The 111,596-nt window shown below is 60.8% G+C and carries 110 protein-coding genes, 1 tRNA gene and 1 pseudogene (1 of these 112 running past the window's edge); 55 read left to right on the plus strand and 57 right to left on the minus strand.

What is annotated here, in order from left to right:
- The coding region (locus C3Y91_RS26065) for a helix-turn-helix domain-containing protein (RefSeq protein ID WP_343227746.1) at window positions 1–251 on the minus strand (251 nt) is incomplete at its 3' end.
- Window positions 252–436: 185 nt separating this feature from the next.
- Between C3Y91_RS26065 and C3Y91_RS26070 the strand changes: the two genes are divergently transcribed.
- Entirely contained in the window at window positions 437–1,126 is a 690-nt protein-coding gene (locus C3Y91_RS26070; RefSeq protein ID WP_168576012.1) for a glutathione S-transferase family protein, read from the plus strand.
- A gap of 81 nt (window positions 1,127–1,207) precedes the next feature.
- Window positions 1,208–1,630, plus strand: coding sequence for a nucleoside-diphosphate kinase (gene ndk / locus C3Y91_RS26075; protein ID WP_003547097.1), 423 nt, complete (start codon window positions 1,208–1,210; stop codon window positions 1,628–1,630).
- Window positions 1,631–1,703: 73 nt separating this feature from the next.
- On the opposite strand, the gene C3Y91_RS26080 is transcribed toward ndk, so the two are convergent.
- Together C3Y91_RS26080 and C3Y91_RS26085 are read right to left on the minus strand one after the other, a co-directional pair.
- The gene (locus tag C3Y91_RS26080; protein WP_018070540.1) at window positions 1,704–2,207 is read right to left on the minus strand and encodes a hypothetical protein; all 504 of its coding nucleotides are present in this window, start codon (window positions 2,205–2,207) and stop codon (window positions 1,704–1,706) included.
- On the minus strand, window positions 2,204–2,749 hold the full coding sequence (locus C3Y91_RS26085; protein ID WP_018070539.1) for a CGNR zinc finger domain-containing protein: 546 nt from the start codon (window positions 2,747–2,749) through the stop codon (window positions 2,204–2,206). The genes C3Y91_RS26080 and C3Y91_RS26085 overlap by 4 nt, the downstream gene beginning before the upstream one ends.
- 65 nt (window positions 2,750–2,814) lie before the next feature.
- On the opposite strand from C3Y91_RS26085, the gene C3Y91_RS26090 reads away from it, so the two are divergent.
- Complete coding sequence (locus tag C3Y91_RS26090) at window positions 2,815–3,711, plus strand: branched-chain amino acid ABC transporter permease (protein WP_018070538.1); 897 nt, start codon at window positions 2,815–2,817, stop codon at window positions 3,709–3,711.
- 1 nt (window position 3,712) lies between these two features.
- Here the strand turns inward: C3Y91_RS26090 and C3Y91_RS26095 are convergent, their stop codons facing one another.
- From C3Y91_RS26095 to C3Y91_RS26115, 5 genes are all read right to left on the minus strand, one after another.
- A complete protein-coding gene (locus C3Y91_RS26095) occupies window positions 3,713–4,174 on the minus strand; it encodes a molybdenum cofactor biosynthesis protein MoaE (RefSeq protein WP_018070537.1) in 462 nt (153 codons plus the stop codon).
- 196 nt (window positions 4,175–4,370) lie between these two features.
- Complete coding sequence (moaD, locus tag C3Y91_RS26100; protein WP_017959832.1) at window positions 4,371–4,625, minus strand: molybdopterin converting factor subunit 1; 255 nt, start codon at window positions 4,623–4,625, stop codon at window positions 4,371–4,373.
- A complete protein-coding gene (pgsA, locus tag C3Y91_RS26105; RefSeq protein ID WP_003547103.1) occupies window positions 4,622–5,212 on the minus strand; it encodes a CDP-diacylglycerol--glycerol-3-phosphate 3-phosphatidyltransferase in 591 nt (196 codons plus the stop codon). Before pgsA ends, moaD begins: the two co-directional genes overlap by 4 nt.
- A 215-nt stretch (window positions 5,213–5,427) precedes the next feature.
- On the minus strand, window positions 5,428–7,470 hold the full coding sequence (gene uvrC, locus C3Y91_RS26110) for an excinuclease ABC subunit UvrC (RefSeq protein WP_168576013.1): 2,043 nt from the start codon (window positions 7,468–7,470) through the stop codon (window positions 5,428–5,430).
- Window positions 7,467–8,234 (minus strand): SDR family oxidoreductase, encoded by a 768-nt coding sequence (locus C3Y91_RS26115; RefSeq protein WP_018070535.1) that lies wholly within the window; start codon window positions 8,232–8,234, stop codon window positions 7,467–7,469. The genes uvrC and C3Y91_RS26115 overlap by 4 nt, the downstream gene beginning before the upstream one ends.
- A gap of 365 nt (window positions 8,235–8,599) precedes the next feature.
- On the opposite strand from C3Y91_RS26115, the gene C3Y91_RS26120 reads away from it, so the two are divergent.
- Entirely contained in the window at window positions 8,600–9,235 is a 636-nt protein-coding gene (locus C3Y91_RS26120) for an outer membrane protein (protein WP_018070534.1), read from the plus strand.
- 100 nt (window positions 9,236–9,335) lie between these two features.
- Here the strand turns inward: C3Y91_RS26120 and C3Y91_RS26125 are convergent, their stop codons facing one another.
- Together C3Y91_RS26125 and C3Y91_RS26130 are read right to left on the minus strand one after the other, a co-directional pair.
- The gene (locus C3Y91_RS26125) at window positions 9,336–9,932 is read right to left on the minus strand and encodes a glutathione S-transferase (protein WP_018070533.1); all 597 of its coding nucleotides are present in this window, start codon (window positions 9,930–9,932) and stop codon (window positions 9,336–9,338) included.
- 159 nt (window positions 9,933–10,091) lie between these two features.
- The gene (locus tag C3Y91_RS26130; protein ID WP_024321183.1) at window positions 10,092–10,961 is read right to left on the minus strand and encodes a 23S rRNA (adenine(2030)-N(6))-methyltransferase RlmJ; all 870 of its coding nucleotides are present in this window, start codon (window positions 10,959–10,961) and stop codon (window positions 10,092–10,094) included.
- A 17-nt stretch (window positions 10,962–10,978) separates the two neighbouring features.
- Between C3Y91_RS26130 and C3Y91_RS26135 the strand changes: the two genes are divergently transcribed.
- The 3 genes from C3Y91_RS26135 (at window position 10,979) to C3Y91_RS26145 (ending at window position 15,120) form a co-directional block, all read left to right on the plus strand.
- Window positions 10,979–13,183 carry a molybdopterin oxidoreductase family protein gene (locus tag C3Y91_RS26135; protein ID WP_018070531.1) on the plus strand — a complete coding sequence of 735 codons (2,205 nt, stop codon included), beginning with the start codon at window positions 10,979–10,981 and terminating at the stop codon, window positions 13,181–13,183.
- The gene (locus tag C3Y91_RS26140; protein WP_018070530.1) at window positions 13,180–13,773 is read left to right on the plus strand and encodes an NUDIX domain-containing protein; all 594 of its coding nucleotides are present in this window, start codon (window positions 13,180–13,182) and stop codon (window positions 13,771–13,773) included. The genes C3Y91_RS26135 and C3Y91_RS26140 overlap by 4 nt, the downstream gene beginning before the upstream one ends.
- A gap of 177 nt (window positions 13,774–13,950) precedes the next feature.
- Window positions 13,951–15,120, plus strand: coding sequence for an alpha-D-ribose 1-methylphosphonate 5-triphosphate diphosphatase (locus tag C3Y91_RS26145; RefSeq protein WP_168576014.1), 1,170 nt, complete (start codon window positions 13,951–13,953; stop codon window positions 15,118–15,120).
- A gap of 82 nt (window positions 15,121–15,202) precedes the next feature.
- On the opposite strand, the gene purN is transcribed toward C3Y91_RS26145, so the two are convergent.
- Together purN and purM are read right to left on the minus strand one after the other, a co-directional pair.
- On the minus strand, window positions 15,203–15,874 hold the full coding sequence (purN, locus tag C3Y91_RS26150; RefSeq protein WP_168576015.1) for a phosphoribosylglycinamide formyltransferase: 672 nt from the start codon (window positions 15,872–15,874) through the stop codon (window positions 15,203–15,205).
- Window positions 15,871–16,944: a phosphoribosylformylglycinamidine cyclo-ligase gene (gene purM / locus C3Y91_RS26155; RefSeq protein ID WP_018070527.1), complete on the minus strand. Its 1,074-nt coding sequence runs from the start codon at window positions 16,942–16,944 to the stop codon at window positions 15,871–15,873. The genes purN and purM overlap by 4 nt, the downstream gene beginning before the upstream one ends.
- A 245-nt stretch (window positions 16,945–17,189) precedes the next feature.
- Between purM and C3Y91_RS26160 the strand changes: the two genes are divergently transcribed.
- The 4 genes from C3Y91_RS26160 (at window position 17,190) to ppx (ending at window position 22,821) form a co-directional block, all read left to right on the plus strand.
- Window positions 17,190–18,314, plus strand: coding sequence for an AI-2E family transporter (locus C3Y91_RS26160; RefSeq protein ID WP_018070526.1), 1,125 nt, complete (start codon window positions 17,190–17,192; stop codon window positions 18,312–18,314).
- A complete protein-coding gene (gene hdaA / locus C3Y91_RS26165; protein WP_130760663.1) occupies window positions 18,307–19,020 on the plus strand; it encodes a DnaA regulatory inactivator HdaA in 714 nt (237 codons plus the stop codon). The genes C3Y91_RS26160 and hdaA overlap by 8 nt, the downstream gene beginning before the upstream one ends.
- A 66-nt stretch (window positions 19,021–19,086) precedes the next feature.
- Window positions 19,087–21,291: an RNA degradosome polyphosphate kinase gene (locus C3Y91_RS26170; protein WP_018070524.1), complete on the plus strand. Its 2,205-nt coding sequence runs from the start codon at window positions 19,087–19,089 to the stop codon at window positions 21,289–21,291.
- A gap of 12 nt (window positions 21,292–21,303) precedes the next feature.
- Window positions 21,304–22,821 (plus strand): exopolyphosphatase, encoded by a 1,518-nt coding sequence (gene ppx, locus C3Y91_RS26175; RefSeq protein WP_018070523.1) that lies wholly within the window; start codon window positions 21,304–21,306, stop codon window positions 22,819–22,821.
- A gap of 139 nt (window positions 22,822–22,960) precedes the next feature.
- Here ppx and C3Y91_RS26180 read toward each other — a convergent pair whose 3' ends face one another.
- From C3Y91_RS26180 to C3Y91_RS26195, 4 genes are all read right to left on the minus strand, one after another.
- Window positions 22,961–24,319: an esterase-like activity of phytase family protein gene (locus tag C3Y91_RS26180; RefSeq protein WP_018070522.1), complete on the minus strand. Its 1,359-nt coding sequence runs from the start codon at window positions 24,317–24,319 to the stop codon at window positions 22,961–22,963.
- Between the two features lie 154 nt (window positions 24,320–24,473).
- The gene (locus C3Y91_RS26185) at window positions 24,474–25,535 is read right to left on the minus strand and encodes an adenylate/guanylate cyclase domain-containing protein (RefSeq protein ID WP_024321176.1); all 1,062 of its coding nucleotides are present in this window, start codon (window positions 25,533–25,535) and stop codon (window positions 24,474–24,476) included.
- A 181-nt stretch (window positions 25,536–25,716) separates the two neighbouring features.
- The gene (rnd, locus tag C3Y91_RS26190) at window positions 25,717–26,862 is read right to left on the minus strand and encodes a ribonuclease D (RefSeq protein WP_018070520.1); all 1,146 of its coding nucleotides are present in this window, start codon (window positions 26,860–26,862) and stop codon (window positions 25,717–25,719) included.
- A 161-nt stretch (window positions 26,863–27,023) separates the two neighbouring features.
- On the minus strand, window positions 27,024–28,415 hold the full coding sequence (locus C3Y91_RS26195; protein WP_130763423.1) for a multicopper oxidase family protein: 1,392 nt from the start codon (window positions 28,413–28,415) through the stop codon (window positions 27,024–27,026).
- A gap of 255 nt (window positions 28,416–28,670) precedes the next feature.
- On the opposite strand from C3Y91_RS26195, the gene aspS reads away from it, so the two are divergent.
- The gene (aspS, locus tag C3Y91_RS26200; RefSeq protein ID WP_020397444.1) at window positions 28,671–30,461 is read left to right on the plus strand and encodes an aspartate--tRNA ligase; all 1,791 of its coding nucleotides are present in this window, start codon (window positions 28,671–28,673) and stop codon (window positions 30,459–30,461) included.
- A gap of 49 nt (window positions 30,462–30,510) precedes the next feature.
- Window positions 30,511–30,702: pseudogene (locus C3Y91_RS26205) on the plus strand (hypothetical protein); the annotation flags it as partial.
- A 58-nt stretch (window positions 30,703–30,760) separates the two neighbouring features.
- On the opposite strand, the gene C3Y91_RS26210 reads toward C3Y91_RS26205, so the two are convergent.
- A complete protein-coding gene (locus C3Y91_RS26210; protein WP_018070516.1) occupies window positions 30,761–31,948 on the minus strand; it encodes an aq_1923 C-terminal domain in 1,188 nt (395 codons plus the stop codon).
- A gap of 235 nt (window positions 31,949–32,183) precedes the next feature.
- Between C3Y91_RS26210 and parC the strand changes: the two genes are divergently transcribed.
- Complete coding sequence (gene parC, locus C3Y91_RS26215; RefSeq protein ID WP_018070515.1) at window positions 32,184–34,439, plus strand: DNA topoisomerase IV subunit A; 2,256 nt, start codon at window positions 32,184–32,186, stop codon at window positions 34,437–34,439.
- Window positions 34,440–34,695: 256 nt separating this feature from the next.
- Window positions 34,696–35,154 (plus strand): SRPBCC family protein, encoded by a 459-nt coding sequence (locus tag C3Y91_RS26220; protein WP_018070514.1) that lies wholly within the window; start codon window positions 34,696–34,698, stop codon window positions 35,152–35,154.
- Here C3Y91_RS26220 and C3Y91_RS26225 read toward each other — a convergent pair.
- The 6 genes from C3Y91_RS26225 to hemB form a co-directional block, all read right to left on the minus strand.
- Window positions 35,138–35,536: a type II toxin-antitoxin system death-on-curing family toxin gene (locus tag C3Y91_RS26225; protein WP_024321172.1), complete on the minus strand. Its 399-nt coding sequence runs from the start codon at window positions 35,534–35,536 to the stop codon at window positions 35,138–35,140. The genes C3Y91_RS26220 and C3Y91_RS26225 overlap by 17 nt on opposite strands.
- Window positions 35,533–35,754 carry an AbrB/MazE/SpoVT family DNA-binding domain-containing protein gene (locus C3Y91_RS26230; protein WP_018070513.1) on the minus strand — a complete coding sequence of 74 codons (222 nt, stop codon included), beginning with the start codon at window positions 35,752–35,754 and terminating at the stop codon, window positions 35,533–35,535. The genes C3Y91_RS26225 and C3Y91_RS26230 overlap by 4 nt, the downstream gene beginning before the upstream one ends.
- Window positions 35,755–35,811: 57 nt before the next feature.
- On the minus strand, window positions 35,812–36,699 hold the full coding sequence (locus C3Y91_RS26235; protein WP_130688095.1) for a DMT family transporter: 888 nt from the start codon (window positions 36,697–36,699) through the stop codon (window positions 35,812–35,814).
- Window positions 36,700–37,476: an arginyltransferase gene (locus tag C3Y91_RS26240; RefSeq protein WP_168576016.1), complete on the minus strand. Its 777-nt coding sequence runs from the start codon at window positions 37,474–37,476 to the stop codon at window positions 36,700–36,702.
- A 207-nt stretch (window positions 37,477–37,683) separates the two neighbouring features.
- Window positions 37,684–38,142 carry an RDD family protein gene (locus C3Y91_RS26245; RefSeq protein WP_168576017.1) on the minus strand — a complete coding sequence of 153 codons (459 nt, stop codon included), beginning with the start codon at window positions 38,140–38,142 and terminating at the stop codon, window positions 37,684–37,686.
- 281 nt (window positions 38,143–38,423) lie between these two features.
- Complete coding sequence (gene hemB / locus C3Y91_RS26250) at window positions 38,424–39,437, minus strand: porphobilinogen synthase (RefSeq protein ID WP_018070510.1); 1,014 nt, start codon at window positions 39,435–39,437, stop codon at window positions 38,424–38,426.
- A gap of 231 nt (window positions 39,438–39,668) precedes the next feature.
- Here hemB and C3Y91_RS26255 point away from each other — a divergent pair, with 231 nt between their 5' ends.
- The 7 genes from C3Y91_RS26255 to C3Y91_RS26285 all read left to right on the plus strand — a co-directional run bounded on the left by C3Y91_RS26255 (window position 39,669) and on the right by C3Y91_RS26285 (window position 46,333).
- Window positions 39,669–40,106: a DUF6163 family protein gene (locus tag C3Y91_RS26255; protein ID WP_024321169.1), complete on the plus strand. Its 438-nt coding sequence runs from the start codon at window positions 39,669–39,671 to the stop codon at window positions 40,104–40,106.
- Between the two features lie 128 nt (window positions 40,107–40,234).
- Window positions 40,235–40,750, plus strand: a complete 516-nt coding sequence (ldtR, locus tag C3Y91_RS26260; RefSeq protein WP_168576018.1) for a transcriptional regulator LdtR — start codon at window positions 40,235–40,237, stop codon at window positions 40,748–40,750.
- A gap of 444 nt (window positions 40,751–41,194) precedes the next feature.
- A complete protein-coding gene (locus C3Y91_RS26265) occupies window positions 41,195–42,496 on the plus strand; it encodes a L,D-transpeptidase family protein (RefSeq protein WP_024321168.1) in 1,302 nt (433 codons plus the stop codon).
- Between the two features lie 316 nt (window positions 42,497–42,812).
- Window positions 42,813–44,111 (plus strand): serine hydroxymethyltransferase, encoded by a 1,299-nt coding sequence (gene glyA, locus C3Y91_RS26270; RefSeq protein ID WP_018070506.1) that lies wholly within the window; start codon window positions 42,813–42,815, stop codon window positions 44,109–44,111.
- Window positions 44,112–44,120: 9 nt separating this feature from the next.
- The gene (gene nrdR / locus C3Y91_RS26275; RefSeq protein ID WP_003547190.1) at window positions 44,121–44,597 is read left to right on the plus strand and encodes a transcriptional regulator NrdR; all 477 of its coding nucleotides are present in this window, start codon (window positions 44,121–44,123) and stop codon (window positions 44,595–44,597) included.
- 3 nt (window positions 44,598–44,600) lie between these two features.
- Entirely contained in the window at window positions 44,601–45,722 is a 1,122-nt protein-coding gene (gene ribD, locus C3Y91_RS26280; RefSeq protein WP_130688099.1) for a bifunctional diaminohydroxyphosphoribosylaminopyrimidine deaminase/5-amino-6-(5-phosphoribosylamino)uracil reductase RibD, read from the plus strand.
- Complete coding sequence (locus C3Y91_RS26285; protein WP_168576019.1) at window positions 45,722–46,333, plus strand: riboflavin synthase; 612 nt, start codon at window positions 45,722–45,724, stop codon at window positions 46,331–46,333. The genes ribD and C3Y91_RS26285 overlap by 1 nt, the downstream gene beginning before the upstream one ends.
- Window positions 46,334–46,453: 120 nt before the next feature.
- On the opposite strand, the gene rfbA is transcribed toward C3Y91_RS26285, so the two are convergent.
- The 9 genes from rfbA to C3Y91_RS26330 form a co-directional block, all read right to left on the minus strand.
- Window positions 46,454–47,323 (minus strand): glucose-1-phosphate thymidylyltransferase RfbA, encoded by an 870-nt coding sequence (rfbA, locus tag C3Y91_RS26290; protein ID WP_130664388.1) that lies wholly within the window; start codon window positions 47,321–47,323, stop codon window positions 46,454–46,456.
- A 10-nt stretch (window positions 47,324–47,333) separates the two neighbouring features.
- Window positions 47,334–48,221, minus strand: a complete 888-nt coding sequence (rfbD, locus tag C3Y91_RS26295; RefSeq protein WP_130664389.1) for a dTDP-4-dehydrorhamnose reductase — start codon at window positions 48,219–48,221, stop codon at window positions 47,334–47,336.
- Window positions 48,222–48,224: 3 nt separating this feature from the next.
- Window positions 48,225–49,280, minus strand: coding sequence for a dTDP-glucose 4,6-dehydratase (gene rfbB, locus C3Y91_RS26300; protein WP_130664390.1), 1,056 nt, complete (start codon window positions 49,278–49,280; stop codon window positions 48,225–48,227).
- Window positions 49,281–49,286: 6 nt separating this feature from the next.
- Window positions 49,287–49,865 (minus strand): dTDP-4-dehydrorhamnose 3,5-epimerase, encoded by a 579-nt coding sequence (gene rfbC / locus C3Y91_RS26305; RefSeq protein WP_018070501.1) that lies wholly within the window; start codon window positions 49,863–49,865, stop codon window positions 49,287–49,289.
- Between the two features lie 23 nt (window positions 49,866–49,888).
- On the minus strand, window positions 49,889–51,865 hold the full coding sequence (locus C3Y91_RS26310) for a CgeB family protein (protein WP_024321162.1): 1,977 nt from the start codon (window positions 51,863–51,865) through the stop codon (window positions 49,889–49,891).
- Between the two features lie 257 nt (window positions 51,866–52,122).
- Window positions 52,123–52,929 carry a hypothetical protein gene (locus C3Y91_RS26315; protein WP_020397443.1) on the minus strand — a complete coding sequence of 269 codons (807 nt, stop codon included), beginning with the start codon at window positions 52,927–52,929 and terminating at the stop codon, window positions 52,123–52,125.
- 316 nt (window positions 52,930–53,245) lie between these two features.
- The gene (locus tag C3Y91_RS26320) at window positions 53,246–53,761 is read right to left on the minus strand and encodes a GNAT family N-acetyltransferase (protein WP_018070498.1); all 516 of its coding nucleotides are present in this window, start codon (window positions 53,759–53,761) and stop codon (window positions 53,246–53,248) included.
- A gap of 27 nt (window positions 53,762–53,788) precedes the next feature.
- On the minus strand, window positions 53,789–54,292 hold the full coding sequence (locus C3Y91_RS26325) for a cupin domain-containing protein (protein ID WP_024321161.1): 504 nt from the start codon (window positions 54,290–54,292) through the stop codon (window positions 53,789–53,791).
- Between the two features lie 203 nt (window positions 54,293–54,495).
- Window positions 54,496–54,855, minus strand: coding sequence for a hypothetical protein (locus tag C3Y91_RS26330; RefSeq protein ID WP_024321160.1), 360 nt, complete (start codon window positions 54,853–54,855; stop codon window positions 54,496–54,498).
- A gap of 346 nt (window positions 54,856–55,201) precedes the next feature.
- On the opposite strand from C3Y91_RS26330, the gene ribH reads away from it, so the two are divergent.
- The 3 genes from ribH to C3Y91_RS26345 all read left to right on the plus strand — a co-directional run bounded on the left by ribH (window position 55,202) and on the right by C3Y91_RS26345 (window position 58,480).
- Window positions 55,202–55,657 carry a 6,7-dimethyl-8-ribityllumazine synthase gene (ribH, locus tag C3Y91_RS26335; protein ID WP_018070495.1) on the plus strand — a complete coding sequence of 152 codons (456 nt, stop codon included), beginning with the start codon at window positions 55,202–55,204 and terminating at the stop codon, window positions 55,655–55,657.
- Between the two features lie 3 nt (window positions 55,658–55,660).
- Window positions 55,661–56,143, plus strand: coding sequence for a transcription antitermination factor NusB (nusB, locus tag C3Y91_RS26340; RefSeq protein ID WP_024321159.1), 483 nt, complete (start codon window positions 55,661–55,663; stop codon window positions 56,141–56,143).
- Between the two features lie 198 nt (window positions 56,144–56,341).
- Entirely contained in the window at window positions 56,342–58,480 is a 2,139-nt protein-coding gene (locus C3Y91_RS26345; protein WP_024321158.1) for a sodium-translocating pyrophosphatase, read from the plus strand.
- Between the two features lie 104 nt (window positions 58,481–58,584).
- On the opposite strand, the gene C3Y91_RS26350 is transcribed toward C3Y91_RS26345, so the two are convergent.
- On the minus strand, window positions 58,585–59,118 hold the full coding sequence (locus C3Y91_RS26350) for an outer membrane protein assembly factor BamE (protein ID WP_003547220.1): 534 nt from the start codon (window positions 59,116–59,118) through the stop codon (window positions 58,585–58,587).
- Window positions 59,119–59,254: 136 nt separating this feature from the next.
- Here C3Y91_RS26350 and C3Y91_RS26355 point away from each other — a divergent pair, with 136 nt between their 5' ends.
- The 6 genes from C3Y91_RS26355 to C3Y91_RS26380 all read left to right on the plus strand — a co-directional run bounded on the left by C3Y91_RS26355 (window position 59,255) and on the right by C3Y91_RS26380 (window position 63,733).
- Window positions 59,255–59,896 (plus strand): ubiquinol-cytochrome C chaperone family protein, encoded by a 642-nt coding sequence (locus C3Y91_RS26355; protein WP_018070493.1) that lies wholly within the window; start codon window positions 59,255–59,257, stop codon window positions 59,894–59,896.
- Window positions 59,897–59,907: 11 nt separating this feature from the next.
- Entirely contained in the window at window positions 59,908–60,462 is a 555-nt protein-coding gene (locus tag C3Y91_RS26360; RefSeq protein ID WP_018070492.1) for a YceD family protein, read from the plus strand.
- 98 nt (window positions 60,463–60,560) lie between these two features.
- Complete coding sequence (plsX, locus tag C3Y91_RS26365) at window positions 60,561–61,607, plus strand: phosphate acyltransferase PlsX (protein ID WP_020397442.1); 1,047 nt, start codon at window positions 60,561–60,563, stop codon at window positions 61,605–61,607.
- 20 nt (window positions 61,608–61,627) lie between these two features.
- Window positions 61,628–62,599 (plus strand): beta-ketoacyl-ACP synthase III, encoded by a 972-nt coding sequence (locus tag C3Y91_RS26370; protein WP_024321157.1) that lies wholly within the window; start codon window positions 61,628–61,630, stop codon window positions 62,597–62,599.
- A 104-nt stretch (window positions 62,600–62,703) separates the two neighbouring features.
- A complete protein-coding gene (locus tag C3Y91_RS26375) occupies window positions 62,704–63,042 on the plus strand; it encodes an integration host factor subunit alpha (protein ID WP_003558352.1) in 339 nt (112 codons plus the stop codon).
- 151 nt (window positions 63,043–63,193) lie between these two features.
- Complete coding sequence (locus C3Y91_RS26380; RefSeq protein ID WP_018070488.1) at window positions 63,194–63,733, plus strand: MerR family transcriptional regulator; 540 nt, start codon at window positions 63,194–63,196, stop codon at window positions 63,731–63,733.
- A 92-nt stretch (window positions 63,734–63,825) separates the two neighbouring features.
- On the opposite strand, the gene C3Y91_RS26385 is transcribed toward C3Y91_RS26380, so the two are convergent.
- Window positions 63,826–64,173 (minus strand): response regulator, encoded by a 348-nt coding sequence (locus tag C3Y91_RS26385; protein WP_024321156.1) that lies wholly within the window; start codon window positions 64,171–64,173, stop codon window positions 63,826–63,828.
- Between the two features lie 273 nt (window positions 64,174–64,446).
- Here C3Y91_RS26385 and C3Y91_RS26390 point away from each other — a divergent pair, with 273 nt between their 5' ends.
- On the plus strand, window positions 64,447–66,093 hold the full coding sequence (locus C3Y91_RS26390) for an ATP-binding protein (protein ID WP_168576020.1): 1,647 nt from the start codon (window positions 64,447–64,449) through the stop codon (window positions 66,091–66,093).
- Window positions 66,094–66,132: 39 nt separating this feature from the next.
- Here C3Y91_RS26390 and C3Y91_RS26395 read toward each other — a convergent pair whose 3' ends face one another.
- Window positions 66,133–66,447, minus strand: a complete 315-nt coding sequence (locus C3Y91_RS26395; RefSeq protein WP_018070485.1) for a DUF1236 domain-containing protein — start codon at window positions 66,445–66,447, stop codon at window positions 66,133–66,135.
- A 325-nt stretch (window positions 66,448–66,772) separates the two neighbouring features.
- Between C3Y91_RS26395 and bcsN the strand changes: the two genes are divergently transcribed.
- The 9 genes from bcsN (at window position 66,773) to C3Y91_RS38460 (ending at window position 77,797) form a co-directional block, all read left to right on the plus strand.
- The gene (gene bcsN, locus C3Y91_RS26400) at window positions 66,773–67,753 is read left to right on the plus strand and encodes a cellulose biosynthesis protein BcsN (RefSeq protein WP_026170778.1); all 981 of its coding nucleotides are present in this window, start codon (window positions 66,773–66,775) and stop codon (window positions 67,751–67,753) included.
- A gap of 171 nt (window positions 67,754–67,924) precedes the next feature.
- Window positions 67,925–70,117, plus strand: a complete 2,193-nt coding sequence (bcsA, locus tag C3Y91_RS26405; RefSeq protein ID WP_130664393.1) for a UDP-forming cellulose synthase catalytic subunit — start codon at window positions 67,925–67,927, stop codon at window positions 70,115–70,117.
- The gene (locus C3Y91_RS26410; protein ID WP_168576021.1) at window positions 70,114–72,579 is read left to right on the plus strand and encodes a cellulose biosynthesis cyclic di-GMP-binding regulatory protein BcsB; all 2,466 of its coding nucleotides are present in this window, start codon (window positions 70,114–70,116) and stop codon (window positions 72,577–72,579) included. The genes bcsA and C3Y91_RS26410 overlap by 4 nt, the downstream gene beginning before the upstream one ends.
- On the plus strand, window positions 72,576–73,622 hold the full coding sequence (locus C3Y91_RS26415; RefSeq protein ID WP_024321152.1) for a family 8 glycosyl hydrolase: 1,047 nt from the start codon (window positions 72,576–72,578) through the stop codon (window positions 73,620–73,622). Before C3Y91_RS26410 ends, C3Y91_RS26415 begins: the two co-directional genes overlap by 4 nt.
- Window positions 73,619–75,964: a cellulose synthase gene (locus C3Y91_RS26420; protein ID WP_130656893.1), complete on the plus strand. Its 2,346-nt coding sequence runs from the start codon at window positions 73,619–73,621 to the stop codon at window positions 75,962–75,964. Before C3Y91_RS26415 ends, C3Y91_RS26420 begins: the two co-directional genes overlap by 4 nt.
- 75 nt (window positions 75,965–76,039) lie before the next feature.
- Complete coding sequence (locus C3Y91_RS26425) at window positions 76,040–76,708, plus strand: HAD family hydrolase (protein WP_018070479.1); 669 nt, start codon at window positions 76,040–76,042, stop codon at window positions 76,706–76,708.
- A 98-nt stretch (window positions 76,709–76,806) separates the two neighbouring features.
- Window positions 76,807–76,883: transfer RNA gene (locus C3Y91_RS26430), tRNA-Pro, on the plus strand.
- A 106-nt stretch (window positions 76,884–76,989) separates the two neighbouring features.
- Window positions 76,990–77,514: a hypothetical protein gene (locus tag C3Y91_RS26435; protein WP_168576022.1), complete on the plus strand. Its 525-nt coding sequence runs from the start codon at window positions 76,990–76,992 to the stop codon at window positions 77,512–77,514.
- 148 nt (window positions 77,515–77,662) lie between these two features.
- Window positions 77,663–77,797 (plus strand): hypothetical protein, encoded by a 135-nt coding sequence (locus C3Y91_RS38460; protein WP_281033877.1) that lies wholly within the window; start codon window positions 77,663–77,665, stop codon window positions 77,795–77,797.
- Between the two features lie 655 nt (window positions 77,798–78,452).
- Here C3Y91_RS38460 and C3Y91_RS26440 read toward each other — a convergent pair.
- On the minus strand, window positions 78,453–79,487 hold the full coding sequence (locus C3Y91_RS26440; RefSeq protein WP_425523619.1) for a formylglycine-generating enzyme family protein: 1,035 nt from the start codon (window positions 79,485–79,487) through the stop codon (window positions 78,453–78,455).
- Between the two features lie 368 nt (window positions 79,488–79,855).
- Here C3Y91_RS26440 and C3Y91_RS26445 point away from each other — a divergent pair, with 368 nt between their 5' ends.
- The 3 genes from C3Y91_RS26445 to C3Y91_RS26455 all read left to right on the plus strand — a co-directional run bounded on the left by C3Y91_RS26445 (window position 79,856) and on the right by C3Y91_RS26455 (window position 82,762).
- Entirely contained in the window at window positions 79,856–81,529 is a 1,674-nt protein-coding gene (locus C3Y91_RS26445) for an arylsulfatase (RefSeq protein WP_168576040.1), read from the plus strand.
- A gap of 86 nt (window positions 81,530–81,615) precedes the next feature.
- Window positions 81,616–82,275 carry a hypothetical protein gene (locus tag C3Y91_RS26450; RefSeq protein ID WP_168576023.1) on the plus strand — a complete coding sequence of 220 codons (660 nt, stop codon included), beginning with the start codon at window positions 81,616–81,618 and terminating at the stop codon, window positions 82,273–82,275.
- Between the two features lie 55 nt (window positions 82,276–82,330).
- On the plus strand, window positions 82,331–82,762 hold the full coding sequence (locus C3Y91_RS26455) for a DUF2721 domain-containing protein (protein WP_024321145.1): 432 nt from the start codon (window positions 82,331–82,333) through the stop codon (window positions 82,760–82,762).
- A 183-nt stretch (window positions 82,763–82,945) separates the two neighbouring features.
- On the opposite strand, the gene C3Y91_RS26460 is transcribed toward C3Y91_RS26455, so the two are convergent.
- On the minus strand, window positions 82,946–83,578 hold the full coding sequence (locus C3Y91_RS26460) for a class I SAM-dependent methyltransferase (RefSeq protein ID WP_024321144.1): 633 nt from the start codon (window positions 83,576–83,578) through the stop codon (window positions 82,946–82,948).
- Between the two features lie 540 nt (window positions 83,579–84,118).
- Between C3Y91_RS26460 and C3Y91_RS26465 the strand changes: the two genes are divergently transcribed.
- On the plus strand, window positions 84,119–84,337 hold the full coding sequence (locus C3Y91_RS26465) for a hypothetical protein (RefSeq protein ID WP_018069421.1): 219 nt from the start codon (window positions 84,119–84,121) through the stop codon (window positions 84,335–84,337).
- 6 nt (window positions 84,338–84,343) lie between these two features.
- Here the strand turns inward: C3Y91_RS26465 and C3Y91_RS26470 are convergent, their stop codons facing one another.
- Window positions 84,344–84,577, minus strand: a complete 234-nt coding sequence (locus C3Y91_RS26470) for a DUF982 domain-containing protein (protein WP_026170692.1) — start codon at window positions 84,575–84,577, stop codon at window positions 84,344–84,346.
- Window positions 84,578–84,773: 196 nt separating this feature from the next.
- Here C3Y91_RS26470 and C3Y91_RS26475 point away from each other — a divergent pair, with 196 nt between their 5' ends.
- Window positions 84,774–84,986 (plus strand): hypothetical protein, encoded by a 213-nt coding sequence (locus tag C3Y91_RS26475; protein WP_003558379.1) that lies wholly within the window; start codon window positions 84,774–84,776, stop codon window positions 84,984–84,986.
- On the opposite strand, the gene C3Y91_RS26480 is transcribed toward C3Y91_RS26475, so the two are convergent.
- The 4 genes from C3Y91_RS26480 to C3Y91_RS26500 all read right to left on the minus strand — a co-directional run bounded on the left by C3Y91_RS26480 (window position 84,983) and on the right by C3Y91_RS26500 (window position 87,934).
- The gene (locus C3Y91_RS26480; protein WP_012756918.1) at window positions 84,983–85,132 is read right to left on the minus strand and encodes a hypothetical protein; all 150 of its coding nucleotides are present in this window, start codon (window positions 85,130–85,132) and stop codon (window positions 84,983–84,985) included. The genes C3Y91_RS26475 and C3Y91_RS26480 overlap by 4 nt on opposite strands.
- Window positions 85,133–85,207: 75 nt before the next feature.
- Window positions 85,208–85,501 carry a helix-turn-helix domain-containing protein gene (locus C3Y91_RS26485; protein ID WP_018069424.1) on the minus strand — a complete coding sequence of 98 codons (294 nt, stop codon included), beginning with the start codon at window positions 85,499–85,501 and terminating at the stop codon, window positions 85,208–85,210.
- Window positions 85,502–85,586: 85 nt separating this feature from the next.
- A complete protein-coding gene (locus C3Y91_RS26490; protein WP_018069425.1) occupies window positions 85,587–86,768 on the minus strand; it encodes an ROK family transcriptional regulator in 1,182 nt (393 codons plus the stop codon).
- A 551-nt stretch (window positions 86,769–87,319) separates the two neighbouring features.
- Window positions 87,320–87,934, minus strand: a complete 615-nt coding sequence (locus tag C3Y91_RS26500) for a GNAT family N-acetyltransferase (protein WP_020397376.1) — start codon at window positions 87,932–87,934, stop codon at window positions 87,320–87,322.
- A gap of 177 nt (window positions 87,935–88,111) precedes the next feature.
- Between C3Y91_RS26500 and C3Y91_RS26505 the strand changes: the two genes are divergently transcribed.
- From C3Y91_RS26505 to C3Y91_RS26515, 3 genes are all read left to right on the plus strand, one after another.
- Window positions 88,112–89,449, plus strand: a complete 1,338-nt coding sequence (locus C3Y91_RS26505; RefSeq protein ID WP_018069427.1) for an extracellular solute-binding protein — start codon at window positions 88,112–88,114, stop codon at window positions 89,447–89,449.
- A gap of 125 nt (window positions 89,450–89,574) precedes the next feature.
- Window positions 89,575–90,468: a carbohydrate ABC transporter permease gene (locus C3Y91_RS26510; protein ID WP_130665472.1), complete on the plus strand. Its 894-nt coding sequence runs from the start codon at window positions 89,575–89,577 to the stop codon at window positions 90,466–90,468.
- A complete protein-coding gene (locus tag C3Y91_RS26515) occupies window positions 90,468–91,301 on the plus strand; it encodes a carbohydrate ABC transporter permease (RefSeq protein WP_020397377.1) in 834 nt (277 codons plus the stop codon). The genes C3Y91_RS26510 and C3Y91_RS26515 overlap by 1 nt, the downstream gene beginning before the upstream one ends.
- A gap of 27 nt (window positions 91,302–91,328) precedes the next feature.
- Here the strand turns inward: C3Y91_RS26515 and C3Y91_RS26520 are convergent, their stop codons facing one another.
- The 4 genes from C3Y91_RS26520 to C3Y91_RS26535 are packed head-to-tail and all read right to left on the minus strand — an operon-like array spanning window position 91,329 to window position 95,935.
- Window positions 91,329–92,570: an O-antigen ligase family protein gene (locus tag C3Y91_RS26520; protein WP_130763426.1), complete on the minus strand. Its 1,242-nt coding sequence runs from the start codon at window positions 92,568–92,570 to the stop codon at window positions 91,329–91,331.
- Window positions 92,567–94,129: an undecaprenyl-phosphate glucose phosphotransferase gene (locus C3Y91_RS26525; protein WP_024321141.1), complete on the minus strand. Its 1,563-nt coding sequence runs from the start codon at window positions 94,127–94,129 to the stop codon at window positions 92,567–92,569. Before C3Y91_RS26525 ends, C3Y91_RS26520 begins: the two co-directional genes overlap by 4 nt.
- Window positions 94,130–94,186: 57 nt before the next feature.
- Window positions 94,187–95,356 carry a glycosyltransferase gene (locus tag C3Y91_RS26530; RefSeq protein WP_130655164.1) on the minus strand — a complete coding sequence of 390 codons (1,170 nt, stop codon included), beginning with the start codon at window positions 95,354–95,356 and terminating at the stop codon, window positions 94,187–94,189.
- 3 nt (window positions 95,357–95,359) lie between these two features.
- Complete coding sequence (locus C3Y91_RS26535) at window positions 95,360–95,935, minus strand: polysaccharide biosynthesis/export family protein (protein ID WP_018069433.1); 576 nt, start codon at window positions 95,933–95,935, stop codon at window positions 95,360–95,362.
- A 190-nt stretch (window positions 95,936–96,125) separates the two neighbouring features.
- On the opposite strand from C3Y91_RS26535, the gene C3Y91_RS26540 reads away from it, so the two are divergent.
- The gene (locus tag C3Y91_RS26540) at window positions 96,126–98,318 is read left to right on the plus strand and encodes a GumC family protein (RefSeq protein ID WP_130763428.1); all 2,193 of its coding nucleotides are present in this window, start codon (window positions 96,126–96,128) and stop codon (window positions 98,316–98,318) included.
- 4 nt (window positions 98,319–98,322) lie between these two features.
- Here the strand turns inward: C3Y91_RS26540 and C3Y91_RS26545 are convergent, their stop codons facing one another.
- Both C3Y91_RS26545 and C3Y91_RS26550 read right to left on the minus strand, forming a co-directional pair.
- Window positions 98,323–99,561, minus strand: coding sequence for a GNAT family N-acetyltransferase (locus C3Y91_RS26545; RefSeq protein WP_130763429.1), 1,239 nt, complete (start codon window positions 99,559–99,561; stop codon window positions 98,323–98,325).
- A gap of 223 nt (window positions 99,562–99,784) precedes the next feature.
- Entirely contained in the window at window positions 99,785–99,994 is a 210-nt protein-coding gene (locus C3Y91_RS26550; protein WP_018483581.1) for a DUF2842 domain-containing protein, read from the minus strand.
- A gap of 115 nt (window positions 99,995–100,109) precedes the next feature.
- Between C3Y91_RS26550 and C3Y91_RS26555 the strand changes: the two genes are divergently transcribed.
- Entirely contained in the window at window positions 100,110–101,213 is a 1,104-nt protein-coding gene (locus C3Y91_RS26555; RefSeq protein WP_168576024.1) for a COX15/CtaA family protein, read from the plus strand.
- A gap of 25 nt (window positions 101,214–101,238) precedes the next feature.
- On the opposite strand, the gene C3Y91_RS26560 is transcribed toward C3Y91_RS26555, so the two are convergent.
- The 7 genes from C3Y91_RS26560 to C3Y91_RS26590 form a co-directional block, all read right to left on the minus strand.
- Window positions 101,239–102,030, minus strand: a complete 792-nt coding sequence (locus C3Y91_RS26560) for a sulfite exporter TauE/SafE family protein (protein ID WP_130763976.1) — start codon at window positions 102,028–102,030, stop codon at window positions 101,239–101,241.
- A gap of 181 nt (window positions 102,031–102,211) precedes the next feature.
- Window positions 102,212–103,144, minus strand: coding sequence for an N-acetyl-gamma-glutamyl-phosphate reductase (argC, locus tag C3Y91_RS26565; RefSeq protein ID WP_130763431.1), 933 nt, complete (start codon window positions 103,142–103,144; stop codon window positions 102,212–102,214).
- 60 nt (window positions 103,145–103,204) lie between these two features.
- Entirely contained in the window at window positions 103,205–104,167 is a 963-nt protein-coding gene (gene speB / locus C3Y91_RS26570; RefSeq protein WP_130763432.1) for an agmatinase, read from the minus strand.
- 224 nt (window positions 104,168–104,391) lie between these two features.
- Window positions 104,392–105,579 carry a CmlA/FloR family chloramphenicol efflux MFS transporter gene (gene cml, locus C3Y91_RS26575; protein WP_168576025.1) on the minus strand — a complete coding sequence of 396 codons (1,188 nt, stop codon included), beginning with the start codon at window positions 105,577–105,579 and terminating at the stop codon, window positions 104,392–104,394.
- A 308-nt stretch (window positions 105,580–105,887) separates the two neighbouring features.
- Window positions 105,888–106,355 (minus strand): 30S ribosomal protein S9, encoded by a 468-nt coding sequence (gene rpsI / locus C3Y91_RS26580; RefSeq protein ID WP_018069442.1) that lies wholly within the window; start codon window positions 106,353–106,355, stop codon window positions 105,888–105,890.
- A 1-nt stretch (window position 106,356) separates the two neighbouring features.
- Window positions 106,357–106,821, minus strand: coding sequence for a 50S ribosomal protein L13 (rplM, locus tag C3Y91_RS26585; protein ID WP_018069443.1), 465 nt, complete (start codon window positions 106,819–106,821; stop codon window positions 106,357–106,359).
- Window positions 106,822–107,136: 315 nt separating this feature from the next.
- Entirely contained in the window at window positions 107,137–108,036 is a 900-nt protein-coding gene (locus tag C3Y91_RS26590; protein ID WP_174827136.1) for a LysR family transcriptional regulator, read from the minus strand.
- Window positions 108,037–108,109: 73 nt separating this feature from the next.
- On the opposite strand from C3Y91_RS26590, the gene C3Y91_RS26595 reads away from it, so the two are divergent.
- A complete protein-coding gene (locus C3Y91_RS26595; protein ID WP_130763434.1) occupies window positions 108,110–108,340 on the plus strand; it encodes a DUF1127 domain-containing protein in 231 nt (76 codons plus the stop codon).
- A gap of 94 nt (window positions 108,341–108,434) precedes the next feature.
- On the plus strand, window positions 108,435–109,265 hold the full coding sequence (locus C3Y91_RS26600) for an enoyl-CoA hydratase (protein ID WP_130763435.1): 831 nt from the start codon (window positions 108,435–108,437) through the stop codon (window positions 109,263–109,265).
- Here the strand turns inward: C3Y91_RS26600 and C3Y91_RS26605 are convergent, their stop codons facing one another.
- Both C3Y91_RS26605 and C3Y91_RS26610 read right to left on the minus strand, forming a co-directional pair.
- Window positions 109,266–110,102 (minus strand): EamA family transporter, encoded by an 837-nt coding sequence (locus C3Y91_RS26605; protein WP_075224188.1) that lies wholly within the window; start codon window positions 110,100–110,102, stop codon window positions 109,266–109,268.
- A gap of 476 nt (window positions 110,103–110,578) precedes the next feature.
- Window positions 110,579–110,902 carry a hypothetical protein gene (locus C3Y91_RS26610; RefSeq protein WP_130686223.1) on the minus strand — a complete coding sequence of 108 codons (324 nt, stop codon included), beginning with the start codon at window positions 110,900–110,902 and terminating at the stop codon, window positions 110,579–110,581.
- Window positions 110,903–111,022: 120 nt separating this feature from the next.
- On the opposite strand from C3Y91_RS26610, the gene C3Y91_RS26615 reads away from it, so the two are divergent.
- Window positions 111,023–111,451 (plus strand): CoA-binding protein, encoded by a 429-nt coding sequence (locus C3Y91_RS26615; RefSeq protein ID WP_018494125.1) that lies wholly within the window; start codon window positions 111,023–111,025, stop codon window positions 111,449–111,451.
- A 118-nt stretch (window positions 111,452–111,569) separates the two neighbouring features.
- Window positions 111,570–111,596, plus strand: the 5' portion of a protein-coding gene (locus C3Y91_RS26620; RefSeq protein ID WP_130661346.1) for an O-acetylhomoserine aminocarboxypropyltransferase. It continues 1,257 nt past the right edge of the window; only the first 27 of its 1,284 coding nucleotides appear in the window; its start codon is at window positions 111,570–111,572; the stop codon falls past the right edge of the window.

A 111,596-nucleotide genomic window follows, 5' to 3' on the forward strand; every position in this document is an offset into this window, starting at 1 on the left:
CCACGTGTCGTGAACGGGCCAGAGCAACAACGTTGGCGCAACCACTCGGCCCGCTCATCCGACAAAGTCCGTTTCTTGTGCCCGCCAATCCGGCCTGGCGTAAGAGCGCCTGTCTCGGCCAGGCGCCGCTTCCATTTTGAAACACACGAAGGGCTGATCGATAGTGCGGCCGCAATAGAGCGTATCGTCTCGCCGGCCGTTAGCCGCGCCATTGCACGCTCTCGAAGATCTTCAGAATAAGGCTGTGTCATCGCCGCTGGCCTGCCTTCCCCAGCAGCAATGTTGAATCACATTCAAACTGATTTGCGAATCCCAGATTCCGCTAAATCACAGCATGCTCTAGAAAGCCGAGTGATGACGCCATGAAATTTCCTGATTTGATCGCAGCCGCTTTCTGTCGTGGAATGGATAGAGCTGCGATCTCGAAAGGACTGTCATGACCAGAGCCCTCTATTCCCTCTGCGGCGCCGACGAGCGGCGCTTCTTTTCGCCCCATTGCTGGAAGGCGGTGATGGCGCTGGCGCATAAGGGCCTCGATTTCGAGGAGATTCCGACGACCTATGCCCGCATCCGCGCGATCGGTGGCGGCGTCTCGTCGATCGTGCCGGTTCTCGACGACAATGGCCGGCTGGTCTCCGACAGTTTCGACATCGCCCTCTATCTGGAGGAGGCCTATCCCGAGCGGCCGTCACTGTTCAACGGCGAGGGCGGCAAGGCGTTGTCGCGGATGGTGGAAGGCTATTCGCAGATGATCATCCATCCGGCGATCATGCGCATCGCCCTTCTCGACATCCATGCGAACCTCGACGAGGGAGACAAGGCCTATTTCCGCGAAAGCCGGGAGACTCGGCTCGGCAAGCCGTTGGAGGGGGTTGCCGCCGATAGCGAGGTGGAGAAGGCCGCCTTCGGTGCCAAGCTGGAGCCGCTTCGGCACATGCTGAAATTCCAACCCTTCATCGGCGGCCAGACACCGCTCTTTGCCGACTATATCGTCTTCGGCGCGCTGCAATGGCTGCGTGTCTCCGCCGGTCTCGCCATGCTAGCCGCTGACGATCCCGTCATGGCCTGGTTCGAACGCTGCCTCGATCTCCACCAAAGCCGCGGCAGGACTGTGACAGCGGCGTGAAATTGCCGCCGACCTCTTGTTTTCGGGCGTTGGGGCGGGTAAAGACCGCCCACTTTTCCCGAGAAAACAGAGGATTTGACTATGGCGATTGAACGCACCTTCTCGATGATCAAGCCGGATGCAACCAAGCGCAACCTGACGGGCGCCATCACCAAGATGCTCGAAGATGCCGGCCTGCGTGTCGTCGCTTCCAAGCGCGTCTGGATGAGCCGTCGCGAAGCCGAAGGCTTCTACGCCGTTCACAAGGACCGCCCCTTCTTCGGCGAGCTGGTCGAAGGCATGACCTCCGGCCCGACCATCGTCCAGGTGCTGGAAGGCGAAGGCGCGATCCTCAAGAACCGCGAGATCATGGGCGCCACCAACCCGGCAAACGCTGACGAAGGCACGATCCGCAAGGTTCATGCTCTGTCGATCGGCGAAAATTCCGTTCACGGCTCGGATGCTCCGGAAACGGCTGCCCAGGAAATCAAGTACTGGTTCTCCGATACCGAAATCGTCGGCTGAGGCATTCGCCGGCAATGCCTTGAATTGACTCTCGAAAGCCGGGGCCACGCCCCGGCTTTTTCTATGCATTTCTCTATGCCGGGCATTTGTCGGTATTCGAGAAATCGACGCTGCCGTCAGGCTTGAAGACCTCCGGGTTCTTGTCATAAAGCGCGCCGAGGACGAGCGGTTTGCTCGGCAGGACGGTCTGGTCTAGGTCGGACCGGAACTGCGTCTTCAATTCCTGCAGCACCTTGCCATCCTTGTCGACCAGCCGGACACTCACGGAATAGGGGCGGTCCTTGCGCACACAGTGCAGTTTTTCGCTCTGCAGCGCGATCTTGTCGTCGATCGGGTAGATCTTCTGGTTCAGCACCAGCGGATCGCCCCCCTGCGGATTTTCGAATTCGGCGATGATGACCGAACCATCGGGGATAGGCCCGGTCTTCTTCAGCGTCAGCAGATAGGTGGCGCTCGCCACCCGATAGTTGAAGACGAAGAGATGGCCGGTGACCTCGACCAGGTTTTCAGCCTGGCGCTGGCAGGCGGAAAGCAGAAGGGCGGCCGCCGCCGCCATCACGATCCAATAGTTTCTCATGGCGTCTCCTCCTTCTTGAGGCGATAGTGACGGTTCGCCTTGGTGCGGTTGCCGCACACCGCCATGTCGCACCAGGCCCGGCTCCTGTTCTTGCTGCGGTCGATGAACAGCCAGCCGCAATTGCCGCAGATCTTCATGCGTTCCGGATCGGGCATGGCGATCAGCCGCAGTGCCGAATGGGCGGTCGCCGCGGCCAGGCTGCCGGGGCTTGCGTCGCGCAACGCCTTCGCCAGCGCTTGCAGCAGCCTGGCCAGCAATTGGTCGTCGCCGCCATTCAGTATACGCTTGCGGAAATAGAGGTCGATCGCTTCCCGCAGTGCGATGAAATCCGCTTCGTTTTCCGCCGCCACCGGCGCGATATCGCCGAAGAGGGCGCGCTCGGCGCAGAATTCGGCGGCGGCGCGTGGAAAGCTCTGCATTTGATCCCTGACCGCGAAGCGGTCGATCCGCCGCGTTGCATCGTGGCGCAGAACGACGCTGTTGACGACATCGAGCGCCAGCGCGCCGCCGGCAAAGCGGTGAGGGGTCCAGGAAAAGCTCATGATGAAATTATAACTGGTGAAATAGGTTTTACTAGTTATAATTTTGATGACGCGGAGTGTTCGGAATGGCCTATCTTCTGCAGCAGCTGGCGAATGCGGTTCCGCTTGCCGCCCTCTATGCCGCGCTTGCCTTCGGTTATGCCGTCGCCTTCGGCGTGACGAAGCGGGCCGACATCACCTATGGGGCGATCTTTGCCTTTGCGGGCCAGATCCTGCTGCTCTTCACCGAACTCGCCTATGTCAGGTTTTGGCTGGTGCTGCCGGCCGCCCTTGCCGTCGGCGCCTGTGCTTCCATCGTCTATTCGCTGGCGGCGGGCCTATGGATCGGCCGCTCGATCATGCTGCCGCTGGTCAACAAATCGCCGAATACGGTCATCGTCGCTGCCCTCGGCATCATGATCGTACTGATGGAGACCGCCCGGCTTGCCGCCAATACCCGCTCTATCTGGCTGCCGCCGTTCCTGAACGACACAGTCGTCTTCTGGAGCGACGGGCTGTTCAAAGTGACGCTCACCCATATCCAGCTGATCAACACGGTACTGATGTCTGCCATTGTCGCTGTGGGCACGCTGATCCTCAGACGCACGGCCTGGGGCCGCGTCTGGCGCGCCGTTACCGATGACCCGCTGGCGGCCGAACTCTGTGGCACGAGCGCCGATCGCGTCTTTCTCGTCGCCTATGCGGCAGCCGCCCTCGTCGCCACGATCTGCGGCATCCTCGCCACCTTCTATTACGGCTCGATGGATTTCGGCGCCGGCCTGATGTTCGGACTGAAGGTGCTGTTGATCGCAGCCGTCGGCGGCTACTCCGATCCGCTGCGCTCGGCAGGCGGCGCTGCCGGGCTTGCCGTCGTCGAAACCATGTGGGGCGCCTATGGCCCCTTCGTCTGGCGGGATCTGGTCATCTTTTCGCTGCTCGTCCTGCTCTTGGTGATGAGCCGCCGGGAGCGTGTTATTCTCTAACTTATTTCCACTTGTCGCGCGCCGCGTCGTCGGCGTCTTTCGCTGAGACCCAATCGCCGCTGGCGCCATCCCTGGCGTGCTCCTTCTTCCAGAAGGGGGCCGCAGTCTTCAGGAAATCCATGACAAAATTGGCGCCGTCGAACGCCGCCTGCCGGTGCGGTGCGGCTGCGACGACGAGCACGATATTCTCGCCGGCTGCGATCTTTCCGTAGCGGTGGATGGCGGTGAGGCCGAGAAGTCCGAAACGCGCGATGGCAAGATCGCCGATGCGCAGCATCTCCGCTTCGGCCATGCCGGGATAATGTTCGAGTTCGAGGGCCGCCAGCGTGCCGCCTTCATCGCGGCAGAGGCCGGAAAAGGTGACAACGGCGCCAATGCCGGATTTGCCCTTGGAGAGCAGATCGACCTCGGCCTGCAGGTCGAAGTCCTCATGCTGGACGCGGATGGTGGGGGTGGCGGTCACGACAGCCTCCCCCTTCTCCCCAGCGGGGAGAAGATGTCCGAAGGACAGATGAGGAGGGTGCGCGGCGAAAGCCGCGAACGCACTGAGCTCAAGCGAAGGGCAGTACCTGCGGCCGCGGCCCCCTCATCCGCCCTTCGGGCACCTTCTCCCCGAGGGGAGAAGGGAGGGGAATATGCCGCATCCGATCTCATCCCAGTCACCCACCCGTCATCGGCGGAAATATCCCGATCTCCCGGGCGCCGGATATCGGCTCGTCGTGCTCGACATGCTCCATGTCGAGCGCCACGCGGATCACGTCGGGATATTGAAGTGCGGTCTCATATTCTTCGCCCAGCGTCTTCAAATGATTCAGGAGATCGGCAACGGTGACGACGGAGGAGGGGAGGTCGATCTCCTCCTCGCCCTTGCCGATGCGCTCGCGCACCCAGGCGAAATAGACAAGCCGCGTCATTCCTCGTCATCCACGATATGTTTCACGCCGGCGCGGAAATAGTCGTAGCCGGTATAGATCGTCAGCAGCGCCGCGATCCACAGCAGTGCGATGCCCGTCTGTGTCGTATAGGGGAAAATCTCGTCGCCGGCCGGGCCGGCGAGCAGGAAGGCGATGGCGACGAGCTGCAGCGTCGTCTTCCACTTGGCGATCCGCGTCACCGGTACGCTGACCTTCAGCGCTGCCAGATATTCGCGCAAGCCCGAAACCAGGATCTCGCGGCAGAGAATGGTGATCGCCGCCCAGATCGACCAGCCGGCGATCGTCTGGTCGGCCGCGACCAGCAGAAGGATCGAAGCGACCAGCAGCTTGTCGGCGATCGGATCGAGCATGCGGCCGATATTCGACGTCTGGTTCCAGATGCGCGCGAGATAGCCGTCGAGGAAATCGGTGAGCGAGGCGATGACGAAGATCCACAGCGCCACCCAGCGCGCCGTGTTGCTGATCGACAGCCTGCCCTCGATGAAGAAGCAGAGAACGATCAGCGGTACGGCGAGGATACGACCGTAGGTCAGAAGATTGGGAATGCTGTACGCACGCGATGCCATGGGATCGTTTCTCTGAATTGATGCGCCGCTAAAGCGCCGCGCGTCTTTTCAGGCGCGCAAAGGACGCTGTAACACTTTAGAATATCCGCATCGAGCTTTCCGAAAGTCGATTCCGATTTTCGGGCCGATGCGGTAGATGACGGCTTTGGCCGCGGACCGTCAACATTCTTTCTGTCTTTTCACCGCCTTTGCGTGGAATTTGCGACGGACGCCGGTTATTTCGCGGCGTCGTCGTGGAAATGGTTATAGACCTGCTTGGCGACGGCTTCCGATATGCCTTCCACCGCCATCAGGTCGGACAGGGCGGCGCGCGAAACCGCCTTCGCCGTGCCGAAATGCTGGAGCAGTGCGCGTTTGCGCGATGGGCCGATGCCGCCGATCTCATCGAGCGGGTTCTTGATCATTTCCTTCTTGCGCCGCGCCCGGTGCGAGCCGATCGCGAAACGATGCGCCTCGTCGCGCATGCGCTGGACGAAGTAAAGCACCGGATCGCGCGGCGGCAGCGTGAAGCTCTCGCGGCCCGGCGGGAAGAAGCGCTCGCGCCCGGCCTCGCGGTCGACACCCTTGGCGATGCCGATCGCCATCACGCTGTCGGTGATGCCGAGTTCGGTAAGGATGGCGCGCACCGCCGTCATCTGCCCCTGGCCGCCGTCGATGAGGATCACATCGGGCCAGGTGGGGAAGGGCATGTCGGCAGCGTCGGGTGTGGCCGCCTGCGCCGTCCGGTCAGGAATGCCTTCCTCCTTGATCAGCCGCGAGAAACGCCGCGTCATCACCTCCTTCATCATGCCGAAGTCGTCGCCGGGCGTGATGTCGGTCGATTTGATGTTGAACTTGCGGTACTGGTTCTTGACGAAACCTTCCGGCCCCGCGACCACCATGCCGCCGACGGCATTGGTGCCCATGATATGCGAGTTGTCGTAGATCTCGATGCGCTGCGGTGCATAGGCAAGCCCGAACGTTTCCTTGAAACCTTCGAGCAGCCGCGACTGCGACGCCGTCTCGGCAAGCTTTCGCCCATGCGCCTCGCGTGCATTGCCGACGACATGGTCGACCAGATCCCGCTTCTCGCCGCGCTGCGGCACCAGGATGGAGACCTTGTGGCCGGCCTTTTCGCTGAGTGCTGCGGCAAGCAGCTCCAGCTCCTCGACTGTCTGCGACAGCATGATCTGCTTCGGCACGGGCTTGTCGTCGTAGAATTGCGCGAGGAAGGAATTCAGCACTTCGGCGCTCGAAAGCTGCGGATCGGCCTTCGGGAAATAGGCGCGGTTGCCCCAGTTCTGGCCGGTGCGGAAGAAGAACACCTGGATGCAGGAGATGCCACCCTCATGATGGATGGCGAAAACGTCAGCCTCCTCGACACCGGCCGGATTGATGCCCTGGTGGCTCTGCACGTGCGAAAGTGCGGCCAGCCGATCGCGATAGATTGCCGCCCGCTCGAAGTCGAGGTCCTCGGCCGCCTGGTTCATGGCCTCGGCCATATGCGACTTCACCTTCTGGCTCTTGCCGGACAGGAAGTCCTTCGCCTCCTGCACCAGTTCGCCGTAACCCTCGTCGCTGACCTCATGGGTGCACGGCCCGGAACAGCGCTTGATCTGGTAGAGCAGGCAGGGTCGCGTGCGCGTTTCGAAGACGCTGTCGGTGCAAGTGCGGATCAGGAAGGCGCGCTGCAGCGAGTTGATCGTGCGCCCGACCGCGCCGGCCGAAGCGAAGGGTCCGAAATAGTCGCCCTTTCGCGCTCTCGCACCGCGATGCTTGAAGATCGCCGGCGCCCGGTGGTCGCCGGTAATGAGGATATAGGGAAACGACTTGTCGTCGCGCAAAAGCACGTTAAAGCGCGGCCGCAAGCGCTTGATCAGATTCGCTTCCAGGAGCAGCGCTTCGGTTTCCGTGCGCGTCGTCACGAATTCCATGTTGGCCGTCTGGCGCACCATCTGGGCGATGCGGTTGGAATGCACGCGGCCGACGGCGTAATTGTTGACGCGCTTCTTCAGGCTGCGCGCCTTGCCGACATAGAGCACGTCACCCTCGGCGTTGAACATGCGGTAGACGCCGGGGCTGTTGGGCAGCCGCTTGACGAATTCGCCGATCAGTTCCGCGCCGACGAGCCCGGTTTCATTGAGGCTGCCTGCATTCCAGTCGACCGCAGCCGCAAGCGGGGCGGCGGCGGAAACGTCGCCTTCCACTTCGATATCGTCTTCGCTCTCATCCGTCTCGTCGTAGAGAACGCCGCCATCCGGCAGCTTTCGTCCGTTCATTCCGTAATCTCCGCCACATCGGGCGTCTGCCAGGCGAGGTGCTGGCCGCCGTCGAGGGCAATCATCTGGCCGGTGATCGAGGGCGTGTCGTAAAGGAAGCGAATCGTTTGTCCGAATTCCTCCAGCGCCGGCCCTCGCTGCAAGATAAGGGCTGAGACCTGCGCTTGGAAGTCCTCCATCGCCTGCCGCTCGCTCGGCATCGAGGGGCCGGGGCCGATGGCATTGACGCGGATGCGTGGCGCCAATGCCTGTGCAAGCGTCTGTGTCGCCGTCCACAGCGCGGATTTGGAGAGGGTATAGGAATAGAAGCTGGGCCTCAGCGCCCAGACCCGCTGGTCGATGATATTGACGATCAGCCCTGCCGCCTCAACGGGCATCTGCTGCGCGAAGGCCGCCGCAAGAATAGAGGGCGCACGGACATGCAGGTCGAAGTGCAAAGCCCAGGTGGCGGCATTGAAACTGCGCGCGGAATCATGCTGGAAGACCGACGCATTATTGACGAGCAGATCGAGTGGCCCGAGCGCTTCCGACGCCTTCGCGACCAAGGCACCCGTTTCGCCGATATCGGTGAGGTCGGCCTGTAGGGCGATCGCCCGATATCCCTTTCGCCGCAATTCCGCCACCAGCTCTTCGGCCTCACCGATGGAGCCGTTCGCGTGGATCGCAACGGAAAAGCCATTTGCAGCAAGGTCTTCGGCGATTGCCCGGCCTATTCTCTTAGCAGCCCCTGTTATAAGGGCCGAGCGAAGTCTTTTGTGGTTCAAAATCTTGCCTTCTGATCCCGCGAGTCTGTCTGCAGACTATATAGGGGCCGACGGAGATTATATAAATAGGCCGCTGCGGTTGCGTCCGAGAGCCGGATATTCTATGTATTATTTAAGAATGCGATTTCTTAAAATAAGTATTTTCAGTTTAACACTTCAGTATGGTTAATGAAGTGTATGTTGCGCCAAAGCAACATCGAATTTCAGCCATGCGGCAGCCACAATGATATCACAATTTGGCTCTTTCAAATCCGCATTTGAGTTCCAATTTCAGTCTCGATCCGGAAGGGACATCTGGCAATATCCCGCCAATGCTTCACTGATAGACAGTTGACAAGCGGCGCGGGACCGAAAGGAGACTAAGTATGCGTGTACTCATTGCTGGCCTCATGGCCTCCGTTTTTGCAATTGCGGGCGTCTCGGCAGCTCAGGCGGCCGATGCCGTCGACCAGGTTCCGGAAGCACCGGTCGCCCAGGACGCTCCGGTCAAGCCGGCAGGCAACTGGGAAGGCTTTTATCTCGGCGGCGCCGGCACCTACAACATGGGTGACTTCGGTTCCGACCGCCACACCTACGGTTTCGGCGGCCAGGTCTTCACCGGCTACAACTGGCAGCAGGGCCAGATCGTTTACGGCGTTGAATCCGATCTCGGCTACAGCGGCGACGACGTCTCCTCAGGCGGCGTCAAGAACAAGTATGGCTGGAACGGCTCTGTCCGTGGCCGCGTCGGCTACGACATGAACCCCTTCCTGCTCTACGGCACGGCCGGTCTTGCCATCGGCGACGTCAAGGTTTCCGACGACACCTCGGACGAAAGCAAGACGAACTTCGGCTATACGGTCGGCGCCGGCGTCGAAGCCTTCGTGACCAACAACATCACGACGCGCTTGGAATATCGCTACACCGACTACCAGAGCAAGGACTACGACCTCGACTCCGGCAGCTTCTCGCGCGGTTACGACGAGAACAGCGTCAAGCTCGGTATCGGCGTCAAGTTCTAAGCCGGACCATCCGTTCAAGCATGAAAAAGCCGGGCACGTCGCCCGGCTTTTTGCTGTCTGTTTGCTCTTCCCGCCGTTGAGCCCTGGGCTTTGAGCGCGCTCAGCCTTGGGACTTGAGTTCGCTATGGGCAGGGAATTTCTTGTCGAACTGCCGCAGCCAGTCGGTGAGCGGCGCATGATCGGCTTCCCACTGGTCCTTGAAGCGCAGCTCGAGATAATCGAGCGTCGCGGCCAGCGCGAAATGCCCGCCATTGAGCTTCTTGCCAAGCTTCGGTGGATTGGCGCCGAGATGAGCGAGCCCGCTCGTCGCCTTCTTCCATTGCCGGTCGATCCACGGCTGGTGAATTTTTTCCTCGTCGCGGAAGCGCCGCTCGTAGACGATCGCCAGCAGGCAGTCGCAGATGCCGTCGCAGAGCGCCTCGAGGATTTCCGCATCCGTGCGCTTGCCCTTCTTGGAAGGGTAGAGCCCGCCCTTCGTCAGCCGGTCGAAATAATGCATGATCGCCACGCTGTCGAATATCGAGACTCCGTCATCGGTCAGCAGCGTCGGGATCTTGCCGAGCGGATTGTTGTCCAGCAGGATCGCCGGTCCGGTATTGGTGTCGACCCGGATGGCGTTCAATTTCAGCGCCAGAAAATGCGCGGCCATCCGCACCTTGTTGGAATAGGGCGAGGCGGGCGAACAAAGGAGCTTCATGGGACACCTGATGAGATTGTGGAGTTGCGGCGCGGACTATCCCTGAAGCTAGCGCATAACTCCGAAAATCGGAATCGATTTTCGGAAAGGATTATGCGCAAATTCAAAGTGCTAGAGCGTCCTTAGCTCGTCCTATGGGGCGCGCGGCGCTCTACCCGGTCAATCGTCCTTGACTGCCTTGTTCTCTCCGCGCAGCCAGAAAGCGCGGTGCGAGGCGAAGCGGTCTTGCGCCAGATGGTCCTTCAATGCGGGCAGCAATTGGTGCAATTCGTCCTTCAGCGTGAAGGGCGGGTTGACGATGACGAGGCCTGAGCCCGTCAGACCGGTAATGCCGCGGTCGCTGCGAACGGCGAGTTCGGCGCAGAGCATTTTCGAAATGTCGAGCGCCTGCAGCGCCTCGTGGAATTCCTTGATCGGCGCGCCCTTTTTCAGCGGGTACCACAGGCAATAGGTGCCGCCGGGAAAGCGGCGGTAGGCTTTTTCCAGTCCTTCGGCCAGCCGCTGATATTCGTCCTCTTCCTCGAAGGGCGGATCGACGAGCACGATGCCGCGCTTCTCCTTCGGCGGCAGATGTGCGCCGAGCGCCAGCCAGCCGTCGAGCTCGGTGATGCGGGCGTGGTGATCGCCCTCGAACAGCCGGTGCAGCCTGACGTAGTCCTCGGGATGCAGTTCCATCGCCGACAGCCGGTCCTGCGGCCGGAACAGCATGCGCGCAAGTTTCGGCGAGCCGGGATAGAAGCGGATGCCGCCCTCAGGATTGAGTTCGCGGATTGCCGAGAGGTAGGGCTCCAGCAGTTCAGAAACCTGAGGGCCGAGCTCTGCCTCCATCAGCTTGCCGATGCCATCGAGCCATTCGCCGGTTTTCTGTGCTTCTTCGGAGGAGAGGTCGTAGAGCCCGATGCCGGCATGCGTGTCGAGCACCCGGAAGCCGCCATCCTTTTTCTGCATGTAGCGGATCAGCCGCGTCAGCACGACATGTTTCAGCACATCGGCAAAGTTGCCCGCGTGATAGATGTGGCGGTAGTTCATTTTTGCTGAATGTCCGTATGAATTCGCGTCATGGGGAATTTTTGTGGCTTTTGGCCGTGCAAGCCTTGGAATATACAAATGCCATGAACATTGCGACCCCCATCCACGCCAAATCATCGAAGCCGGAGAATAGGGTAGGCCACACCGCCTGTCCGCACGACTGTCCCTCCACCTGCGCGCTGGAGGTCGATATATCAGAGGATGGCCGCATAGGCCGTGTGCGCGGCGCCAATGACCATTCCTACACGTCGGGTGTCATCTGCGCCAAGGTCGCCCGTTATGCCGAGCGGCTCTACCATCCCGACCGCCTGATGCATCCGCTACGCTGCGCCGGCGCCAAGGGGGCAGGGCAGTGGCAGCAGATTTCCTGGGACGATGCGCTGGATGAGATCGCCGAAGCCTTTGTGAAGTCCGAGGCAAGGGACGGCAGCGAGGCGATCTGGCCCTATTTCTACGCTGGTACCATGGGCTGGGTGCAGCGCGATTCCATCGATCGCCTGCGTCATGCCAAGCGTTACTCCGGCTTCTTCTCCTCGATCTGCACCAACCCCGCCTGGACCGGCTTCACGATGGCGACCGGCACGCTGCGCGGTCCCGATCCGCGCGAGATGGGTCGCACCGATTGCGTCGTCATCTGGGGCACCAACGCGGTCTCGACGCAGGTCAACGTGATGACCCACGCCATCAAGTCGCGTAAGGAGCGCGGCGCGAAGATCGTCGTCATCGACATCTACGACAATCCGACGATGAAGCAGGCCGACATGGCGCTGATCGTCAGGCCAGGCACCGACGCCGCACTCGCCTGCGCCGTCATGCACATCGCCTTCCGCGACGGTTATGCCGATCGTGACTATATGGCGAGATATGCCGATGATCCCGCCGGTCTCGAAGCGCATCTGAAAACCAAGACGCCGCAATGGGCCGCTGCCATCACCGGCCTTTCGGTCGAAGAGATCGAAGCCTTCGCCAGCCTCGTCGGCACGACGAAGAAAACCTTCTTTCGCCTGGGCTACGGCTTCACCCGCCAGCGCAACGGCGCGGTCGCCATGCATGCGGCGGCCTCGATCGCCACCGTCCTCGGCTCCTGGCAATATGAGGGCGGCGGCGCCTTCCATTCGAACAGCGACATCTTCCGCTTGAACAATGCGGAACTGACCGGCCGGTCGATGAAGGACGCGGATGTCCGCATGCTCGATCAATCCCAGATCGGCCGCGTGCTGACCGGCGATCCGGTGGCGCTCCGCCATCGCGGCCCGGTGACGGCGATGCTGATCCAGAACACCAATCCCGCCAACATCGCGCCCGAGCAGCGCCTCGTCAGACGCGGCTTTGCCCGCAACGACCTCTTCGTCGCCGTCCACGAGCAGTTCATGACCGAGACGGCTGAGATCGCCGATATCGTCATCCCGGCGACGATGTTCGTCGAACATGACGATATCTATCGGGCCGGCGGCCAGAACCATATCCTGCTGGGGCCGAAGCTGGTCGAGCCGCCGTCAACCGTGCGCACCAATCTCTTCGTCATCGAGGAACTGGCAAAACGCCTCGGCGTCGCCGATCGCCCCGGCTTCGGCTTCACCGCCCGGGAGATGGTCGACCGCATCCTGGAATCGAGCGGCCTGCCGGATTACGACCATTTCCTCGAACACAAATGGTTCGATCGTCAGCCCGCTTTCGAGGAGGCGCATTATCTGAACGGCTTTGCCCATCCGGATGGCAAGTTTCATTTCCGCCCGGACTGGATCGATCAGCCGGCGCCGAACAAGCCCCCGGCTTCTATCGGCGCGCTCGGTCCGCACGCCGCGCTTCCGGCCTTCCCCGATCAGGTCGATGTCATCGAAGTCGCCGATTCCGAGCATCCCTTCCGGCTCGCCACCTCGCCGGCCCGCAACTTCCTGAATTCGAGCTTCTCCGAGACCAAGACCTCTCGCCAGAAGGAAGGTCGTCCTGAAGTGATGGTCAATCCGGCCGACGCCGAAGCCAACGGCATCGCCCATGGCGATCTCGTCCGAATCGGCAACAGCCGCGGCGATCTGCGCATCCACGCCCGCATCACCACCGAAGTCAAATCCGGCGTGCTGATCGCCGAAGGCCTCTGGCCGAACAAGGCGCATGTCGACGGCGAGGGCATCAACGTCTTGACCGGCGCCGACCCTGTCGCGCCCTATGGCGGGGCGGCCGTACACGACAACAAGGTCTGGTTTCGCAGGGACGCAGCATGATGCAGCCGAAATCACGGGTGAAGATCGTCAGCGAAGAAACGCTGTCGAATGGGTGGACGCGGTTGAGCAGCTACCTGCTCGACTATATCGACCGCAAGGGCGCAGCCCAGCGGTTGAAACGGGAGGTCTATCACCGCACACCAGCCGCCTGCATCCTGCTCTATGATCCGAGGCGCGACCTCGTCGTTCTCGTCCGCCAATTCCGCCTCGCCGTTCATCTCAACGGCGATCCCAGTTGGATAATCGAGGTGCCGGCCGGCCTTCTCGACGATGACCATCCCGAAGCGGCGATCCGTCGCGAGGCGATGGAGGAGACCGGCTATCGCCTGCGCGATGCGCGCTTCCTCTTCAAATCCTACACCTCACCGGGTGCCGTCACCGAAGTGGTCCACTTCTTCACAGCCGTCGTCGACATCGCAGACCGCGTGGCGGAAGGCGGCGGCCTGGATGAGGAGCACGAGGATATCGAGGTCCTCGAAATCCCGCTCGACGAGGCGGCGGCGATGATCGAAACCGGCGAGATCTTCGATGTCAAAACGATCGTGCTTCTTCAATGGGCCGCGTTGAACAGGGCAAGGCTGACGGCCTGATCGCGGTCATTGCGCGGGATCGAGGGACCGGTGAATCTGCGGGGCGAGCGCATCGGATCATTCCAAAGCGCAAGTTTCCGCTTTAAGATGATAAGGCGCGAAATTTCATACGACTGTCACGAAGCGGTTCTATCCGCTGCGGTTTGTCAATCATCGGATGCGGTCAGGAGAAAGCCCATGTGGCTCAGAAATTTCACCCTCGTTCTCCCTAACGAGGTGGTGAGGGAAGGTTCCGTGCGTGTTGAGGATGGGGTCATCGCCGAGATCAGGCCGGAGCCGGTCGCCAGTGCTGCCATCGATGGCGGCGGGCGGCTGCTGATGCCTGGATTCGTCGATCTCCACGGCGACATGATCGAGCGCGAAATCGCCCCACGGCCGAACGCGACGATGCCGATCGATTTCGGCATCCACGAACTCGACAAGAAGCTTGCCGCCGCTGGTGTCACGACGGCGTTTGCCGCCGTCTCCTTCGCGACCGAAAGCGTCTACGACCACGTCCGCTCGCTGGAGACGACATCCGCGGTGATCGAGGGCATTAACCGCCTGCGCGGCGATCTGCTGATCGACCACCGCGTCCACGCCCGTTACGAAATCACCAATGTAGGGGCAGTTCCCGCGCTCGAGCGCCTGCTGAATGCCGATCAGATCGACATGGTCTCGCTGACCGACCACACGCCGGGCCAGGGCCAGTACAACAACCTGCAAAGCTATATCCTCAGCATCTCCGAGCGCCGCGCCATCTCCGAGGAAATGGCGGCGGAGATCGTCGCCAAGCGCATCGCCATGCGCAGCAATCCTGACATCGAGGCCAAGCTGAAGGAGATCGTCGCGCTGTCGCTGAAGCACAAGCTGTCGCTTGCCTCGCATGACGATGACAGCGTCGAAAAAGTCGCCGAAATGCACGATCTCGGTGTCACCATCAGCGAGTTTCCGGTCACCGCACCTGCGGCGGAGGAGGCCCGCCGTCGTGGCCTCTGGACGCTGATGGGCGCGCCGAACGCACTGCGCGGCCAGTCGATGTCGGGCAATCTCAGCGCGCTCGATGCTGCAAGGGCCGGCCTGCTGAGCGTCATCGCCGCCGATTATCATCCGGCTGCCTTCGTGCCCGGCATCTTCAAGCTTGCCGACATGGTGGAAGGTGGCCTGCCGGCCGCCGTTGCCATGGCGACCGGCAATGCGGCCCGTTCGGCCGGCCTGTCTGATCGTGGCGAGATCGCCATCGGCCAGCGCGCCGATCTTGTCGCGGTTGAGCCGGGTGATATCAATCGCATCCGCGCCACGTTCCGCGCCGGCCGCTTCGTCTATAGCGACGGCACGCTGCATCCGCTGCGGGCCTTGGCGGCTTAGAGCAATTCCAGGAAAAGTGCGAAGCGGTTTTCCCAGGCAAAGCGCGAAGCGCTTTTGCCGGGAATTGCGTAAAACAAGCGGCCTAAGAGCGGTCGCCGATCAGCGAAATGAGTTGAGCCCTGGGTACGGTGGTTGAGGCCTCTGTGCTCATGGCCCTGCCGCCTTCCATCGTCACACGGCCTTCGGCAAACAGCCGCAAGGCTTGCGGATAGATCTGGTGTTCGATGGTGAGCACACGCGCGGCAAGGCTATCGGCCGTGTCGCCGGAAAGAACCGGCACGGCCGCCTGGCCGATCACCGGTCCCTCGTCCATGCCTTCGGTGACGAAATGCACGGTGCAGCCGGCGATCCGCATGCCGGCGTCGAGCGCGCGCTGATGCGTGTGCAGGCCCGGAAACAGCGGCAGCAGGGAAGGGTGGATGTTGAGCATCCGGCCTTCGTAGCGCTGGATGAAGGTCGGCGTCAGCAGCCGCATATAGCCTGCCAGGCAGAGAATGTCGGGCGAAAGCTCATCGAGCGCCGAAAAGATCGCCGCTTCATGCGCGTCCTTGCTGGCATAGTCCTTGCGGGGAAAGGCGAAGGTGGCAATACCTTCGGCGGCGGCCATGGCAAGCCCGCCGGCATCCGCCTTGTCGGAGATCACCCCGATGATCTCGGCCGGATAGTCGGCTGCCTTCGCCGCCGCAACCAGCGCCATCATGTTGGAGCCGCTGCCTGATATGAAGACGACGGCGCGTTTGCGCGGCGAGCTCATATGGCAAGCGTACCCTTGTAGACCGTGCCGGCGGCGCCCTCGTCGCGGGCGATCATGCGACCGAGCGTGACAACGGTCTCGCCCTCGGCTTCGAGAGCCGCGGAAACCGTCGCGACATTCTCGCTGGCGACAACGGCGATCATGCCCACACCGCAGTTAAAGGTGCGCAGCATTTCCCTGGAGTCGACGCCGCCCGCTTTGGCGAGCCATGAAAACACCGGCGGCACCTTGACGGCGGCAAGATCGATCTCGGCCGCCAGATGCTTCGGCAGGACGCGCGGAATATTTTCCGGGAAGCCACCGCCGGTGATGTGCGCCAGCGCCTTGATGGCGCCGGTTTCGCGGATCGCCTTCAGAAGCGGCTTCACATAGATACGGGTCGGCTCGAGCAGAGCTTCGCCGAGCCGCCGGCCTTCGGCAAACGGTGCGGCTGCGCTCCAGTCGAGGCCGGACAATTCCACGATCTTGCGCACCAGCGAAAAGCCGTTGGAATGGACGCCGGAGGAGGCAAGGCCGAGGATCACGTCACCTTCGGCAATATCGCCTGATGGCAGGAGCTTGCCGCGTTCGGCAGCACCGACGGCAAAACCCGCGAGATCGTAGTCGCCGGAGGAATACATGCCGGGCATCTCGGCCGTCTCGCCGCCGATTAGCGCGCAGCCCGCCTCGCGGCAGCCGGCGGCAATGCCGCCGACGATGGCCGCGCCTTGGTCGGGGTCGAGCTTGCCGGTCGCGAAATAATCGAGGAAGAACAGCGGCTCGGCGCCCTGTACCACGAGATCGTTGACGCACATGGCGACGAGGTCGATGCCGACGGTGTCGTGATAGTCGGCATCGATCGCAATCTTCAGCTTGGTGCCGACACCGTCATTGGCAGCGACGAGAACCGGATCGGTAAAACCCGCCGCCTTGAGGTCGAACAGCCCGCCGAAGCCGCCGATCTCGCCGTCGGCGCCGGGACGGCGCGTCGAGCGCACCGCCGGCTTGATCTTCTCGACGAGGAGGTTTCCGGCATCGATATCGACGCCCGCATCGCTATATGTCAGGCCGTTTTTCCCAGACTGGCTCATGCTGGTCTCCGATGGCTATTTCAGGCGGCAAACGTGCCGCGTCATCTGCCGGTCGCAATTGCATGACAGGGGCTTTTATGCAAGCGCTGCATGGCAAAAGCCCCCAATTTCCCGCGTCTTCCCTGAGCCTTTCGGGGATTTTGCCCGACAGGGTTGACCATCTTTGCGCCTGCATCCTATGTGCTGAATGGCCGCTTCGGATCGGATGCGGGGTTCGGCGACGGCGACGATCAGCGGGGAAGGCAATGCCACAGCAAGTCAGTGGGAACATTCTCAAGCGTCAGATCTTCTTCTGGCTGGCGGTGCTCGTGTTCTTCATCGTCTTTCTCTATGTCTTCAGCTCGATCCTGCTGCCCTTCATCGCCGGCATGGCGATCGCCTATTTCCTCGATCCGGTGGCCGACCGGCTGGAGCGCCTGGGTCTGAGCCGCATGATGGCGACCATCGGCATTCTCGTTGCCTTCGTCATCGTCTTCGCGCTGGCGCTGATGATCCTCATTCCGGTGCTGATCAGCCAGTTCAACGATTTCGCTCAGCGTCTGCCGGGTTATATCAGCCAATTACAGCAGTTCATCACGCAGGCGCAGAATTCGCTGCTACCGGACTGGGTCGAGAACCAGATGGGCACGATCAAGGACAATCTCTCCGGCATCCTGTCGGAGGGCATGGGCTTCCTGACCGGGCTTTTTGCGCAGATCTGGAATTCCGGCAAGGCGATCGTCGACGTCATATCGCTGCTCGTGGTCACCCCCGTCGTCGCCTTCTATATCCTGCTTGATTGGGATCGTATGGTTGCCAAGGTCGACCAATGGATCCCGCGCGATTATGTCGGCGATGTCCGCCAGATCGCCAAGGAGATCGACCAGGCGATCGCCGGTTTCATCCGCGGCCAGGGCTCGCTGTGTCTCATCCTCGGTATCTATTATGCCGTCGGCCTTTCTCTCGTCGGGCTGAATTTCGGCCTGCTGATCGGCCTCTTCGCCGGGATGATCAGTTTCATTCCCTATGTCGGCTCGATGGTTGGCCTCGTGCTCGCCATCGGCGTGGCGCTTGTGCAGTTCTGGCCCGATTATCCCTGGATCGGCCTGGTGCTCCTCGTCTTCTTCAGCGGTCAGTTCCTGGAAGGCAACATTCTGCAGCCGAAGCTCGTCGGCTCCAGCGTCGGCCTGCATCCGGTCTGGCTGATGTTTGCGCTCTTTGCCTTCGGCGCGCTCTTCGGTTTCGTCGGGCTTCTGGTTGCCGTGCCGGCTGCCGCTGCCGTCGGCGTCCTTGTTCGTTTCGCGATTTCACGCTACCTTCAGAGCGATCTTTATTTTGGCGGGTCGCCCAGTGGCCGCGCCCGGAAGACGAAATCTGTTCCCAATGAATGACGTGAAGAACGCTGATCCGAAGCGCAAGGCCGGAGAGCAGCTGCCGCTGGTCTTTTCGCACGATGCCGCAAGCGGGCGCGACGACCTCCTGATCTCGGAGCGTCTTGCCGCCGCCGTTTCGATCGTCGATGCCTGGCCGGCATGGCCATCGCCGGTCGTCGTACTCGCCGGCCCCGTCGGCTCGGGAAAATCGCACCTCGCCCGCATCTGGCGGGATTTGAGCGGCGCCGTCGACATCCATCCCGAGCTTGGCTCGGATGCCGCGGTTACCGCCGCCGCCGGCCCGGTGCTGTTTGAGGATGCCGACCGCCTCGGCTTCGACGACAACGCGCTCTTCCACGTCATCAACAGCGTGCGCGAAAACGGCACCAGCCTGTTGATGACCAGCCGCCTCTGGCCGATGTCGTGGCCGGTTTTGCTGCCCGATCTGCGCTCGCGCCTGAAAGCGGCAACCGTCGTCGAAATCGGCGAACCCGATGAGGCGCTGTTGTCGCAGGTGATTGTCAAGCTCTTCGCCGACCGGCAGCTTTATATAGATGACAAACTCGTGCTCTATATCGTGAACCGGATGGAGCGGTCGCTGAATGCGGCCCAGACGATCGTCGAAAGGCTTGACCGGCTGGCCCTGTCGCGGGGCACGAAAATTACCCGGTCTCTTGCTGCCGAAGTATTGAATGAATTGGGAAATTCGGAACCGGCCGATTGACTGTCACAGTTCCGTCGTCAAACTGATATAATTGCCTTTGGCGATTGAAAACGGGGTAAGCGGACCATGGATAGCGCAGTCGTAGAACATCAGGAACTCACTCCGGAAATCAACGACAACACCCCCCCGCTGGAAGAACTGCTCAAGAGCCCCGAGCGCTTCATCAACCGAGAATTCTCCTGGCTGCAGTTCAATCGGCGTGTCCTGGAAGAAACGCTGAACACCGAGCATCCGCTGCTCGAGCGCGTCCGTTTCCTGTCGATCTCGGCCGCCAACCTCGATGAATTCTTCATGGTGCGTGTCGCCGGCCTCGAGGGCCAGGTGCGCCAGAACATCGCCATCCGCAGCCCCGACGGCAAGACGCCGGCCGAGCAGCTCGACTCGATCCTGCAGGAGATCGACCACCTGCAGATGGAGCAGCAGGCCTCGCTCGCCGTGCTGCAGCAGTATCTCGCCAAGGAAGATATCCTGATCGTGCGCCCCGGCGCCTTGAGCGATGCCGACCGCCAGTGGCTGGCCGCCGAATTCGAACAGGCGATCTTCCCTGTTTTGACGCCGTTGTCGATCGATCCTGCCCATCCGTTCCCCTTCATTCCGAATCTCGGCTTCTCGATCGGTTTGCAGCTCGTCAGCAAGAACGGCCGCGAGCCGATGACGGCGCTGCTGCGCCTGCCGGTGGCGCTCGATCGCTTCGTCCGCCTGCCGGATGATGGAAACACGATCCGCTACATCACGCTGGAAGATGTCGCCAACATCTTCATCCATCGGCTCTACCCGGGTTACGAGGTGCAGGGCTCCGGTACGTTCCGCGTCATCCGCGACAGCGATATCGAAGTCGAGGAAGAGGCCGAGGATCTCGTCCGCTTCTTCGAAACGGCGCTGAAGCGCCGCCGTCGCGGCAAGGTCATCCGCATCGAGACCGACTCGGAAATGCCGGCCTCGCTGCGTCAGTTCGTCGTTCAGGCGCTCAATATCCCTGATAATCGCGTCGCCGTTCTGCCGGGCCTTCTGGCGTTGAACACCCTGTCCGAGATCACCAAGGCGCCGCGCGAGGATCTCAGGTTTGCCCCCTACAATGCGCGATTTCCCGAGCGCGTCCGCGAACATGCCGGCGACTGCTTCGCTGCCATTCGCGAAAAGGACATGGTCGTCCATCACCCCTACGAATCTTTCGACGTGGTGGTCCAGTTTCTTCTCCAGGCTGCGCGCGATCCTGACGTCCTGGCGATAAAGCAGACGCTTTACCGCACCTCCAACGACAGCCCGATCGTCCGCGCGCTGATCGACGCCGCCGAAGCCGGCAAGTCGGTCACGGCGCTGGTCGAGCTCAAGGCCCGCTTCGACGAAGAGGCGAACATCCGCTGGGCGCGCGATCTCGAGCGCGCCGGCGTGCAGGTCGTCTTCGGCTTCATCGAGCTCAAGACCCACGCCAAGATGTCGATGGTCGTTCGGCGCGAGGAAGGCAAGCTGCGAACCTACTGCCACCTCGGAACGGGCAACTACCACCCAATCACCGCGAAGATATACACGGACCTGTCCTATTTCACCTGCAATCCCGTCATCGCCCACGACATGGCGAACATCTTCAATTTCATCACTGGCTATGGCGAGCCGGAACAGGGCATGCAGCTCGCGATCTCCCCCTATACGATGCGCCCGCGCATCCTGCGTCACATCGAAGAAGAGATTCAGCATGCCAGGAGCGGTGCGCCGGCCGCGATCTGGATGAAGATGAATTCGCTTGTCGACCCGGACATCATCGACGCGCTCTATCGCGCCAGCCATGCCGGCGTCGAAATCGATCTCGTCGTGCGCGGCATCTGCTGCCTGCGTCCGCAGGTGCCCGGCCTTTCGGAAAAGATCCGCGTCAAGTCGATCGTCGGCCGCTTCCTCGAGCACAGCCGCATCTTCTGCTTCGGCAACGGCCACGGCCTGCCGTCCGACAAGGCGCTGGTTTACATCGGCTCGGCCGACATGATGCCGAGGAACCTCGATCGTCGCGTCGAAACCATGGTTCCGCTGACGAATCCCACCGTTCACGAGCAGGTCTTGTCACAGATTATGCTCGGCAACGTGATTGACAATCAACAAAGCTACGAGATATTGCCCGACGGTACGTCGCGACGCATGGAAGTGCGCAGGGGCGAAGAACCGTTCAATGCGCAGCAGTATTTCATGACCAATCCGAGCCTGTCGGGCCGTGGTGAAGCTCTGAAGTCCAGTGCGCCGAAGCTGATCGCCGGCCTGCTCGAAGGCCGCAACAACAAGTAAAACTGGACCTAAATGGTTGAATCTGAAGCCCAGGGGCGCCTTCCGGGGATCGCCCCGGTCTCCGTCGTCGATATTGGATCGAATTCGATTCGTCTTGTCGTCTACGAAGGCATGTCCCGTTCGCCAACCGTCCTCTTCAACGAAAAGGTCCTCTGCGGCCTCGGCAAAGGCGTAGCCCTTACCGGCAAGATGGACGAAGACAGCGTCAGCCGGGCTCTGGCAGCGCTGCACCGTTTCAAGGCTCTGTCCGACCAGGCCCGCGCCGCCACCATGTATGTGCTGGCGACGGCGGCCGCGCGCGAGGCGAGCAATGGTCCTGATTTCATCCATCAGGCGGAAACCATCCTTAACCGCAAGGTCCGCGTGCTCTCCGGCGAGGAGGAGGCGAAATTCGCATCGCTCGGCATCATCAGCGGTTTCTACAATCCTGACGGCATTGCCGGCGATCTCGGCGGCGGCTCGCTGGAGCTGATCGATATCAAGGGCAAGGAAGTCGGCAAGGGCATCACGCTGCCGCTCGGCGGCCTGCGCCTGTCGGAATATGCCGGCGGCTCGCTTTCCAAGGCCCAGACCTTTGCCCGAAAGCAGCTGAAGACGGCAAAACTGTTGTCGAAGGGCGAGGGGCGCACCTTCTACGCCGTTGGCGGCACCTGGCGAAACATTGCCAAGCTGCACATGGAAATCACCCATTATCCGCTGCACATGATGCAGGGCTATGAGGTGTCTTTCGAAGCGATGATGCTGTTCCTCGAACAGGTGACCGCGCGCGATTCCAGGGAGCCGGCGCTGCAGGCCGTTTCCAAGCACCGCCGTTCACTGCTGCCCTTTGGCGCCGTCGCCATGAAGGAAGTGCTGAGCGCCATGAAGCCGTCGGTGATTTCCTTCTCGGCGCAGGGTGTGCGCGAGGGATATCTCTATTCGCTGCTGTCGGAGTCCGAGCGCCGCCTGGATCCGTTGCTTGCCGCCGCCGGCGAACTGGCGATCCTGCGTGCCCGTTCGCCGGAACATGCCCGCGAGCTGGCGGAATGGACCGGCCGGATGATGCCCCTCTTCGGGATCCTGGAAACCGAAGAGGAAAGCCGCTACCGTCAGGCCGCCTGTCTGCTTGCCGATATCAGCTGGCGCGCCCATCCTGACTATCGGGGCCTGCAGGCGCTGAACGTCATCGCCCACTCTTCCTTCGTCGGCATCAGTCATCCGGGCCGCGCCTTTATCGCGCTTTCCAACTATTACCGTTTCGAGGGCCTGCATGACGACGGCGCCACCGGCCCGCTGGCGCAGATCGCCACGCCGCAGCTCATCGAGCGCGCCAAGCTGCTCGGCGGCATGCTGCGCGTCGTCTACCTCTTCTCGGCCTCGATGCCCGGCATCGTCAAGAACCTGACCTTCCGCAAATCCTCGAGCCCGGACCTCGACCTCGAATTCGTCGTGCCTCCCGAATATCGTGATTTCGCCGGCGAACGCCTGGACGGCCGCCTGCAGCAGCTGTCGAGGCTGACGAACAAGCGGTTGGCGTTTCGGTTCGAATAACCGATTTGCGGCAGTTGTGCCGAGCGGACCCCCTCTGGCCTGCCGGGCCCGGCGGGGCAGAGGGGCGACCCCACGCGCAGCGTCAACGAAAAAAGGCGGCGCCTGCGCACCGCCCTCTCTATCTCACATCACGCTCGAATTACTTCGCGTTCAGGAACTCGCCAACCTCAAGCAGGCTGAACTCGTTATTGTCAGCCTTGTCGACGGCGCGGCCGGCCGAAAAGGGCAGGTTGTTGTCGTTGCCGATGATGATGTGTGTGGCGTCGACGCGGTCGACGTTTTCGATCGTCACGAACGGCATGTCATAGACGCCGTCCTTGCTGCCGGCCTTCTTCTTGTTGTCGGGGTCCTGGATGTTCAGCAGGTCGATATAGCCGATCTTGCGAACGGCCTTGCCGACATTGGCGTCGTTGAACTCGATCTTGTAGACGCGCTTCAGCACGGCCGGAGCTTCGAAGCAATCCGGCTTCGGCTGCTTCGGATCGGCGCAGGCCTTGTCCGTCGTGCCGGCGCCGTTGTCGCGCTCGATGACGAGAGCGGTCGTGTCGTCGAGCATGTTGAAATCGCCGATCGAGACACCCTTGTCCTCGAACGGGTAGAGCCAGCTTCGGCCGGTCCACTTCTTCGACGCGACATCGAACTCGATGACGCGGATGGCGGTGTGGCCATCGATGGTCTCCACCGTGCCGTCATCCTTGTAGATGGCGCCTTCGAGCAGGCCGTATAGCTTGGCTCCGTCCTTCGATATGGCGAGGCCTTCGAAGCCGCCGGAGCGCTTCAGATTGAAGACCGGCATCTTCGCGGCCGGGTTGGCCGGAACCGAGAGAAGCGGATTGTCGGGCGAAAGCACCGGCTTGCCGTCGAGCGTCGTCGGAATGACGTCGGTGAGGCGGCCTGATGTGTCGAACTTCAGGATGTAGGGACCGAATTCGTCGCCGAGCCAGAAGCCGTCGGCAACCGGCTGGATCGATTCGATGTCGAAGTCGGCGCCGGTGAGATAACGCGTGTCGCTGCCTTCGAGCACGATCGGGAACGGGGCGATCTTGTTGGGGTCGGAAAGGAAGAGGTTCTTGACGACTTCAGCCTTGTTGCCGGCCCAGTCGAACTTCATCTGGTGCAGGAAGAGCATGGAATCCGACGAGTTGGACTTCGAGCCGAAGCCGTTGTCGGAGAGTGTCCAGAAGGTGCCGTCAGCCATCGTCCTGACGCCCGAGAACCCCTGGATTGGCTGGCCGTCGAAGGGAAGCTTCAGATCGGTGATGCGGGCGCCGTCCTTACCGGGAACGGTGCCGAGCGCTTCGGTGCGCTTGCGGTCCGGCGTCGTAAACTTGCCGGAATGCTTGAGGAATTCGGGAGCGTCGGCCGGTGCCGGAACCATGGTGTTGGCAGGCAGGATCGCCTGGCCGGCGAGCTTGGCAGAGAACTGCTGCTGGTCGGCCGAAGCGGAGCCTGCGACCAGGATGAAAAGCGATACGGAAGCAAAAAGGACGTTCTTCATAATATCCCCGTGGAACGGATTGCAAAGGCCTTCCGCTTAGCAGGGCTTTAATGTCAGCGAATTGACGGTTGGGTGAAGCTTTGGTGACGTACTTACAGCGCCGCGCGTCTTTCTCCGACGCGCAAAGGACGCTGTAACGCTTTGAATTTACGCATCAGCCGTGCAGAATGACCGCCGGCGTGTTCAGTACGGTGACCGCACGCGAGGAAAGCGCCATGACGCCGAGCGCCTGGCCGCGCCCTTTCACAGCGTGGGTGCCGAGATCCTCGCAAGATATGTCGTCGGGAAAGTTCATGCGCCGGGCAAGCTCGCTGGAGATCAGCACCGGTCGGTTCAGACTGCGGCAGAGCGTCTCCAACCGGGCGGTGGTGTTCACCGTGTCGCCGAAATAGCTGATCTTGTGATGGTCGACGCCGATTTCGGCGGTGATGATCTCGCCGCCGTGAAGGGCGGCGCGCAGCTTCGGCACCTGCCCGTAACTCTTCCGCCAGCCCGCGGCATTGGCTTCGATATCGGCAAGGATATCGAAGATGCAGCGCACACAACGTGCATTCTTGACGCCGCGGGCAAGCGGCCAGGTGATGATCGCCGCATCGCCGACATAGTCGTTGATCATGCCCTTGTGGCGCCTGACGGGCTCGGCGAAGGTCGCAAACAGCGAGCTCAGCAGTTGTTGCGCCCTGAGGTCGCCATGCTTCTCGGCAAAAGCCGTCGAATCGACGAGGTCGATGAACAGGAAGACGCGCTCTTCCCTCACCGGATTGCGGTAGCGGCTGATGAGCATGCTGAGGAAGACTTCACGACCAAGCAGTTCTCGCACACGCAAGACGAAGATCAGCATCGTGCAGACCGCAAGTGCATACAGAAAGACCTCGAACGGCATGATGACGAGATCGAGGAGCGACGGCGGCTTCAGCATGCCGAGCGACCAGAGCAGCAGGCCGGCGCAGGCAAAGCCGATGCTCATCAGGATCTCGTAGATCACTAGCTCGGTGATGATAAAGGCGAAGGTCGGCAGCTTCTGGATGCGCCGGTAGATCGTGCGCAGCAGCACCTTGCGCTCGAAGGCGATGATCGGCATGCCGATGAAAAGTGCGAAGATCGCTCCGATGATGGGCGTCTGATTGGAGTAGAACATCAGATCATAGATGACGCCGCTGGCCGCGAGGACGATCGCGATCAGGATCCAATTCTGCGTCGGAGATATTTCCCGCATGCCGCCTCTGCGCCGTGATGTTACTTCCCGCCATTGTTTCAGGCCGGAAAAAACCGTCAAGCGAATTCGAAACCACGGCGTCCTTAGCGTGTCTTTTCAGCGCTCGCACACTGCAGCACTTTGAATTGCTGCATAATTTTATCCTTAAATCGATGCCGATTTAAGGAATTGTGTAGCAGCCTCAGAGGCTGACGGTCTCGACCTTCCGGTCGACGAAGCGCAGGGCGATCGCGCCCTGGATCAGCTGCAGTGCCGGCTCGCCGAAAAGATCGCGCCGCCAGCCGTGCAGGGCAGCGACTTCGGCCTTTTCGCCCTCGGCGGCGATCCTGTCGAGATCCTCGCTGTTGGCGATCACCTTCGGCGCTACGCCGTGTTTTTCCGAAATCAGCTTCAGCAGCACCTTCAACAATTCGACGGCAGCGGCGGCCCCTTCGGGCGCCTGCGCCTGGCGTGGCACATGCGGCATATCGGCCTTCGGAAGAGCAAGTGCGGTGTTGACGGCCTCGATGACTGCAGCGCCGGAAGTCGAGCGCTCCCAACCCTTCGGAATGGTGCGCAGACGGCCGAGCGCCTCGGTATCCTTGGGTTGCTGCTGGGCGATCTCGTAGATCGCATCGTCCTTCAGCACCCGCGAACGCGGCACGTTGCGGGCCCGTGCCTCGCGTTCGCGCCAGGCGGCGACATATTTCAGGATCGCCAGCTCCTGCGGCTTGCGCAGGCGCATCTTCAGCCGCTGCCAGGCATCGTCGGGATGCATGTCGTAGGTTTCGCGCGACTCGAGAATGTCCATTTCCTCGGAGAGCCAGGAGCTGCGACCTTCACGATCGAGTTCCGCCTTCAGCGACAGGTAGACGTCGCGCAAATGGGTGACGTCGGCCAGCGCATAATCCAGCTGCTTGTCCGACAGCGGCCGGCGGCTCCAGTCGGTGAAGCGCGACGACTTGTCGATATGGACGTTTTTGATGCGGCTGACCAACTGGTCATAGGAGACGCTGTCGCCGAAGCCGCAGACCATGGCGGCGACCTGCGTGTCGAAGATCGGATGCGGAATGAGATTGCCGCGATTGAAGATGATTTCGATGTCCTGGCGGGCCGCATGAAAGACCTTCAGCACCTTCGTATCGGCCATCAGCTCGAAGAAGGGGGCGAGATCGATGCCCTTGGCCAGCGGATCGACGAGAACTTCCGTCGTCGGGCTTGCCATCTGGATCAGGCAGAGCTCCGGCCAGAAGGTCGTTTCGCGCAGGAATTCGGTGTCGATGGTAATGAAGTCGGACTTGGCCAGCTCTTTGCAGGCGGCCGCCAAATCGGCGGTGGTTTCGATCATATCATTTCATTCGCAAGGAAAAGGTCGGTTAAACCTTCCTTCTCCTTTCGGTTCGATATGTCAATACAACAGCATACGCTTCGAGCATTGCTGGCCAAGAATCACGTCCAAACTGAGGCAAGGCGCGAAGCACAGCCCAACCGCATTGAAGGCGCACTGCCTCAGCTTACCCTGAGATAGCTCGTCATCCCCGTCTTCTGATGCTCGATGATATGGCAATGCAGCAGCCAGTCACCGGGATTGTCGGCGACGAAGGCAAGCTGCACCTTCTCGTCCGGCTGGATGAGATAGGTATCGGACACCAGCGGCATCACCTCCCGCGTCGAGGAGGAGATCACCGTGAAGCTCATCCCGTGCAGATGGATCGGATGGGCATGCGGCGTGGTATTCTCGAGGCTGAAGACATAGCTCTTGCCGAGCTTCAATTCCGCAAGCGGTGCCGTCGGATCGGGCGTGTCGCCTGGCCATGGCACCTTGTTGATTGCCCAGAAACTGTAGCCGAGCGTGCCGCAGATGCTTTCGACGGCGGCATTCTCGGCAGTGGCGCTCAGTATCAGCGGGATCTGCTCGGCGATGGAAAGATCGGCCTTCGGGACGGGGTTGTCGACAAGCGGCCCAAGATCGCCGATCGCGCGCTTCAACGATGATCCGACCGCGCGCAGGCCGGCGATCGTCTTCGGCGCCGTGCCGCGGATATCCTCGAGCGTCGCGACTGCGCCTTCACCATCCGGCATGCGCACGGCAAGATCGAGCCGTTGACCCGGTCCGATCTGCAGGAGGTCGAGGGAAAAACGCTTCGGCACCGGATTGCCGTCGATCGCAATCACGGTCGCGTCGGCGCCTTCCATTTTCAGCGAGAAGATCCGCGTCACGTCGGTCACGGCAATGCGCAGCCGAACCAGCCCGCCGGCCGGCGCGTCATATCGCGGCTCCTGATGCCAGTTGGCGGTGCGCACCGTGCCGTAGGTGCCGGTCTTGGCAGCGTCGCGCGGCCGAAAGGGAGCGATGAACTGCCCGTCGCCGCCCAGCCGCCAGTCGCGCAGGTTCAGCACCACCTCGGCATCGAACTCCGGATCGGCCGGATCTTCGACGACGATGATACCGGTCATGCCGTGCCCCATCTGCGTCAGCGTGTTGCAATGCGGATGATACCAGAAGGTGCCGGCATCGGGCGGCGTGAAGGCATAGTCGAAGCTGTCGCCGGTATAGACGTAGGGCTGCGTCATGAAGGGCACGCCGTCCATGCGGTTGTCGATGCGAAGGCCGTGCCAGTGGATTGTCGTCGGCTCGTCGAGCCCGTTTTTCAGCCGCGCCGCATAGGGTCGCCCCTTCCTCATCCTGAGAATCGGCGGCATGCCGTCATGCACCCAGCTCATGATATCCCTGGTCGGTCCCGCCTCGGTCAGCACGGCTTCTGTCTTCACCGCCGTCAGCAGCTGCGGCTCGGGAGCCGCCTCGGCAAACCCGAATTTACTGGCAATGCCGATGCCGACGCCATAGGCGCCCGCGACAGCGGATGCCTTGAGAAGGTTGCGGCGGCTAAGGAGAGGCATGCGGAGGCTCCACGGTGAGAATGCCGATCCTTGTAAAGTTGACCGGCAGCTTCAGCAATACAGGAAGCGCGGCCAAACTGCCGCAGCATACGGGTCGCAGCCTCTCCATAAACGCGTGTCAAACGCCCGGCCGCGTGCGCCAAGCCTTGACAAATCGGAGCGTCCATGCGCTTTTCCGCCCGATTTTCTTGTCGGCGCTTGAGGGTTTTGAAAACCCTTGCTGCCGTCTTAAGCCACATGCCAGGATTTGAGATCATGCATCGCTATCGCAGCCACACATGCGCCGCCCTCCGCAAGACGGATGTCGGCTCGACCGTCCGTATTTCCGGCTGGGTTCACCGCGTTCGCGACCATGGCGGCGTTCTCTTCATCGACCTTCGCGACCATTACGGCATCACCCAGGTCGTCGCCGATCCCGACAGCCCGGCCTTCAAGATGGCGGAAACCGTGCGGGGCGAATGGGTCATCCGCATTGACGGCCTCGTCAAGGCCCGCACCGACGATACTGTCAACAAGACCATGGCGACAGGCGAGATCGAGCTCTACGCGCAGGAGATCGAAGTCCTCTCCGCCGCCAAGGAATTGCCGCTGCCGGTCTTCGGCGAGCCGGACTATCCCGAAGACGTGCGCCTAAAGTACCGCTTCCTCGATCTTCGCCGCGAAACGCTGCACCGGAACATCGTCAAGCGCACCCAGGTCATCTCGGCCATGCGCCGCGAAATGGGCGATGTCGGCTTTACCGAATATACGACGCCGATCCTGACGGCCTCCTCGCCGGAAGGCGCGCGCGACTTCCTGGTGCCGAGCCGCATCCATCCCGGCACCTTCTATGCCTTGCCGCAGGCGCCGCAGCAGTACAAGCAGCTGCTGATGGTGGCGGGCTTCGACCGTTATTTCCAGATTGCGCCGTGCTTCCGCGACGAAGACCCGCGCGCCGACCGCCTGCCGGGCGAATTCTACCAGCTCGACCTCGAAATGAGCTTCGTGACCCAGGAAGACGTCTGGAACACGATGGGTCCGTTGATGACCAACATTTTCGAGGAGTTCGCCGAAGGCAAGCCGGTCACCAAGGAGTGGCCGCGCATCCCCTATGACGAGGCGATCCGTAAATATGGTTCGGACAAGCCGGACCTGCGCAACCCGATCGTCATGGAAGCGGTTACCGAACATTTCGCCGGCTCCGGCTTCAAGGTTTTCGCCGGCATGATCGCCTCGAACCCGAAGGTTGAGATCTGGGCGATCCCGGCAAAGACCGGCGGTTCCAGAGCGTTCTGCGATCGTATGAATGCTTGGGCGCAGTCGACCGGTCAGCCTGGTCTCGGTTACATCTTCTGGCGCAAGGAAGGTGACAAGCTCGAGGGCGCCGGCCCGCTTGCAAAGAACATCGGCGAGGAGCGCACCGACGCGATCCGTACCCAGCTCGGCCTCGATGACGGTGACGCCTGCTTCTTCGTTGCCGGCGATCCGGCGAAGTTCTACAAGTTTGCCGGTGAAGCCCGCACCAAGGCCGGCGAAGAACTGAACCTTGTCGATCGCGACCGTTTCGAACTCTGCTGGATCGTCGACTTCCCGTTCTTCGAATGGAGCGAGGAAGAAAAGAAGGTCGATTTCGCCCACAACCCGTTCTCGATGCCGCAGGGCGGCCTCGATGCGCTTCAGAACCAGGATCCGCTGACCATCAAGGCGTTCCAGTATGACGCCGTCTGCAACGGCTTCGAAATCGCCTCGGGCTCGATCCGCAACCAGTCGCCGGAAACCATGGTTGCCGCCTTCGAGAAGGTCGGCCTCAGCCAGCAGGATGTCGAGGATCGTTTCGGCGGCCTCTACCGTGCCTTCCAGTACGGCGCGCCCCCGCATGGCGGTGCTGCCTTCGGTATCGACCGTATCATCATGCTGCTCGTCGGCGCGAAGAACCTGCGCGAAATCTCGCTGTTCCCGATGAACCAGCAGGCCCAGGACCTTCTGATGGGCGCGCCGAGCCCGGCAACGCCGACACAGTTGCGCGAGCTCTCGATCCGGCCGATCCCGCCGGTCAAGAAGGATTGAGATCGTCTGATCCCGAATGCAAAAGCCCGGCAAATCGCCGGGCTTTTTGTTTGGTTCGGTCGTCGAGCGCGGCATCCACGAGGGCGACATGAAGTCCGAGACGAACCCCCGCGCGCTGGCACGGTTCCTCCGTGCCATCATCCAGGGCATGTCGGTGCAGGCGAGGGACGGAGCATCGCTAGAGGAATTGCTTGATATCGCAGTCCTCGCCATTGCCGAGGTCGCCCGTCATCGCGCGTGAAAACGAAAAGGCCCGGCAGTACCGAACTGCCGGGCCTTTCGTCGCAAGATCGAAGCGATCAGTCGTTGGCGGTAACCTTGACGCCAAGCACCTGCGGCAGCGTGTTCGGAGCGCCCATGGCGGCACCCACGATCGTCGGGAACGGTACCGGCTTTTCGGGAGCGGCCTTGACGGTCAGGCTTTTCGGATCGTCGAGGAAGGTGTTGACGGCAGCCGAAACGGCGTTCTGCAGTTCCGGGATATTGAGCTGCGCCAGCATGATCGGCGTCATCGCCTTCAGCGAATCCGCCATCTGCTTGCCGGACATATTCTGCTGCGAACCGGCATAATCGAGCGCGCGCTTGGTAATCGAGGCATCTTCGAAGCGCACCTGCGCGGCCTCGAAGGACAGCTGCTGCATCAGGCCGAGCATGGCAAGGCCAAGCGCCTGCTGCGATTCTTCCTTGTTCGCACCGGCTTCGGATTGCTTCATCGCATCCTGCAGCGACTTTACGAAGGCCATCGTGTAGCCCGAGATCTTGAAGCCAAGGTTCAGCTTGCCGATGTTGGTGAAGTCGAAGGCGAATTCCGAAATGTCGATCGTGCCGGGGGCCAGTTCCCAGGCACCCTTCATGGTGATGTCGCCTTGGATGTGCTGCAGGGCAAGCTTCTCGATCGCGTCCTTGCTCTGCGGATCCTCGGCTTTGCTGAGATCGGCCTTCATGCTTTTGAAGGCGCCATCGAAATCGAAGCCGGATTCGTCTTCGCGCAGTGTCAGATTGACGTCGCTTTGCAGCAGCGAGAACATTTCCGCGCCGTCCTTGACCACCTTCAGCGGGCCTGTATGGGCGGTTTCGTAGAGCATCATGGTATCGAGCGTGTCGCCGCCCGCCGTTGCCGGGATCGAGATGCCGCCGAGCGTCAGCTCCTGCGCCGTGACCGTGACGCCGTCTTTCGTGGTGTTGATATCGGGGAAGGCTGCCTCTTCGATGTAATAGCCGCCATCCTCGTCTTCTTCGACGCCGGAAAGGGTGACTTCGCCGACTGCCAGGCTTTCGCCGCCGGCCGATTTGACGCTGACATTCTTCAGCGTCGCGGTCGTGCCGTCGATGTCGACTGCGTCAGCCGAAATCGTTCCGCCCTGTACGGCATAGGCGGCATTGAGCTTCTTCAGCAGATCGGCGCCGTCGAGAGCGAAAGCCGAACCGGCGAGCGAGAAAAAGGCGGCGCCCGACAGCATCAGCCGCGTTGTCCGGGAAAAGTTCATGGGGTGATTCCTCTGGTGGCGTGGTGGCGGTTGGAAATCTGCAGTTACGCTACTACGGATTAGGCCAGCTTTATATTTGCGGACTTCTAAATTTCTGTTGAAAGGAACGGCAAACGAAGTCCAAATTGCGGCGGAGCGTTTGTCTCATCCTTTGATGTCAGTCCCAAGACTTCATCCACAGCTGCAATGGCCCGGATTCCTTGCCCGCCGGCCTCTTCTGGGCTAGTCAGAACCTATGGGACAAGAGATTTTGCCGCCTTCGGGCGGAGACGACGATCACATCCAACCGGTCGACCTCAAGGCGGCGCTCGAGCAGCGCTACCTTGCCTATGCGCTGTCGACCATCATGCACCGCGCCCTGCCTGACGTGCGCGACGGGCTGAAGCCTGTCCATCGCCGCATCGTCTATGCGATGAACGAGATGGGGCTGAGGCCGAACTCGGCCTTCAGAAAATGCGCCAAGATCGTCGGCGAAGTGATGGGTAACTACCATCCGCACGGCGACCAGTCGATCTACGACGCGCTTGCCCGTCTCGCCCAGGATTTCTCGCAGCGCTACACGCTGGTCAACGGCCAGGGCAATTTCGGCAATATCGACGGCGACAGCCCCGCCGCCATGCGTTACACCGAATCGAAGATGACGGCGGTCTCCGAACTGCTGCTCGAAGGCATCGATCAGGATGCCGTCGATTTCCGAGACACTTACGACGAATCGAATTCCGAGCCGGTCGTTCTTCCCGGCGCCTTCCCGAACCTGCTCGCCAACGGATCGTCCGGCATCGCCGTCGGCATGGCGACCTCGATCCCGTCGCACAATGCCCACGAGCTTTGCGACGCAGCCCTGCATCTGATCAAGCATCCGGATGCAACAGTCGAAAAGCTCGTCGAATTCATACCCGGCCCGGATTTCCCCACCGGCGGTATCATCATCGACAACCGCGACAGCATCATCGAGAGCTACCGCACCGGCCGCGGCGGTTTCCGCGTGCGGGCGAAATGGCAGACGGAAGATCTCGGCCGCGGCGGCTACCAGATCGTCATCACCGAAATTCCCTTCCAGGTGCAGAAATCGCGGCTGATCGAGAAGATCGCCGAGCTGCTGATCGCCCGCAAGCTGCCGCTGCTGGAAGATATCCGCGACGAATCGGCCGAAGACATCCGTGTCGTGCTGGTGCCGAAGACCCGCAGCGTCGATCCGACGATCCTGATGGAATCGATGTTCAAGCTGACGGAACTCGAAAGCCGCTTCCCGCTCAACATGAACGTGCTCTCCATGGGCCGCATCCCGCGGGTCATGGCGCTGAACGAGGTGTTGAAGGAGTGGCTGGACCACCGCCGCGAAGTTCTGCAGCGCCGCTCGCGCTTCCGCCTGGCGGCGATCGACAGGCGCCTCGAAATCCTCAGCGGCCTGCTGGTCGCCTACCTCAACATCGATGAGGTCATCCGCATCATCCGCGAGGAGGACGAGCCGAAGCCGGTCATGATGGCGCGCTGGGATCTCACCGACAATCAGGTCGAGGCGATCCTCAATATGCGGCTGCGCGCCTTGCGCAAGCTGGAGGAGTTCGAGATCCGCAAGGAATTCGACGAACTCACCAATGAAAAGGGCGAGATCGAAGCTTTGCTTTCCTCCGACGACAAGCAGTGGCAGACGGTCGCCTGGGAAATCGGCGAAGTGAAGAAGAAATTCGCCAAGGCGACCGAGGTCGGCCGCCGCCGCACCCAGTTTGCCGACGCGCCCGAGACCGACGAGGAAGCAGTCCAGCAGGCAATGATCGAGAAGGAACCGATCACCGTCGTCATTTCCGAAAAGGGCTGGATCCGCGCGTTGAAGGGCCATATCGCCGACACGGCGACACTGACCTTCAAGGAAGGTGACGGCTTGAAGATCGCCTTCCCGGCACAGACCACGGACAAGATTCTGATCGTCACGACAGGCGGCAAGGCCTTCACGCTCGGCGGCGACAAGCTGCCGGGCGGCCGCGGTCACGGCGAACCGCTGCGCATCATGGTCGATATGGATAACGACCAGGCGGTGCTGACCGCATTCTTGCATGATCCCTCGCGCAAGCAGCTGATCGTCTCGACCGCCGGCAACGGCTTCGTCGTTCCGGAGGCTGAGCTGGTCGCCAATACGCGCAAGGGCAAGCAGATCATGAACGTCGCGCTGCCCGAGGAAACGCAGCTGCTCGTGCCTGTCAGCGGCGACCATGTCGCCGTCGTCGGTGAAAACCGCAAGCTGCTGGTCTTCCCGCTGGCGCAGGTGCCGGAAATGTCGCGCGGCAAGGGCGTGCGCCTGCAGCGTTACAAGGATGGCGGCATTTCCGACGTCCGCTGCTTCGCGATATCAGACGGCCTCATCTGGGAAGACAGCGCCGGCCGCACCTTCACGAAGAACAAGGACGAGCTCGCAGAGTGGCTGGCCGACCGCGCCACCGCCGGTCGCACCGTGCCGAAGGGCTTCCCGCGCAGCGGCAAATTCGCCGGCTAAAGCACGACCGCGTTGTGCGTCTTTTCAGACGCGCAAAGGACGCTGTAACACTTTGAATTGCTGGATATCTATCTCTCAATCGAGTCCGCTTGAAGGAATGATGCAGTAAATTCCGCGCCCGACTCTTGGCGGCCGCGACAATTCCTCTATCTCAATCCTGTTAGCAAAAATATGAGCAGGCCGGCTCCGGAGGCGGACGGAATGGCCGCAGGCCGCGCACGGGAGGAGTGTGCGCGCCGTTACCGGAGGAAAATCGATGCCCGCCAGCACCATCAAATTGCATGTCAGCCACACCTACGGGGTGCCGCCTGCTGTCGTCTACGACGCCTGGCTCAACCCTGAAATCGCCCGCCGTTTCCTGTTTGCGACGGATGACGGTCATGTCATCCGCGCCGATATCGATCCGCATGTCGGCGGCCGTTTCTTCGTCGTCGACCGCCGCCCGACCGGCGACGCCTTTCACCAGGGTGTTTTCCTGGAACTGAAGCGCCCGCAGCGCATGGTCTTCAGCTTTTCCGTCGAGGAGCACGACCACAATTGCGACCGCGTTGAAATAAATATCGAGCCTCTCGGCGGCGGCAGCCGTCTGACGCTGACCCACGAAATGTGCGCCGAATGGGCCGAGCACGAGGAAAAGACCCGGCAAGGCTGGGCGCATGTGGTCGAAGGGCTTGGCAGGGAACTGGAGCAGCAGCAGTTCAAGGCGACGGGTTGAGCGGTATGCTGAAATCTCGAAGGAAGCGGGTCGCGCCTTCTTCGTCGATCTCGCCGGCGGCTACCTCTAGTACAAATGCAATGACCTGCGCGTTGTCGGCATTGATGACATAGCGGTTGATGTAGAGAAACGTAAACGCCGCGAGATAGCCGGTACGCTTGTTTCCATCCACGAATGGGTGGTTTCTAACAATGGCATAGAGATAGGCTGCGGCGAGTATGAAGATGTCGGTCTCGCCGTATGCAGCCTTGTTAAGCGGGCGCGCCAAGCTGGTTTCCAATGCATTGGCATCCCGCAGGCCAGGCAAACCGCCATGCTCGGCGATTTGCTCATCGTGCATATTTTCAATCGCTTGGCGGCTCAGCCACTTAAGCTGTATCATTTCGCGAGTTCGCGGAGTGCCACCCGATATTTTTCCATACCGATGCGGGCCGCCCGCATTTGCTCGGCAAGATCCGCCGATTCCGGTACAAGCTGAATATTACCCTCGATCTCTCGCAGTTCGAGGCTGTCGCCGCTGCTCAGGCCCAACCGCTGCAGCACCTCTTTGGGGATGATAACACCCTCGGAATTTCCGATCTTGCGGATTGTGACGTTCATCGTTTTGTCCTCTGTGATAACGGCGTTATAACATGAGGCGGAGCAGGCGACAACGTCCTAGCCTGCCATTTGAACGATGCTTTTCCTCCGCACCATCCAGACGGAATGGGCTGCGATCGCCGCCACCAGGATGCCGCCGCCGACCAGTGTCATCGGCGCCGGCGTTTCCGCAAAGATCAGCCACACCCAGATCGGTGCGAGTACGGTTTCGAGCAGGTAGAACATGCCGACTTCAGGCGCGGAGAGGTAACGCGGCCCGGTCGCCAGGCACCAGAGGGCAAGCGGCATCATCACCGCGCCGTTGAAGAGGATCCAGGCGGGATGCTCGATCGAAAAACCGCCAGCCGGCATGACCGAGATCAGCCCGACCGCCGCCGGCAGCACCGTCGAAAGCAGCGAGACGAAGCCCATCTCCCGGCGGGAGGCGCGGCTGATGGTGATGGCGGCGGCAATCATGAAGGCGGTAAGCAGCGCCATGGTATCGCCGAAGAGATGGCCGCCCGAAAGCCCGTCCCGCACGATCAGGCCGACGCCGAAGGTCATCGCCGCCATGGCGAGCAGCGTTGCTAGGGCCGGCCGCTGCTTGAGGAAAATCCAGGAAAGAAGCGCGGCGAACATCGGATTGAAGGCGACGATGAAAACGACATTGGCGGTCGAGGTGTTGAAAACGGCGAGAAGGAAGACCACCGTCGTCAGGCTGTAGAGCAGGCCGGTGACAAGACCCGGCCAGCCCGGCACGAGCACTGGCCATCGCCCTTTCGCAATCCGCAGCGCTGCCGCGGCCAGAAGCGTCACGCCAAGGGTCGCGATGCTTCTCGCGGCAAGGATCGACCACAGCTCGCCGTCAGCGAGCCGCATGAGCGGGATATCCACGGAAAGCGCCAGCCCGCCGATCGCCGTCAGCAGCAGGCCCTTCCGATGGTCGGAAAGAGCGGTGGGGAACATTCAGTCGTGGGTGCTCTCGGGCATGGACGAGGGATCGAAACGTTCCCAGCCGCGCGGGGTCAAATGCTCCTGCGGCTGGAAGCGCGTCTTGTAGTCCATTTTCCGCGACCCTTGAACCCAGTAGCCGAGGTAGACATGCGGCAGTCCCAGCGCTTTCGTGCGCCTGACATGGTCGAGAATCATGAAAGTGCCGAGCGAACGCTGCTCGAGTGCCGGATTGAAATAGGAATAGACCATCGACAACCCGTCGCTCATTGTGTCGGTCAGCGCAGCGGCAAGCAGTTCGCCCTTCGGACGCTGCTCCAGTCCTGAGCCTTCTTCGCGCCGGCGGTATTCGATGATTCTCGTATTCACATGCGTGTCTTCCACCATGATGGCATAGTCGAGCACGGTCATGTCGGACATGCCGCCCTGCTGGTGGCGAAAATCGAGATAGCGTCGGAAGAGTGAATATTGCTCGCTGGAAGGCTGGGCTACGAATTCGGTGGCGATGACGTCGGAATTGGCGGCAAGCACCCGTTTCATCGATTTGGTCGGCTCGAATTCCTGGGCAAGAATTCTCACGGAAACGCAGGCGCGACAGGATTCGCAGGCCGGGCGATAAGCGATGTTCTGCGAGCGGCGGAAACCGCCCTGCGTCAGGATGTCGTTCATCTCGGCGGCGCGCGGGCCGACCAGATGGGTGAACACCTTTCGCTCCATCTCATGCGGCAGGTACGGACACGCAGCCGGAGCCGTCAGATAAAACTGCGGGGATGGCGTCGTCTGCGTATTCATTTGTCGCGGAATTTTCCCTGTCGAGACCGTGCCGTTTCCTGACAGCATGACCTAAGAATAAAAAACGTCAACAGCGGGGCGCGGTTCGCCCTTCATATCAGTCTTCTAAGTTTAGATATGGAGCGCCGGCGCCCGCCGGCAAAGGGAAGGCGGAGACTTTATTTGGTCTCCGCCCCGAGTCTCAGTTTGAGTCTCTCAGCCAAAGTCTCAGGCTGTGCGCACCGTCACCGTGCCCACAAGCAGGTCGTGGATGAGACGGCTGCGTTCGATAAACAGGCCGGCAAGCAGAATGAGCGGCGTCAGCACTGAGTTGAGGATCCAGAACAGTGCCAGATGCACGATCGCTGTCATGAAATCCATCGGCCGTCCGTCGACGCGCACGATCGCTATCCCCATCGCGCGCATGCCGAGCGAGGCCTGGCTCGGCCCGCCCACAGTCAGGCCGAAGTAAATGCCGGCGACGATGACGAAGAGGGCAGGGTAGAGAAAGAAGCCGAGCCCGAGCGTGACGATCGACAGGAAGAACAGCACGATCGCCGCGGGAATGCACAGCAGCGCCACGATGACATAGTCGAGAATGAAAGCGAAGACCCGGCGGCTCAACACGCCGCTATAGGCGCGCCAGTCCCCCGGTGCGGCATAAAGCGGATTGGGGTTGTAGCTCATCTCAATCTCCTCAGGAAAAGCGATGCCGCTGATATGGTATCGGCAGGGCAAAATGCAATAATCTGCCCCAGATGCGGATGGTTTTAGGCCGGATCGGCCTAAAACCATCCGCATCTAAATCAAAGAAAAAGAGCATGATGTCGTCCGAAAACCGCGCACACTTTTCGGCATCATGCAATACAGCGCCGCGCGTCTTTTGAGATGCGCAAAGGACGCTGTAGCACTTTGAATCGCTGCATAATTTTATCCTTAAATCGATTCCGATTTAAGGAATTATGCAGTCACCGCTTTGCGAGAATTTTCGCCACTTCAACCGCGAAATAGGTGAGGACACCGTCGCATCCCGCCCGCTTGAACGACAGCAGCGTTTCGAGCATCGCCCGCTCGCCATCGATCCAGCCATTCATCGCCGCCGCCTTGATCTGCGTATATTCGCCGGAAACCTGGTAGGCAAAGGTCGGCAGGCCAAAGGCCTCCTTCATCCGCCAGCAGATATCGAGATAGGGCAGGCCGGGCTTGACCATCAGCATGTCGGCGCCTTCCTCGACGTCGAGGGCCGCGTCGCGGATTGCCTCGGTGCCGTTGGCAGGGTCGATATAATAGGTCTTCTTGTCGCCTTTCAGCAGCCCGCCCGTCGAGATCGCCTCGCGATAGGGACCGTAGAAGGCGGAGGCGAATTTCGTCGCATAGCTCATGATGCCGACGCTCTGGTGGCCGGCCGCATCGAGCGCCATGCGGATCGCGCCGATGCGTCCGTCCATCATCTCCGACGGCGCGATGATGTCGGCGCCGGCATCTGCCTGCATCACGGCGGCGCGTGCCACCTGGTCGACCGTCTCGTCGTTGACGATCTCGCCGCCTCTGAGAATGCCGTCATGGCCGTGGCTGGTGAAGGGATCGAGCGCGACGTCGGTGATAACGCCGATATTGGGCACCGCCTTTTTGATCGCCGCCGTCGCCAGGTTGATCAGGTTGTTGGCCTCGAGGCTGTTCGAGCCGGTCTCGTCGCGCAGTTCCATTTCGATATTCGGAAAGGTGGCGAGCGCCGGAATGCCGAGGCCGGCCGCTTCCCGCGCGGCTTCGACGGCCTTGTCGATGCTCATCCGGTTGACGCCCGGCATGGCCGGGATCGGATCGACGATGCCAGAGCCCGGCACGATGAAGATCGGCCAGATCAGGTCGTCGACGGTCAGCCGGTTCTCCTGCACCAGCCGACGTGTCCAATCCGCCTTGCGGTTGCGCCGCATGCGGCGATGACCGGTGATGTCGTCGACGAGATGCGTCCTGTCCTGCATGATATCTGTCCTTGGCCCATTCCATTTATCGGAGCGCTCATTATCATGGCGCCTGGAAAATCCAAACCGGACGATTGGCCGCGGCGGAAAAACCTCTGGCGCATAACCCCGAAAATCGGAGTGGATTTTCGGGGTTATGCGCCAACTCAATGTTATAGAGCGTCCTTGGCGCGTCTTGCCAGACGCTCGGGCGCCCTTGTGAAGATGCAACCCCAAACCGATGTCTGCGCTATGGAAACCGATTCCCCGACGATACCGAAACGCACACTGGCGGATATCCTCTTCATTCTCTTCCTGAGACTGGTTGCCGTATCCTGCTTCTGGTTCGGCCTGCAATATTGGGCGATGCTCGTCGGCTATTCGCTGGTCGGCGCCGGTCGCTTCGATCTTTTGAGCCTGCCGTGGAAGGTGGCGAGCACCAGCCTCGCCGTACTCTTCCCCGTCGCCTCCCTCGGCCTCTGGCTCACCGTCTCCTGGGGGCCGGTCATCTGGGTGCTGGCCGCTGGTGGACAAATCCTCATGTACGGCCTGCTGCCGGATATTTTCGGCCCCAACCAGATGATCATCCTGCTGCATGTCATGGTCGCCGTGGTCTACTTGATTTTCCGCCTGCTGCTCTGGCTGGAAAAGCGCCGGCATCGCCGCCAGGTAAGTGTTGATTTACCCTGAGACAACGTGGAGTTACCGGTAAGGCTCCGTTAAGCCTGCGGTTTAAGTCGAATTTTATATGTATTCGATAGGGTCTCACTCAAGGCGGGAAGAAAACACACCGCCAAACAAACAGTGAGGCAGTCAATATGAACACGAAAATCAAGCCGCAGGCGGTATCGACCTTCCGTGACCAGCAGGACCACGACATGCGTGATCTTTACATGGAATCCCTTCATCTCGTTGAACGTCTGCACCGTCGTCTTCTCGACGTCATCAAGGACGAATTCGACCGTCAGGGTCGCAGCGACGTCAACGCCATCCAGGCGCTGCTCCTTTTCAACATCGGCAATTCCGAGCTGACCGCCGGCGAGCTGCGCTCGCGTGGCTACTATCTCGGCTCCAACGTTTCCTACAACGTCAAGAAGCTGGTCGATCTCGGTTTCATCAACCACCAGCGCTCGCGCATCGACCGCCGCTCGGTCCGCATCAGCCTGACCGAAACCGGCCAGGACATCGCCGAAACGGTGGCCAAACTCTACGAACGCCACATCGCCTCGATCGACAAGGTCGGCGGCATCGGCACCGACGAGTTCACCCAGATGAACAAACTGCTCCAGCGTCTGGACCGTTTCTGGAACGACCAGATTTTGTACCGTCTCTAAGACCCCTGACCTCCTTTCAGGGTCGCAGAAAATCGGACGTGTTCCCTGCGCGTCCGATTTGCCGTTTGCATCCGCGTGGCATCTTTGCAACGCATGGCAGGCAAGCACAAAGGCCTGTATTCAAGCCGTTTTTTAGCCGTTATTAACCGGCACGCTTTACCCCGTCATATGGTTCGTCGCGTCCTGTTTCCGGCAGTCGGCAAGTCCGTCTTCTCACCGGCAACACGAATTGGCCATATTGGTGTGGCAGCGGAAGACTTAACAACCGGTGCTTTCAATGGACCGATCAGGAATGCTCAGGCTGTCGCATCGCAATCTTGTGATGGGGCAAGCGGAATTTTTTTGATGCGCCGGACAACGAATGGACTGGGATCTGCGTTAAAGCGCAGTGATATCGCAAAGAGCCGCGGCATCTCTTTATCGCCGCAGTCAGTGGTTGGGACTATGTCGAAGAAAAACGGAATTGAAGCTCTCTCGCGCCGCGCTTTCCTTGCGTCCGCGGCAACGGTTGGCGCCAGCGCGATTGCCGCGCCGGCATTCGCGCAATCGGCGCTCGATACGCTGATCAACGCGCCGCGGCGCGGCAACTGGGACGACCAGTTCGACGCCAAGGCGGCTTCGCGCACGGCGACCGCCATGGTTTCCAACACGCCGATCCTTGGGCCCCAATCGGTCGCAAGCGCGCAGCAGGCGATCATGCAGTATCAGCAGATCGCCGCAGCCGGCGGCTGGCCTGAGGTCAATCCCGGTGACCAGCGCCTGCAACTCGGCGTCAGCTCTCCTTCCGTCCAGGCGCTGCGCCAGCGCCTTGCGATCACCGGCGACCTGCCGCGCGAAGCCGGCCTGTCCAACGCCTTCGATTCCTACGTCGATGGCGCCGTCAAGCGCTTCCAGGCCCGCCACGGCCTGCCGTCCGATGGTGTTCTCGGCGAATTCACGCTGAAGGCGATGAACATTCCTGCCGATGTCCGCCTGCAGCAGCTGAACACCAATCTGATCCGCCTGCAGACCTTCCCCGAAGACATGGGCCGCCGTCATCTGATGGTCAACATCCCGGCCGCTTATGTGGAGGCTGTCGAGGACGGCAGTGTCGCGACGCGCCACACCGCGGTTGTCGGCCGTCTTAGCCGCCCGACGCATCTCGTCAATTCGAAGATTTACGAGGTCATCCTCAATCCTTATTGGACTGCGCCGCGCTCGATCGTCGAGAAAGACATCATGCCGCTGATGCGCAAGGATCCGACCTATCTCGAAAAGAACGCCATCCGCCTGATCGACGGCAAGGGCAACGAAGTCGCCCCCGAGACCATCGACTGGAACGGCGAGGCGCCGAACCTGATGTTCCGTCAGGACCCCGGCAAGACCAACGCCATGGCGTCGACGAAGATCAACTTCTACAACAAAAACGGCGAGTATATGCACGACACGCCGCAGCAGGGCCTGTTCAACAAGCTGATGCGCTTTGAATCGTCGGGCTGCGTCCGCGTTCAGAACGTCCGCGACTTGTCGAACTGGCTGTTGCGCGAGACCCCCGGCTGGAACCGCCAGCAGATGGAGCAGGTGATCGCAACCGGCGTCAACACGCCGGTCAAGCTCGCCACGGAAGTTCCGGTTTATTTCGTCTATATCTCTGCCTGGGGCATGCCCGACGGCATCGTCCAGTTCCGCGACGACATCTATCAGATGGACGGTAATGCCGAGCTGGCGCTCGACACCACGGCTGGCATGGAACAGCCGGTCCAGTAAGCGGCGACCTCCGCATCGCAATTTGAGAACCGCGCTTTCGGGCGCGGTTTTTTTATGTCGGAGAGACGCTCCTACTGCATAATTCTTTAAATCGGCATCGATTTAAGGACAAAATTATGCAGCACTTCAAAGTGCTACAGCGTCCTTTGCGCGTCTGAAAGACGCACGGCGCTGTAGTATGGTCGCCAAGGATCGGCGCGGCGCGGCCGCAAAAGAGCGTGAGCGCGCGCTTTGCTCAGCAAATGTCGTTCTTCGTATTGCCCTCGCCACGGCGGAAGGCTAATACCTCAGCGCATTCCAGTTGAGGAGCCCGCCCATGACCAATGCTTCCACCGAATCCTTCTTCAATCGCTCGCTTGCGGACGTCGATCCGGACATTTTCAGCGCGATCGGAAAGGAACTCGGTCGCCAACGGCACGAGATCGAACTGATCGCTTCTGAGAACATCGTCTCCCGCGCCGTGCTGGAAGCCCAGGGCTCCATCATGACCAACAAATATGCCGAGGGTTATCCCGGCAAGCGTTATTACGGCGGCTGCCAGTTCGTCGATATCGCCGAGGAACTGGCGATCGAGCGCGCCAAGAAGCTGTTCGGCGTCAATTTCGCCAACGTCCAGCCGAATTCCGGTTCGCAAATGAACCAAGCCGTGTTTCTGGCGCTGCTGCAGCCGGGTGACACCTTCATGGGGCTCGACCTGAATTCGGGCGGCCACCTCACCCATGGTTCGCCGGTCAACATGTCCGGCAAGTGGTTCAACGTCGTCTCCTACGGCGTGCGCGAAGGCGACAACCTGCTCGACATGGATGAAGTCGCCCGCAAGGCCGAGGAAACCAAGCCGAAGCTCATCATCGCCGGCGGCACTGCCTATTCCCGCATCTGGGACTGGAAGCGCTTCCGCGAGATCGCCGACTCGGTCGGCGCTTACCTCATGGTCGACATGGCCCATATTGCCGGCCTCGTTGCCGGTGGTGTTCATCCGTCGCCATTCCCGCATTGCCATGTCGCGACAACGACGACCCATAAGTCGTTGCGCGGCCCGCGCGGCGGCGTCATCCTCACCAATGACGAGGATCTGGCGAAGAAGTTCAATTCGGCCGTTTTCCCCGGTCTGCAGGGTGGCCCGCTGATGCATATCATCGCCGCCAAGGCTGTCGCCTTCGGCGAGGCGCTGCAGCCGGAGTTCAAGGATTATGCCGCCCAGGTGGTCAAGAACGCCAAGGCGCTTGCCGAAACGCTGATATCGGGTGGCCTGGACGTCGTCTCCGGCGGCACCGACAACCACCTGATGCTGGTCGATCTTCGCAAGAAGAACGCCACCGGCAAGCGCGCCGAGGCAGCGCTTGGCCGCGCCTACGTCACCTGCAACAAGAACGGCATTCCCTTCGATCCGGAAAAGCCCTTCGTCACCTCGGGCGTGCGCCTCGGCGCGCCGGCCGGCACGACCCGCGGCTTCAAGGAAGCCGAATTCCGCGAGATCGGCAATCTGATCGTCGAGGTTCTCGACGGCCTGAAGGTCGCCAATTCGGATGAAGGCAACGCCGCCGTCGAAGCCGCGGTGCGCGGCAAGGTGGTCAGCCTAACCGACCGCTTCCCCATGTATGATTACTTGGGATAAGGAGTAGGGATGCGCTGCCCCTATTGCGGTTCGGAAGATACCCAGGTCAAGGATTCGCGCCCGGCGGAGGATAATACGTCCATCCGCCGGCGGCGTATCTGTCCGGATTGCGGCGGCCGCTTCACCACGTTCGAGCGCGTGCAGCTGCGCGAACTGATGGTCATCAAGAAGACCGGCCGCAAGGTGCCCTTCGACCGCGACAAGCTGGTGCGATCCTTCGAGGTGGCGCTGCGCAAACGCCCCGTCGAGCGCGATCGCATCGAGCGCGCCGTCTCCGGCATCGTCCGCCGGCTTGAAAGCTCCGGCGAGACCGAGATCTCCTCCGAGCAGATCGGTCTGCAGGTGCTGGAAGCCATGAAGAGCCTCGATGATGTCGGCTTCGTGCGCTACGCCTCGGTCTATCGGGATTTCTCGCTTGCCGAGGATTTCGAGAAGGTTATTTCCGAAATCAACGCCAAGATCGCCCGCGACCCGCTGGACAGGTGAGCCATGAGCATCACGCCGCATGACGAACGTTTCATGGCGGCGGCGATCCGTCTGTCGCGCTGGCATCTTGGCCGCACTGCCACCAACCCTTCCGTCGGCTGTCTGATCGTCAAGGACGGCGTCATCGTCGGCCGTGCGGTCACGGCGCTCGGTGGCCGCCCGCATGCCGAGACGCAGGCGCTCGCCGAAGCCGGCGCGCTCGCCCGCGGCGCCACCGCCTATGTGACGCTCGAACCCTGCTCGCATCACGGCAGGACGCCGCCCTGCGCCGAGGCGCTGATCGCCTATGGCGTTGCCCGCGTCGTCATCAGCGTCACCGATCCCGATCCGCGTGTCTCCGGCCGTGGCATCGCCGTGCTGCGCGAAGCCGGCATAGAGGTGGATGCCGGCGTGCTGGAGACGGAGGGCCGGCAGTCGCTTGCCGCCTATCTCACCCGCCAGACGAAGAACCGGCCCTATGTGACTCTCAAGCTTGCCGTTTCCGCCGATGGCATGATCGGCCGCCACGGGGCAGGGCAGGTGGCGATAACAGGCCCGGAGGCTCGCGCCCAGGTGCAGGCGCTACGCGCCGAAACCGATGCGATCCTCGTCGGCATCGGTACCGCGATTGCGGATGATCCGCTGCTGACTGTCCGTTCGCCAGGTCTTGAATCGCAATCGCCGATCCGCGTCGTCCTCGATCCTTCCCTGGCATTGCCGCTGACCAGCAAGCTCGTCGGGACGGCGCGGGAGGTGCCGGTCATCGTGGTGGCGAGTGAGGAAGGATCATTGTCGCAGGCAGAGGGGGATATCGCATCCACAGAGATGGAATCTCGCCGCGCAGCCCTCGAAGCCGCCGGCGTCGAGGTCGTCCATTGCAATCCCTATCATCCGGAAGTCCTGCTGCCGGCACTCGCGACGCGCGGTATTTCCTCGCTTTTGGTCGAGGGTGGCGCAAAAACGGCGCGGCTTTTCCTTGAGGCTGGCCTCGTCGACCGCATCCAGCTTTATCAGGCGCCTGTTGTCATCGGCGAGGGCGGTATTGAATCTCCGCTTGATGCAACCGACATACCATCGGGTTTTGCCCATACGGGCACGCTGATGTTCGGCGGCGATCGCCTGGACGAATACGAAAGAGGGCTTTGATGTTCACCGGAATAGTCACCGATATCGGCAAGATCGAATCCGTTTCGCCGCTGAAGGAGGGCATCAAGCTCCGCGTTGCGACGAGTTACGACCCGGCAACCATCGATATGGGCGCCTCGATCTCCCATTCCGGTATCTGCCTGACCGTCACCGCCCTGCCGGCCGAAGGCAGCAATGGCCGCTGGTTCGAGGTCGAGGCCTGGGAAGAGGCGCTGCGGCTGACGACGATCGGCACCTGGCAGGAGGGCAGCCGCATCAATCTCGAACGGTCGCTGAAGATCGGCGATGAACTTGGCGGCCACATCGTTTCCGGCCATGTCGACGGCAAGGCGGAAATCCTCTCGGTGACATCAGAGGGCGACGCCACGCGCTACCGTCTGCGCGCGCCCGAACATCTGGCGAAATTCGTCGCCCCCAAGGGTTCGATCGCACTCGACGGTACTTCGTTGACGGTCAATGCCGTCGACGGCACGGATTTCGATGTGCTGCTCATCCGCCACACGCTCGAGGTCACCACCTGGGATGATCGCAAGGCTGGCGATTTCGTCAATTTCGAAGTCGACACCATGGCACGTTACGCCGCCCGGCTGGCGGAATTCCCGAGCACTTGAATCAAAACCTGTAACGGTTTCTAGGGTCAGACCACGACTGGCATGCTGGCGCGGAACATCATCAGGCGCTCGTCGACGCATCCAACTGCCCGTCTGCGATGCGGCATCGGCCCCGATAGCTCACCAATCCGGGGACAGCTTCGTCAGATACTGGCCGTAGGCACTCTTGCCGAGCTTCTCCGCGAGCTTGGCGAGGTCGTCCTGCGAGATGTAACCCATGCGCCAGGCGACCTCTTCGGGGCAGGCGATCTTGAAGCCCTGGCGTTTCTCCAGCGTGCTGACGAAACCTGCGGCATCGAGCAGGCTGTCCGGCGTGCCGGTGTCGAGCCAGGCATAGCCCCGGCCCATCAGTTCCACGAAAAGCTGGCCGCGCTCGAGATAGGTACGGTTGACGTCGGTGATTTCCAATTCGCCGCGTGGTGACGGCTTCAGGTTGGCGGCGATATCGACCACCTGCTGGTCGTAGAAATAGAGGCCGGTCACCGCCCAGTTCGATTTTGGCTTCTTCGGCTTCTCCTCGATCGACAGGGCATTCATCTTTTTGTCAAAGCCGACAACGCCATAGCGTTCCGGATCGGTGACGTGATAGGCGAACACCGTTGCGCCTTCCCGCCGGCTCGTGCCGGATTTCATGATTTCCGGCAGTCCGTGCCCGTAGAAGATGTTGTCGCCCAGAACGAGTGCCGAGCTGTCGCCGTCCAGGAAGTCGGCGCCGATGATGAAGGCCTGGGCGAGGCCGTCCGGGCTCGGCTGTACGGCATAGGTCAGCGAAATTCCCCATTGCGAGCCGTCGCCAAGAAGGCGCTTGAAGGCTTCGACGTCGTGAGGCGTGGTGATGATCAGCAGCTCCCTGATGCCTGCGAGCATGAGCGTCGTCAGCGGATAGTAGATCATCGGCTTGTCGTAGACCGGCATCAACTGTTTCGAGACGGCCTGCGTGATCGGATGCAGACGCGTACCTGTGCCGCCGGCGAGAATGATTCCCTTCATGCCCATCTCCTTAAAGACCCTTGTTCAAAAGGTCTTGCATGACAATCGTCATGGACTGCTTCCACTCCGGGAGCCGGATTCCATATGTTCGGGCGAGCTTGTCGCCGTTGAGACGTGAATTGGCGGGACGCTTGGCCGGTGTCGGATAGTCCGCCGTCGGGATGCGCTCGACGCCGACGTTTCTACCGCCAGATTTATGAAGCTCCGCGAATATCTCTTCGGCGAAATCAGCCCAACTTGCTTCGCCGCTGCCGGTCAGGTGAAAGGTGCCGCGGAGCGATGGCTCAGGGTCCGCTACGACACGGGTTGCGATCGCAAGAATCGCGTCGGCGATGTCGAGTGCCGAGGTCGGGCATCCTGTCTGATCGGCGACAACGCGAAGATGATCGCGCGTCTCGGAAAGCCGCAGCATCGTTTTCAGGAAGTTGGCGCCAAAGGGCGAATAGACCCAGGCGGTGCGCAAGATGACGTGGTTCGGGTTCGCCGCCGCGACGGCCTCCTCGCCCGCGAGCTTCGAACGCCCATAGACGGAGATCGGCGCCGTCGCATCCTCTTCGGAATACGCGGAGGCCCTGTCACCGCTGAAGACGTAGTCGGTCGAAATGTGGATGACCGGGGCGCCGATCCGCGCAGCAGCCTCGGCAACCGCCCCGGCGCCTGCCGCGTTGACGGAAAAAGCAAGCTCGGGTTCGCTCTCGGCCTTGTCGACCGCCGTATAGGCGGCGGCGGAGACGATCACATCCGGGCGCAGAGCCGAGAAGGCGGCTGCGATGCTTGCAGGATCCGCGAGGTCCATTTCCGGGCGCCCGACCGCGCTGATTTCGACGCCCATTTCGGCGCCACGTCTGAGCAGCGACTGAACGATCTGGCCCTGTTTGCCGGTGACGGCAATGCGCATCGCTTATCGTCCCTTGAAAACGCCGAGGCGTTCGCCGGAGTAGACGTTTTCGCGCAGCGGCCGCCACCACCATTCGTTTTCCAGGTACCAGTGCACGGTCTTCTCGATGCCGGTTTCGAAGGTCTCTTGCGCCTTCCAGCCGAGTTCGCTTTCGAGTTTGGAGGCATCGATCGCATAGCGTGCGTCGTGTCCGGGGCGGTCCGTGACGTTGGTGATCAGACGTGCATGCGGTCCCCTGTCACTGTAGACGCCGTCGAGAATAGCGCAGATGCGATGAACGACATCGATGTTCCTGCGCTCATTGCGGCCGCCCACATTGTATTTTTCGCCGGGGCGCCCTCTGGATGCGATCGTGAAGAGTGCGCGGGCGTGGTCTTCGACATAGAGCCAGTCGCGGACATTCGCGCCATTACCGTAAACCGGAAGAGGCTTGCCCTCCAGTGCGTTCAGGATCATCAGCGGAATGAGCTTTTCGGGGAAATGGAACGGGCCGTAGTTGTTGGAGCAATTGGAGACGACGACGGGCAGGCCGTAGGTTCGATGCCAGGCGATCGCCAGATGGTCGCTGGCGGCCTTGGAGGCAGAGTAGGGCGAGGACGGATCGTAAGGCGTCGTCTCCTCGAAGAGGCCCTCGTCGCCGAGCGAGCCGTAGACCTCGTCCGTCGAGACATGCAGAAAGCGGAAGGCGCTCTTGCGGCGAGCGTCAAGCTCATCCCAATAGTGCCGTGCGGTGTCCAGCAGGCTGAATGTGCCGACGATGTTGGTCTGGATGAAATCGGCCGCGCCCAAGATCGAGCGGTCGACATGGCTCTCGGCCGCGAGATGCATGACGATATCAGGGCGGAAGGACGCGAATGCTTCCTGCATCCTGGCGCGGTCGCAGATGTCGGCGCGCAGAAATTGATAGTTCGGCGCCGATTCGACGGATTTTAGTGACGCCAGATTGCCGGCATAGGTCAGCGTGTCGACATTCAGGACCTCGGCGCCGATCTCGCCGACGAGATGACGCACCAATGCCGATCCGATGAAGCCCGCTCCGCCCGTGACCAGGATGCGCATCGTCGATCAATCCTTGGGTTGCTGTGTTGAATAGGAAAAATGGCTTGGCAGATCGGTGAGCCGCGGCAGCGTTTTGTCCTTGTCGGACGATACCATGTCTCTCTCATCGAAGGGCCAGCGGATGCCGATCGCCGGATCGTTCCACGCGATGCCCCGATCATGCTGCGGGCTGTAGGGTGCGGTTACCTTGTAGCTGATGACGCTGTTCGGCTCGAGCGTTGCGAATCCGTGTGCGAATCCGGCCGGTACCCAGAGCTGCATGCCGTTTTCCGGCGAAAGCTCCTGAGAGAGCCATTTGCCGAAGCTCGGTGATCCCTCGCGGATATCGACGACGACATCCATGATCCGGCCGGCAAGGCAGCGCACCAGCTTGCCCTGTGCGAAGGGTGGTATCTGGAAATGCAGCCCCCGGACGGTGCCGGTCTGCGCCGAAAGCGATTCATTGTCCTGGATGAACGTGACGTCAGCCACATTTTCCCGGAACCAGGCATCCTTGAATACCTCGGAGAAGTAGCCGCGGTGATCGCCGAAGCGTGGCGGCGTGATCGCAACGATGCCCTCGATGGCCGAAATCTCAATACGCATGACTTACCTTTTTGCGGCCTTCATCAAGCGCCCGCCCTCATGACGCTCATCAGCATGTCCGCCTGCGAGCGGCTCTGCATGGCCGCAAGGCCCTTCGCGGCAATGGCATCGCGCTCGTCGGCATTTGCGATCAGCTTGTAGCAGCGCTCGATCATGTCGTCATAGGGCTCAATTGCCAAGCCGCCGATGAAGGACTGGAGGTCCGGATCGCGGATGTCGCCTTCCGTCAGCACGCAAACGCGATTGGCGAGCAGATAGGAAATGCGCACGATCTCGAAGACGCCGCTCGCATAATGATGGATGTTGATCACGATCTTGGCGCGGGCAATCGCCGCATCGCGTTCCGCGCCATAGATGTTGAAGAGGTGCTCGACCTTGAGCCCGCCGTCCTTCAGCGTCTTCAGGATATGGTGGCGGCGTTCGTTCATCGAGCCGTAGAAGAGCACGTCGATATCTTTGACGGCGGCGTGCTGTATCTGGCTGAGGCAGCGGCTATAGCCGATTTCGAGCACGCCGGCGTGATCAATGCCCTTGGCGGCGAGATTTTCCCGGTTGCGCGGGCTGTAGTCGAGAACCGGAAACGACTTCAGGATCGAGGTGTAGCGCGAATTGATCCAGATGCTTTCTTCGGACACCTGCTCGAGATTGATGATGACGCTGTCCTTCGGCAGATGGCTGACGATTTCGGCGGGGAGAAGATTGCCGCCATAGATGATCGGCGCACGGCCGGCGAATGCGTTCATGTCCCGGGTGATCGGTGCCGAGCCGCCGAGTTCCTCGAAGGCGCCCTGTAGGCCAAGCGCGACTTCGTCGAAGGCGTGGCTGTGATTGTAGTTGTCGGGCGTCACGATCCAGATGCAATGACGGTCCCGGTGTGCCTGCCATCCGCCGGCAAAGGGCTGCAACAGGTTGCGGAGCTGCTGGTCGATCTTCGGCGCGGCTGGTACAGCGGGCCTTTCCGTCCGCACCGGCTGCTGCTGTACCGGGGAAGCGCCTGACGCCTGCTGGGCATAGGCGCGCATCAATTCGCGGCCACCGATAAATTGGCCGCGCGGCATCCAGCCGGGCGGATCATCAGCCCCCCAGATCAGGTGCGGCTGCTTGATGAGCGGCTGGCGACCTTGCTGCCACGAGGTCAGGAGAGCCTCGTCACGGCTCCGCAGAAAAGCTTCCTTGGCGGCGAAGAGGCCATGCAGCATCCGGCCGAGGCGGACGCCGAACTTCCACTCGAAATCGGCAGGCGCCGGCACGAAGGCGGCGATCTTCAATCCTTTGGCAGCAGCTTGCTGGACATAGAGCCCGAGCAGGCGCTCGATCACGAAGGGACGCATCGTCGCGTTGGCGTCGCGTGAATAGTGCGCCGAACCGGCATAGGCAGTGCCCGCCGGCGTGCCGAGGCGCGCTTCATTTTCCAGCGATTCCAGAATGCATTCGCAGAAGGCGAAATATCCGGACCAGAACTTCCTGTTGCCGCAGAAATAGTTGCAGAACGCGAAGGCAGTTTTGTCTTGTGGCGGTGCGATCGGATGGCCTAGCTCCTGGATATGCAGGAAGATCGGGTCCATGCCGGGATGACCGCCAAGCAGCGAATGTTCCCAGACGTTGCTGTAGATCGCCGCGTGGCCGATCAGCGGGTTGTAAAGATAGGCGTCCGCACCTTCTGCCCTGGCCTTTTCCGCCTCCGTGACAAAAGACGGAAAACTCGTCACCGACTTCATCTCGAATTTGCTGGAGAGAAGCCCCCAAAACACGTCGTCACTGAGGCCGATCGCCTCGTGATGCTGATGCAGGGTGAGGAAGAGTTCATATTCGCGGGTCGTAGCCTGCGTATTGAACGAGATGTCGAGCGGCATGGCAGCCGCATCGAGCTGGCTGCGCTGCGAAGGATCGAGATAAGGCTGATAGACAATGACGGATCCCGTGCCGGCAGCCTTCTCCGTGAGAAGCGCCAGATCAGGAAGACCGGCCGGCAAAGAAGAGGTGGGCTGATTGATCGTCAAGGTATGTCCTTCGCGAAGGGCTGCCGTCTGCATGGGAAATCCGCAGAACGGCAATTCGAGCCTGTTTGGTGTCTACTATTTGAGGTGAAGCTTGCGCCACACTGTTCGCAGAACTTTCGCTGGTCAGCCTGGAGGGGGTGTGGGAGCTCGACCATCCGTGGTCAGTCTTCTCTAGCCAGCTTCATTGGCTCAGCCGCTTCTGCTGCCAGTATCCGCAAAGAGTTGCGATGTTACGTTTGGAATTGGGCCGCCTCGGTTCATACGCCGCTTTTATAGACCCCATCATTCGATACGGTAGCTATTTCTCCGAACAAGGACCCAGGTAAGCTATTGCCATAGAGTTCGGCTATTCGTTTGATGAGAAGATAGCTTCCCAGACGCTCCTGGCAGAATGAGATCGCACGTTTCTGCACGGGGTCTTCGGCTTGAAACGGTTGATATCGTTTCGCAAATTCAAAAGACGGCGCCACAAGGCGCACAAAAGTCTCCAGCCACCAGTCCGTCGGATACGTGCCGAGTTCAATGCCTCCAGGAACGAAAGTGCTGGAATTAAAAAAATGCAAAGCTTCGGCTTGGGTTAAAGTGTTTGCTTCGATTGAAAACGCTGTATATCTCAGGAAGTCAACAATATTGTGGAAGCGTGCATAGTGTTGAGATATATTATGGAGATTTAACGGCCGAGGCAGGAAGAAGTTTTCTGTAAAAATCGCCGGATTCTCCGGCTTTGTGACTTCTACTTCTTCTGAAGTCGTTGTATTCATCCCGGGATATTCGGGATTAGGTGTTCCGATTTTTAGTCGTGTTAAAAATTTACGATACTGCCAGATGGTAATGTTACGAGGCTTTGTTGATTCTTCGGAAACGACTTTCGCGATTACGATCGTTCCCAGCGATCCTGACAATTTAGCGTGAAGCTCCTCCGGCTCGCTGAAAAAATCATAGCCGGCAATGACATCCATTCCCTTGTTTTCCAAAGGAGGTTTAGAATTGAGCCATATGATTTTCGCGCCCTCGGGAGGAGGGTAGCTCGGCAAATCCTTGTGGCAAACAATGAAAATGGTCATATTTGTGATCAGCCTCTTATCGATGGGGAGTTTCTGCCGGCTGCAATTACCACACGGCTCGCCCGTCAATGCTTAGTTGTGTCAAGGTGGCGGACGTCAGTATTCCGAGCGTTTCTGCCTCTTGTCAGCGACTCTAAAGCGCGTTCCTTGCGCGTAGCAGGTGCGAAGCCCGGACCCATCCGGGGATGAAGTCGGGTGCCGCAAGCTGAGGTCGTCGATATCCTTTTGCTTAAACTTGCTGTTGCTGCTGGCGATATCGGCAAATGTCAGCAAGCCCGCAATGGCGCGCGCTATGTTTCCCGCTTGGTGGAATTCCCTAACGCGAAAACTGAATGATCTCGCCGTTGTACTGAGTGCGCGCCGTCTCGCCGAAGCCGAGCTTGGCTGCGACCCGCAGCGAGGCCTGGTTCTCGGGACTGATGATGCAACTCATTCGTTTTTCGGGAAAATGCGTTTCCGCCCAGCCGATCAGGACGGTCAGCGCCTCGGTGGCATAACCGCGGCCGTGCGCCGAAGGCATCAGCGCCCAGCCGACCTCCATCGTCCCTTCGATCGACGGTTCCATCTCGCGCCGGGCTTCCAGGAAGCCCGCTTCGCCGATGAACCGGCCGCTCTCCTTTTCGACGATCGCGAGAAAGCCGAAGCCCATATGATGCCACATGCCGGCAAGGCGCAGCATGCGACTCCAGCTCTGCTCGCGCGTCGACGGCACGCCGGTGATGAAACGCACGACATCCTCGTCCGCCCATAGTGCCGCATGAGCGTCGAAATCGTCGAGGCGGTGAGGGCGAAGCGTCAGACGCGCCGTTTCGAGGGTCGGAATGTCGGTCACGTCGGGTCCTTGTGAAAAAACACATCCTCAGGCGCCGGGCTCGCCGTCCCAATAGTCGAGATCGCCTTCCGGCCGTCCAATGTGGCGGAAGCGCTTGGTTTCTGCATTGTCCCTGTTCGTCTTGGCAAGGAACTTTCCGGAATCGGGATATTCGACGATCTCGGTCTTCGCCATCGTCGAAATGCCGAGATAGACGAGTGTGGCCGTGCCGGTATTGATGATCTGGTGCGCCGTTTCAGGCCCGCCGGCCGGCGCGCCGAGCGTGTCGCCCGCCTTGATCGCATGGCGCGCGTCGCCGAATCGGTATTCGCCGGTACCCGCGATCACGTAGAAAAGCTCGTCTTCGACATGGTGATTGTGGAAGGGACAGCTCGATTTGCCCGATGGTACCTCGTTGTAGCTGATGCCGAGGCCGGCAAGGCCCAGAAGCTTGCCGAACGAGGTGTCGGCGCTTTCGTAGAATTCGCCCTGTTTCCAGTGGTCGAGCTTGAGATCGGCGGTATTGATCACCGCTTTTGCTTCCGTCGTCATGATAGCCTCCTGTTGCAGGAGGAGAAACTATCATCACGCCGGAAAATTCAATGCTTATCTCGGAAATCCCCGGCATGGGCGGAGAGGAGCCCGCCGCCCATGCTTTGAGCGCCGCGCGTTCAATACGCTGAGACGCTCGATCGCTTCCAATCCCACGCATCGCCCAAAAATCGATCCGATTTTCGGGGTATGCGCTGGAGCCGTCAACGAACGTAGAAGGTCAGGCTTCCATCGGCCGCCTGCTCGGCATTGACGACGTTGCGAATATTGACACCCTCATTGTTGAGCCGGTGGGCAAGCGACCTGTTGGCATCGATCGACGCCTGGATGCCGCGGATAGCCTCGCCGGAGCGTTGCGGTGCGGAGTGTGGGCCGCTCGTCTCGTCGTCGAAGTTGCGCCAGTTGTAAACCTCCTGGACATTGAAGTCATTGCCCTGGAAGGTCCGGAGCGTCTGCTCGATGCCCTGGGCGGTATTCATCCCAAGGCTTTCGGCCCGGCTGACGCCGGCAAAGGCGAGGGAGGAGAGGGCTGCAGCGATAGTGATGGTGAGAACGCGGTGCATGATTGTATCCTTTCATCTGCTTAGACGGTCGGCTGTCGTTGCAGGGGATCGTCTGCGTCACGACATGGAATTGGCGTTCTCCCATTCGCGATTCAATGGGTTAAGCCACTGAAAATCCATTAAGAATTGTTCATGAAAACTGCCTTCGAATTGCCGCTTTCCAGGTGTCCGCGAAAGCTGATTTCAGAGGCTTGCCCAGCTGTGCATACAGGGCGCGGTTATCCCCTTGCAGATATTTCCTCTTTCCCATTGCGGCATCGGGCGAAATTGCTTGCCATTCGGACGAAGGCATGTTTTGACCGCGGGCTGCCGAGCGGGTAAATGTCCCGCCAACCGAAGGTGAACCATGTCGAGAGAGACCGCTCCCCATATTTTGATCGTTGAGGCCCGCTTCTACGACGACATGGCCGACGCCCTGCTCGAAGGCGCGACCTCCGCATTGACGGAGGCCGGCGCCACCTTCGAGGTCGTAACCGTTCCCGGCGCACTGGAAATTCCGGCGGCGATTGCCATGTCGCTTGATGGAGACGACAATGGCGGAACGCATTATGACGGATATGTCGCCCTCGGCATGGTCATTCGCGGCGAGACCTATCACTTCGATATCGTGTCGAATGAATCCTCGCGCGCCTTGATGGATCTCGCGGTCAGCGAGTCACTTGCCATCGGCAATGGCATCCTGACCGTCGAAAACGACGAACAGGCTTGGGCGCGCGTGCGCCGCTCGGAAAAGGACAAGGGCGGATTTGCCGCTCGTGCAGCTCTGACCATGATCGAGCTGAAGCAGAAACTGGGTGCATAACGAATGAACGACGACAAGACGGAACGGCCGGTCAAGACTGCGAACCAGCGGGGCGCTGCCCGTCTTGCTGCAGTTCAGGCACTGTATCAGATGGATGTCGGCGGCACGGGCGTTCTGGAAATCGTGGCCGAGTACGAGGCGCACCGTCTTGGTCAGGAAATCGATGGCGCGACTTATCTGAAAGCCGATGCCGCCTGGTTCCGTTCCATCGTCTCCGGCGTCGTGCGCGATCAGGTCCGTCTCGATCCGTTGATTGCTGCAGCCCTGCAGGATGATTGGGCCTTGTCGCGCCTCGACAGCACAGTGCGCGCCATCCTGCGCGCCGGCGTTTTCGAACTCACCGACCGCAAGGACGTTCCGGTGGCGGTCATCGTCACCGAATATGTCGAGATCGCCCAGGCCTTCTTCGATGACGATGAGCCGAAGCTCGTCAACGCCGTGCTCGACCGCATCGCAAAGCAGGTCCGCGGCGAGGCGAAGAAATAAGTCTTTAGCCGCCAAACAATCCCCCTGCGTCTTTCTTCGCACCGCAATGGTTTTCGCCCGTTGCGGTCTTGACGCCACGTGATCGACCACGCAATCTCCGCACCGCCTAGCTGTGGCATTTCTGTGGAGAGGAAGGCGATTCGGCGGCATATCTGCCGGAGAAGGAGTGAGCTCCGGCCTTTGGGAGGAAAGAGCGAAATGACGATTCTTTTATGCGTAATCGCATGCGGTCTGCTCTCGGTGGTTTATGCCGCCTGGGCAACCCGGTCGGTGCTTGCCGCCGATCAGGGCAATAGCCGCATGCAGGAGATCGCGGGCTATATCCGCGAAGGCGCTCAAGCCTATCTGACGCGCCAGTACAGAACCATTGCCATTGTCGGCGTTGTTGTTTTCATCTTAGCCTGGCTGCTTCTTTCCGCCGAGGCCGCGATCGGCTTCCTGATCGGCGCCGTGCTTTCCGGCGCTGCCGGTTTCATCGGCATGCACGTCTCCGTCCGCGCCAATGTGCGCACCGCCCAGGCGGCTTCCGTGAGCCTTTCAGCCGGCCTCGACATCGCCTTCAAGTCGGGTGCGATCACCGGCATGCTGGTGGCTGGCCTGGCGCTGCTCGGCGTCTCCATTTACTATACGATATTGACCGTTGGGCTCGGCCATGAGAGCGGCTCGCGCGAAGTCATCGATGCGCTGGTGGCGCTCGGCTTCGGCGCGTCACTGATCTCGATCTTCGCCCGTCTCGGCGGCGGCATCTTCACCAAGGGCGCCGATGTCGGTGGCGATCTCGTCGGCAAGGTGGAAGCCGGCATTCCCGAAGACGATCCGCGCAACCCGGCAACGATCGCCGATAATGTCGGCGACAATGTCGGCGACTGCGCCGGCATGGCTGCCGACCTTTTCGAGACTTATGCGGTTTCGGTCGTCGCCACCATGGTTCTTGCCGCGATCTTCTTTGCCGGCGCGCCGATCCTCCAGTCTGCGATGGTCTATCCGCTGGCGATCTGCGGTGCCTGCATCATCACCTCGATCATCGGCACCTTCTTCGTCAAGCTCGGTTCGAACGGCTCGATCATGGGCGCTCTCTACAAGGGCCTCATCGTCACCGGCCTACTGTCGATCGTCGGCCTTGGTGCTGCCACCTCGCTCACCATCGGCTGGGGATCGATCGGCTCCGTCGGAGGCGCCGACATATCAGGCGCGCACCTCTTCTTCTGCGGCATCATCGGCCTCGTCGTCACCGCGCTGATCGTGGTGATCACTGAATATTATACCGGCACGGGCAAGCGCCCGGTCGTCTCGATCGCCCAGGCCTCGGTCACCGGCCATGGCACCAATGTCATCCAGGGTCTGGCCGTCTCACTGGAATCGACGGCACTGCCGGCGATCGTCATCGTTGGCGGCATTCTCGCCACCTACCAGCTCGGCGGTCTGTTCGGCACCGGCATTGCGGTCACGGCGATGCTCGGCATCGCCGGAATGATCGTCGCGCTCGACGCGTTCGGACCGGTGACGGACAATGCCGGCGGTATCGCCGAAATGGCGCATCTGCCGCCGGAGGTGCGCAAATCCACCGATGCGCTCGATGCCGTCGGCAATACGACTAAAGCCGTCACCAAGGGTTATGCCATCGGCTCCGCCGGTCTCGGCGCCCTGGTTCTCTTCGCCGCCTACTCCTACGACCTCAAATATTTTGCGGCGAATGGCGACAAGTTCCCTTATTTTGCCGGTATCGGCGAAATTTCCTTCGATCTTTCCAACCCTTACGTGGTGGCGGGATTGATTTTCGGAGGTCTCATTCCTTACCTCTTCGGCGGCATCGCCATGACCGCCGTCGGCCGGGCGGCCGGCGCGATCGTCGAGGAAGTGCGTCGTCAGTTCAAGGAAAAGCCCGGCATCATGCAGGGCACGGAAAAGCCGGATTACGGCAGGGCGGTCGACCTTTTGACCAAGGCCGCCATCCGCGAAATGATCGTGCCGTCGCTGCTGCCGGTGCTGGCGCCCATAGTCGTCTATTTCGGCGTGCTGCTCATCTCCGGCTCCAAGGCCTCCGCCTTTGCCGCCCTCGGCGCATCGCTGCTCGGCGTCATCATCAACGGCCTCTTCGTCGCCATCTCGATGACATCGGGCGGCGGTGCTTGGGACAACGCCAAGAAGAGCTTCGAGGACGGTTTCGTCGACAAGGACGGCGTGCGCCACATGAAGGGTTCGGATGCGCACAAGGCTTCCGTCACCGGCGATACCGTCGGCGATCCCTACAAGGATACCGCCGGCCCGGCCGTCAACCCGGCGATCAAGATCACCAACATCGTCGCGCTGCTGTTGCTCGCCGTTCTCGCCGGATAAACAAGACCGCCGGCTTGGCGTGGTACAGTTCACGCAGAAGCAGAGGCCATTAAAAAACCCGCCGGAGCGATCCGGCGGGTTTTTCGTATCAGGCGTGTGTCCGATCAGCGCAGGCTGCTTGGGTTCTGCGGGGTGCCGCCGGCGCCACCGCCGAACAGGCTGCGGGCAGCACTCGCGGCGCTGCCGCCGGAAAGCATCTGCTGCAGGAAGGTGAGTTCCTTGCCGCCGGTCGGCGTGACGCGCCCGATGGTGTCGAACACCTTGCCGTCCTGTAGCGCATAGTTGGCGCGGCGGCTGACGACGCCGTCCTTGTCGAAATAGATCGCCAGAACGCTCTGATCGACGACCTTCAGTTTCTGGAAGGCGACGGCACGCGTGCGCCGCTGCGAGATGTAATAGAAGACTTCGCCATCGAAGGTCGCCGTTGTCGACGGGGTGCCAAGCGAAAGCAGCACCTGCTCGCGGCTGGAGCCTTCCGGAACGAGGTTCAGCGACTGCTGGTCGGCGACGTAGCCGCCATTGAGCACGGTGCTGGTCTGGCAACCGGAAAGAGCGGTGGTGGAGGCGATTATGAAGGCAATGGCCGCACTGCTGAAGAATTTCACGTCAGACTTGAAATACCGTTTATTCAACGACATCTACTCCCTTGAGTGTCGATAGCAGCCATTTGGGGCCTTGCACGCTTTCCTCCTGCAAAACCATTGTGGCCATTCCGGGTCGAATTTCCCGAATTCGCTTCGCTGACGCATCGAAGGCGTCGTCCCGAAACAGGCCATGATCGGCATTGCAATTCGCGCCTGCTTCGGTAAACCAGCTTTCGAAATCATGCAACAAGGCCAGACGCCAGCCGGCATGAAGAATGAGGCATTTCCGGAAAAAACAATGATCTTCGGGCTCTTCCGCAAGAAAAACAACAATCAGGCGATCGTCGACAGGCAATATGCGGCCCTGACGGCGGCCGCGCGCATGCCGGAGATCTATGAGCGGCTCAATGTGCCGGATACGGTCATGGGTCGTTTCGAGATGCTGTCGATTGCCATGATTCTGTTTTTTCGCCGCACACGTGCTTCAGCCACCAGCGGCCAGGAGATCGCCCAGGAGATCGTCGACGCTTTCTTCCAGGATATCGACTATTCGATCCGCGAACTCGGCATCGGCGACAACAGCGTGCCGAAGCGCATGAAGAAGCTCGCCGGCATGTTCTACGGCCGCCTTGAAGCCTATTCGAAGGCGATGGACACAGGCGATGCCGAAGAGCTCGCTCTCGCCCTTCAGCGCAATATCTACCCCGAAACCTCGACGCCGGCCGATATGTCCGGCCTCGCCGGATGGATGATGACCGCAGAATCGCATCTGTCCGCCGTTGCCGAAGAGGTGATCGCAACCGGTTCGGCGACGCTCCCGCCGGTCATCTGAAGGAGGAAACGATGAAGAACGATCGGGACGATGTTCCCTTCTCCTATCAAGTCAAGGTCGGCCATATCTCGGCCAACCCCGTCGAGGTCCATGTCGAGGCCGACGCCAGCGAACTGAAGGCGCTTGCCGAGACCTGGAACGTCGTCTCCGTCGACGATCTCCGCGCCGATCTACAGATTGCCCGCTGGAAGCGCGACGGCGTACGCATCAAGGGCCGCGTGCAGGCGAAGATCGTCCAGTCCTGCGTCGTGACGTTGGAACCGGTCGAATCCGCCATCGACGAGAATTTCGAGCAGATCTTCGTGCCGGAGGGCTCCAAGCTTGCCCGCCAGCCCGGCAACGACGCCGGCGAGATGCTGCTCGATCCGGACGGTCCCGATCTGCCCGAGACCTTCGTCGGCGATACGATCGATGCCGGCGAAGTGGTTGCCGAATTCGCTGCTCTCGCAATCGATCCCTACCCACGCAAGCAGGGCATCGAATTCGCCGGCCATGTCGAGGACAGCGGCGAGGACGACAAAAAGCCTTCCGCTTTCGCCGTCCTCAAGGACTGGAAAAAGGACTGAAGCCCCTCTGGCATTTGACACAATTCAGTTGTAAGCGACGCCAAAACCGGTATTTTGGCCGAAATTTCGCCGTCGGCGAAAAGAAGGATCAGGGACGCGTGATCAGAATATCTCTCGACCTCATGGGTGGCGACTTTGGTCCCCAGGTTGTCATTCCCGGCGCCGCCAAGGCGTTGGATCGGCATCCGGATATTTCCTTCGTTCTCTATGGTCTCAAGGAACAGTGCGACCCGGTTCTCGCCAAATTTCCGAAACTCAAGGAAAAATCGCTCTTTCACGACTGCGAGCTTGCCGTCGCCATGGATGAAAAGCCGAGCCAGGCGCTGCGCCGTGGCCGTTATATCTCCACCATGTGGCGTTCGATCGAGGCGGTGAAGACGGGTGACGCCGATGTCGCTGTCTCGGCAGGCAATACCGGGGCGCTGATGGCGATGGCGAAGTTCTGTCTGCGCACCATGGCCAATATCGAGCGTCCGGCGATTGCCGCGATCTGGCCGACGCTGAAGGGTGAGAGCATCGTGCTCGATGTCGGTGCGACGATCGGCGCCGATGCTCAGCAGCTGATGGATTTCGCCCTGATGGGCGGCGCCATGGCGCGCGCGCTTTTCGAGGTCGAACGTCCGACGGTCGGTCTTCTCAACGTCGGCGTCGAGGAGATGAAGGGCCAGGAGGAAGTCAAGGAGGCCGGCCGGCTGTTGCGCGAGGCGAACATCGATTCGCTCGAATATTCCGGCTTCGTCGAGGGCAACGACCTTGGCAAGGGCACGGTCGACGTCGTCGTCACCGAAGGATTTTCCGGCAATATCGCCCTCAAGACCGCCGAAGGCACAGCCAAGCAGATCGGCGAATATCTGCGTGCCGCCATGTCGCGCACGCTGCTGGCCCGCATCGGCTACCTCTTCGCCAAAAGCGCCTTCGACATGCTTCGCGAGAAGCTCGATCCGAGCAAGGTCAATGGCGGCGTGTTTCTCGGCCTGAACGGCATCGTTATCAAGAGCCATGGCGGGGCGAATGCCGAAGGCATCGCAGCCGCCATCGAGGTCGGCTACGACATGGCCAAGAACGGCCTCAATCAGAAAATAGAAAACGATCTTAAGAAATATCATGCCAAGCGGCTGCCCCCGATGGGCCCGGAAGCGGCATGAGCGATGGGGTTCAATCAAAGATGATCCGTTCAGTGGTTCGCGGGTTCGGAGCCGCACTCCCGAAGCGCGTGATGACCAATCGTGACATGGAGGCCATCGTCGACACATCAGACGAATGGATCGTCCAGCGCACCGGCATCCGCCAGCGTTATGTCGCCGGCGATGACGAAACGACTGCGTCACTCGGCGAGGCCGCCGCACGCGCAGCCCTTGCCAATGGCGGCCTGACGCCTGCCGATATCGATCTTGTCATCTGTGCCACCTCGACGCCGGATAACACCTTTCCGGCAACGTCGGTCAACATCCAGAACCGCCTCGGCATGAGCCACGGCTTCGCCTTCGACGTCCAGGCCGTCTGCACCGGTTTCGTCTATGCGGTGACGACTGCCGATGCCTATATTCGCGGCGGGCTTGCCAAGCGCGTTCTCGTCATCGGCGCCGAAACTTTTTCGCGCATTCTCGACTGGAACGACCGCACCACCTGCGTGCTTTTCGGCGACGGCGCCGGCGCGATCATACTCGAAGCGACCGAAGGCGAGGGCACCGTTGCCGATCGCGGCGTGCTGACAGCGCATCTGCGTTCCGACGGCTCGCACAAGGACAAGCTCTATGTCGATGGCGGACCGTCGACGACGGGCACTGTCGGCAAGCTGCGCATGGAAGGCCGCGAGGTCTTCAAATACGCCGTGGGCATGATCACCGACGTCATTCAGGCAGCTTTCGATGCGACCGGGACCACCGCCGATGACCTCGACTGGCTGGTACCGCATCAGGCCAATCGTCGCATCATCGACGGTTCGGCGAAAAAGCTGAACATCGATGCGGCGAAGGTCGTCATCACAGTCGACCTTCACGGCAATACGTCGGCCGCCTCGATCCCGCTGGCACTTGCGACCGCTGCCGGCGACGGCCGCATCAAGAAGGGCGACCTAGTGATGCTCGAAGCGATGGGTGGCGGCTTTACCTGGGGTGCGGTTCTGCTGCGCTGGTAGGCACGAATCCTAAAAAACTGGCGGCGAACAAGAGCTTGACCGTAAGGCGCAAGACAAATACTCTTCGTGCGATTTCACAAAATATTTGTATGGGCGGGGAAACCATGACCGGAAAAACAGTGACGCGAGCAGACCTGGCGGAATCCGTTTTCCGAAAGGTTGGGCTTTCCCGGACAGAATCTGCCGAACTTGTGGAAACCGTCATCGACGAGATCTGCAATGCCATCGTGCGTGGTGAAACCGTCAAGCTTTCCTCCTTCGCCACCTTCCAGGTGCGCGACAAGAACGAGCGGATCGGCCGCAACCCGAAGACCGGCGAGGAGGTTCCGATTTCCCCCCGCCGGGTCATGACCTTCAAGGCGTCGAACGTGTTGAAGACACGCATCCTCAAGTCGCATGTCGCTCGCAAGATCAAGCTGAAGCCGCAGAATCCGGCTCCCTGATAATCGGCTTCCCGTTTCGGAAACGGCTTTTTTTCTCCCTCGCACTCTCCATCCTTGTGCGCAACGTCAAGACATGACTTGAATTGTCGGCGCCAAACCGTTGAAATATGATGAGTCGCCGTAGGATCGAGCCGCGAGGTCGCGTAGCAGTATGACGTTGGACAAGAGCCCCGATGCCTTTCGCACCATCAGCGAAGTCGCAGACGATCTTGATCTGCCGCAGCATGTGCTGCGCTTCTGGGAGACGCGTTTTCCCCAGATAAAGCCGATGAAGCGCGGCGGCGGCCGTCGCTACTACCGGCCGGAGGACGTGGATCTTCTCAAGGGCATCCGGCATCTACTGTATGATCACGGCTATACGATCAAGGGTGTGCAGAAGCTTCTGAAAACCAACGGCAACAAGTTCGTCATATCAGTCGGCCACGGCGATCTCGCCAGCGTCGAGGCGCTTGCGTCGGGTGTGCAGGAGGTGGGTGCCGGGGAACCGCGCGTCGGCATGGCCGATGAAGACCAGATTGTCGGCCGCGCCAAGCCGCCGATCACCCGCCGGTTCTTCAATTTCGTCGCCGGAGACGATGAGCAGGAAGTCTCGATCGGGAAGTCGAGCATCGGCAAGGAAGACCGGGCGCTGCTGCAGGAGGCGCTCTACGATCTCCTGGAATGCAAGCGCCTGCTCGATCAGGTGCGCTAAAATCGGAATCGATTTTCGGAAAGCACGATGCGAGGATTGAAAGTGTTACAGCGTCCTTTGCGTGTCTGAAAAGACGCGCGGCGCAGGGAAGTTCAGGCTTCGGTAAGCTGTTTCATGGCCTGTTCGAGTTCGCTGAGCTGGAAGGGTTTTTGCAGCACGGGCAACGTGCTTGGGCTGCTGCCATCAGGTGCGGTGCCATATCCCGTCGCATAGAGATAGGGTTTACCGCGTTCGTCGAGCAGCTTTGCGACCGGCAGCGAACTCTGCCCGGCAAGCGAGACGTCGAGAATTGCAGCGTCGAACTCAGTATCCCTGGCGGTTGCCAACGCCCGCTCCAGATCGGGCGCGCTGGCGCAGACCCGGTAACCCAAATCGGCAAGCATGTCCTCGAGCAGCATGGCAATCAGCGTGTCGTCTTCGACGATGAATATGTCTTTCATGATCCCGTCCACCCATTTCCCCTTGCCGGGCATGGAGATTTATGTGGACTGCTTGCACGGCTCGTCAAGACGTCGTGCCCAGCAGTACGAGAAACAGCATATTGCCCGGTGAAATTTGATGTGCAAAAGCTGGGATGCCGTCTCCGCAACGGCGACTGCATAATTCCTTAAATCGGAATCGATCTATGGATAAAATTATGCAGTAATCCAAAGTGTTACAGCGTCCTTTGCGCGTCTGAAAAGACATCGCGGCGCTGTAAGAAGGGGTGTCGAATGGATTTGCTGAGTGCCACGGATTGGCTGCGTCACAAGCCGGGTTTTACCTATCCGATGGCCGTTGCCTTCGTTGGTCTGACCTTTCTTCTGAGGCTTGCCGCCAGCGACACTCTCTCCGGCTTTCCCTTCCTGAGCTTCCTTCCGGCGATATTGCTCGCCAGTTTCATAGGCGGGGCCGGGCCGGGCCTGGTCGCGTCCATTCTTGCCGCTTTCATCGTTCAGCAGTTTTTCGTCGAGCCGCACAATATCTTCTGGCCGGTCACTGCCGGCCAATGGGTCGGCCTTTCCACATATCTCATCAATGCCGCAATCATCGTCGGCCTGATGGAGATGATCATTATCGCGCATGAGCGGCAGAGCCGCCTTCGCAGTGAGCTCAACAGCTTCAACACGCGCCTCGAAGAGACAGTGGTCCAGCGCACTGCCGAGCTCAGACACGAGATGGAAGAGAATGCCGCTGCTCAGGCGCAGGTCCGTCAGTTGCAGAAGATGGAGACGATCGGCCAGCTGACCGGCGGCGTCGCCCATGATTTCAACAACATGTTGGCGATCATCATCGGCAACCTCGATCTCGCCCAGCGGCGCCTGAACGGCAGCGAGGATCCCCGCCTGCTATACTCCATCCAGAATGCCAAAGATGGCGCGCAAAGGGCGGCGGTACTGACCGCGCGTCTTCTCGCTTTCTCGCGCCAGCAGCCGCTCGCCCCGGAGGTGATCGACGTTAACAAGCTGGTCGGCGGCATGTCTGAGCTGTTGCGGCGCACACTCGGCGAGCAGATCCGGATCGAGACCGTGCTTGCCGGCGGTCTCTGGCCGAGCTTTGCCGATTTGAGCCAGCTCGAAAATGCCATCCTGAACCTTGCCGTCAACGCCCGCGATGCTATGCCGGGCGGCGGAAATCTAACGATCGAGACCGCCAATACCGAACTCGATGAGCGATATTCCCGCATGCATTCGGAGGTCGAGGCAGGCCAATATGTGATGGTCAGCATCACTGACACTGGCACCGGCATGTCGCCGGAGGTGATCGAGCGCGCCTTCGACCCGTTCTATACGACCAAGGGACCCGGCAAAGGCACCGGGCTCGGTCTCAGCCAGGTCTATGGTTACATCAAACAGAGCGGCGGCCACATCAAGATCTATTCAGAGATCGACAGGGGCACGACGGTGAAGATCTATCTCCCTCGTCGTGTCGGTGTGACGGACGCCCGGTCGGGTGCAGCCGGCGCCCTGCCGATTCCTCACGGCAGCGTCAATGATACAATCCTGGTGGTGGAGGACGATGAGCACGTCCGCACCATGACCGCCGAAAGCCTGCATGAACTCGGTTACACCGTATTGCAGGCGGCAAGCGGCATAGAGGCGCTTCTGTTGCTCGAAGAAAATCCGGCAGTCGACTTGATCTTCACCGATATCGTCATGCCGCAGATGAGCGGACGTCAGCTTGCCGATGTCGTCCAGGAGAAATGGCCGACGATCCGGATCCTTTACACGACGGGTTACACCCGAAATGCCATCGTCCACAATGGTGTGCTCGATCATGGCGTTTCCCTGCTCGCCAAGCCCTTCAGCCTGGAGCAGCTCGCTCATAAGATCCGCGAACTTCTGAATGTACCGGCGAGGGCGGGAGACGAGCGGACGTGAAGCCGGAATACGGCCGCACGTCCACAAATCCCGATCGCGTTATTCCAACACCTGGATAATGCGGTGGGTCTTCGGCTCGACGATCACGCGCCGCTCATTTACGACAGTATAGCCGTATCCGTCCATGTCAGGCACCGTGTGCACTTCGACGGTATCGGGCAGCGTGGTGCCGACCACGATATCGCCGTCATAGACGACGGATGGTGTGTTTTGCTCCATCACATAGGTGCGCACCTCGCCGGGCAATACGACGGAGCCGGTTGGTGCGGGATCGGTGACGATGACGGTGCTCTGGGCGAAGGCGGCAGAGCTGATGGTCAGTATGGCGGCCGCAGCCAGCATGGTCTTGCGCATGGGATGTTCTCCTTTTCCTACCCCAGATCAAGGCAACGTCGGCCATGCGGCATGGTTCCCCGCGAGCTTTTCGCCGCAGCGGAAGACAGGCGCAATGAGAGTAATTAAGTTGTTACTAAATTAATTTATACATCATACGGTTGAGCTGCCTGAACAACGTTCGAAAAAAGCCCATTCGGGGATGTTAGGGCTCGCTTGTTTACTTTTCGCTAACCATGTTGGACGTTTATTCCGAACGGACGACCAACCGGTCGTTGATTCGACGATCCGTCGCGTTTCGGCTTGCGAATGGATCTCTGGAAATACGATTGCGGCGGCTCGAGACATGCGATTGCGGAAGACGATATCGCTAGTGGCAGTGGCGGGCATGATGGCCGGCTGCACATCGACAGGCGGTGTGCGCCAGCCTTCCGCGCCGGAAACCGTGGCGCCTGAAAAGGCGCTGGTCCTGCCGCCGCCGGGCGGCCCGTCGATCGTCAGCGTCGTCGAGCGCAAGCGTGGCAATGGCGTCGAGCAGACGATCTCGCTGTTTACCTCATCCTCCGTGCCCGGTCAGAATTCCCTGAAGGTCCAGTTCTTCGGCGCTTCCGGAGCCAATCCCGGCACCGGAAATGCCGGCTTCAACATGATCAACGAGAGCGGCATTGCCCGCGAGGTGGCCCGTTCGGCCCCTAGCGTGCCGATGGCGACGTCGGCGACCTTTCTGCAGAACGCCTATGGCCCGTTCGGTTATGCCTCCGGCCGCAGCCGTGCCGGCGACACCTGCGTCTATGCCTGGCAGCAGATCCGCTCGAGCACTGCTGCCAATACCCAGGCGCGCAATTTCGGCATGATCCAGCTGCGCCTGCGCCTTTGCGATGCCAGGGCGAGCGAGCGCCAGCTGCTCGGCATCGTCTATGGCTATACCATATCAGGCACCTTCGACGGCGCGGTCTGGAACCCTTACGGCAATCCGCCGCCGGCCGACGCGGCGCTCGGGCGCACCGGCGAACCGATCTATCCCGACGAAGGCGGTTACCGCGCCAGCCCAATGCCGATCGGCTACGAGCCGGCGCCTGCCGTTGTCAGCCGGCCGCGGGCCGCTGCCGTTCGTAGCGCCTCGACCCCGCCACCGGCTCAAGGCGTCGCATCGGTGCCGGCACCCATCGGCCCGCGCGTGCCGCTGCCGGGCGAGACGCCACAGACGAGCGCAAGGCCGGCCGCGGCCGCCGCGCCAATCGAACAATCGGTAAGGGCGATCGGCGTCACCGTGCCTTCGCCGGACTGCATAGGCGACGCGGCCATGACGGCCGCCTGCCGGAGATAGAGCATGATGCCGAAAAGTGTGAGCGGTTTTCGGACGACATCATGCTCTAACTCTTTAATTTAGAACAGGATTCAGATTTTAGGCCGACCCGGCCTAAAATCATCCTGTTCTAGCGAGCATGCCCGCGGGCGCCAGTTGGTGCCTCGGTTGAGCAATTTCGAAGGAACGTCAATGCGCAAAGCCCGCAGTGTCATCATATGGGCCGTGGTTTCGCTCTGCATGATCGTGCTGATCACGCTGCCGGTCAACCTGCAGACCCAGCTCATCACCAGCATCACTGTGGTGACTGTGATGGCGCTGATCAAGGTGCTGAAGGGCGAGGGGACGTGGCGCCTGGTGGCGCTCGCCTTCGGCACGTCGATCGTGCTGCGCTATGTTTACTGGCGCACGACCAATACGCTGCCGCCTCTGAACCAGCCTGAAAATTTCATTCCCGGCCTGCTGCTTTACCTTGCCGAAATGTATAGCGTTGCGATGCTGGCGCTCAGCCTCTTCATCGTCGCGACGCCGCTGCCGTCGCGCCCCTCGCGCGCCGCCAAGAATGAGCGTTTTCCTCATGTCGACGTCTTCGTGCCATCCTACAACGAGGATGCCGGCCTGCTGGGAAACACGCTGGCCGCCGCCAAGGCCATGGATTATCCGGCCGACAAGCTGCATGTCTGGCTGCTCGACGACGGCGGTACCTTGCAGAAGCGCAATTCCGGCAAGCTGCTCGAAGCCCAGGCGGCGGCCGCCCGCCATATCGAGCTGAAGCAGCTCTGCGACGATCTTGACGTCAAATACCTCACGCGCGACCGCAACGAACACGCCAAGGCCGGCAATCTCAACAACGGCATGAAACATTCGACCGGCGAGCTCATCGCCGTCTTCGATGCGGACCACGCGCCGGCCCGCGATTTCCTGCTCGAGACCGTCGGTTACTTCGAAGACGATCCGAAGCTCTTCCTCGTCCAGACCCCGCACTTCTTCATCAATCCCGATCCGCTGGAGCGTAACCTGCGCACCTTCGACAAGATGCCGAGCGAGAACGAGATGTTCTACGGCATCATCCAGCGCGGCCTCGATAAATGGAACGCCGCCTTCTTCTGCGGCTCGGCCGCAGTTTTGAGCCGCAAGGCGCTCGAATCGCAGAACGGCTTCAGCGGCATCAGCATCACCGAGGATTGCGAGACGGCGCTGGCGCTCCACGGCAGCGGCTGGAACAGCATCTATGTCGACAAGCCGCTGATCGCCGGCCTGCAGCCAGCCACCTTTGCAAGCTTCATCGGTCAGCGCAGCCGCTGGGCGCAGGGCATGATGCAGATCCTGCGCTTCCGCTTCCCGCTTCTAAAACGCGGCCTGACGATCCCGCAGCGCTTCTGCTACATGTCCTCCACGCTGTTCTGGCTCTTCCCGTTCCCGCGCACGATCTTTCTGTTTGCGCCGCTCTTCTATCTGTTCTTCGATCTGGAAATCTTCACCGCCTCGGGCGGCGAGTTCCTCGCCTATACGCTTGCTTATATGCTCGTGAATCTGATGATGCAGAACTACCTCTACGGGTCGTTCCGCTGGCCTTGGATTTCCGAACTCTACGAATATGTCCAGACCGTGCATCTGCTGCCGGCTGTCGTCTCCGTCATGCTCAATCCGAGGAAGCCGACCTTCAAGGTCACCGCCAAGGACGAATCGATCGCCGTCAGCCGTCTGTCGGAGATCAGCCGCCCGTTCTTCGTCATCTTTGCGGTACAGATCGTCGCGCTCATCATCACCATCTACAAGATCTATGCCGAGCCCTATAAGGCCGACGTCACGCTCGTCGTCGGCGGGTGGAATGTCATCAACCTGATCATGGCCGGCTGCGCACTTGGTGTCGTGTCGGAGCGCGGCGAGCGCGCCTCGTCCCGTCGCGTCCGCGTCAACCGGCGCTGCGAATTCGGCGCCAACGGCAAGTGGTACACGGCCTCGATCGAGGATGTCTCCGTCCACGGCGCAAGGCTGCACATCTTCAACAAGCATCTCGACGAGATGCTGGTCGGCGCCGTCGGCGAGATCCGCTTCCGGCCCTATAGCGGCGCGGATCTGGAAACCCTGCCGCTCATCGTCCGTAACATCGAGCCGTCGGGCGACATCAGCAATGTCGGCTGCCAGTACGTGCCGAAAAGCGCGCTCGACCATCGCCTCATCGCCGATCTGATGTTTGCCAATTCCGACCAGTGGACCCAGTTTCAGGCCTCGCGCCGCCGCAATCCGGGCCTGATCCGCGGCACCATCTGGTTTCTCGGCATGTCGTTCTACCAGACGAGCCGAGGCCTCGTTTACTTCTTCCGCAGCATGCGGCCGGAGCGGGAAGCCCACCAGCAGGCGGCAAAGGTCAACGCCGGATGAGAAGGATCGTCGCTGCCTCGCTTCTCCTGCTGAATGCCTCCGCCTTCGCCCAGGCGCAGACGGCGCCCTTCGACATGTCCGGCGAGCGGCCGCCCGGTGCGTCCGTTGGCCCGAGATTGACGCCGCCCACACAGGCCGCGCCGCCTGCGGTCATTGCGCCCGTTCCCGTCACGCCTCCGGTTTCCGTCATACCCGCACCTGCAACCCCGGCTGCTCCCGCTCCCGTTCCTCCGCCGATCGCTGCCCAGCCGCAGCCGGCGACGCCCGCGCTCCAGCCAGCAGCAGTAGTAAACCCGGCTGCGCCGCCGCGCCCCGGCGATGTTCGTCGCTTTGTCGTGCCCTTTTCGAAACTCGGCCTCGGCGGCGAATACGACCGACGGTCATGGTCCGTCTATCTGACGCCGGAGCAGGCAGCGGCCAAGGCAAGCTTCACCTTCGCCTACCAGAATTCGATCGTCGTTGCGCCTGAGGCCTCGGCGCTGACCGTCTATCTCAACAACCGCCCGATCGGCCAACAGCGCGTCGGCTCGCCGGATGGCCCGTCGACCGTCACGTTCGAGGTTCCGCCCGGTCTGCTGCAGCCCGGCGCTAACCTCGTCACCTTCGAAGCCGATCAGCGCCACCGCACCGATTGCAGCATTCAATCGACTTATGAACTGTGGTCGAACATCGATCCGGCCGGAACCTATCTGAGCTTTGCCGGCAGGGATGCGGCCCCGCTAGCGAGCGCCGACGCAATCCGCGCCATCGGCGTCGACGGTGCTGGCAAGACCGAGTTCGACATCGTTGTCCCGGCGCTGGAGCAGCCGGGAACCACCAAGCCGCTGCTACGGCTGGCGCAGGGCCTGTCGGTGCTGAGCAGTATGCCGAACCAGATTTTTGCCTTCAGCACCGCGTCGCTTCCGGCCGCCGGGCCTGGCAAGCTCAGCGTGCTCGTCGGTACCGCGGCGGAACTGCGGCCGCTCTTTCCCGGCCTGCCGCCCGGCGCCGAAAGTGCAGCACTCGCCGCTTTCGTCACCGACCCGCGCAGCGGCTCGCCGGTCCTTCTGATCAGCGGCCCTTCCTGGCAAGCGGTCTCCTCGGCGATCGATACCATCGTCTCGCCGACGGACAGATCCTCGGATGTCCGCCGCGACGTGCTGACCACCGAACGCTGGAGCGCGCCGAACGCGCCGCTGGTCTTTTCCGACACGAACATCGCCCTGTCTCAGCTCGGCGTGAAGACCACCGAATTCTCCGGCCGGCGGTTGCGGACCAGCTTCAATATCGCCGTGCCGGCCGATTTTTATGCCAATGCCTATGGCGAGGCGAAGGTGCTGCTCGACGCCGCCTATACCGATAACGTGCTGCCCGGCAGCCACATCGATATTTACGTCAACGACAACATCGCCTCCACCGTACCGATCACCACGACATCAGGCGGCATTCTCCGTCATCTGCCGATCCGCGTGACGATGCGGCACTTCAAGCCCGGCCTCAATTCGGTGGCGATCGAAGCGATCCTGATGACCAAGGACGACGCCGTCTGCGCGCCGGGCGCGACCGCCGGCGCGACCCCGCGCTTTGCCCTGTTCGATACCTCCGAGCTGGAGATACCGGATTTCGCCCGCGTCGGTCAGCGTCCGAATCTGGCGGCAATGGCCGGCACCGCCTATCCCTATGGTCGGGCCACGGAGCCGACGCCGCTTTTCATCGACCGCATCGACGCCGACACGCTTTCGGCCGCCGCCACGCTGCTCGGCCAGATGGCGATCACGGCCGGCCATCCGATCGCCGTCGAAACCGTCGCCTCGCCGAATACGATCGGCGATCGCGATGCCATCTTCATCGGCTCCATCTCGCAGATGCCGACAACCGCACTGTCGCAGACCAATATCTCCACGACGAGCCAGGCCTCGTGGCGTCCGGTGGCGGATACGCAGCCGGACGTCGTCGATACCGGTACGGCTTTCGAGGAGTGGAACTCCAAGGTCAGCGGCGGTGTCTTGCACAACCGGGTCACCGCCTTCCGCGAGTGGCTGTCGCGCAATTTCGATATCTCCCGCAGCTCGCTGCAATTCATCCCCGGCGCCGAGCAGATTTTCACGCCGGCCAACGCCGACACGCTGCTGGTTGCACAGGGCTCCAGCCCCGTGGGAGCCGGCGCATGGACCGTGGTGGCGGCGCCGTCGGCGAAGGATTTGCGCGAAGGGCTCGAGGTTCTGACCGCGCAGCTGAACTGGCCGCAGATATCGGGCCACATCACCACCTATTCGAGCAAGACAGGCAAGATCGAAACCGTGCCCGTCACCCGTTTCGATTTCGTGCCGTCCACCCCCTGGTCGATCGCCAATTACCGGCTGATCGCCGCCAACTGGCTGTCGACGAATATCCTCTCCTACGCCTTCCTGCTGGTCTTCTTCGTGCTGCTGATCGGCGTCACCACCTCCAGCATGCTCAGAAGACTGGGCCGGTCCAAATGAGGCGGTGGCGCGCACTCCTGCTGGCGGCCACGGTCGCGCTTGCCCCTGTAGACCCGCCCGCCGTCGCGCAGCAGGCGATGATCAATGCCGGCGCATGGTCCGCCTACAAGGCGAAATTTCTCGATGCGACCGGCCGCATCATCGATAACGGCAACGGCAATATCAGCCACAGCGAAGGGCAGGGCTATGGCATGCTGCTCGCCTATCTCGCAGCCAGCCCCGCCGACTTCGAACAGATCTGGTATTTTACCCGCACCGAGCTGCTGCTGCGCGACGATGGCCTGGCCGTCTGGAAGTGGGATCCGAACGTCAAGCCGCACGTCACCGACACCAACAACGCCTCGGACGGCGACATGCTGATCGCCTACGCACTGGCGCTTGCCGGCACGGCGTGGAAACGCAACGACTATATCCTCGCCGCCTCCCGCATGGCGCAGGCGCTGCTTGCCGAAACCGTCGTGCACGCGGCCGGGCACACACTCCTGTTGCCGGGGAGTGAGGGTTTTGCCGCTACCGACCGTGAGGACGGTCCCGTCGTCAACCCGTCCTACTGGATTTACGAGGCGATCCCGGTGATGGCGGCGCTCGCTCCGTCGGATGCCTGGCAAAAGCTGTCGGAGGATAGCCTAACGCTATTGAAGACGATGCAGTTCGGCCCGCGCAAGCTTCCAGCCGAATGGGTGAGTCTCAGCGGCCAGCCGCAGCCGGCGCAGGGTTTCGACGCCGAGTTTGCCTATAACGCCATCCGCATCCCGCTCTATCTCGCTCGTGGCGGCGTCACCGACAAGGCGCTGCTGACCCATCTGCGCGAGGGGATGTCGCAAGACGGCGTTCCCGCCACCATCGATCTGACCACCGGCCGGCCGAAGACCGTGTTGCCGGATCCCGGTTATCGAATTGTTAACGATGTTGTGGCCTGTGTAGTCGATGGGGCCAAGCTGCCGGGCTCGGCCCTGCAATTTGCGCCCGCACTCTATTATCCGTCCACGCTTCAGCTGCTGGGCCTGGCCTATATCGGGGAGAAGCATCCGGAGTGTCTGTGAAGTCTTCTCTCGTGGCGATTTCAGCAGCAGTCGTGGTGGCGACCCTCGTCACCGGACTGAAAGATCGTGCCGCTCTGCAGGAAAGATTCGGCCTTGGGTCTGCCGGCAAGCCGGCGCCGGAGCTGATGATGATGGGCCGCATCAAGCCGACCGATGCTTCCGCCGGCAATCCTGAATTCAATGCGCAGCTGGTGGCCGACAAGATCGAGGCGATCACATCCCCGTCGCCGCCGGCGCCGGGCGCGCGCGAGCCGGATGCCGCAGCACCGCAACCGGCGGCACCTCAGACGGTCGCCCAGCCGGCGCCGGTCACGCCCCCCATCGTTTCCGCGCCGCCGGCACCGCAACAGGCGGCCGCGCCTGCGCAGCCTGCCGTCGATGAAAGTGCGCTTCGTTATTTCGCCAGCCGCGGCGACAAGGTGCGCCTGCAAGCCGAAATCTCCCGCCTTCAGGCGCTCTACCCAAACTGGGTTCCGCCGGCCGATCCGCTCGCCGTGCCGCAGAATGGCGACAAACAACTCGAGGCCATGTGGCAGCTCTATTCCGATGGTCGCTATGCGGAGTTACGCAAGGCGGTCGCCGACCGCCAGGCAGCCGATGCCGGATGGCAGCCGCCGGCCGATCTGCTCGACCGACTCGACGTCGCTGAGGCCCGTGCCCGTCTCGTCAATGCGTCGGACCTCAAGCAATATGCGACGGTCGTCGATATCGCTGCCGCAACACCGAGCCTGCTCACCTGCAGCGAGGTCGATGTTCTCTGGCGCGTCGCCGAAGCCTTCATCCAGACGGAGAGGGCGCAGCGCGGCCAGGACGCCTACACTTATATCCTGAAGAACTGCGCCAATCCCGCCGAGCGGCAGGCGACGGTCGAAAAGGCCTCGACGCTGCTTGCCTACCAGCCGATGCAGGCACTGCTCACGCTGGAGAGGCCCGCTGCCGACGGCAGCAAGGAATTCGATGCGATCCGCGACAATCTCACCCGACGCTTCATGGCCGAGGGCAATGACGATCCGAAGCTTGTTATCGCGCCGGACTACATCGCCCGTCTCGAAAAACTCGCCGAGACTGGGGGGCTCGCCTCCGACGCGTTACTGCTCGGCTGGTACCAGCTTCGCCGCAACAACGATGCCGATGCCGAGAAGTGGTTCCGCGCTGCCCGAGCCAAGCAAGATTCGGCGGCCGCTTCGCAGGGACTGGCGCTGGCGCTGATCGCCCGCAAGGCGCCTGAAGAAGCCGAGGACGTGATGTTCCGTTGGCGCGCCGATTCCGAGGATGCAACATCAACCTATCTCGCCGCCACCGCCAACCTGATGGCGTTGCAGCCGCCGGCCGATCTGGCCGAAGACGTGCTGCACCGCATCGCTACCGAGGTTATCGCCCGGAAATACGTGCCGACGGCGCAGCAGTTCGGCTGGTATGCCCGCTCCCTCAACCAGTTCCAGACTGCTGCACGCTGGTTCGAGACGGCGCTGGCCTGGAAACCCGATGACGAACCGTCCGCCTATGGTCTTGTCATCACCCGCGAGCAACTGAGCGACCGCAAGGCCGTGCTCGACCTTCAGCGCGCCTGGGCCGGCCGGTCGAGCCGAATCACCAATCTCGAAGACACCTCCTCCCTGATACCGAATGCCGTTACGCCGCCGCCGGAGAAGGGCACGCTTGCCGCACAGCAACCAGCGGCTCAGCCGACGCAGAATCCCCCGACCGAGCCGCTTCCGGCCGAGCGCCGCATCACCCTGCAGCCGGGGTCGCAAGTGGTCGTTCGCGCGGCAAGGCCGGCGATGGAGACGGTGACCGTTCCGCGTGGTCCGCGCCAGACACGCGGCTGCTCAACGACAATCGATGCGGGGCAGCTTAAGCCGGCCGACGCGCTGTCGCGCGGCTGGTGCCTGATGGATATCAACCGGCCGATGGAGGCAATCTCGGCCTTCGAGGCGGCATTGCAGAGCCCGACCCGCAAGGTCCGCGAAGACGCAGCCTACGGCCAGAGCCTTGCTTATCTCCGCGCCGGCCTCTCGGGCAATGCCGCCGTCGCAGCCACCAAGGCGCCGCAGAACCGCCAGCGTGCCGCCGAGCTTCAGGTGGCGATCCTCGCCGATCGTGCGCTTTCGGCCTTCGACGCCGGGCGTTACCGCGAAACCCTGATCTATCTCGATCAGCGCGCCCAGCTGCAGCAGGAACGCATCGACCTGATGGTTCTGCGCGGCTACTGCTACCTCAATCTCAAAATGTACGGCGATGCGACCCGCATCTTCGAAGCCGCTGCCGCGACCGGCAGCCGCGATGCTGCCCGCGGTCTTGCCGACGTCAGAAACGTCACGCATCCCGACGTCAACGACTGACGTTGACGCCGCCGCAGCTCTCCGCTACTCGCCTGCGCAGGGGCCGCCCCGGCCTCATGCTGGAAGGAAACACCCGTGCCCGCTCTCCATGACATCCTCGATAGGTCCTACGACGCTTTCCTTTTCGACATGGACGGAACGCTGCTGAATTCCATTGCCGTCGTCGAACGCGTCTGGAGCGAATGGGCAAGACGCCACGGCTTCGAGCCGGAGGTCTTCCTGAAGACGATCCATGGCATCCGCGCCTCAGACGTGATCCGCGGGCTCGGCCTGCCCGGCGTCGATCCGGCCCATGAGGCGGATCTGCTGCTCGCCGAGGAGATGGAGGATGTCTCCGGCATCGTCGAGATCCCCGGCGCCGTCCGCTTCCTCTCCGCCATCGCTGAGGGCAGATGGGCAATCGTCACCTCGGCGCCGATCGAGCTCGCCAGGCGCCGCATGGCCGCCGCCGGCATCCCGATGCCGAAGGTCATCGTCAGCGGCCAAGAGGTCAAATCAGGCAAGCCCAGCCCCGAAGGTTATCTGCTCGGCGCAAGCCGCCTCGGCGTCGATCCGAAAAAATGCCTGGTCTTCGAAGATGCCGTCGCCGGCATTCTCGCCGGCGAAGCTGCCGGCGCCGGCGTCACCGTCATCACCGAAACCCACGCCACACCCTTCGAAACACCGCATTTTTCGATCGCCAACTACCTGACATGGCAGCCCCGCCAGACCGCCGAAGGCCGGCTGAAGCTCGCGGCGATCTGACCATTCGCGCAAACCGCTCCCTTTTTGTTGGAGGCAAGGTTTTTCCGCTTGCATTGCACGCGCTGAAAAACTAAACGAAGCAAGCCGTTTCGGCAGGTCGGGGCGTAGCGCAGCCCGGTAGCGCACTTGACTGGGGGTCAAGGGGTCGCTGGTTCGAGTCCAGTCGCCCCGACCATTTAAATCATTGAAAACCCTAGTCTTTCCGGAAAAAGTAAAGCCTCGAAAGAGGCAGGTTGCGAAAATTGGGGCCATTCTGGGGCCATGACAGCCACGGCACCCTAGTGACGATTCGGCCCAGCTATGGCATTCTCCGCGACATGCCCACACCGAAGCTTCGCCCCACCCTCGTTGAGAATCCGTACTTCTCCCGCGCCCATCCGCCAGATGTGACGAACCCGCGCACGATTCCCGCGATGATGGACATCCGCGAAAGCGCGATCACGACATTGGCGGCGAGAGGTGTTCTCGATGCTGCTCAGGTGGCCGCCGCGACGCACTTCCGGGCGCGGTGGGAATCGATGGGTGGCAGAGGTGCTTCGGCCATCGATTATGGTCGTGAACATGTCGACGGCGGCAAGGCGCGCGACCCCATCACGGAACGGCAAGTGAATGCGGGCAAGGAGCTGGCCCGATGTCGGGCTCTCCTCGGCGCCCGGATGTACGGCCTCGTTTCCGCCGTCTGCGGCGAGGGGTTTGCACTGACTGAGATTTTCGCGCGAAAACGGGAACGGCTGACTGCGGCGGATTGCCTGCGCATAAGCCTTGACGATCTCGCCGAACTCTGGCGGATGGCAACGCGGCGCTGATGTCCCGCTTTGCCGCAGAGGAATGCCGACCGCGCCGCGCGGCTCGGCCTTATCGCAGCGCGGCGGCTTTTCATCCTCCTTGCCCCTCGGGCACTGCCGGCTCGATTAGCAGGTCCGCGTCAATCTTTAGCGGATCCAAGTACACTGGATGCTCAAGCAAGAGGTCGATGGCGAATCGCAACATGTCCGCCGCCGCCGCACGCTCAGCAGCAAATGGTTCCGCCTCGGGCTCAAGGAGGCGTTTTTTCGGTTTCTTGGTATTCAGCCCGTGGACTATCGCTGACCGAACTTCATAGATTTTCTAAACGCTCGCAACGACGTCTGCTGGTTTTCGCGTTCCACTGAGCCTTGCTAGCGCTCCCGCACGTAAGCGGAGCTTGTAAGAGAGCGCTTGATCTTCTGGTCACCGAGGAGCACTTCAAGGCCTATCGTCGCGTCAAGGATCGCGTCCACGGCGTCGTCGCGCGTCATGCAACTGTTCAGTCGCTTGAGCGCTATCGCGACCCTCTCTTCCCGCCGTCCAAGGATGAGATTGTAGAGCCTCCTAACGTCTTCCAATTCTTGCGAGGCGGAGAAGATGCTCGACCAGCGCGGCTTCGAGCTTCGCGGCGCCTATGTCCAACTGCTTGCGATAGCGCTTCCGCAGCGTCTTCGCGAAGATTTCGATCGGTGCCGCTCCGCAGTCTGGGCAATGCCAGAGATTTCTTGCCATCGTGCGGCCGTTGTGCGCGCCGTTTGCAGTGCAGGCAGTGCCATTCGGCCGACAAGCCGCGGCCCAGGGGTGCTGGGCGGCCCGACCCTCTTTGTCCGGCTGATCGCTCGTCGGACGCCACCACTGTTTTTAAGCCTAAGCGAGGCCACGCCAGTTGGCCTTATCAAGTTGGCGGGCGACGATTTCCAAGGCGCCATTCTGCTGGATGCTTTCCAAGGACGCCTCGCTATAGGCCTTCCCGGCCGCCAGCGAGGCAGCAGGCACCTCGACGGTCATCGAACTGGAGCGGTCCGTGGGGGGGGCAAATTTCGGTTCGCTTGACGCATCTGAAGCCAACGTGACTGGTGGAGGTGTCCTCCGGTTCCGCATGACGGGCGGCGGGACGGTAGCGACGACAGTAGTTCGGCGCGCAGAGATGTGACCCGCCTTTCAGCACCCGTCTTGGGATTCGAACATTCGGTTCGCGGGGATCGAGGCTTGCTTCTCGGTCACCACCACGAGGGTTTTGACGAATGCAACACGATTTGGTCGCGGGTTGAGGATGGCGGGTTGACCAGTAATCTGACGTCCACTCCCAGACGTTGCCGATCATGTCGTGAAGACCATACCCGTTCGCGGGGAAAGACCCAACCGGCGATGTCCTGTCGGCGCCGGGCCGTTTCGTGCTCATTGTGGGAAACGTTCCCTGCCACGTATTGGCCATAAGCTTGCCATCTGGGTTGAATTCGTCGCCCCAGGCGAATTCGGCATCGTCAATCCCGCCACGCGCTGCCAGCTCCCACTCAGCTTCAGTTGGTAGATCCTTGCCAGCCCAATGGGCGTAAGCCAGGGCGTCGCGGTAGGCCACATGAACGACGGGATGGTCGAGCTTCCCACGAATGTCACTGCGACCACCATAGGGGTGTCGCCAGTCTGCGCCGAACTTGAACGACCACCATTGTGTTATGTCGGAGCCGATGACCGCCTTTGGTTGGGTGAACACGAGCGAGCCGGCCCGCAGCATTCCGGGAAGTGCCCCTGGGTAGTCGGCAGCTTTTGGCGTCATTTCCGCGACGGTGACATGTCCGGTGGCTTTGACGAAGGCGGCAAACTGGCGGTTTGTTACTGGCGTCGCGTCGATCCAGAAGCCGTCGACCTTGACCGGATGCGCAGGCGATTCCTCCGGATAGTGCCTGTTCGATCCCATGGTGAACGTCCGTGCAGGCACCCACGCCAGCCCGACAAATGCGGGATCGTATGCATCTGCTGCGCTCATGGCCATGCCCACCTGAATGTCCCTGTGTGTATCTTTATGACATGCGGTTTCTGATCGTGCCTATTGTCCTTTAGGGAGGGTGTTCGCGACGGCTCCGGTGGAATTCGCAATCCCTCACGGGGATTCCCCAAAGGGCAATATCTGCTTACGCTAATACAATGTAGAAAATGGATGGAAGAGTGGGCATGCCCTCTTCGGCAAGTCGAGGGTGACCGCGCGCGCGGATCGAGAGCCGCGTCTCTACCAAAATGATCTGTCGCCGACAAACCCTCTTTTGCTTCGACTCGTCTTTCAACAACCTTGGTCGTCCATGTGGCGACCCCCTGAGGGAGGCATTCGAAATGAGACGGACTACAAAGTTCATAACAGCAGCAATGGCGGTCGCCGGCAGCCTGTTGGCGAGCACGGCGGCAATACATGCGCAGGAGAACAGGAAGCCCAACATCCTGTTCATCATGGGTGACGACATCGGCTGGATGCAGCCGAGCATCTATCATCAGGGCCTGATGGTCGGCGAGACGCCGAACATCGATCGCATCGGCCGGGAGGGTGCGAAATTCATGACCTACTATGCCGAGCAGAGCTGCACGGCTGGTCGTACCGCCTTTATAACCGGCATGCAGCCGGTGCGCGTCGGCATGGTCCTGCCGGAAATTCCCGGAAGCCCGTCCTACCTGCGGGCCGGCACGCCTCACCTCGCCAGATTCCTGAACGACCTCGGCTACTCGACAGGCGAGTTCGGCAAGAACCATCTCGGAGATACCACCGAATCCCTGCCGACGGCACACGGGTTCCAGGAATTTTGGGGCTACCTCTATCACCTCGACGCCATGCAAGGGGTAAGCTTCCCCGATATCAACAAGACCTCAACCGAGCAGGGGATCGCGCCGCCCTGCAGAAACACGCCGATCCCCGGACTTACGCAGGATCCTGCGGCCGTCGATCCTAGAACAACAACGTGCCTTACGCCGCCGCGTCCGATGCTCGCGTGCACATCCTCCGACGGGTCGCCGGCCAACCAGACATGCAAGGACGAAGGCCCTCTGACGCTCGATCGCTCCAAGACGATCGACGAGGAGATTTCAGGCAAAGTCATCGACTTCCTCGACAGGAACGATCCCGAGAAGACCAAGAAGCCGTTTTTTGTCTGGTATAACCCCGCCCGCATGCACATCACCACCGTGTTGCCGGACAAGTACCTGAACATGGTGGGCGAGCCCGGCGGCAAGGACTGGGGCATCAACGAAGCCGGCATGAAACAGATGGACGACAATATCGGCTACGTCTTGAAGAAGCTCGAGGAGATGGGAGAACTCGACAACACCATCGTCGTCTTCACCACCGACAACGGCGCCGAAACGATCACTTTTCCAGATGGCGGCACGACCCCGTTCAAGGGCGGCAAGCTGAGCACCTGGGAAGGCGGCATGCGGGCACCGCTGGTGGTGCGCTGGCCCGGCCACATCGAACCCGGAACGGTCAAGAACGACATCTTCGCCTCGCTTGACTGGCTGCCGACATTGGTCGACATCGCTGGCGGCCCGAAGGGCGAGGGGCTGAAGAAAGAGATCGAAGCGGGCAAGTATCCGGGGATCGTCAAGACCACGCTCGATGGGATCGATCAGCGCGACTTCCTCGAAGGCAAGTCGCCATCCGCGCGAAACTCATTCTTGTACTATTCCGGCAAGGAACCGTCCGCGGTACGTTATAAAAACTGGAAGATGTATTTCGCCATGGTCTCCGACGATCCGGCTGGCTTCATTGCGGGAGTGATGCCGTATTCGTGGACGCAGGTCGTCAACATCAAGCGCGATCCGTTCGAAACCTCGGTCGGACAGCAGATCAAGACACTCTTCGGTATGGGCGGTGCCATCGCATCACCGTCAACTGCCTATGTCTATGACTGGAATATCCTACCCATCGGCCAGCAGTTGTGGCTGAAGCATCTCGAGACCTACCACGACTTCCCGCCGCTTCAAGAACCTGCAAGCTACAATCTGGAGCAAGTGATGCAGCAGGTCCGGGATATGAAGACTGGTCACGACTGACGCGCAGCCGAATAACGCATTTGCAGCGGACGCCACAACGGCGTCCGCTACGTCAGTATGTCCAAAGAGCTGCAGAGGGCCGAACGATGAGCGATGTCATCCAAGCAGGTCGTGACGAAGCACGCTGGCCTCCGGTGATGGCGATCCTGGCGGTGTTCGCCCTTTTGGAGGTGCTGCCGCACCACATCTATGCCATGCCGCGATGGGTGTCATACGCGGTCCTAGTAGCAGCTATCGTTCCAATGATCATGGTGACGATGTCGACCGACAAGGCCATGTGGCTGCGCATTGAGCATGTCGCCGTCATGCTGCTTGCCAGTGTCTACGCAGGCAATACGGCGGCGGAACTCGGAGATATGGTCGGAATCATCACCGTGCATCCGCCCGAGACGCGATCAGTGTCGCTGTTGGCGTCGTCATTTACCATCTGGATCACCAACGTTCTCACCTTTTCGCTGCTCTATTGGCAGATCGACGCGGGCGGCCCCTCGCGCATCGCGCGTGGCATGGCGGGAAAACCCGATTGGCTGTTTCCCCAGGCGTCGGCTCCCGAACTAGCGTCGCCAGACTGGCGGCCGCTCTACATCGATTATCTTTCCCTCGCATTCAATACGGCGACCGCGTTCAGTCCCACCGACGTGCTGCCACTCGCCCGACGTGCGAAGGGGCTGATGATGCTCGAAAGTGCCATTTCATTGCTGACGCTCGTGCTCGTGGCCGCGCGTGCAGTCAATGTCATTCCGTAGCGCCTCGCCGGCGCCGCGGTCGTCCATTCGTGCCGAAAGGATCGAAGGTGCCCGTATGTCAGTGGAAGCCGATCAGCTTTCAACAATGATCAATCACGCGGTCGCGCCGGCGTTCATGCTCAATGGCGTCGCGGCGATGGTGGCGGTTTTGGTCAATCGGATTTCCGGCGTCACCGAGCGGATCAGAAACCTGCGTGAGATCCACGAGAGTGACGTCGCCCGAGCCCCGCTGAAGAGGGGAATCGGGGAGTTGAGGCGGCGTGAGCGCCTATTGAACAGTGCATTGCACCTGGCTGTCCTGTCAGGGATAGGCGTGACGCTCCTACTCCTATTCGGCTTCGTCGTAGCCTTTTTGGGATACCGTCACGAACCAGGCACCGCCGTACTATTTGTTGCGGCACTCTGCTTCCTGGCGGGGTCGCTCGTCCGATTCCTGCAGGACATCCGGCTGTCGCAAGGTGAGCACGACGACCGTCAGTTGCGCTGACCGCCGAATTGCTCAAGGCCCTCTCGCCTTCACTAATCTAAATTAGCGGCGGAAAACGGAACGAGGCATCGGCAGAAATGCTGAAACGGCAGCCGAACGTCCCGAACGAAAATGTCATTTGTTCATGTTGCAGGCGAAGCTATAGCGCCGTCCTTGCAAAGGACGGAGGGCCTCCGACCGCTTTCAGTGCGGTTTCTGAGCGATCGCGATCATCGATTTCGCCAGCAGCGGAATCCTCCCGACATATTCGAAGTCGACGCCTTCGAAGCCTGTTTCGACGAGCAATGTGCTGAGCGTTTCGGGAGACCAGAATTTGATATGGCCATGGTCCTTGAGAGGCATAAAATGGTCGTCCATCTTTCCGCTCACGGCCAGAGCCAGATTTTTCCAGTAGCCGTGGAAAGGCGTCGACATAACCGCGATGCCGCCAGGCTTCACCAGATCATACATGGTGGCCGAGAAAGCCTTGGGATCATAGACATGTTCCACCACTTCAAGACTGATCACCGCGTCGAAGGTCCCATACCGGCTGGAAAGATCTTCGTATCCGGAGCCGATTTCCAGCGGAAGATCGGGGTGGGCCGTTCTCGCCTTCGCGATGCCGTCCTTCGAGGGATCGACGCCGACGACGTCATAGCCTTTTTCCGCGAGCACGGCGGCAGCACCGCCGGTGCCGCAACCGAGGTCGAAGACCGCTGTTTCTCTTGCCTCCTGGAAACTGTTCTCGAGAACATCGACAACGGCCGGCAGAATATAGGAATGGGCGGTCGCCGGCTTGGCGTGTATATAGGTAGTAGCGTCTAGTTCGATAGACATTTTACCTCCTGAAAACCTGAAGAAGTGAGCCGCCGCAATGGTACGGCGGACTTTGACCGGAGTGTGGTGTCGTTGTGGTATTAAGGTGATTAACGCCGAAGGCGTTCACGGGAGGCCAGCCGCCGATTGGCTGTGTCGACCATGCGCGAGACATCCTCCAGTGCGCCCAACGCTCGCCCTGGAGAAGATCCAGAAGCTGATTGACAGGGTGCCAAGAAGATGCTGAAAACGGGCCGCGTTCGGGTCTACCGTATTCCCGTCAGTCAAAGGGCCGCTGCATCGGCTCCGGTCGCTTCGACCATTTAAACTAAATAAAGCGATGAAATACCCTTTGAAGGTGCATCGCAAATAAATCCTTTAGTTCTTTTTGGTACTCCATCAGTTGGGATGGACGGTATTTGCTGATTTTTGTTAAGGTTATACCAAGATTAGAAGTGAATAAACCAATTTTGAATTGAAAAAAACCTGAAACCTCTTCGCATTCTCGCGAACTTGTGTAAATTAACATTATCCCTGTCACAGATAGCCTAGTGCGAGCGCATGGCGGATATGAAGCACAATCTAACTTGCAGGCAGAGCCTCGCCAACGCGTTCCAGGCTCTGTCGGACGAGGCCGTCAAAGCCGGCTGGTCGGAGGGCGATGTCGCCCTCGCGCTCGCCGAACTCGCCGAGGAGCGGGTGATCGAAGTTACCGCCAAGGTGATCATGGAAGGTTCCATTCATCCCCAGCTCATCGCCGCCGGCGGCCGTAGCGGCTAATCGGTCTTAAATCAGCAATCCTGCCGTTTTCGCTGCCGTGACGAAGGAAGCCTGTGCTGCGCGCGGGCTGCGCAGTCCGTCGAGCGCATCCAGGCAGTGCTGGCGCGCAATGCGATAATCGCGCCCACGCTTGCTCGGCCACTTTTTCAGATATTCGACGGCCTCCCAGGCAGTCGAAACGATCAGGCTGCTGTTTGGAGAAAGGACCCTGACGGGGGAGGGAAAGCGTTTTTCACTCACGTCTGCACTCACCGATTCCTGCCACAAAACGCGGTCAAAACGCGCGGGAAAAATTTTTGTTCCATAATTTTGTCTCGCTGAAATTTGCGCAGTTGCTAAAATTCAGGCCCTCGCGCATAATGGCTTTATGACGGTTGCGGAGGGCGGCCGGCGATGCAAGCGTGGATGCGTTTGCCCTCGGAGGATATGCGGCGTGATGTTACGATCATCAATTCATCCGCATGATTTACCGCTATTTTCGGAAGATCTCGATCTGCTTTCGCAGGTGCTCGACAAGGTCTGCGACGAACGCGGCCTCGTCAAAACGACGCCGGAGGCCGAGCGGATCGGTGCGGTCATCATTCAGCTCTACAGGCAGGGCGTGAAGGATGGCGGCAAACTCGCGGATCTTGCAAAAACCTATCTCTAGTTCTGCTCGATCGAGACACCGTTCTTGCCGATGCTCATCTCGATTCCCTGCGGCTTGCTTTCCTCGTGGAAGATATAGGCGCCAAGGCCGATGACGGCGACGACAAGAACGCCGATGATGACGTAGAGACCATTGCTGCGGTTCAAGAGACTGCCCCCGATATGTTATGGGCCCCAATATGTTATGGGACAGCAAAACGCTCGGGCGACCGATTGGTTCCGTCAGTCGTCGTTGGCGGCGTTGAGGTTTTCTGGTCGGATGCCGTCATCGGTAGAGGTGCGGGCGCGCAACCGGATGCCGGGGCCGCCTTCATCCTGATTGCCGCTCGACAGGAAGATGATGCCGTTCGCCTCGAGCGTGCTGCGCACATCGAACAGCGCGTGCGGCTCGCCGGCGAATTCGCCGTTTTCCAGCGCTCTCACGGTCTCGACCGGCAGGCCGCTGGCGGCGGCGAGCTCTTCGATGCTCATTCCGATCATGGCGCGCGCGCCGCGTATCTGCGTTGCTGTTATCATGATGGAAAATCTAGCGCATTTCCAGCGCTTCTCAAGTGGCCACGCTCTCACGCTGGGCGGTTTCGGTGCCTAAGGCACGCGCTCTTCAAACTTCCCTCAATTTTACACCGAATAGATCGTCATGCATGCGCTCGACCGCGATCCCCATTCCTCCCATCAGGGCGGCCCGGTTCCCAAAGCGACTGATCTCGATGCGCGGCGGATAAGGTGTACAACGCGGCAGGAAACCGCGGATGGCGTTTACGAGTTCCGGTCTTGCGCCGATGCTGCCACCGGTGATCACCAGTTCAGGATCGAGGGCCGCTCCGATTGCAGCAATGGCGACTGCGACCAGCCTTGCCGTCTCTTCGATTGCAGCCGCCGCGCTCGTTTCTCCTGCATTAAACGCGGCGAAGAGATCGGCCACGGTGGATGCGTTACGCCCGCCGAAACCGACGTAGCGGCGCAACATCGCGACGCTGCCGACCGCACTCTCAAAGGTTCCAAGCGTAAATCCGCCAGGATCAAAAGCATCTCCGCCGATCGGAAGATAGGCGATTTCGCCGGCCGCCCCACGCGCGCCGCGCAATAGAGCTCCGTTGGCGATGATGCCCATGCCGACACCCGTTCCGAGAGCAACGAAAGCAAAATTGCTGGTTTCGACACCGTGTCCCCGCCATCTCTCCCCTTGCGCGGCCAGGTTGACATCATTTTCAACGATCACGGGTATACCCATTCTGTCGCTGAAGACTTGCCGCAGATTGATTGCGTCGATGCCGGGGATGCTTGGCGCTACATTGATATGTCCGGTGGCCGGATCGAGCACACCGGGACTGCCTAGAACGACGAGACGCAGTTTGTCGGCACTCGTCCCGGCCGCAGACGCGAGTTCCATGATAAGATCGCTGAACTGATTGACGAGATGCATTCCACCGCGCGGGTCGGTGGATACTTTGGTTTCAGCAACCACGTTCCCCAACAGATCGCAAATAGCCGCAGCAATCTTGGTGCTCCCGAGATCGATAGAGACGGCCAGTCCCGCCCTGGCATTGATTTCATAGGTGATCGCATTCCGGCCCGGGCGACCATCAGTCTGCCCGACTGGCTTCAGCCAGCCGTCATCCTCAAGGTCGCGCACGACGTCGGAAATCGTCTGCTTTGATAGGCCGGTTAGCTTGGCAATATCGGCGCGAGAGATCGACCCGTTCGCGAACACGGTTCGGATGACGGCATTGGTTGAAATTTTTCGTGCGATCGGAGTCTGTGCGACAGAAGATGTCATTGCCATCCGGCTAGCTCAGTCCAATTAGTTCGGAGCACATACTTAATGGGGCGATATTGAGTTCGCAACTATCGCGACTAACCGGAATTCAATACATCGAAGAGGGCAATTTGTCTATGTCCTTGACAAATGGGAGGCCAGCTGTAGGCTTTGGATTAACGTGCGATGAAAATGCGCGATGAAATAAAGAGGGTCGAGTAGAGTATGCGCCATACGTATCGTCTGGTTAGCCGTGCACCCGTCAAGATCGCTCGAAGAGGAACTGGCCTAGGCTTACCCGGCTATTTCCTTTCTCGCGTTCCGCCGACTCCTTGAACCTGGCTGCCGGGGATCTGCTCATGATGAAGCCCTCGATTGATGGACAGCTTTCCGCCGAGCAACCTGTTTTACTGCCGACAATGGCACCAGGCCTTCAGGCGGACGTTCATCCAGCCGGGTCCGCTGATCTCGCCTTGTGCGGGGCAGGCAGCTTTGGGCGTGTGAGATTTTCGCCAATCAAGGGCTCTCATACTTATGAGATAGGGCCTTTCCGTGCCTCGGAGAAACCAGGAAATGCTTCAACCCAATCCCTGATCAATCCGCATGGCAAAGGCGACGGAGCCATCTCGCTCGAATTCGGAAAAGCCAAGGTGACGGTAGAAACCCTTGGCGCGTTCGTTGTTTGGGTCGACCCCGAGATGCACGGCTCCGACCCCGTGATTCCGAAGCGCTTGAAGCTCCGTGTCGATCATCCTGCGCCCCCAACCGCTTGCCTGAAGTCCGGGAAGGATGTTGATGTGAAGATGCGCCGGATACTCGTCTTGAAGCCACGCCGTTCCGCTGCGCGGATTTTGAATTCGTTCCATCACGTCGGCGTCGCGCAGACGGGTGGGTGCCAGTCCCGCAACCTGCTGGCGGACGAACGGCCACCAGTTTGTTTGCAAGTCTTTGTCGAATCCGCCGGTGTCCGGCACCCCTACAACGTAGCCGACCGGCCGGCCGTCCTGAACGAGAACAAAGGCAAAGTCTTTGGCGAACTTGAGGTAGGGTACCGACCAGATGTAGCCGGGCAGACGCGGGTCGCTATAAAGCGCGCTGGCATCCTGACCGCCATTCGCGGTTTTCAGGCAGATGTCGAAAAGAGCGTCGATATCCGCTTCAATCGCGGGGCGGATGAAGCAGCTGGTGTCCATCACTTTGCCACCTCCTGCGGGGCGCTTGGTCATTTTAGGTCGCGAGAGGAGCAGATGCATTGACGATTACCTCAGATTCGCCAGCCAGGCAAAGCTCTGGGGGAAGAAAACGTTCGGCCGGTGCTTAGCACAAGGCCTGGGCGGAGAGTGGAGAATAAACCAGATGAGGTGGAGCAGATGAACAGAACCGTGAAATCGATCAGCATACTGCCGGCATACCGATTGAAAGCAGCTGTCGCGCTTGCTGGCGCGGCGCTTTTGAGTTTTGGCCTTTCGGCAGCTGCACGCGCTGACGACCTGGCTGTGTGGGATGACCAAACCTATGAAGGCCAGAGTGCTGTTATAGAGCAGCTTAACAAGGAGTTCGAAGCTGCCCATCCCGGCGTCACGATCAAACGCACCGCCCGCACCTTTGATGACATGAAGTTGACATTGAAGCTTGCGGTTTCGGCAGGTGATGGCCCGGTCATCACGAAGGTCAACCAGGGTGCCGGTGACATGGGGGCGATGGTCAAGGAGGGATTGCTCCTGCCGGTCGACGACTACATCAAACAATATGGCTGGGATAAGCTCCAGTCGGATTCCGTGCTTGCTCGAGACCGCTGGGAGGATGGAAAATTTGGGGTCGGTAAGACCTACGGCATATCGGGCCTCGGCGAGATCGTCGGCCTCTACTACAATAAAAAGATCCTCGGCGATGCGGGAGTAGCGCTGCCGCAAACCTTCGAGGAGCTTCTAGCCGATCTCGACAAGCTGAAGGAAAAGGGCATTCCGCCCTTCATGATGGGCTCGGCAAAGCAGCATCTGGCCTTGCACATGATCGGCGCCATCGACCAAGCACATATCGACGCGAGCAATCGCGCCGAGCTTGACGACCTGATTTACGGCCGGGGCGGCTCCTGGAACACCAAGGGAAACATCGAATCCGCCAAACTCGTGCAGCAGTGGGCACAGGGCGGTTATTTTTTCCCCGGTTTCGAAGGCATCTCGGGTGACGACGCCGTCCAGCTTTTCATTTCCGGGCAGGGCGCGTTCCTTATCTCCGGGACCTGGTATTTCGGTGACATGCAGCACAATCCGGATATCGGCTTCATGGCCATTCCCGCCCCGAAAGGTATTTCCAAGCCCATGAGTGTCGGGGGTGTGGATCTTGCCTGGGCGATAACGAGCCTTGCCAAAACTAAGCCGACACAGGACGTAGCCGGCGCATATATCGACTATATGGTCTCCGAAAAGGCTGCTGAAACCTGGGCCAATGCTGGCTATCTCCCGGCAACTTCGCTCGCGGCTGACGCAAAGCCAAAGCTCACGCCGCTCCTCAGCTCCGGCATCGAAATGTGGAAGACACTCAACGCAAACGACGCTCTCGGCCATTACCCCGATTGGTCGAGCCCAACGATGCTGAAGACTATAGACGACAACACGCCGCTTCTTCTGTCCGGCAATATCACGCCCGAAGCCTTTGTCGATACTATGGACAAGGATTATCAGGCCTACCTGAAGGATAAGAAATAAAGATTGCGGGTGCAGGTCACGGCCGTCCCTTGCGGTCGTGACCTGCGTCTCGTCGATCGAGATAAATGAACATTGCGATCGGCTTGCTGCGCGATGACCACCGCTTTGGCTTTATGGAGTACTGGATGAAACGCTCCGCACTTGATGGCTCGCAACATACCAATTTTATCTATTTATTGCCTGGATTGCTGTTCTACGCGGCTTTTGTCTTTGGACCGATCCTCGCGGCTTTGGGTTTGAGCCTGACCAGCTGGGACGGCTTGACCATGCCCAAATGGGTTGGTTTGGGCAATTACGCCGATCTCTTTTCTGACAGTCGTTTTTATATTGCCTTGCGTAACAATGCTGAGCTTATGATCTTCTACTGTGTCCTGCCGCTGGTGCTCGGTATCGCTCTTGCTGCTTGCGTCTGGAATCTGAAGCAACGCGAACAACTCGCCCTGCGCACGTTCTTGTTCCTGCCTTATATCATGCCGACTGCCGTGTTGGGCATCATCTGGGCGTGGCTCTACAATCCTGCATTCGGCCCGTTCAATCAGTTTCTCAGAGCAGTAGGGTTAGGCGCCTTCGCACTCCCGTGGCTGGGAGATTTCAATTTTGTTCTTCCCGCCGTCGGGATCGTTGCCACCTGGTATTTCTTTGGTTTTTGTATGGTCATTTTCCTGACCGGAATCCAGCGCATCGACCCGTCTCTTTTCGACGCTGCCAAGGTCGATGGTGCTTCGGCGCGAAAAACCTTTTTCTGGATAACGCTGCCGCTTCTGTTGCCGGAAATAAGGGTGGTTTTGCTTTTGACGGTCATAGCGTCGATCAAAAGCTTCGACCTGATTTTTACAATGACCCGGGGCGGACCCGCCAACGCTACGCTCGTGCCGAATATCTACATGTATCAGCTCGGCTTCGAGCTCAATCGGTTCGGCGCCGCGGCGGCCATCGCCATTGTCGGCGCGATACTCACATTCGTAATCAACTATGCAATTCACCGATTTGTAGGATCGAAGCATAAAGGATTGGCTTGATGAGCCGTTCATCTAACATTTCCGCCGGTCCGCTATTCCTCCGCATTGTCCTCTGGCTTCTGGCATTCGTCACGATCATCCCCTTCCTGCTCCTGCTTCTAACCTCAATAAAGAGCAAGGCTGACGTTCTGCAGGGTGCATTCGCGTTGCCGGCATACCCACATTTCGAAAATTACGTCGATGCCTGGAATGCCGGACATTTCAACATTTACTTCTGGAATTCCATCATCGTTGTCATACCCGTTGTTGCTGCAAGCGTCTTTTTAGGCCTGCTGACCGGTTTTGCCTTCGCATACCTGTCATTTCCGCTGCGGCGTACGCTGTTCGCTATCCTGACCCTCGGCATGATGGTGCCGGCGGAAGCCTTCATCATCCCGCTCTATTATGAAATGCGGTATCTCGGATTGATCAATACCTATGCGGCTCTGATTGTGCCGCAGATCGCCATGTCGATTCCATTCTCAACGATCTTCCTCGCCAGCGCGATGCAGCAACTGCCGGAAGAAGTTCTCGAAGCGGCAGTTCTCGATGGCGCCGGACGCTTCTATATCCTGCGCAAGATCGTTATCCCGCTCATGGTGCCGGCAATGTCGACACTGGCGCTGTTCTTGTTCATATGGACCTGGAACGAGTTTCTCATTCCGTTCATTCTGGTCAATGACGACGCCTATCGGACGCTGCCCCTCGGCATGCTGTTTTTCCAAGGGCGTTATACCGTCAACACGCCGGTTCTGACCGCCGGCGCGGTGATCGTGATTTTCCCGCTCATCGTGACTTATCTGGTTTTCCAGCGACGGTTCATTGCTGGCCTGACGGCAGGAGCGACGAAATAGACAGCCGATGCGGTCGGCGGCAAAGTCTCACACCACTCCACGTCTTCGCTCGCGCTTGTGGCGCACTTCCAGCGCCGCGCAGCCCCAGACCGTGCCAAGCAGCAGATAGACATGGCGCCAGTGGTCGATGTCGATGACGTTGCCGATTGTCGCATGGCCGAGAATCGAGATCCAGGCGATCATCAGGAAGGGTTGCCACGGCCGGTCGAGCAGCAGGTTTCGGAAGCCGAGAGCCAGCGTCCAGAGAAGCATGCCGACATAGCTGATGAAGCCGAGCCAGCCATAGGAAGTAAGCGATTTCAGCCAGATATTGTGCTCGTCCTCGGGAAACATCGTGCCGAACACCAGCGGGCCGATGCCGAGCGGGCGCTCCATCATCATGGTGAAGCCGATCCGGTGGCGCTCGAAACGGCCGAGATGTTCGCCGTCATATTGCTGCACCAGCTGGGCGCGCGCGGAAAACAGTTCGGCGACCTTTGGGATCTGCAGCGCCACCAGCAGCGAGGCGACCAACATGATGATCGCCGCCAGCGACAGGACCAGGACTCGCAGCCGAAAAGCGCCACTGCGCTCCTTCAGCAGCATGATGAAGATCAGCAGCACCACGCCAAGCGCGAAGAGCCCCCAGGCGGCGCGGGAAAATGAGAGGAAAATGCCGAGCGCAAGCACGAGCAGGGCGGCAGCCTTCAGCGGCGATTTCTTCAGGTCGCCGACCAGGATACCGTGGACGAGATAAAGCGATGGCGGCACCAGGAAGGGACCGAAGACGTTGGGGTCCTGAAAGGCGCCCTTGGCGCGGTCGTAGAGCGTGAAGATTTCCGCGCCTGGAAAGGCATGGAAATAGCCGAGTATGCCGAGCGCGGAGGTGGCGACAGCGGCGAAGGTCCAAGCGTTGAAGATCAGCGGCAGCCGCTTGTGGCTGTCCTCGATGATTGCCGCGTAGAACACTGCCGTCAGCGCCAGGAAGGTCGACACCGCGATATACATCGGCGCCGTTGCCAGGTCCTTCATCTGCGTCAGCGACAGCATGCCGCCGATATTGAAGGTGAGCAAAAGGGCGAGCAGCGGCGCCACGCCGCGCGAAATCCGGAGGCCCAGGATGAACCAGAGGCCGATCAGCCCGGCCATCCAGAGTTCATAGGGCGCCGGCTCGTCGATCACGAAACCGGAGAGGAACACACCGAAAGCGACAAAAGCCGAGCCGATCAGGCGCAGCGTCATCCGCTGCGGTTGGGCGACACGGGGATATGTCGCCTCGATCGCGCTCAATAGGCGTTTTCCGTGTTGAGCAGCCGGATCGGCGTCAGGAACAGGATCTTGAGATCGAACCAGAGCGACCAGTTCTCGATGTAATAGAGGTCGTAGGCGGTGCGGAACTTGATCTTCTCGTCATTGTCCACTTCGCCACGCCAGCCGTTGATCTGTGCCCATCCGGTGACGCCGGGCTTGACCCGGTGGCGGGCGAAATACCCCTCGACGACATCGCCGAAGGCGCGGTCGCGCGCCTGGGCGAGAACGGCATGCGGACGCGGGCCGACGAGCGAGAGATCGCCTCTCAGCACGTTGAAAAGCTGCGGTAGTTCATCGATCGAGGTCTTGCGGATGAAGCGGCCGACGCGGGTGACGCGCGGATCGCCCTTGGTGACTGCGGCCTTGCCTGTAGGGTCGGCCATGTTGGTGTACATCGACCGAAACTTGTAGACGTTGATGATTTCGTTGTTGAAGCCGTGGCGCTTCTGCATGAAGAAGACCGGGCCTTCGGAGGTCGCCTTGATGGCGATCGCGGTCGCGACCATGATCGGCCAGAGCAACGCCAGTGCGACGATCGTGAAGAAGATGTCGAAGCCGCGCTTGGCGACGGAATCCCAGTCGCGGATCGGCTTCTTGAAAATGTCGAGCATCGGCACCGAGCCGACATGCGAATAGGCGCGCGGTCGGAAGCGCAGCCGGTTGGCATGCGCGGCAAGGCGGATATCGACCGGCAGAACCCAGAGCTTTTTCAAAAGGTCGTAGATACGGGCCTCGGCCGACAGCGGCAGGGCGATGATCAGCATGTCGATGCGCGTCAGCCGTACGAATTCGACGAGTTCGGCGACAGTGCCGAGTTTCGGATAGCCGGCGACCATGATCGGCGAGCGCTTCTCGCCGCGGTCGTCGAAGATGCCGCAGATGCGGATGTCGTTGTCGGCCTGCTGTTCGAGGACGCGGATCAGGTCCTTGGCCGGCTCGCCGCCACCGACGATGACGGCGCGGCGTTCCATGATGCCGTTGCGCGCCCAGTTGCGGATGCCGTAGGCGACGAGGAAGCGCTCGGCAGCGAGGAAGAGAGCGCCCGCAGCGAACCAGACGATATAGGCATCGACCATCGGCGATGTCGTGCCGCGAAGAAGTACGAACAGGCCGGTGGTGAGGACAAACGCGATCGTCCACGCAACGAGGATGCGCGGTATCAGCCGCAGCTTGGAGCGAAGTGCCGGAATTGTGTAGGTATCGGCAAGCTGCAGACTGATGACGGTCAAGGCCGAGGCAATCGCCGCCATGCCCGCCCGCATCAACGGGGAATCGCCGCCGTCGCCGGGGCTGAAACAATAGGTGATCAGAGCTATCGCAAAGAGCGCCAGGAATTCGAGCAGCCGCAATTGCCCGATGATGATCGTTGGCGAACGGGTTCCGTCACGGAACTGTTCGGCGATCTGCCGGGCGTAGGGGTTGATCTCAGTCGGATCAGAAGGCTTCTCCTGACCCGCTTCGCCGCGCACCTCGATGTCGGAAACCTGCTTGCGCAGTGCGTCCACGTCGAATTGATCGCCTTTTTCCAGCTTGTTCATGGGGTTTCATCGCTCGTTGTTACCCAAGCGAAATAGCAGAAAGCCCCTAAGAAATATTTACGAGGCGGCGGGCATTGCTTGGTCGGCAGCGGGATTGACCAACTCGTGGTACAATTTCAGGACATCGCGTGCCATGACGGCGGAAGAAAACACCGCCTTCACCGCTTCGGGCTTCGGCATCGTCCTGGCGTGCCAGTCGGGCGTGCTCAGCGTTTCCGCCATGACGCGGGCGAGATCATCGGAATTGCCAGGCTCCACCAGCGCCGCGCTGTCCGCGCCGAGCACCTCGGGAATGCCGCCGACACGGCTTGCGATGATCGTCTTGCCGGCGCCGAGCCCCTCGAGCACGATGTAGGGCATGGCTTCGGCGCGCGAGGGAACGACGAGGTTCTGCGCCATGGAGAAGGCTTCGTGGACCCGCATTGCCGGCAGCATGCCGATGCGTTTGCCAAGGCCGCGTTCGACCATCATCTCGCGGTAGCGGTCGCGGTCTGGTCCGTCGCCGATCATCAGCGCCGACAGTGGCCTGCCGAGCAGCCGTTCGGTCTTGGCAAAGGCATCGACAAACAGATCGGGACCCTTGAGGTCCCGAAGCATGCCCACATAGATGAAATGCACGGCATCCGAGCGGGTCGGGATCGGCTCGAAATCGCGCTCGCCGATGCCGTTGTAGATTAGTCTCGTCTTCGTCCGCGGTCGCCCGACCTTGCGCGCATAGGTGTCACGCTCGTATTCGCAGATGAAGACCAGGGCATCGGTGAAATATTCCTGCAGGCGCTCCATCCTGAGGACGAACTGTCCACTGAACGAGGAGCGCGAATAATGCAGGCTTCCGCCATGCGCGGTATAGAGGCGGGCTACGCGATACCTGTTCACCCGCAACGCTGAGCCGGCAAGTCGCGCGAGCACGCCGCCCTTGGCGCCGTGTCCGTGCAGCACATCCGGCCGCAAACTTTTGATTTTCTTGTATGTATCCCACATCGTCGCAATGTCGGACGGGCTGATCGAGCGCCGGATCGGGACGCGTGTCAGGCCGAGGGAGAGATAGGGACGGATATCGTCGAACAGGCTGTCCTCGTACTCGCCGCCGGTCGAGCTGTCGCAGAGGATGCCGATTTCATGGCCGGCCTTGCTGTGCTCCTCGACGAGATCGCGGACATGGCGGAAAATTCCGCCGACCGGTGACCTGAAGCAATGGAGGATGCGGAGCGGCTGCTGATTTGCCATCGCTCAGAAAAGCCGTTCGCGAACGTAGATCGTGTCACCTGCGATGATCGGCCCCGATATGTTGATGCGGCCGGTCAGCACCTGTCCATTGATCTTGCGGGTGACATCGACCATACGCTGGTTAGCGCGGCTGCTGAAGCCGCCGGCAACTGCGATGGCATTCTGCACCGTCATGCCGGGAACATACGCGTACTGGCCGGGCTGGCCGACTTCACCCATGATGAAGACCGAACGGTAGCGATCGACATCGATGGTGACATCGGGATCGCGAAGATAGCCTTGCTGCAGTTTCTGGGCGATCTGCCCCGAGAGTTGCTGCAGGGTTCGACCGCGGGCAGGGACCTGGCCGATGAGCGGGAAGGCGACATAGCCGGCCTGATCCACCGTATAGGTGTTGGTCAGGCTCTGCTGGTCGAAGACGGTGATGCGCAGTCGATCGCCACTGTCCAGCGCGTAGGGTTGGATGGTGGCTTCGTTGAAGGCCTTCGGCGCCGGCTTGTACGTCGTGCAGCCGCCCAGTGCTGCCGTCATGGCTGCAAGGCTCAGGGCCAAAAGGATCTTGGGCTGGACGAAAGACATCCGCTTGTGCTCACAAAAATGAACTCGGTGAAGTCGTTATCGATCCGTTAGGGTTAATGCCCGGTAAAGGGCGCCTGCAATTTCCCGGTTTCCTTGATCGATCATCGCTCATTTCTTGGCAAGCTTGTCATTAACCGTTGAGTTACCATGGTCGTTTACGCTTACGGCACCTTTGTTGTGGAGTAAGAGCATGTCCGGCGTAGCTCGTGATCAGGATGTGGACATAGACCTTGGCCAGTTGGTCCGTGCGGTCTGGGCGCGCCGTCTGCGGATTTTGACAATCACGCTCGTGGGGGCGGGCGTCGCCTTTGCCGGCGCCAAAATCATGTCGCCGCAATATCGCAGCGAAACACGCATCCTCATCGAACCCCGTGCGCCGGCCTTCGCCAGCACCCAGCAGATCAACGACGCCAGCGCCGGTCCGCTGATGGACGAACTGAACATCGCCAGCCAGGTGCAGCTTCTGCAATCGGCCGATCTCCTCAAGAAGGTCATCAACGACCTGAAGCTTTATAACCTGCCGGAATTCGACGATGCCGCCAGCGGCTCGGCGATGAGCAGTATCCTGGTGAAGCTGCATCTGAAGAAGAACCCGCTGGAGAACCCGCCGGAAGAGCGCGTCATCGACGCGTTCGTCGAACGCCTGCAGGTCTATCAGGTGCCGGGTTCACGCGTGATCGGCATTAATTTCACCTCCAAGGACCCGAAGCTCGCCGCCGCCATCCCGAACGCCATGGCGAATGTCTATCTTTCCACCCAGAGCGGCGCCAAGCTCGATTCCAACTCCGAGGCGACCCGCTGGCTGGAGCCGGAGATCGAGGGCCTGCGCCAGAAGGTCAGCGAAGCCGAAAAGAAGGTCGCCGAATATCGCACGTCGCACGGGCTGTTGCAGACGAACGGCACGACCACTTTTCCGGCCCAGCAATTGAACGATATCTCCGCCGAGCTGACCCGCGTGCGGGGCGACAAGGCCAATGCCGAGGCGCGGGCGCAGGCGGTGCGAAACGCACTGTCCTCGGGCGAGGCCTTCGATACGCTGCCGGACATCATGTCCTCACAGGCGATCCAGCGGCTGAAGGGGACGGAATCCGGCCTGCAGTCGCAGATCTCCGATCTGCAGACCAGCCTTCTCAACAACCATCCGCGGCTGAAAAGCCTGCGCGCTCAGCTCTCCGATATCCGCACCCAGATCCGTCAGGAGACGCAGAAGATCCTGGCGAGCATCGAGAATGAATCCAAGGTTGCGGATCTGAGGGCGAACGAACTGGAACGCCAGTCCGACACTGCGCAAGCCAACAGCGCCCGCGCCGGCGAGGACGAGGTCGGTCTGAATGCGCTGGAGCGCGAGGCGAACGCCCAGCGCCAGTTGCTCGAAACCTATCTGGTGCGCTACCGCGAGGCCGCCTCCCGCGCCGACAGCAATTCGAGCCCAGCGGACGCCCGTATCGTTTCCAGGGCCGTCGAGCCGGTCGATCCCTATTTCCCGAAGGTAGTGCCGATCGTCGTCGTCGCTGCCGTCGCGACGCTGATCATCAGCGCCATCGTCATCATGCTGTCCGAACTCTTCAGCGGCCGGGCGCTCCGCCCGACAGATGCGGCCCTGGAGGCAATCGAGGCAGAAGCGGTCGTCGAGGAGAAGCATGTGCCTAAGGCCGCTCCGACCGCCGCTGCCGCCAGAAAGCCCGTCCAGCCGAGCATGCTTGCCGTTGTCGCGGACGAAGAGGATGTGATCGAGGACGTGAGGGCCGCCGAGGAGGCGCCAAAGGACGAGCCGGAGGACGAGCCAGAGGACGAGAATGAATTCTCCATCGCCTCAGTTGCAGACTATCTCACCGGCAGCCGCGCACCACTTGCTATCGCAATATCTCCGACTGGTGACAATGGCTCGGCGGCGACGGTTTCGCTGACCCGCATGCTCGCCGACGCCGGCCGTCGCGTCATCCTGATCGACATGACCGGTTCCGGCTACCCCACAGAACTGATGGCCGAGGACCAGACCGCTCTCGGTGTCACCGATCTGCTTTGCGGCGAGGCCGCCTTCGGCGACACGATCCACGGCGATCGCCTTTCCGATGCCCACCTGATCCCTCAGGGCCAGAGCGACGTCCGCCGCGCCATGCGCGGTGTCGACCGGCTGTCGTTGCTGCTCGATGCACTCGCCGCCGCCTACGACCTCGTGGTGGTCGAATGCGGTTCGGCCGATGTCGCCGGCGTCTCGCGGCTGACGCGCAGCCGGGACGTCGAGATCATCCTCTCGCTGCCTGAGGTCGAGGAGACCATCTTCGTTGCGCTGATGACGGAATTCCAGGCTGCAGGCTATGGGCGCGTCGTGCTGATGTCGGGCGGCGAAGGGGTCGAGCAGACACTCGGCCGGGCTGCTTGAACGGTTAGCCGATCCGTGCCCGGATGCCCTGGGCGAATTTATAGAGCTTCGGGCGCGCCTTGATATGCGCCTTGCCGCGGGTGACGATCCGGTGTGCGGCGCCGGCGATCACACCGAACGGCGAAACCGGCAGCACCACGTCGTAGTGTGCGGTCTCGATCGGCGCCCAGGAGCGCTTGTAGGTCTGGTCGCCGAGGCCAAAATCAAAAAGCGCGATAGCCTTGCCATGCAATCCCGAAATGGTCTGCCAATAGAGGAATTCGCCGGGGCTCGTATCCGCCACGAGCTCTTCGTCGATCGCGCCGAACTGGCAGATGATGTGGTCGCCCTTGCGCGAGATGCCTGATATCGCGGCGATCTTACCCTCATGCGCGCCCTTGAGCCGGAGCACATGCATCTGCAGCCCGAAATACTGCTTGCTGTCATCCAGCTTGTCGAGCAGGCCGTGCAGGAAAGCCTGCGTTTCCCTGTTGGCGAAGACGTCGGGTAGGCCGAGGCTGGCGAAGCGGGCGCTCTTCAGGCGGAAGAAGATATCGAGCAGACCGTGTTGTTCTTCCGATGTCTCGGGAACGACATATTCGAAGCCGCCGGCCGCCTCGAGGCGCTTCGACTGAACACGAAATTTCTTGCGCCGGTTCTTGGCATTGAGCTGCTTCAGTGTGTCCTCGAAAGCGGGAAGGAACGGCAGCTGATAGGCGTGATTCTGATTCTGCACCATCGGCAGCCCCTTAAGCGGGCTCTCTCGTCCGCGCCATTCCAGCGGAATGTTCTGCAGCAGTAGCAGATCGGCCCGGCCCTTGAGCGCCTGCTGAAGCTGGCCGGCGAACTTGCCGGTATCGATGGTCCCGCCGCTTTCTGCAAAATCCTCGGAGAAAAGGCCTGTATTGATGTTGCTGTGATCGGCGGCGATGAACTTCGCGATCGCGAGCCCCCGGGACTTGACGATTTCGACCGGCAGAATGAAAGTCGTCTGGCCTGCGTGGATGCCTTTGAGGATCGCCAGCGGCCGCTGGAAAGCGCTCACCCAGGCGGCGCACCAGTCGTAGCTCTGATGGAGTGATTGGAGATTGTCGCGCTCCAGCGCCCGCCACTCATGCTCAAGCGGCTGCATCGTGTCGAAGACTTCGATGTCGATTTCAGCCATGGCGAGTTTCATGCTCAGCTGGCGCAGGCGCGAAATGGCCGTATCGGCCAGCGCGTTGTCGGACGGCTGTTCATGGACATCGAGCTTTTGCGTCTGCACGGTTTTCTCCGGTCAAGAATGCTGAACGGGAAGGTAGGTATGGCAGACGTATATTTGGTTTAACCGCATCCGATGGGCGAGGTTTTCCGCAGATCACGGTTATTCGGCCGTTAATGGCCCTAAAGCATGTCGCACAAAAGTGTGCAGCGGTTTTGCGACAACGACATGCGTAAAAACAAAGACCTAAAGCGCGACAAGCGAATCTGAAAGATCGCGACGTGCTTTAGCGCTGCGGGGGGCCGGCCATCCATTTGATGATCACCATCGCCGGCAAGACCCATAGCAGGCCGGTGAGCAGGAAGTAGAGCAGATGTCCCCACCAGGGCGCGTTGCCGAGCGTTGCCACCGCGATCGTATTCGCCACCAGCGCGTAGACGAGCACGAGCACGATGATGAGGATCGTGCCGATGAATTTGCGGAGGCGGACGGGCATCGGTTATCTCTCGGCATGGACGGGTCGAACCGGCGCGACGGCATGCCGCAAAGGTTCGGGGCTTGTTTTGCATGAGCCGGTGGGGCAAATCAACTGCCGGATAGAAGGAGACATCATGGCCGTCGCAAACCCGACCACGGAACAGGCGATCCTGAGCGAGGTGCGCAAGCAGAACCGCGACCGCCGCGCCTTGCGCCTCTGGCTCGGTTTCGTGCTTTTGGCGCTCTTCTGTCTCGTGCTCGTCGGCGGCGCCACGCGGCTGACCAATTCCGGCCTGTCAATCACGGAATGGAAGCCGATCCACGGCGTCATCCCGCCGCTGTCGGCTGCCGAATGGGAGGAGGAATTCCGCCTCTACCAGCGCATTCCCGAATTTCAGCAGCTGAACAACTCCATGACCGTCGATGAGTTCAAAGGCATCTTCTGGTGGGAATGGGCGCACCGGCTGATCGCCCGCGGCATCGGCGTGATCTTCGCGCTGCCGCTCATCTATTTCTGGCTGACGGGGCGGATCGAAAAACGTCTGCGCTGGCCGCTCGTCGGCATCCTGGCGCTCGGCGGCCTGCAGGGTTTTATCGGTTGGTGGATGGTGTCCTCGGGCCTGTCCGTCCGCACCGACGTCAGCCAGTACAGGCTCGCAACGCATCTCGTCATGGCCTGCATGATCTTTGCCGGTTGCATGTGGATCATGCGCGGTCTCTCCAGACATTCCGACGATCCGGCGCCGGCACGAAGCTCGCGCGGTTTTGCCGCCGCGATCGCCATTTTTGCGCTGTTCCAGATCTATCTTGGCGCGCTGGTGGCGGGCCTCGACGCCGGTTTTTCCTACAATACCTGGCCGCTGATGGATGGCGCCGTCATTCCCTCCGATCTGCTGATCCAGCAGCCCTTCTGGATCAATGCCTTCGAGAACCCGAAGACGGTGCAGTTCATCCATCGCATCGGCGCCTATACGCTGTTCGCACTGACGCTGATCAACATGGTGATCGCCCTTCGCGCAGCACCTTGGACCACCCATGCACGCCGAGCCGTCCTGCTCTTCGCGCTGGTTACGCTGCAGGCAGCGATCGGCATAGCCACGCTGCTGATGCAGGTGCCGCTTCACTGGGGCCTGCTACACCAGGCCGGTGCGCTTGTGGTTTTCGGCTTCGCCGTCGCCAACTGGCGCGGCTTTTACGGCGAATATCCGCACGGGACGATGATCGCCGAACGCGACTGAAGCGAGCGGCTTCTCGGGGGTGGATCTACCGTAGCACGCTGTCGAGCAGCGGCATGCCGATGATCGCGGCGGCGGCGATCAGGATGTAGCAGGCGATGCGGAAGGTCCGCTCCTCGGCAAGCCCGAACAGTTTCGAGCCGCCGTAGAGCCCGACCGCATAAGTCGGCAGGATGACGGCGGTGAGCGCGAAGACGGCAGGCACGAACAGTCCGCCGACATAATAGCTGATGGCGCTGAAGACAGACGAGATCGAGAAATAGAGAACGACATTCGCCCTGACGCGGGTGAAGTCGCTTTTGCCGCCAAGCCAGTAGGCGACGACCGGCGGTCCGCCGAGCTGCGCGGCGCCGCTGAAAAGCCCGGCGATCAGGCCGACGCCGCTGGTGAGCGGTGCGGACGCCTCCCCGTGATAGCGCCATCCCGATACCAGTAGCGCAAGCAGGCAGATGGCGATGATCGTGATACTCCAGCGCAAGAGCATCGGGTCGAGCAGCGCCAGCATCGCCGTGCCGGCCGGCACTCCAAGGGCGGCCCCCGCCGCCATGACGAAGACCTCGGGTCGGTTGGCGCCGCGCCAGGCGGAAGGGATCATCCCAAGCGCCGCAATGCCGTCGATGACGAGCAGGATCGGCGAGATCAGCTTCGGCCCGACGATCGCGCCGCCGAGCGGAATGAAGATCAATGCGGCGCCAAAGCCCGAAAAGCCGCGGGCAAGCCCGGCGATGAAGGCAAACGTCATCAGCGCATAGATGCCATGATCGGGCAGGGCGGCGGCAAACCATGCGCTTACGCCAGCGATAAGCGCATCGAGCGTCATGACGTCAGGCTCCGTGATTCGGGATTGGCAGCGAGGAGGGTCTCGCTCTCATAGCCCAATCATCATCGATGATCGAGCCGAAAGCCATGCAACGGCCGCCGAGGCAAACGGCCGCTAGAAAGATCATGATGAAGACATCGACACAAGCTCAAGCGGCATCCACGCGGCTGCCGGTCGCGCCTCACGACGCGAGCATCAGGTCCATGTTCTGCACAGCAGCGCCCGAGGCACCCTTGCCGAGATTGTCGAGCAGAGCCACAAGGTTCACCTGCGATGCACCTGATGTGCCGAAGACGAAGAGCTTCATCGTGTCCTTGCCTTCGAGCTCGACGGCGTTGATGCGGGGCAAGGCCTTGCTTTCGGCCAGCGGCACGACACTGACAATATCCTGGCCGGCATAATGGGCGACGAGTGCGGCATGAATGCTTTCCATCGTCGTGCCCTCGGCGAGATCGTCGAGATGCAGCGGCACCTGTACGATCATGCCCTGCGCGAACTTGCCGACCGACGGCGAGAAGATCGGTGCGCGATCGAGCAAGCCGTGCACGGTCATCTCGGGCACGTGTTTATGGGTGAGCGGCAGGCCGTAGAGGAAATGCGGCGCGGTGATCGCATCCGGGTGATCCGGGTTTTCCATCTGCGCGATCATCTGCTTGCCGCCGCCGGTATAGCCGGAGACCGCGTTGACCGTGATCGGATAGCCGTCCGGCAGAATGCCGGCGGCGCGCAGCGGCCGGATGAGGCCGATCGCTCCCGTGGGATAGCAGCCGGGATTGGCAACGAAACGGGCGGCCCTGATCCTGTCGGCCTGCGCACCGTCCATTTCGGCAAAGCCATAGGCCCAGCCGGGATTGACGCGGAAGGCGGTCGAGGTGTCGATGACGCGCACATTGTTGTTGGCTGAAACCATCTGCACCGCTTCCTTCGACGCATCGTCGGGCAGGCAGAGAATGGCGATATCGGCGCTGTTCAGCATGTCCTCGCGCATGGCGGCGTTGCGCCGCTCTGCTTCGGGTATGGACAGAAGCTCGACATCGTGGCGGCCGGCCATGCGCGTGCGGATCTGCAGACCCGTCGTGCCGTGTTCGCCGTCGATGAAGATTTTCGGTGCCATGTTAAACCTGCGCTTTCAATGGGTTCTGAAGGTTTCCGGATTCAGTTTGAGGATAATAGGTCAGCCTTGTGACACGGCGATGGCGCGTCGCTCCGCATGAAGCCCCAGCATATACATTGCGACCGTTGCCCCCGCAATGGCGGTGATATCGGCATGATCGTAGGGCGGCGATACCTCGACGATGTCGGCGCCGCGGATATCGAGCTGGTGCAGACGCTGCAGCACCGAGAGGATCTTGGCGCTCGACGGTCCGCCTGAAACCGGCGTGCCGGTGCCCGGCGCAAAGGCAGGATCGAGGCAATCGATATCGAAGGTGAGATAGGCCGGCGCCCCGCGCGTATGGGAGATGATCGCCGAGGCGATATCGCTGGCGCTCATCTCCTCGACTTGGTGACCGTAGAGAATATTGACGCCGCAATCCTCCGGCGCATGGGTGCGGATGCCGATCTGGATCGAGCGGTCGGGATCGATGATGCCCTCGCGGGCGGCCCGCGCCACGAAAGAGCCATGGTCGATGCGACGTTCCTCGTCGAACCAGGTGTCCTGATGGGCGTCGAACTGCACGAGCGCCAGCGGCCCATGTTTTGCCACATGGGCTTTCAGCAGCGGCCAGGTGACGTAATGATCGCCGCCGAGCGTCAGCAGGAAGGCACCGCTGTCGAGAATGACATTCGCCTGGCGTTCGATAGCGGCTGGGGTGTCTTGATGATTGCCATAATCGAGCAGGCAATCGCCGTAGTCGATCACCGCCATTTCCGCGAAGAGGTCGCGGTTGAAGGGATATTGCGCATCATTGTCGAAGATCGCCGAGGCGCGCCGGATCGCCTGTGGCCCGAAACGTGTGCCCGGCCTGTTCGAGGTCGCGGCATCGAAGGGAATGCCCCAGACGGCGACGTCGACGCCGGCGAGCTCCTTGGTGAAGCGGCGGCGCATGAAGGACAGTGCGCCGGCAAAGGTCGGGTCGCTGGCGGCGGAAGTGAGGCTGGTCGCGGTGAAGGCGTGGTCAATTGATCTGTTCGCCAAGTCATGCTCCTTTTTTCGGTCGCAAAACCATAGTCGCGTTCGATGCGGACGCTGCATTGCATGATCGCCGTTGACGTGAGGATGTCGAGCGGCGGTTCTCTCGCGAAGGAATTGGCCGATCCCCCACGCGCAGAAAGGGGTAGGCGAGGTGCGGACAGATTTCAAGCAATCGTTCGGACGACGGCCGCTCGTTATCGTCGAGCGACCGTCATTCGCTCGTCTGCCTATCGGGCCGGCTTCCGAAGGCACCACAACCCAACCAGCGTTGTCAGCGCGGTCGCTGAGACATAGCCCGCGAGCGGCCAGGCGCTGTCACTGCCGAGCAGAATCACGAAGAAGGTTCCGGCAATGCCGACGATGATGCTCGCGACGCAGGAATAGAGCGCGACCGCCGTCCCGGCCGTGTCGCCAAAGGCGTCGAGCGCGCCGTTGGCGGTGACCGCCGTCGCAACGACGATGCCGATCGCGATGATCCACATCGGCACGACGAAGCTGACGAGGGAAGGCTGCAGAAGCAGCTCTCCAAAGGCAAGCAGCACGGCGCCGAAAAGCAGCATTGCCATGCCTCTGGCAAGGCTGCCTGCAATGCCCCAGCGCATGACGAAGCGTTTGGCGAAACGCGCCGTCACGATCATCACCAGCGCCACCGTGGCAAAGACGACGCTGAAGCCGATGCCGGAGAAACCCGCTCTATCGATCAGGACACGGGGTGCCGTCGAGAAGAAGACGAAGAAGGCGCCCATCGCCGTGCTGAAGCCGCCCGTATAAACCCAGAAGGGAAGGCTTGTAAGGATCGGGCGGAGAGCGATCTTCGCCGTGACGGCAGGGCGGGTTTCGTGCCACCGCATGCCGGCGTTGAAAAGAGTGGCAACCGAAAGGAGGCCGATGACGAGGAAGATGGCGCGCCAGCCGAAGCGATCCGCGATCAGGGCTCCGATGATCGGGCCGAGTGCGGGCACGAAAGAGAGGATGGAGCCGAGAAGGCTATAGATCGTGCTGCTTTCGGGACGCCCGGCGTAGACGTCACGCACTGTGGCGAAAGTTGCGACGAGGGTCGCCGACGCGCCGACTGCCTGCAGCAATCTCAAGACCATAAAGATCGGCGCCGACGAGGAGCCGGCAAGCAGGAAGGATGAAGCGGCAAAGAGTGCAGCACCTCCAAGCAGGACGGGCCGTCGTCCGACAATATCGGAAATTGGGCCGAAGACCATTTGGCCGACACCGAGCACGAGCATGTAGAGGCTGAGGGTCAGTTGGATGACGGACGGCGAAGTGCCGAGCGCCTCCGGCATGACCGGCACGATCGGCAGATAGATATCCATGGCAAGCGAAGCCAGGATGTCGAACGGTGCCATCAGCAGCAAGGCTGCCGGCAGGGAATAGGTCCAGGGCTGGATTTTGGGATAAGACATGGGAAAGAACCCGCTCAAATGATTTCATTCGGCGGCGATCTGTCTCTTCATCAGTATCGGGATTGGCCGGACAGACGCCGCAACAACAGGGCAGAGTTGTTGCGGCCTATTTGTCTGCGGACTTGGTTGTTCCCATGATTCGACCCGTAAATGTGGCTTCGCTCATTCCCGAAGCGCTTTGCCAAGTCTCTACCAGCAGAGCTGGAATGCGACAATGGCATGCCGGCACGCTTCCGATTGGTTTAAACAGCGCAAAACAAAAAGGCCGGGTTGCCCCGGCCTTCGTAAATTCCGTCTGTCCGAAGCGATTAACGCTTGGAGAACTGGAACGAGCGGCGGGCCTTTGCCTTGCCGTACTTCTTGCGTTCGACGACGCGGCTGTCGCGGGTCAGGAAGCCACCCTTCTTCAGCACCGCGCGAAGGCCCGGTTCGAAGTAGGTGAGCGCCTTGGACAGACCGTGGCGAACCGCACCGGCCTGGCCGGACAGGCCGCCGCCGGCAACGGTTGCGACGATGTCGAACTGGCCGTCGCGGGCAGCCGCGACGATCGGCTGACGCAGAATCATCTGCAGCACCGGACGGGCGAAATATTCCGCGAATTCCTTGCCGTTGACGATGATCTTGCCGGAGCCCGGCTTGACCCAGACGCGGGCGACGGCGTTCTTGCGCTTGCCGGTCGCGTAGGAGCGGCCGAGCGAATCGACCTTGCGGACGTGGGCCGGAGCAGCAGCTTCGGAAGCTGTGCCGAGATCCTTCAGGGAGGAGAGGTCAGCCATATCAGGCGCTCCTTACGTTCTTTTTGTTGAGCGCGGCAACGTCGAGGGCGACCGGCTGCTGGGCTTCATGGGGATGGTTGGAGCCGGCGTAAACGCGCAGGTTCTTCATCTGGCGACGGCCGAGCGGGCCACGCGGAACCATACGTTCGACGGCCTTTTCGAGGACGCGCTCCGGGAAGCGGCCTTCGATGATCTGGCGTGCGCTGCGTTCCTTGATGCCGCCGGCATAACCGGTGTGCCAGTAGTAGACCTTGTCGGAATACTTCTTGCCGGTGAAAACGACCTTGTCGGCATTGATGACAATGACGTTGTCGCCGTCATCAACGTGAGGCGTGAAGGTTGCCTTGTGCTTGCCGCGCAGGCGCATAGCGATGATGGAAGCAAGACGGCCAACGACCAGCCCTTCGGCGTCGATGATCACCCACTTCTTCTCCACCTCTGCAGGCTTCTGGGAGAAGGTTGCCATAGTGAATACTCTCTTTTGGGACCCTTGGCCCGAGGGCTTGAAGGGCGTTTCTTGTTGCTTGGATTGGCAGGCTAAAGGCATGCCAAAAAGAAAGCAGCCCGGACAGGCTGCGTTCTGGTGCTGTGTATAAAGGGAATGGGACATCGGGTCAATATCGACTTCCCGAAGGTTTGGAAAAATCTTTAAGCAAAAACAAATACTTAGATGTGTGGTATTTTGGTACCTCATATTTCCCTGGTCGCGGACTGCTGCGCCTGACGTTTTTCACGTCGTCTCTGCCGGTTTGAAATCGCCTCCCACGGTCGAAAGCGGCTCTTAACCTTTGAACGCGCGCAGGCATTTCATCATTTCGCGAAGGCCGCGCGTCAGATGTTTGTCCCGGCGCAGAACCATGCCGAGGCGGCGCGTGAGCCGCGGGTTCAGCGATGATGTCGTGACGAGGCCGGCGCGGTCGCGCTTCAGCGCCAGCCCCGGCAGGATCGACCAGCCGAGCCCCACGGCCACCAGCTCCTTGATCGCCTCGATGCTGCCGAACTCCATCGCAGGTCGGATCCTGGTATCCGGGGCGGCCAGCCATGCGTCGATTGCCCGCCTCGTATTGCCTCCCTCATAAAGCAGCAGTGTCCTGTCGCGCATGAAGGCGGCGTCCGGTCCGCCGTCGGGCATAAGGCTGCCTGCCGGAGCGACGGCCAGCAATTCCTCCTCGTAGAACGGTTCGATCTCGAAGTTGCGTCCCGAGGCGGGCAGGGCGACGACGGCGATATCGAGGCTATTGGCCTCCAGATCGCGCAGAATGTCGTCGGCATCGCCGATGCGGACGGTGATTTCGAGGCCGGGCATGGATTTTCTGGCAACGGCGATGGCGCGAGGAAGCAGATGGATCGATGCCGTGCCGCCACTGCCGATGCGCACGCGGCCGCTAGCGCCATCTCTGTACGGCATCATCGCTTCTTCTGCAGCGGCCGATTCCTGGAGCAGCCGCCTTGCATGCACGAGCAGGTCGAGGCCTGCCGCGGTCGGCTGCGCCCGCCGCCCGACGCGTTCGATCAGCCGGACGCCGAGCCGCTGCTCGAGCCCCTTGACCTGCAGGCTGACGGCCGGTTGCGTCAGGCCTTCCTTGTCGGCCGCAGCCGTAAAGCTTCCGAGATCGGCGACATTGACGAAGGTGGCGAGCTGCTCGAGGTGGAGAGGCATACCAAAGAAATCCTTATGCATAGCATAATATCCATAAGTTTCTTTCGCGGCATCTTCCAGCGCATCTTTCATCCGTTGAAGAAAGGACGAAGCGATGGCTCTGGAATTAAGCGGGATCTTCGAAACACCTCGCGATATCATTCGGTCGAAACTTCGCGGGATGGCGCGCTGGAGCCTGCGGCTGCTGGCGGCCATCGAACATCACCTCGAAAAGCGCCGCAGCCGCCGCACGCTTTCGGAACTCACCGACGACGAGCTTTCTGATGTTGGTCTGACTCGTGCGGAGGCGAGGGCCGAGACATCGAAGTCATGGTTCTGGTCCTGACGTCAGCGGCCCATGCGTGAAGAGCGGATCCTGCTCGAAATTGCCGGCGCCTTGTGGCAAAACGTCTGCCTGGAATCGAGGCAGGGAGAGCATCATGGCCGAAATCGTATCCTTCCCGGACGCAGCCAGAGCGGAGGGGGGCGGATTGCTGACCCGCTCGCTGCGCGACGGCGTGCTGCGGCTGGTGCTCGACAACCCACCGGCCAATGTGCTTTCGATCGCGCTTCTCGAAGCGTTGCTGGAAGAGCTCGAGACGGCCGGGGCGGAGCCGGATGTGCGTGTCGTCGTCATCGCCTCGACCGGCAACGTCTTTTCCGCGGGACATGATCTGAAAGAGCTGACGGCCCATCGCGCCGATGAAGATCAGGGTGCCGGTTTCTTCGAAAAGACCTTTCGGCTCTGCGCCGATCTGATGCTGAAGATCGCGCATCTGCCGAAGCCCGTCATTGCCGAGATCGATGGGCTGGCGACGGCTGCAGGCTGCCAACTCGTTGCCTCCTGCGATCTGGCGATCTGCACGGATAGTTCGACATTCTGCACGCCGGGCGTCAACATCGGCCTGTTCTGTTCGACGCCGATGGTGGCCGTTTCCCGTGCCGCGCACCGCAAGCAGGCGATGGAGATGCTGCTGACCGGCGAGACGATCGACGCCTCGACTGCCAAGGATTTCGGCCTCGTCAACCGTATCGTGCCGAAGCCGTATCTGGCGCAGGTGGTTTCCAAATATGCGGCTGTGATCGCCAGCAAGTCACCGCTGACGCTGAAGATTGGCAAGGAAGCCTTCCACCGGCAGCTCGAACTGCCGGTGGAGGCGGCATATGATTATACCGCCAGGGTGATGGTCGAGAACATGCTGACGCAGGATGCGCAGGAAGGGATCGGCGCCTTCCTCGGCAAGCGTAAACCTGAATGGAACGGCGAGTAATCACGCAAGCTTCAGAACCAGCCCGCCGATCGCGATGACGACGCCGGCGACGTAGCGCCAGATGCTGGCTTTTTCCTTGAAGACGGTGATCGAGATCACCAGCGCAAAGAGGATCGCGGTCTCGCGCAGGGCTGCAACGGTCGCGACAGGGGCTTTCGTCATTGCCCAGAGCGCCAGCCCGTAGGAGGCGATCGAGCCGGCGCCGCCGATGAGGCCGCGCCACCAGTTGCGGCGAACGTGACGCACGACTGCGAAAGCGCCGCGCTGCGACACCGCCCAGGAAAACAGCAGTACCGGCGGCAGCAGCGACATCCACAAAGTGTAGGAAACCGCATTGCCGGAGATGCGCGCGCCGATGCCGTCGACATAGGTGTAGCTGGCGATGACGCAGGCATTGGCAAGCGAGAGGACGACAGCGCGGCGGCTGCCGCGCCGCGCCTCCAGGGCGAGCGTCAGGACGCCGGCGCAGATCGTCATCGTGCCGGCAAGCGCGCCGCCGGAAAGATTTTCCTTGAGGATGAAACCGCTTGTCGCGGCGATCAGGAGAGGAGCGCAGCCACGCATCAGCGGATAGACGAGGCCGATATCGCCGGCCCGATAGGCGGCGGCGACCAGCTGGAAATAAGCGAATTGCAGGATGGCCGAGGCGCCGATGAACGGCCATGCCGAGGCGTGTGGCAGCGGCAGGAACGCCAGGAACGGCAGTGCCGAAACGGCGCCGCCGGCAGAGATCAGCGCCGCATCCAGGGATTTATCGCTCCCTGCCTTGACGATGGCGTTCCATGTCGCGTGCAGCAGTGCGCCGAAGAGAACAAGCAGGATAACGTCGAGAGGCAAGGGAGTAAGTCCGGATAGGATGAGAGGAAGCGGAATACGCCTCGCCTTCGGCGTCTCAAATTCCTGAAAGGACAACTGGGATTTGCACGAAAACGTACGGCTGCGGTCGCTTATGCGTTGATATGCCGAATAGCATCCTTTCAGTATGTGAACAATGGTGGGGCATTGGAGCAATTTTTACGTGCGCGCGACATGCGTTCAATCCACGCGAAGCTTTCAACTATGAGATGTTTCTAATGGACGAGGGAACAAAGGGCGGCATTATCACGAACAAAAAGAGAAAATATCTGCGGGAATTCGGGGGGTGATTATTCTATGCTGCTGAAATATAGATATTATTCTATAGCTTTGACATACGGGAAAATTGAAGCTTTTGGTTGTGCAATCTTCAAGAGATCGCAGCGCGGAATTGCGCTCAAACCTTTCGCAAACGCGAAAGACGTACAGTTTCGGCGGCTGTCACGACGGCGAAAAAATCAAAGCTGATGATGCGGAACGAAGAGCATCCCGTCAAGGTTGTCTATGCTCTGGCAGTTCAGTACCTGGCAGCGGGGATTGTCTTTCGAGGGGATATGCGTCCATTCCGCATAATCGGTCGCGTCGCAATAATTGCTGTTGCGGACATAGCGATCATAGAGCGGCAAGCCACGCGGAGACTGGTAGCGGAAGATGACGGCGCCTTGATTGTGGATGGCAGCGCGCACGCTGGCACAGCTCATGGCGAGCGGATTGTAACGCGAGATCGCCAGCGCCGGCGATGCGGCGAGCACGAGCATGAGGGCAAGAGCGATTTTTTTCATCGAATCATCCTCAGGGAGTAGCCAATTCATATATACGAAAGAGACACGCCGCCGGTTTCACGAAAACGCAAAAAAACATGTCGGCTGTGCCGAAGGGCTTTCGGGAATGGAGAAGCGGACATGAATCACGACGCCTACACGGATGAATACCTCGCCGGAATTCTGCATTCGGTAAAAACCATCGCGCTGACCGGCGCTTCGCCCAATCCGGCTCGGCCGAGCAACGGCGTCATGGGCTATCTGCTGTCGCGTGGCTACGAGGTCATTCCTGTCAATCCGGGGCAGGCGGGCAAGCAGATCCAAGGCCGTACCGTTTATGCCCGGCTCGCCGACATTCCCGTGCCGATCGACATGGTCGACGTATTTCGCGCCTCCGAATATCTGGATGGGGTAGTCGAGGAGGCACTGGCGCTGGGACCGCTGCCGAAGATCATCTGGGCCCAGCTTGGTGTCCGCGACGATGCGGCTGCGGCAAAAGCGGAGGCCGCCGGCATCCAGGTAGTGATGAACCGCTGCCCTGCGATCGAGTATCCTCGTCTTATTGCCTGAGTTGCGGTCCGCTGAGACGGATTTTCCACCGAACGCCCATGGGTTGAAACGGATCGCGGTTAACTTTCGTCCGCGAGCGGCTATGATCCCCCCCGTTCAACAATAACGGGAGGACGGCATGGCCAAGAATGATCCGGGATTCAAC

It is taken from the genome of Rhizobium ruizarguesonis (genome assembly GCF_012349115.1).
In the GTDB taxonomy this organism is placed as follows: Bacteria; Pseudomonadota; Alphaproteobacteria; order Rhizobiales; family Rhizobiaceae; genus Rhizobium; species Rhizobium ruizarguesonis.

What these genes read in the sequence shown, in the direction of transcription:
- C3Y91_RS26070 (WP_168576012.1), top strand. Translation starts at nt 437, where the DNA reads ATGACCAGAGCCCTCTATTCCCTCTGCGGCGCCGACGAGCGGCGCTTC.
- ndk (WP_003547097.1), top strand. Translation starts at nt 1,208, where the DNA reads ATGGCGATTGAACGCACCTTCTCGATGATCAAGCCGGATGCAACCAAG.
- C3Y91_RS26080 (WP_018070540.1), bottom strand. Translation starts at nt 2,207, where the DNA reads ATGAGAAACTATTGGATCGTGATGGCGGCGGCGGCCGCCCTTCTGCTT.
- C3Y91_RS26085 (WP_018070539.1), bottom strand. Translation starts at nt 2,749, where the DNA reads ATGAGCTTTTCCTGGACCCCTCACCGCTTTGCCGGCGGCGCGCTGGCG.
- C3Y91_RS26090 (WP_018070538.1), top strand. Translation starts at nt 2,815, where the DNA reads ATGGCCTATCTTCTGCAGCAGCTGGCGAATGCGGTTCCGCTTGCCGCC.
- moaD (WP_017959832.1), bottom strand. Translation starts at nt 4,625, where the DNA reads ATGACGCGGCTTGTCTATTTCGCCTGGGTGCGCGAGCGCATCGGCAAG.
- pgsA (WP_003547103.1), bottom strand. Translation starts at nt 5,212, where the DNA reads ATGGCATCGCGTGCGTACAGCATTCCCAATCTTCTGACCTACGGTCGT.
- uvrC (WP_168576013.1), bottom strand. Translation starts at nt 7,470, where the DNA reads ATGAACGGACGAAAGCTGCCGGATGGCGGCGTTCTCTACGACGAGACG.
- C3Y91_RS26120 (WP_018070534.1), top strand. Translation starts at nt 8,600, where the DNA reads ATGCGTGTACTCATTGCTGGCCTCATGGCCTCCGTTTTTGCAATTGCG.
- C3Y91_RS26125 (WP_018070533.1), bottom strand. Translation starts at nt 9,932, where the DNA reads ATGAAGCTCCTTTGTTCGCCCGCCTCGCCCTATTCCAACAAGGTGCGG.
- C3Y91_RS26130 (WP_024321183.1), bottom strand. Translation starts at nt 10,961, where the DNA reads ATGAACTACCGCCACATCTATCACGCGGGCAACTTTGCCGATGTGCTG.
- C3Y91_RS26135 (WP_018070531.1), top strand. Translation starts at nt 10,979, where the DNA reads ATGAATTCGCGTCATGGGGAATTTTTGTGGCTTTTGGCCGTGCAAGCC.
- C3Y91_RS26140 (WP_018070530.1), top strand. Translation starts at nt 13,180, where the DNA reads ATGATGCAGCCGAAATCACGGGTGAAGATCGTCAGCGAAGAAACGCTG.
- C3Y91_RS26145 (WP_168576014.1), top strand. Translation starts at nt 13,951, where the DNA reads ATGTGGCTCAGAAATTTCACCCTCGTTCTCCCTAACGAGGTGGTGAGG.
- purN (WP_168576015.1), bottom strand. Translation starts at nt 15,874, where the DNA reads ATGAGCTCGCCGCGCAAACGCGCCGTCGTCTTCATATCAGGCAGCGGC.
- purM (WP_018070527.1), bottom strand. Translation starts at nt 16,944, where the DNA reads ATGAGCCAGTCTGGGAAAAACGGCCTGACATATAGCGATGCGGGCGTC.
- C3Y91_RS26160 (WP_018070526.1), top strand. Translation starts at nt 17,190, where the DNA reads ATGCCACAGCAAGTCAGTGGGAACATTCTCAAGCGTCAGATCTTCTTC.
- hdaA (WP_130760663.1), top strand. Translation starts at nt 18,307, where the DNA reads ATGAATGACGTGAAGAACGCTGATCCGAAGCGCAAGGCCGGAGAGCAG.
- C3Y91_RS26170 (WP_018070524.1), top strand. Translation starts at nt 19,087, where the DNA reads ATGGATAGCGCAGTCGTAGAACATCAGGAACTCACTCCGGAAATCAAC.
- ppx (WP_018070523.1), top strand. Translation starts at nt 21,304, where the DNA reads ATGGTTGAATCTGAAGCCCAGGGGCGCCTTCCGGGGATCGCCCCGGTC.
- C3Y91_RS26180 (WP_018070522.1), bottom strand. Translation starts at nt 24,319, where the DNA reads ATGAAGAACGTCCTTTTTGCTTCCGTATCGCTTTTCATCCTGGTCGCA.
- C3Y91_RS26185 (WP_024321176.1), bottom strand. Translation starts at nt 25,535, where the DNA reads ATGCGGGAAATATCTCCGACGCAGAATTGGATCCTGATCGCGATCGTC.
- rnd (WP_018070520.1), bottom strand. Translation starts at nt 26,862, where the DNA reads ATGATCGAAACCACCGCCGATTTGGCGGCCGCCTGCAAAGAGCTGGCC.
- C3Y91_RS26195 (WP_130763423.1), bottom strand. Translation starts at nt 28,415, where the DNA reads ATGCCTCTCCTTAGCCGCCGCAACCTTCTCAAGGCATCCGCTGTCGCG.
- aspS (WP_020397444.1), top strand. Translation starts at nt 28,671, where the DNA reads ATGCATCGCTATCGCAGCCACACATGCGCCGCCCTCCGCAAGACGGAT.
- C3Y91_RS26210 (WP_018070516.1), bottom strand. Translation starts at nt 31,948, where the DNA reads ATGAACTTTTCCCGGACAACGCGGCTGATGCTGTCGGGCGCCGCCTTT.
- parC (WP_018070515.1), top strand. Translation starts at nt 32,184, where the DNA reads ATGGGACAAGAGATTTTGCCGCCTTCGGGCGGAGACGACGATCACATC.
- C3Y91_RS26220 (WP_018070514.1), top strand. Translation starts at nt 34,696, where the DNA reads ATGCCCGCCAGCACCATCAAATTGCATGTCAGCCACACCTACGGGGTG.
- C3Y91_RS26225 (WP_024321172.1), bottom strand. Translation starts at nt 35,536, where the DNA reads ATGATACAGCTTAAGTGGCTGAGCCGCCAAGCGATTGAAAATATGCAC.
- C3Y91_RS26230 (WP_018070513.1), bottom strand. Translation starts at nt 35,754, where the DNA reads ATGAACGTCACAATCCGCAAGATCGGAAATTCCGAGGGTGTTATCATC.
- C3Y91_RS26235 (WP_130688095.1), bottom strand. Translation starts at nt 36,699, where the DNA reads ATGTTCCCCACCGCTCTTTCCGACCATCGGAAGGGCCTGCTGCTGACG.
- C3Y91_RS26240 (WP_168576016.1), bottom strand. Translation starts at nt 37,476, where the DNA reads ATGAATACGCAGACGACGCCATCCCCGCAGTTTTATCTGACGGCTCCG.
- C3Y91_RS26245 (WP_168576017.1), bottom strand. Translation starts at nt 38,142, where the DNA reads ATGAGCTACAACCCCAATCCGCTTTATGCCGCACCGGGGGACTGGCGC.
- hemB (WP_018070510.1), bottom strand. Translation starts at nt 39,437, where the DNA reads ATGCAGGACAGGACGCATCTCGTCGACGACATCACCGGTCATCGCCGC.
- C3Y91_RS26255 (WP_024321169.1), top strand. Translation starts at nt 39,669, where the DNA reads ATGGAAACCGATTCCCCGACGATACCGAAACGCACACTGGCGGATATC.
- ldtR (WP_168576018.1), top strand. Translation starts at nt 40,235, where the DNA reads ATGAACACGAAAATCAAGCCGCAGGCGGTATCGACCTTCCGTGACCAG.
- C3Y91_RS26265 (WP_024321168.1), top strand. Translation starts at nt 41,195, where the DNA reads ATGTCGAAGAAAAACGGAATTGAAGCTCTCTCGCGCCGCGCTTTCCTT.
- glyA (WP_018070506.1), top strand. Translation starts at nt 42,813, where the DNA reads ATGACCAATGCTTCCACCGAATCCTTCTTCAATCGCTCGCTTGCGGAC.
- nrdR (WP_003547190.1), top strand. Translation starts at nt 44,121, where the DNA reads ATGCGCTGCCCCTATTGCGGTTCGGAAGATACCCAGGTCAAGGATTCG.
- ribD (WP_130688099.1), top strand. Translation starts at nt 44,601, where the DNA reads ATGAGCATCACGCCGCATGACGAACGTTTCATGGCGGCGGCGATCCGT.
- C3Y91_RS26285 (WP_168576019.1), top strand. Translation starts at nt 45,722, where the DNA reads ATGTTCACCGGAATAGTCACCGATATCGGCAAGATCGAATCCGTTTCG.
- rfbA (WP_130664388.1), bottom strand. Translation starts at nt 47,323, where the DNA reads ATGAAGGGAATCATTCTCGCCGGCGGCACAGGTACGCGTCTGCATCCG.
- rfbD (WP_130664389.1), bottom strand. Translation starts at nt 48,221, where the DNA reads ATGCGCATTGCCGTCACCGGCAAACAGGGCCAGATCGTTCAGTCGCTG.
- rfbB (WP_130664390.1), bottom strand. Translation starts at nt 49,280, where the DNA reads ATGCGCATCCTGGTCACGGGCGGAGCGGGCTTCATCGGATCGGCATTG.
- rfbC (WP_018070501.1), bottom strand. Translation starts at nt 49,865, where the DNA reads ATGCGTATTGAGATTTCGGCCATCGAGGGCATCGTTGCGATCACGCCG.
- C3Y91_RS26315 (WP_020397443.1), bottom strand. Translation starts at nt 52,929, where the DNA reads ATGACCATTTTCATTGTTTGCCACAAGGATTTGCCGAGCTACCCTCCT.
- C3Y91_RS26325 (WP_024321161.1), bottom strand. Translation starts at nt 54,292, where the DNA reads ATGACGACGGAAGCAAAAGCGGTGATCAATACCGCCGATCTCAAGCTC.
- C3Y91_RS26330 (WP_024321160.1), bottom strand. Translation starts at nt 54,855, where the DNA reads ATGCACCGCGTTCTCACCATCACTATCGCTGCAGCCCTCTCCTCCCTC.
- ribH (WP_018070495.1), top strand. Translation starts at nt 55,202, where the DNA reads ATGTCGAGAGAGACCGCTCCCCATATTTTGATCGTTGAGGCCCGCTTC.
- nusB (WP_024321159.1), top strand. Translation starts at nt 55,661, where the DNA reads ATGAACGACGACAAGACGGAACGGCCGGTCAAGACTGCGAACCAGCGG.
- C3Y91_RS26345 (WP_024321158.1), top strand. Translation starts at nt 56,342, where the DNA reads ATGACGATTCTTTTATGCGTAATCGCATGCGGTCTGCTCTCGGTGGTT.
- C3Y91_RS26350 (WP_003547220.1), bottom strand. Translation starts at nt 59,118, where the DNA reads ATGTCGTTGAATAAACGGTATTTCAAGTCTGACGTGAAATTCTTCAGC.
- C3Y91_RS26355 (WP_018070493.1), top strand. Translation starts at nt 59,255, where the DNA reads ATGATCGGCATTGCAATTCGCGCCTGCTTCGGTAAACCAGCTTTCGAA.
- C3Y91_RS26360 (WP_018070492.1), top strand. Translation starts at nt 59,908, where the DNA reads ATGAAGAACGATCGGGACGATGTTCCCTTCTCCTATCAAGTCAAGGTC.
- C3Y91_RS26370 (WP_024321157.1), top strand. Translation starts at nt 61,628, where the DNA reads ATGATCCGTTCAGTGGTTCGCGGGTTCGGAGCCGCACTCCCGAAGCGC.
- C3Y91_RS26375 (WP_003558352.1), top strand. Translation starts at nt 62,704, where the DNA reads ATGACCGGAAAAACAGTGACGCGAGCAGACCTGGCGGAATCCGTTTTC.
- C3Y91_RS26380 (WP_018070488.1), top strand. Translation starts at nt 63,194, where the DNA reads ATGACGTTGGACAAGAGCCCCGATGCCTTTCGCACCATCAGCGAAGTC.
- C3Y91_RS26385 (WP_024321156.1), bottom strand. Translation starts at nt 64,173, where the DNA reads ATGAAAGACATATTCATCGTCGAAGACGACACGCTGATTGCCATGCTG.
- C3Y91_RS26390 (WP_168576020.1), top strand. Translation starts at nt 64,447, where the DNA reads ATGGATTTGCTGAGTGCCACGGATTGGCTGCGTCACAAGCCGGGTTTT.
- C3Y91_RS26395 (WP_018070485.1), bottom strand. Translation starts at nt 66,447, where the DNA reads ATGCGCAAGACCATGCTGGCTGCGGCCGCCATACTGACCATCAGCTCT.
- bcsN (WP_026170778.1), top strand. Translation starts at nt 66,773, where the DNA reads ATGCGATTGCGGAAGACGATATCGCTAGTGGCAGTGGCGGGCATGATG.
- bcsA (WP_130664393.1), top strand. Translation starts at nt 67,925, where the DNA reads ATGCGCAAAGCCCGCAGTGTCATCATATGGGCCGTGGTTTCGCTCTGC.
- C3Y91_RS26410 (WP_168576021.1), top strand. Translation starts at nt 70,114, where the DNA reads ATGAGAAGGATCGTCGCTGCCTCGCTTCTCCTGCTGAATGCCTCCGCC.
- C3Y91_RS26415 (WP_024321152.1), top strand. Translation starts at nt 72,576, where the DNA reads ATGAGGCGGTGGCGCGCACTCCTGCTGGCGGCCACGGTCGCGCTTGCC.
- C3Y91_RS38460 (WP_281033877.1), top strand. Translation starts at nt 77,663, where the DNA reads ATGCTCAAGCAAGAGGTCGATGGCGAATCGCAACATGTCCGCCGCCGC.
- C3Y91_RS26440 (WP_425523619.1), bottom strand. Translation starts at nt 79,487, where the DNA reads ATGGCCATGAGCGCAGCAGATGCATACGATCCCGCATTTGTCGGGCTG.
- C3Y91_RS26445 (WP_168576040.1), top strand. Translation starts at nt 79,856, where the DNA reads ATGGCGGTCGCCGGCAGCCTGTTGGCGAGCACGGCGGCAATACATGCG.
- C3Y91_RS26450 (WP_168576023.1), top strand. Translation starts at nt 81,616, where the DNA reads ATGAGCGATGTCATCCAAGCAGGTCGTGACGAAGCACGCTGGCCTCCG.
- C3Y91_RS26455 (WP_024321145.1), top strand. Translation starts at nt 82,331, where the DNA reads ATGTCAGTGGAAGCCGATCAGCTTTCAACAATGATCAATCACGCGGTC.
- C3Y91_RS26460 (WP_024321144.1), bottom strand. Translation starts at nt 83,578, where the DNA reads ATGTCTATCGAACTAGACGCTACTACCTATATACACGCCAAGCCGGCG.
- C3Y91_RS26465 (WP_018069421.1), top strand. Translation starts at nt 84,119, where the DNA reads ATGGCGGATATGAAGCACAATCTAACTTGCAGGCAGAGCCTCGCCAAC.
- C3Y91_RS26475 (WP_003558379.1), top strand. Translation starts at nt 84,774, where the DNA reads ATGTTACGATCATCAATTCATCCGCATGATTTACCGCTATTTTCGGAA.
- C3Y91_RS26485 (WP_018069424.1), bottom strand. Translation starts at nt 85,501, where the DNA reads ATGATAACAGCAACGCAGATACGCGGCGCGCGCGCCATGATCGGAATG.
- C3Y91_RS26490 (WP_018069425.1), bottom strand. Translation starts at nt 86,768, where the DNA reads ATGGCAATGACATCTTCTGTCGCACAGACTCCGATCGCACGAAAAATT.
- C3Y91_RS26500 (WP_020397376.1), bottom strand. Translation starts at nt 87,934, where the DNA reads ATGGACACCAGCTGCTTCATCCGCCCCGCGATTGAAGCGGATATCGAC.
- C3Y91_RS26505 (WP_018069427.1), top strand. Translation starts at nt 88,112, where the DNA reads ATGAACAGAACCGTGAAATCGATCAGCATACTGCCGGCATACCGATTG.
- C3Y91_RS26510 (WP_130665472.1), top strand. Translation starts at nt 89,575, where the DNA reads ATGAAACGCTCCGCACTTGATGGCTCGCAACATACCAATTTTATCTAT.
- C3Y91_RS26515 (WP_020397377.1), top strand. Translation starts at nt 90,468, where the DNA reads ATGAGCCGTTCATCTAACATTTCCGCCGGTCCGCTATTCCTCCGCATT.
- C3Y91_RS26525 (WP_024321141.1), bottom strand. Translation starts at nt 94,129, where the DNA reads ATGAACAAGCTGGAAAAAGGCGATCAATTCGACGTGGACGCACTGCGC.
- C3Y91_RS26530 (WP_130655164.1), bottom strand. Translation starts at nt 95,356, where the DNA reads ATGGCAAATCAGCAGCCGCTCCGCATCCTCCATTGCTTCAGGTCACCG.
- C3Y91_RS26535 (WP_018069433.1), bottom strand. Translation starts at nt 95,935, where the DNA reads ATGTCTTTCGTCCAGCCCAAGATCCTTTTGGCCCTGAGCCTTGCAGCC.
- C3Y91_RS26540 (WP_130763428.1), top strand. Translation starts at nt 96,126, where the DNA reads ATGTCCGGCGTAGCTCGTGATCAGGATGTGGACATAGACCTTGGCCAG.
- C3Y91_RS26550 (WP_018483581.1), bottom strand. Translation starts at nt 99,994, where the DNA reads ATGCCCGTCCGCCTCCGCAAATTCATCGGCACGATCCTCATCATCGTG.
- C3Y91_RS26555 (WP_168576024.1), top strand. Translation starts at nt 100,110, where the DNA reads ATGGCCGTCGCAAACCCGACCACGGAACAGGCGATCCTGAGCGAGGTG.
- C3Y91_RS26560 (WP_130763976.1), bottom strand. Translation starts at nt 102,030, where the DNA reads ATGACGCTCGATGCGCTTATCGCTGGCGTAAGCGCATGGTTTGCCGCC.
- argC (WP_130763431.1), bottom strand. Translation starts at nt 103,144, where the DNA reads ATGGCACCGAAAATCTTCATCGACGGCGAACACGGCACGACGGGTCTG.
- cml (WP_168576025.1), bottom strand. Translation starts at nt 105,579, where the DNA reads ATGTCTTATCCCAAAATCCAGCCCTGGACCTATTCCCTGCCGGCAGCC.
- rpsI (WP_018069442.1), bottom strand. Translation starts at nt 106,355, where the DNA reads ATGGCTGACCTCTCCTCCCTGAAGGATCTCGGCACAGCTTCCGAAGCT.
- rplM (WP_018069443.1), bottom strand. Translation starts at nt 106,821, where the DNA reads ATGGCAACCTTCTCCCAGAAGCCTGCAGAGGTGGAGAAGAAGTGGGTG.
- C3Y91_RS26590 (WP_174827136.1), bottom strand. Translation starts at nt 108,036, where the DNA reads ATGCATAAGGATTTCTTTGGTATGCCTCTCCACCTCGAGCAGCTCGCC.
- C3Y91_RS26595 (WP_130763434.1), top strand. Translation starts at nt 108,110, where the DNA reads ATGGCTCTGGAATTAAGCGGGATCTTCGAAACACCTCGCGATATCATT.
- C3Y91_RS26600 (WP_130763435.1), top strand. Translation starts at nt 108,435, where the DNA reads ATGGCCGAAATCGTATCCTTCCCGGACGCAGCCAGAGCGGAGGGGGGC.
- C3Y91_RS26610 (WP_130686223.1), bottom strand. Translation starts at nt 110,902, where the DNA reads ATGAAAAAAATCGCTCTTGCCCTCATGCTCGTGCTCGCCGCATCGCCG.
- C3Y91_RS26615 (WP_018494125.1), top strand. Translation starts at nt 111,023, where the DNA reads ATGAATCACGACGCCTACACGGATGAATACCTCGCCGGAATTCTGCAT.